General features: G+C 73.5%; 100 protein-coding genes, 2 pseudogenes and 2 riboswitches. Of the genes and pseudogenes, 58 read left to right on the top strand and 44 right to left on the bottom strand.

The window, feature by feature from the left end:
• Together JNW98_RS05455 and JNW98_RS05450 are read right to left on the bottom strand one after the other, a co-directional pair.
• Nucleotides 1–847: nicotinate-nucleotide--dimethylbenzimidazole phosphoribosyltransferase (locus tag JNW98_RS05455; protein WP_223766912.1), on the bottom strand; the 847-nt coding region annotated here is incomplete at its 3' end.
• A 150-nt stretch (nucleotides 848–997) separates the two neighbouring features.
• Nucleotides 998–2,194: a bifunctional adenosylcobinamide kinase/adenosylcobinamide-phosphate guanylyltransferase gene (locus tag JNW98_RS05450; RefSeq protein ID WP_223766911.1), complete on the bottom strand. Its 1,197-nt coding sequence runs from the start codon at nucleotides 2,192–2,194 to the stop codon at nucleotides 998–1,000.
• Between the two features lie 127 nt (nucleotides 2,195–2,321).
• On the opposite strand from JNW98_RS05450, the gene JNW98_RS05445 reads away from it, so the two are divergent.
• Nucleotides 2,322–2,537, top strand: a complete 216-nt coding sequence (locus tag JNW98_RS05445) for a hypothetical protein (RefSeq protein ID WP_223766910.1) — start codon at nucleotides 2,322–2,324, stop codon at nucleotides 2,535–2,537.
• A gap of 142 nt (nucleotides 2,538–2,679) precedes the next feature.
• Here the strand turns inward: JNW98_RS05445 and JNW98_RS05440 are convergent, their stop codons facing one another.
• Entirely contained in the window at nucleotides 2,680–3,414 is a 735-nt protein-coding gene (locus tag JNW98_RS05440) for a class I SAM-dependent methyltransferase (RefSeq protein WP_223766920.1), read from the bottom strand.
• 359 nt (nucleotides 3,415–3,773) lie between these two features.
• Complete coding sequence (locus JNW98_RS05435; RefSeq protein WP_223766909.1) at nucleotides 3,774–4,379, bottom strand: DUF3043 domain-containing protein; 606 nt, start codon at nucleotides 4,377–4,379, stop codon at nucleotides 3,774–3,776.
• Nucleotides 4,380–4,672: 293 nt separating this feature from the next.
• Between JNW98_RS05435 and JNW98_RS05430 the strand changes: the two genes are divergently transcribed.
• The 4 genes from JNW98_RS05430 to JNW98_RS05415 all read left to right on the top strand — a co-directional run bounded on the left by JNW98_RS05430 (nucleotide 4,673) and on the right by JNW98_RS05415 (nucleotide 8,033).
• Nucleotides 4,673–5,458, top strand: a complete 786-nt coding sequence (locus tag JNW98_RS05430) for a PspA/IM30 family protein (protein WP_223766908.1) — start codon at nucleotides 4,673–4,675, stop codon at nucleotides 5,456–5,458.
• Between the two features lie 30 nt (nucleotides 5,459–5,488).
• A complete protein-coding gene (gene pspAA, locus JNW98_RS05425) occupies nucleotides 5,489–5,767 on the top strand; it encodes a PspA-associated protein PspAA (RefSeq protein ID WP_223766907.1) in 279 nt (92 codons plus the stop codon).
• A 301-nt stretch (nucleotides 5,768–6,068) separates the two neighbouring features.
• Nucleotides 6,069–7,328, top strand: coding sequence for a sensor histidine kinase (locus JNW98_RS05420; RefSeq protein WP_223766906.1), 1,260 nt, complete (start codon nucleotides 6,069–6,071; stop codon nucleotides 7,326–7,328).
• A 9-nt stretch (nucleotides 7,329–7,337) separates the two neighbouring features.
• Nucleotides 7,338–8,033, top strand: coding sequence for a response regulator (locus JNW98_RS05415; RefSeq protein WP_223766905.1), 696 nt, complete (start codon nucleotides 7,338–7,340; stop codon nucleotides 8,031–8,033).
• A 218-nt stretch (nucleotides 8,034–8,251) separates the two neighbouring features.
• Here the strand turns inward: JNW98_RS05415 and nadA are convergent, their stop codons facing one another.
• Complete coding sequence (nadA, locus tag JNW98_RS05410; protein WP_372459166.1) at nucleotides 8,252–9,448, bottom strand: quinolinate synthase NadA; 1,197 nt, start codon at nucleotides 9,446–9,448, stop codon at nucleotides 8,252–8,254.
• 243 nt (nucleotides 9,449–9,691) lie between these two features.
• Between nadA and erpA the strand changes: the two genes are divergently transcribed.
• Nucleotides 9,692–10,048: an iron-sulfur cluster insertion protein ErpA gene (erpA, locus tag JNW98_RS05405; RefSeq protein ID WP_071963520.1), complete on the top strand. Its 357-nt coding sequence runs from the start codon at nucleotides 9,692–9,694 to the stop codon at nucleotides 10,046–10,048.
• A 102-nt stretch (nucleotides 10,049–10,150) separates the two neighbouring features.
• Here the strand turns inward: erpA and JNW98_RS05400 are convergent, their stop codons facing one another.
• Nucleotides 10,151–11,677, bottom strand: coding sequence for a hypothetical protein (locus tag JNW98_RS05400; protein WP_223766903.1), 1,527 nt, complete (start codon nucleotides 11,675–11,677; stop codon nucleotides 10,151–10,153).
• 156 nt (nucleotides 11,678–11,833) lie between these two features.
• Nucleotides 11,834–12,058 (bottom strand): hypothetical protein, encoded by a 225-nt coding sequence (locus JNW98_RS05395; RefSeq protein ID WP_223766902.1) that lies wholly within the window; start codon nucleotides 12,056–12,058, stop codon nucleotides 11,834–11,836.
• A 204-nt stretch (nucleotides 12,059–12,262) separates the two neighbouring features.
• On the opposite strand from JNW98_RS05395, the gene JNW98_RS05390 reads away from it, so the two are divergent.
• Nucleotides 12,263–13,240 (top strand): carbohydrate kinase family protein, encoded by a 978-nt coding sequence (locus tag JNW98_RS05390; RefSeq protein WP_223766901.1) that lies wholly within the window; start codon nucleotides 12,263–12,265, stop codon nucleotides 13,238–13,240.
• 218 nt (nucleotides 13,241–13,458) lie between these two features.
• On the opposite strand, the gene JNW98_RS05385 is transcribed toward JNW98_RS05390, so the two are convergent.
• The gene (locus JNW98_RS05385) at nucleotides 13,459–14,841 is read right to left on the bottom strand and encodes a cysteine desulfurase/sulfurtransferase TusA family protein (RefSeq protein ID WP_223766900.1); all 1,383 of its coding nucleotides are present in this window, start codon (nucleotides 14,839–14,841) and stop codon (nucleotides 13,459–13,461) included.
• 263 nt (nucleotides 14,842–15,104) lie between these two features.
• On the opposite strand from JNW98_RS05385, the gene ctaC reads away from it, so the two are divergent.
• The 4 genes from ctaC (at nucleotide 15,105) to JNW98_RS05365 (ending at nucleotide 19,575) form a co-directional block, all read left to right on the top strand.
• Nucleotides 15,105–16,070 carry an aa3-type cytochrome oxidase subunit II gene (ctaC, locus tag JNW98_RS05380; RefSeq protein ID WP_223766899.1) on the top strand — a complete coding sequence of 322 codons (966 nt, stop codon included), beginning with the start codon at nucleotides 15,105–15,107 and terminating at the stop codon, nucleotides 16,068–16,070.
• Nucleotides 16,067–17,788, top strand: coding sequence for an aa3-type cytochrome oxidase subunit I (ctaD, locus tag JNW98_RS05375; RefSeq protein WP_223766898.1), 1,722 nt, complete (start codon nucleotides 16,067–16,069; stop codon nucleotides 17,786–17,788). The genes ctaC and ctaD overlap by 4 nt, the downstream gene beginning before the upstream one ends.
• Complete coding sequence (locus JNW98_RS05370) at nucleotides 17,785–18,183, top strand: cytochrome c oxidase subunit 4 (protein ID WP_223766897.1); 399 nt, start codon at nucleotides 17,785–17,787, stop codon at nucleotides 18,181–18,183. Before ctaD ends, JNW98_RS05370 begins: the two co-directional genes overlap by 4 nt.
• Before the next feature lie 147 nt (nucleotides 18,184–18,330).
• Complete coding sequence (locus tag JNW98_RS05365) at nucleotides 18,331–19,575, top strand: L,D-transpeptidase (protein WP_223766896.1); 1,245 nt, start codon at nucleotides 18,331–18,333, stop codon at nucleotides 19,573–19,575.
• Between the two features lie 24 nt (nucleotides 19,576–19,599).
• Here JNW98_RS05365 and JNW98_RS05360 read toward each other — a convergent pair whose 3' ends face one another.
• Nucleotides 19,600–20,001, bottom strand: a complete 402-nt coding sequence (locus JNW98_RS05360; RefSeq protein WP_223766919.1) for a hypothetical protein — start codon at nucleotides 19,999–20,001, stop codon at nucleotides 19,600–19,602.
• Nucleotides 20,002–20,329: 328 nt separating this feature from the next.
• Here JNW98_RS05360 and ctaE point away from each other — a divergent pair, with 328 nt between their 5' ends.
• The 6 genes from ctaE to JNW98_RS05330 all read left to right on the top strand — a co-directional run bounded on the left by ctaE (nucleotide 20,330) and on the right by JNW98_RS05330 (nucleotide 27,554).
• Nucleotides 20,330–20,950, top strand: a complete 621-nt coding sequence (gene ctaE / locus JNW98_RS05355; protein WP_152264355.1) for an aa3-type cytochrome oxidase subunit III — start codon at nucleotides 20,330–20,332, stop codon at nucleotides 20,948–20,950.
• Nucleotides 20,951–21,018: 68 nt separating this feature from the next.
• Nucleotides 21,019–21,828 carry a cytochrome bc1 complex diheme cytochrome c subunit gene (qcrC, locus tag JNW98_RS05350; protein ID WP_223766895.1) on the top strand — a complete coding sequence of 270 codons (810 nt, stop codon included), beginning with the start codon at nucleotides 21,019–21,021 and terminating at the stop codon, nucleotides 21,826–21,828.
• Entirely contained in the window at nucleotides 21,825–22,880 is a 1,056-nt protein-coding gene (qcrA, locus tag JNW98_RS05345; protein WP_223766894.1) for a cytochrome bc1 complex Rieske iron-sulfur subunit, read from the top strand. The genes qcrC and qcrA overlap by 4 nt, the downstream gene beginning before the upstream one ends.
• Nucleotides 22,877–24,520: a cytochrome bc1 complex cytochrome b subunit gene (gene qcrB, locus JNW98_RS05340; RefSeq protein ID WP_223766893.1), complete on the top strand. Its 1,644-nt coding sequence runs from the start codon at nucleotides 22,877–22,879 to the stop codon at nucleotides 24,518–24,520. The genes qcrA and qcrB overlap by 4 nt, the downstream gene beginning before the upstream one ends.
• A 155-nt stretch (nucleotides 24,521–24,675) precedes the next feature.
• Complete coding sequence (gene trpD, locus JNW98_RS05335; protein WP_223766892.1) at nucleotides 24,676–25,743, top strand: anthranilate phosphoribosyltransferase; 1,068 nt, start codon at nucleotides 24,676–24,678, stop codon at nucleotides 25,741–25,743.
• Between the two features lie 230 nt (nucleotides 25,744–25,973).
• Nucleotides 25,974–26,091, top strand: a riboswitch (SAM riboswitch).
• Between the two features lie 155 nt (nucleotides 26,092–26,246).
• A complete protein-coding gene (locus JNW98_RS05330; protein ID WP_223766891.1) occupies nucleotides 26,247–27,554 on the top strand; it encodes an aminotransferase class V-fold PLP-dependent enzyme in 1,308 nt (435 codons plus the stop codon).
• A 280-nt stretch (nucleotides 27,555–27,834) separates the two neighbouring features.
• Here the strand turns inward: JNW98_RS05330 and JNW98_RS05325 are convergent, their stop codons facing one another.
• Both JNW98_RS05325 and JNW98_RS05320 read right to left on the bottom strand, forming a co-directional pair.
• A complete protein-coding gene (locus JNW98_RS05325; protein WP_004949419.1) occupies nucleotides 27,835–28,116 on the bottom strand; it encodes an Lrp/AsnC family transcriptional regulator in 282 nt (93 codons plus the stop codon).
• Nucleotides 28,113–28,844 (bottom strand): rhomboid family intramembrane serine protease, encoded by a 732-nt coding sequence (locus JNW98_RS05320; RefSeq protein ID WP_223766890.1) that lies wholly within the window; start codon nucleotides 28,842–28,844, stop codon nucleotides 28,113–28,115. Before JNW98_RS05320 ends, JNW98_RS05325 begins: the two co-directional genes overlap by 4 nt.
• 338 nt (nucleotides 28,845–29,182) lie before the next feature.
• Between JNW98_RS05320 and JNW98_RS05315 the strand changes: the two genes are divergently transcribed.
• The 5 genes from JNW98_RS05315 to JNW98_RS05295 all read left to right on the top strand — a co-directional run bounded on the left by JNW98_RS05315 (nucleotide 29,183) and on the right by JNW98_RS05295 (nucleotide 35,794).
• Nucleotides 29,183–30,550 carry an NYN domain-containing protein gene (locus JNW98_RS05315; protein WP_372459167.1) on the top strand — a complete coding sequence of 456 codons (1,368 nt, stop codon included), beginning with the start codon at nucleotides 29,183–29,185 and terminating at the stop codon, nucleotides 30,548–30,550.
• 239 nt (nucleotides 30,551–30,789) lie between these two features.
• Nucleotides 30,790–31,896: a C40 family peptidase gene (locus tag JNW98_RS05310; protein ID WP_223766889.1), complete on the top strand. Its 1,107-nt coding sequence runs from the start codon at nucleotides 30,790–30,792 to the stop codon at nucleotides 31,894–31,896.
• A gap of 315 nt (nucleotides 31,897–32,211) precedes the next feature.
• Nucleotides 32,212–33,315, top strand: a complete 1,104-nt coding sequence (locus JNW98_RS05305) for a C40 family peptidase (protein ID WP_223766888.1) — start codon at nucleotides 32,212–32,214, stop codon at nucleotides 33,313–33,315.
• Between the two features lie 73 nt (nucleotides 33,316–33,388).
• Nucleotides 33,389–34,729, top strand: a complete 1,341-nt coding sequence (locus tag JNW98_RS05300; protein ID WP_372459165.1) for a hypothetical protein — start codon at nucleotides 33,389–33,391, stop codon at nucleotides 34,727–34,729.
• 318 nt (nucleotides 34,730–35,047) lie between these two features.
• On the top strand, nucleotides 35,048–35,794 hold the full coding sequence (locus JNW98_RS05295; protein WP_223766886.1) for a class I SAM-dependent DNA methyltransferase: 747 nt from the start codon (nucleotides 35,048–35,050) through the stop codon (nucleotides 35,792–35,794).
• Between the two features lie 85 nt (nucleotides 35,795–35,879).
• Here JNW98_RS05295 and JNW98_RS05290 read toward each other — a convergent pair whose 3' ends face one another.
• Complete coding sequence (locus tag JNW98_RS05290) at nucleotides 35,880–36,299, bottom strand: DUF2690 domain-containing protein (protein WP_223766885.1); 420 nt, start codon at nucleotides 36,297–36,299, stop codon at nucleotides 35,880–35,882.
• Between the two features lie 302 nt (nucleotides 36,300–36,601).
• Here JNW98_RS05290 and JNW98_RS05285 point away from each other — a divergent pair, with 302 nt between their 5' ends.
• A complete protein-coding gene (locus JNW98_RS05285) occupies nucleotides 36,602–36,904 on the top strand; it encodes a trypco2 family protein (protein WP_223766884.1) in 303 nt (100 codons plus the stop codon).
• A gap of 6 nt (nucleotides 36,905–36,910) precedes the next feature.
• A complete protein-coding gene (locus JNW98_RS36065; RefSeq protein ID WP_308015487.1) occupies nucleotides 36,911–41,098 on the top strand; it encodes a trypsin-like peptidase domain-containing protein in 4,188 nt (1,395 codons plus the stop codon).
• A 216-nt stretch (nucleotides 41,099–41,314) separates the two neighbouring features.
• Here the strand turns inward: JNW98_RS36065 and cspE are convergent, their stop codons facing one another.
• The 5 genes and pseudogenes from cspE to JNW98_RS05255 all read right to left on the bottom strand — a co-directional run bounded on the left by cspE (nucleotide 41,315) and on the right by JNW98_RS05255 (nucleotide 45,027).
• A complete protein-coding gene (gene cspE / locus JNW98_RS05275; protein ID WP_223766883.1) occupies nucleotides 41,315–41,524 on the bottom strand; it encodes a transcription antiterminator/RNA stability regulator CspE in 210 nt (69 codons plus the stop codon).
• Nucleotides 41,525–41,562: 38 nt separating this feature from the next.
• Nucleotides 41,563–42,585, bottom strand: a complete 1,023-nt coding sequence (locus JNW98_RS05270) for a hypothetical protein (RefSeq protein WP_223766882.1) — start codon at nucleotides 42,583–42,585, stop codon at nucleotides 41,563–41,565.
• Nucleotides 42,586–42,947: 362 nt separating this feature from the next.
• Nucleotides 42,948–44,407: pseudogene (locus JNW98_RS36820) on the bottom strand (Tn3 family transposase).
• A 4-nt stretch (nucleotides 44,408–44,411) separates the two neighbouring features.
• The gene (locus JNW98_RS05260; RefSeq protein WP_223766881.1) at nucleotides 44,412–44,588 is read right to left on the bottom strand and encodes a hypothetical protein; all 177 of its coding nucleotides are present in this window, start codon (nucleotides 44,586–44,588) and stop codon (nucleotides 44,412–44,414) included.
• A gap of 25 nt (nucleotides 44,589–44,613) precedes the next feature.
• Nucleotides 44,614–45,027, bottom strand: a complete 414-nt coding sequence (locus JNW98_RS05255) for a hypothetical protein (RefSeq protein ID WP_223766880.1) — start codon at nucleotides 45,025–45,027, stop codon at nucleotides 44,614–44,616.
• 234 nt (nucleotides 45,028–45,261) lie between these two features.
• Here JNW98_RS05255 and JNW98_RS05250 point away from each other — a divergent pair, with 234 nt between their 5' ends.
• Both JNW98_RS05250 and JNW98_RS05245 read left to right on the top strand, forming a co-directional pair.
• Nucleotides 45,262–46,386, top strand: coding sequence for a type III polyketide synthase (locus tag JNW98_RS05250; RefSeq protein ID WP_223766879.1), 1,125 nt, complete (start codon nucleotides 45,262–45,264; stop codon nucleotides 46,384–46,386).
• Nucleotides 46,387–46,467: 81 nt separating this feature from the next.
• Entirely contained in the window at nucleotides 46,468–46,995 is a 528-nt protein-coding gene (locus tag JNW98_RS05245; RefSeq protein ID WP_223766878.1) for a hypothetical protein, read from the top strand.
• A 10-nt stretch (nucleotides 46,996–47,005) separates the two neighbouring features.
• Here the strand turns inward: JNW98_RS05245 and JNW98_RS36505 are convergent.
• Both JNW98_RS36505 and JNW98_RS05235 read right to left on the bottom strand, forming a co-directional pair.
• Nucleotides 47,006–47,122, bottom strand: a pseudogene (locus JNW98_RS36505) (DUF397 domain-containing protein); the annotation flags it as partial.
• On the bottom strand, nucleotides 47,082–48,032 hold the full coding sequence (locus tag JNW98_RS05235; protein ID WP_308015485.1) for a helix-turn-helix domain-containing protein: 951 nt from the start codon (nucleotides 48,030–48,032) through the stop codon (nucleotides 47,082–47,084). The pseudogene JNW98_RS36505 and the gene JNW98_RS05235, both read right to left, overlap by 41 nt.
• A 133-nt stretch (nucleotides 48,033–48,165) precedes the next feature.
• Here JNW98_RS05235 and JNW98_RS05230 point away from each other — a divergent pair, with 133 nt between their 5' ends.
• Nucleotides 48,166–48,408 (top strand): hypothetical protein, encoded by a 243-nt coding sequence (locus tag JNW98_RS05230; RefSeq protein WP_223766876.1) that lies wholly within the window; start codon nucleotides 48,166–48,168, stop codon nucleotides 48,406–48,408.
• A complete protein-coding gene (locus JNW98_RS05225; protein ID WP_223766875.1) occupies nucleotides 48,405–48,623 on the top strand; it encodes a hypothetical protein in 219 nt (72 codons plus the stop codon). The genes JNW98_RS05230 and JNW98_RS05225 overlap by 4 nt, the downstream gene beginning before the upstream one ends.
• A 2-nt stretch (nucleotides 48,624–48,625) precedes the next feature.
• Here JNW98_RS05225 and JNW98_RS05220 read toward each other — a convergent pair whose 3' ends face one another.
• On the bottom strand, nucleotides 48,626–49,522 hold the full coding sequence (locus JNW98_RS05220; RefSeq protein ID WP_223766874.1) for a hypothetical protein: 897 nt from the start codon (nucleotides 49,520–49,522) through the stop codon (nucleotides 48,626–48,628).
• Between the two features lie 9 nt (nucleotides 49,523–49,531).
• Nucleotides 49,532–50,674, bottom strand: coding sequence for a glycosyltransferase family 4 protein (locus JNW98_RS05215; RefSeq protein ID WP_223766873.1), 1,143 nt, complete (start codon nucleotides 50,672–50,674; stop codon nucleotides 49,532–49,534).
• A 228-nt stretch (nucleotides 50,675–50,902) separates the two neighbouring features.
• Between JNW98_RS05215 and JNW98_RS05210 the strand changes: the two genes are divergently transcribed.
• A complete protein-coding gene (locus JNW98_RS05210; RefSeq protein WP_223766872.1) occupies nucleotides 50,903–52,207 on the top strand; it encodes a glycosyltransferase 87 family protein in 1,305 nt (434 codons plus the stop codon).
• 189 nt (nucleotides 52,208–52,396) lie between these two features.
• Here JNW98_RS05210 and JNW98_RS05205 read toward each other — a convergent pair whose 3' ends face one another.
• Nucleotides 52,397–54,211 (bottom strand): AMP-dependent synthetase/ligase, encoded by a 1,815-nt coding sequence (locus tag JNW98_RS05205; protein ID WP_223766871.1) that lies wholly within the window; start codon nucleotides 54,209–54,211, stop codon nucleotides 52,397–52,399.
• A 282-nt stretch (nucleotides 54,212–54,493) separates the two neighbouring features.
• On the opposite strand from JNW98_RS05205, the gene JNW98_RS05200 reads away from it, so the two are divergent.
• The 6 genes from JNW98_RS05200 (at nucleotide 54,494) to JNW98_RS05175 (ending at nucleotide 59,514) form a co-directional block, all read left to right on the top strand.
• Nucleotides 54,494–55,273: a metallophosphoesterase family protein gene (locus tag JNW98_RS05200; RefSeq protein WP_223766870.1), complete on the top strand. Its 780-nt coding sequence runs from the start codon at nucleotides 54,494–54,496 to the stop codon at nucleotides 55,271–55,273.
• Between the two features lie 95 nt (nucleotides 55,274–55,368).
• Nucleotides 55,369–55,818: an SRPBCC family protein gene (locus tag JNW98_RS05195; protein WP_223766869.1), complete on the top strand. Its 450-nt coding sequence runs from the start codon at nucleotides 55,369–55,371 to the stop codon at nucleotides 55,816–55,818.
• Between the two features lie 34 nt (nucleotides 55,819–55,852).
• Complete coding sequence (locus JNW98_RS05190; RefSeq protein ID WP_223766868.1) at nucleotides 55,853–57,103, top strand: ArsA family ATPase; 1,251 nt, start codon at nucleotides 55,853–55,855, stop codon at nucleotides 57,101–57,103.
• A gap of 100 nt (nucleotides 57,104–57,203) precedes the next feature.
• Entirely contained in the window at nucleotides 57,204–57,680 is a 477-nt protein-coding gene (locus JNW98_RS05185; protein ID WP_223766867.1) for a DUF5304 family protein, read from the top strand.
• Nucleotides 57,681–57,755: 75 nt separating this feature from the next.
• A complete protein-coding gene (locus JNW98_RS05180) occupies nucleotides 57,756–58,697 on the top strand; it encodes an ROK family glucokinase (protein ID WP_223766866.1) in 942 nt (313 codons plus the stop codon).
• A 64-nt stretch (nucleotides 58,698–58,761) separates the two neighbouring features.
• A complete protein-coding gene (locus tag JNW98_RS05175; protein ID WP_223766865.1) occupies nucleotides 58,762–59,514 on the top strand; it encodes an endonuclease/exonuclease/phosphatase family protein in 753 nt (250 codons plus the stop codon).
• 128 nt (nucleotides 59,515–59,642) lie between these two features.
• Here JNW98_RS05175 and JNW98_RS05170 read toward each other — a convergent pair whose 3' ends face one another.
• From JNW98_RS05170 to JNW98_RS05155, 4 genes are all read right to left on the bottom strand, one after another.
• Complete coding sequence (locus tag JNW98_RS05170; RefSeq protein ID WP_223766864.1) at nucleotides 59,643–60,626, bottom strand: CU044_5270 family protein; 984 nt, start codon at nucleotides 60,624–60,626, stop codon at nucleotides 59,643–59,645.
• Entirely contained in the window at nucleotides 60,619–61,236 is a 618-nt protein-coding gene (locus JNW98_RS05165) for an RNA polymerase sigma factor (protein WP_223766863.1), read from the bottom strand. Before JNW98_RS05165 ends, JNW98_RS05170 begins: the two co-directional genes overlap by 8 nt.
• Before the next feature lie 173 nt (nucleotides 61,237–61,409).
• A complete protein-coding gene (locus JNW98_RS05160) occupies nucleotides 61,410–61,961 on the bottom strand; it encodes a hypothetical protein (protein ID WP_223766862.1) in 552 nt (183 codons plus the stop codon).
• Nucleotides 61,954–62,751 carry an alpha/beta hydrolase gene (locus JNW98_RS05155; protein WP_223766861.1) on the bottom strand — a complete coding sequence of 266 codons (798 nt, stop codon included), beginning with the start codon at nucleotides 62,749–62,751 and terminating at the stop codon, nucleotides 61,954–61,956. Before JNW98_RS05155 ends, JNW98_RS05160 begins: the two co-directional genes overlap by 8 nt.
• A 144-nt stretch (nucleotides 62,752–62,895) precedes the next feature.
• Here JNW98_RS05155 and JNW98_RS05150 point away from each other — a divergent pair, with 144 nt between their 5' ends.
• From JNW98_RS05150 to JNW98_RS05135, 4 genes are read left to right on the top strand one after another with little or no spacing between them, the layout of a single operon-like run.
• Nucleotides 62,896–63,702 carry a lysophospholipid acyltransferase family protein gene (locus tag JNW98_RS05150; protein ID WP_372459164.1) on the top strand — a complete coding sequence of 269 codons (807 nt, stop codon included), beginning with the start codon at nucleotides 62,896–62,898 and terminating at the stop codon, nucleotides 63,700–63,702.
• Between the two features lie 30 nt (nucleotides 63,703–63,732).
• Nucleotides 63,733–65,049 carry a MacS family sensor histidine kinase gene (macS, locus tag JNW98_RS05145; protein WP_223766860.1) on the top strand — a complete coding sequence of 439 codons (1,317 nt, stop codon included), beginning with the start codon at nucleotides 63,733–63,735 and terminating at the stop codon, nucleotides 65,047–65,049.
• Entirely contained in the window at nucleotides 65,049–65,738 is a 690-nt protein-coding gene (locus JNW98_RS05140; RefSeq protein ID WP_223766859.1) for a response regulator, read from the top strand. The genes macS and JNW98_RS05140 overlap by 1 nt, the downstream gene beginning before the upstream one ends.
• 55 nt (nucleotides 65,739–65,793) lie before the next feature.
• Nucleotides 65,794–66,828, top strand: a complete 1,035-nt coding sequence (locus tag JNW98_RS05135) for a 6-phosphofructokinase (protein ID WP_223766858.1) — start codon at nucleotides 65,794–65,796, stop codon at nucleotides 66,826–66,828.
• A gap of 225 nt (nucleotides 66,829–67,053) precedes the next feature.
• On the opposite strand, the gene JNW98_RS05130 is transcribed toward JNW98_RS05135, so the two are convergent.
• A complete protein-coding gene (locus JNW98_RS05130) occupies nucleotides 67,054–67,677 on the bottom strand; it encodes a sulfite oxidase-like oxidoreductase (RefSeq protein ID WP_223766857.1) in 624 nt (207 codons plus the stop codon).
• Nucleotides 67,678–67,833: 156 nt separating this feature from the next.
• Between JNW98_RS05130 and bfr the strand changes: the two genes are divergently transcribed.
• Entirely contained in the window at nucleotides 67,834–68,325 is a 492-nt protein-coding gene (bfr, locus tag JNW98_RS05125; RefSeq protein WP_223766916.1) for a bacterioferritin, read from the top strand.
• On the opposite strand, the gene JNW98_RS05120 is transcribed toward bfr, so the two are convergent.
• Together JNW98_RS05120 and JNW98_RS05115 are read right to left on the bottom strand one after the other, a co-directional pair.
• The gene (locus tag JNW98_RS05120; protein ID WP_223766915.1) at nucleotides 68,322–68,657 is read right to left on the bottom strand and encodes a (2Fe-2S)-binding protein; all 336 of its coding nucleotides are present in this window, start codon (nucleotides 68,655–68,657) and stop codon (nucleotides 68,322–68,324) included. The genes bfr and JNW98_RS05120 overlap by 4 nt on opposite strands.
• A gap of 148 nt (nucleotides 68,658–68,805) precedes the next feature.
• A complete protein-coding gene (locus JNW98_RS05115) occupies nucleotides 68,806–70,155 on the bottom strand; it encodes a class II 3-deoxy-7-phosphoheptulonate synthase (RefSeq protein WP_223766856.1) in 1,350 nt (449 codons plus the stop codon).
• 89 nt (nucleotides 70,156–70,244) lie between these two features.
• Here JNW98_RS05115 and JNW98_RS36815 point away from each other — a divergent pair, with 89 nt between their 5' ends.
• Both JNW98_RS36815 and JNW98_RS05105 read left to right on the top strand, forming a co-directional pair.
• Nucleotides 70,245–70,301, top strand: a complete 57-nt coding sequence (locus JNW98_RS36815; RefSeq protein ID WP_223766914.1) for a trp operon leader peptide — start codon at nucleotides 70,245–70,247, stop codon at nucleotides 70,299–70,301.
• Between the two features lie 97 nt (nucleotides 70,302–70,398).
• Entirely contained in the window at nucleotides 70,399–72,375 is a 1,977-nt protein-coding gene (locus tag JNW98_RS05105; RefSeq protein ID WP_223766855.1) for an anthranilate synthase family protein, read from the top strand.
• Nucleotides 72,376–72,553: 178 nt separating this feature from the next.
• Here the strand turns inward: JNW98_RS05105 and JNW98_RS05100 are convergent, their stop codons facing one another.
• The 5 genes from JNW98_RS05100 to thiO all read right to left on the bottom strand — a co-directional run bounded on the left by JNW98_RS05100 (nucleotide 72,554) and on the right by thiO (nucleotide 77,926).
• Entirely contained in the window at nucleotides 72,554–73,417 is an 864-nt protein-coding gene (locus tag JNW98_RS05100; RefSeq protein WP_223766854.1) for a deoxyribonuclease IV, read from the bottom strand.
• Nucleotides 73,417–75,378, bottom strand: a complete 1,962-nt coding sequence (gene pknB / locus JNW98_RS05095; protein ID WP_223766853.1) for a Stk1 family PASTA domain-containing Ser/Thr kinase — start codon at nucleotides 75,376–75,378, stop codon at nucleotides 73,417–73,419. The genes JNW98_RS05100 and pknB overlap by 1 nt, the downstream gene beginning before the upstream one ends.
• Before the next feature lie 310 nt (nucleotides 75,379–75,688).
• Nucleotides 75,689–76,492: a thiazole synthase gene (locus JNW98_RS05090; RefSeq protein WP_223766852.1), complete on the bottom strand. Its 804-nt coding sequence runs from the start codon at nucleotides 76,490–76,492 to the stop codon at nucleotides 75,689–75,691.
• Between the two features lies 1 nt (nucleotide 76,493).
• Nucleotides 76,494–76,715, bottom strand: a complete 222-nt coding sequence (gene thiS, locus JNW98_RS05085) for a sulfur carrier protein ThiS (RefSeq protein WP_223766851.1) — start codon at nucleotides 76,713–76,715, stop codon at nucleotides 76,494–76,496.
• Complete coding sequence (thiO, locus tag JNW98_RS05080; protein WP_223766850.1) at nucleotides 76,712–77,926, bottom strand: glycine oxidase ThiO; 1,215 nt, start codon at nucleotides 77,924–77,926, stop codon at nucleotides 76,712–76,714. The genes thiS and thiO overlap by 4 nt, the downstream gene beginning before the upstream one ends.
• Nucleotides 77,924–78,036, bottom strand: a riboswitch (TPP riboswitch). It overlaps the preceding gene by 3 nt.
• A gap of 143 nt (nucleotides 78,037–78,179) precedes the next feature.
• Between thiO and JNW98_RS05075 the strand changes: the two genes are divergently transcribed.
• The 4 genes from JNW98_RS05075 to JNW98_RS05060 all read left to right on the top strand — a co-directional run bounded on the left by JNW98_RS05075 (nucleotide 78,180) and on the right by JNW98_RS05060 (nucleotide 81,321).
• A complete protein-coding gene (locus JNW98_RS05075; RefSeq protein WP_223766849.1) occupies nucleotides 78,180–79,442 on the top strand; it encodes an NAD(P)/FAD-dependent oxidoreductase in 1,263 nt (420 codons plus the stop codon).
• Nucleotides 79,443–79,629: 187 nt separating this feature from the next.
• Nucleotides 79,630–79,995: an Rv2175c family DNA-binding protein gene (locus JNW98_RS05070; protein ID WP_223766848.1), complete on the top strand. Its 366-nt coding sequence runs from the start codon at nucleotides 79,630–79,632 to the stop codon at nucleotides 79,993–79,995.
• 78 nt (nucleotides 79,996–80,073) lie between these two features.
• The gene (thiE, locus tag JNW98_RS05065) at nucleotides 80,074–80,751 is read left to right on the top strand and encodes a thiamine phosphate synthase (RefSeq protein ID WP_223766847.1); all 678 of its coding nucleotides are present in this window, start codon (nucleotides 80,074–80,076) and stop codon (nucleotides 80,749–80,751) included.
• 69 nt (nucleotides 80,752–80,820) lie between these two features.
• Entirely contained in the window at nucleotides 80,821–81,321 is a 501-nt protein-coding gene (locus tag JNW98_RS05060; protein WP_223766846.1) for a hypothetical protein, read from the top strand.
• 7 nt (nucleotides 81,322–81,328) lie between these two features.
• Here the strand turns inward: JNW98_RS05060 and JNW98_RS37015 are convergent, their stop codons facing one another.
• Genes JNW98_RS37015 through JNW98_RS05050 form a run of 3 tightly spaced genes read right to left on the bottom strand, consistent with a single transcriptional unit; the run spans nucleotide 81,329 to nucleotide 83,206 of the window.
• Entirely contained in the window at nucleotides 81,329–81,616 is a 288-nt protein-coding gene (locus JNW98_RS37015) for a hypothetical protein (RefSeq protein ID WP_308015484.1), read from the bottom strand.
• Nucleotides 81,517–82,491: an ABC transporter transmembrane domain-containing protein gene (locus tag JNW98_RS05055; RefSeq protein WP_308015483.1), complete on the bottom strand. Its 975-nt coding sequence runs from the start codon at nucleotides 82,489–82,491 to the stop codon at nucleotides 81,517–81,519. The genes JNW98_RS37015 and JNW98_RS05055 overlap by 100 nt, the downstream gene beginning before the upstream one ends.
• A 43-nt stretch (nucleotides 82,492–82,534) precedes the next feature.
• Complete coding sequence (locus JNW98_RS05050; protein WP_308015482.1) at nucleotides 82,535–83,206, bottom strand: hypothetical protein; 672 nt, start codon at nucleotides 83,204–83,206, stop codon at nucleotides 82,535–82,537.
• Between the two features lie 165 nt (nucleotides 83,207–83,371).
• Here JNW98_RS05050 and metF point away from each other — a divergent pair, with 165 nt between their 5' ends.
• Together metF and JNW98_RS05040 are read left to right on the top strand one after the other, a co-directional pair.
• The gene (gene metF, locus JNW98_RS05045; RefSeq protein WP_223766845.1) at nucleotides 83,372–84,289 is read left to right on the top strand and encodes a methylenetetrahydrofolate reductase [NAD(P)H]; all 918 of its coding nucleotides are present in this window, start codon (nucleotides 83,372–83,374) and stop codon (nucleotides 84,287–84,289) included.
• 40 nt (nucleotides 84,290–84,329) lie between these two features.
• Nucleotides 84,330–85,217 carry a hypothetical protein gene (locus JNW98_RS05040; RefSeq protein ID WP_223766844.1) on the top strand — a complete coding sequence of 296 codons (888 nt, stop codon included), beginning with the start codon at nucleotides 84,330–84,332 and terminating at the stop codon, nucleotides 85,215–85,217.
• Nucleotides 85,218–85,435: 218 nt separating this feature from the next.
• Here the strand turns inward: JNW98_RS05040 and JNW98_RS05035 are convergent, their stop codons facing one another.
• The 3 genes from JNW98_RS05035 to JNW98_RS05025 form a co-directional block, all read right to left on the bottom strand.
• The gene (locus JNW98_RS05035) at nucleotides 85,436–86,905 is read right to left on the bottom strand and encodes a phytoene desaturase family protein (RefSeq protein WP_223766843.1); all 1,470 of its coding nucleotides are present in this window, start codon (nucleotides 86,903–86,905) and stop codon (nucleotides 85,436–85,438) included.
• A gap of 96 nt (nucleotides 86,906–87,001) precedes the next feature.
• Nucleotides 87,002–87,616, bottom strand: coding sequence for a DUF4126 domain-containing protein (locus JNW98_RS05030; RefSeq protein WP_223766842.1), 615 nt, complete (start codon nucleotides 87,614–87,616; stop codon nucleotides 87,002–87,004).
• A 227-nt stretch (nucleotides 87,617–87,843) separates the two neighbouring features.
• Nucleotides 87,844–88,458, bottom strand: coding sequence for a TetR/AcrR family transcriptional regulator (locus JNW98_RS05025; protein ID WP_223766841.1), 615 nt, complete (start codon nucleotides 88,456–88,458; stop codon nucleotides 87,844–87,846).
• A gap of 167 nt (nucleotides 88,459–88,625) precedes the next feature.
• Between JNW98_RS05025 and JNW98_RS05020 the strand changes: the two genes are divergently transcribed.
• The 3 genes from JNW98_RS05020 to JNW98_RS05010 all read left to right on the top strand — a co-directional run bounded on the left by JNW98_RS05020 (nucleotide 88,626) and on the right by JNW98_RS05010 (nucleotide 90,738).
• Nucleotides 88,626–89,165, top strand: a complete 540-nt coding sequence (locus JNW98_RS05020; RefSeq protein ID WP_223766840.1) for an SAV_6107 family HEPN domain-containing protein — start codon at nucleotides 88,626–88,628, stop codon at nucleotides 89,163–89,165.
• 136 nt (nucleotides 89,166–89,301) lie between these two features.
• Nucleotides 89,302–90,078 (top strand): methyltransferase, encoded by a 777-nt coding sequence (locus JNW98_RS05015; protein WP_223766839.1) that lies wholly within the window; start codon nucleotides 89,302–89,304, stop codon nucleotides 90,076–90,078.
• A gap of 246 nt (nucleotides 90,079–90,324) precedes the next feature.
• The gene (locus JNW98_RS05010) at nucleotides 90,325–90,738 is read left to right on the top strand and encodes an SCO2097 family morphological protein (protein ID WP_223766838.1); all 414 of its coding nucleotides are present in this window, start codon (nucleotides 90,325–90,327) and stop codon (nucleotides 90,736–90,738) included.
• A 173-nt stretch (nucleotides 90,739–90,911) separates the two neighbouring features.
• On the opposite strand, the gene JNW98_RS05005 is transcribed toward JNW98_RS05010, so the two are convergent.
• The 4 genes from JNW98_RS05005 to JNW98_RS04990 all read right to left on the bottom strand — a co-directional run bounded on the left by JNW98_RS05005 (nucleotide 90,912) and on the right by JNW98_RS04990 (nucleotide 96,502).
• Nucleotides 90,912–93,353 (bottom strand): transglutaminase TgpA family protein, encoded by a 2,442-nt coding sequence (locus tag JNW98_RS05005; RefSeq protein WP_223766837.1) that lies wholly within the window; start codon nucleotides 93,351–93,353, stop codon nucleotides 90,912–90,914.
• Nucleotides 93,354–93,370: 17 nt separating this feature from the next.
• Nucleotides 93,371–94,771 (bottom strand): DUF58 domain-containing protein, encoded by a 1,401-nt coding sequence (locus JNW98_RS05000; RefSeq protein ID WP_223766836.1) that lies wholly within the window; start codon nucleotides 94,769–94,771, stop codon nucleotides 93,371–93,373.
• A complete protein-coding gene (locus JNW98_RS04995) occupies nucleotides 94,768–95,772 on the bottom strand; it encodes an AAA family ATPase (protein WP_223766835.1) in 1,005 nt (334 codons plus the stop codon). Before JNW98_RS04995 ends, JNW98_RS05000 begins: the two co-directional genes overlap by 4 nt.
• A 178-nt stretch (nucleotides 95,773–95,950) precedes the next feature.
• Nucleotides 95,951–96,502 (bottom strand): beta-class carbonic anhydrase, encoded by a 552-nt coding sequence (locus JNW98_RS04990; protein WP_223766834.1) that lies wholly within the window; start codon nucleotides 96,500–96,502, stop codon nucleotides 95,951–95,953.
• 426 nt (nucleotides 96,503–96,928) lie between these two features.
• Here JNW98_RS04990 and rsmH point away from each other — a divergent pair, with 426 nt between their 5' ends.
• From rsmH to murD, 7 genes are all read left to right on the top strand, one after another.
• Nucleotides 96,929–97,897, top strand: a complete 969-nt coding sequence (gene rsmH / locus JNW98_RS04985; protein WP_223766833.1) for a 16S rRNA (cytosine(1402)-N(4))-methyltransferase RsmH — start codon at nucleotides 96,929–96,931, stop codon at nucleotides 97,895–97,897.
• Entirely contained in the window at nucleotides 97,894–98,451 is a 558-nt protein-coding gene (gene ftsL, locus JNW98_RS04980; protein WP_223766832.1) for a cell division protein FtsL, read from the top strand. The genes rsmH and ftsL overlap by 4 nt, the downstream gene beginning before the upstream one ends.
• Nucleotides 98,452–98,455: 4 nt before the next feature.
• Entirely contained in the window at nucleotides 98,456–100,360 is a 1,905-nt protein-coding gene (locus JNW98_RS04975) for a peptidoglycan D,D-transpeptidase FtsI family protein (RefSeq protein WP_223766831.1), read from the top strand.
• A gap of 37 nt (nucleotides 100,361–100,397) precedes the next feature.
• Complete coding sequence (locus tag JNW98_RS04970) at nucleotides 100,398–102,125, top strand: UDP-N-acetylmuramoyl-L-alanyl-D-glutamate--2,6-diaminopimelate ligase (RefSeq protein WP_223766913.1); 1,728 nt, start codon at nucleotides 100,398–100,400, stop codon at nucleotides 102,123–102,125.
• A gap of 65 nt (nucleotides 102,126–102,190) precedes the next feature.
• Nucleotides 102,191–103,615 (top strand): UDP-N-acetylmuramoyl-tripeptide--D-alanyl-D-alanine ligase, encoded by a 1,425-nt coding sequence (locus tag JNW98_RS04965; RefSeq protein WP_223766830.1) that lies wholly within the window; start codon nucleotides 102,191–102,193, stop codon nucleotides 103,613–103,615.
• Nucleotides 103,612–104,676 carry a phospho-N-acetylmuramoyl-pentapeptide-transferase gene (gene mraY, locus JNW98_RS04960; protein ID WP_223766829.1) on the top strand — a complete coding sequence of 355 codons (1,065 nt, stop codon included), beginning with the start codon at nucleotides 103,612–103,614 and terminating at the stop codon, nucleotides 104,674–104,676. Before JNW98_RS04965 ends, mraY begins: the two co-directional genes overlap by 4 nt.
• Nucleotides 104,673–106,109: a UDP-N-acetylmuramoyl-L-alanine--D-glutamate ligase gene (murD, locus tag JNW98_RS04955; RefSeq protein WP_223766828.1), complete on the top strand. Its 1,437-nt coding sequence runs from the start codon at nucleotides 104,673–104,675 to the stop codon at nucleotides 106,107–106,109. Before mraY ends, murD begins: the two co-directional genes overlap by 4 nt.
• Nucleotides 106,110–106,225: the final 116 nt, after the last annotated feature.

Below are 106,225 nucleotides of genomic sequence, written 5' to 3'. Positions count from 1 at the left end.
CACGCTGCGCGACGAGGGCGCACGCCGCCGACACCACGCCGTCCAGGATCACCGGCGTCCGCCGGACCGCGCTCTGCAGCAGGAACCCGGTGGTCGCGGTCAGGTCCGCGCCACCGGTCGTCGCCAGCAGCCGCAGCTGGTCGCCGAGGACCGGCCGGGCCCGGCGCAGCGCGTCCCGGATCGCCGCGCACTTGCGCATCCACGCCAGGTCGTCGATGCCCGCGCCGCCGCGGCCGGTCACCACCGACGCGTCCGTCCCGCACAGCGCGCCGATCAGCGCGCCCGCGGCGGTCGTGCCGCCCACGCTCAGGTCGCCGAGGACGACGAGGTCCGTGCCGGAGTCGGCCTCCTCGTCGGCGATCGCCATCCCGGCGCGGAACGCCCGCTCCGCCTCCTCCATGGTCAGCGCGTCCTCGACGTCGATCCGGCCCGAGCCGCGACGCACCCGGTGCCGGGTGACGTCCGCCGGCAGCAGTTCCGGATCGCAGTCCAGCGCCATGTCGACGATCCGCAGCTCCACGCCGGAGGTGCGGGCCAGCACCGCCGGGGCGCTCTCGCCCTCCAGCGCGGCGCGCACCAGCTCGTACGCGCCCTCCGCGGGCCCGGCGGAGACGCCCAGCGAGGCGACGCCGTGGTCCCCCGCGAACAGGATCGCCTTCGGCCGCTCCACCGGCTTGACCGGCACCCCGCCCTGCGCGGCGGCGAGCCACTCGCCGAGCTCGTCCAGGCGGCCGAAGGAGCCCGGGCGGTGGGCGAGGCGTTCGCGCCGCTCTTCCGCTTCGCGGCGGGTGTCGGGGTCGGGGCGCTCGATCAGCGTGGCGAACTCGTCAAGATTCAGACCGCTCATCCGCGACACACTACCGCTGCGCTGGGCTGGGGTCGGGGGGTGCGGTGCCCCGGTCCCGCCCTTTCGCCGTTTCCTGGGGCTGCGCCCCAGACCCCGCTTGTCGCGGGCTTCGCCGCTCGTCCTCACACGCCGGACGGGCTCGAACCCTCCCTACCGCAGCCGCACCGCCGCCCCCGCCACCACCAGCAGCACGTGCTCACACTCCGCCGCCCACGCCGCGTTCAACCTCCCCAACTCGTCCCGGAACCGCCGCCCGGAAGCGGTCGCCGGAACGACCCCGGACCCGACCTCGTTGCTGACGGCGACGACGGTCCGCCGCGTCTCCCGGACGGCGCGGACGAGGGAGGCGACCCGCTGGGCCAGTTCGGAGGCGGCGCCGTTCGCCCACGCCGCGTCGTCCCAGGCGGAGACGGAGTCCATGGCGTGGGTGAGCCAGAGGGAGAGGCAGTCGATGAGCAGGGGCGGGCCGTCGGCGGCGAGGAGGGGGACGAGGTCGCAGGTCTCGGCCGTGCGCCAGGAGGAGGGGCGGCGCTCGCGGTGCAGGGCGACGCGGGCCGCCCAGTCGGAGTCGCCGTCGCGGGTGCCGCCGGTGGCGACGTAGAGGACGTCGGGGAACGACTCCAGCCGCCGCTCCGCCTCCACGGACTTGCCGGAGCGCGCCCCGCCGAGGACGAGCGTACGCCGCGGCACGTCCGGGACGGCGTGGTAGTCGCCGACGGTCAGTGTGCTGCCGTCGGGGACGGTCCGCGCGCCGGCCGCGGCGAGCCGGCGGTGCAGCTCGCGCCCCGGGGGGACCTCGTGGCCGAGGTGGACGGCGATGACGTCCGTGGTCGCGGTGACGGCGCCCGTCTCGCGCAGCCGGGCCAGCGCGTCCGGCCGGTCCACGACGTCGAGCAGCACGATGTCGTACGGGCCGGCCGCGGTGGAGAGCCCGGCCGGGGCGCCGCCGGGCGGCAGGTAGAGCAGCCGGTCGCCGTCCGGGCCCGTCACCTCGTACCCCGTGCCCGGCGCGTCCAGGGCCACGGCCCGCACCCGGTGCCCGCTGATCACCGACAGGTCGCGGCCGTCCGGGACCCGGACCGGCGCCGGCAGGCCGGGCGGTAGCTCGACGGCCGGGCCGTCGTGCGGGTGGGAGAGCAGCACCTGCCGCACCCCGGCGACGGACCGGCCCGCCCGCGCGGCCGCGAACGCGGGCCCGGGCGTCAGGTCGAGCAGCAGCTCGCCGTCGACGAGCAGGGCGGTCGCCGCACGGGCGTCCTCGCCGACGGCGGTGGCGCAGGCGGCGCAGGGGCAGCCGGGGCGCGGCAGCCCCTCGGGGGCCCCGGTGCCGAGCAGAGTCAGTTCCACGCCCCGATCGTCTCGCGTCCGCGCACGGCGGGCGCGCCGGGATCACCCTTTCTCGCCCCGGGACCGCGCCCCCGGCCGGGGGTTAGGCTGCGGTTCGGCAGCGAACCACGAGCCTTTGGAGGCTGGCATGGCGTGGGTGTGGCGGTTCGAGAAGGCGGACGGGACGGAGACGGCTCCGTCGGTCGAGCCGGAGGAGTTCTCGACGCAGGGGGACGCGGAGTCCTGGCTCGGCGAGGAGTGGCGGGCGCTGCTGGACGGCGGTGTGGAGCAGGTGCGCCTCTTCGAGGACGGCCAGGAGATCTACCAGTCCCCGATGAGCCTGCGGGCGGCGGCGGAGAGCTGAGAGCTGAATCCTGTCAGGGGCACCTTGTGTAAGGGGCTCCCTGACAGGGTGGGGATGGCCCTTAGGGGACGGGGGAGGAGGTTGGCCCCGACCCTTAGGGGTCCCTAGCTAGGGGTCCCTAGGGGCTGGGGGCCCCGAAGCGCTATCCGCCCCGCACCCCGCACAGGTGCAGCAGCGCCGCCACCGCGCGGTACGGATCCGTCCGCCCGGCCCGGTCCTCCGCCGCCAGCAGGCGGTCGAGGTCGGCCCGGCGGGGGCACGCCGGCGGGTCGGTGAAGACGCGGACGCCGTACCAGGCGCGCAGCGGGGCGCCGATGCCCGCCAGGGTGGCGGCCAGCGCCTCGCGCCGGTCGGCGCGGACGGGGGCGCCTGTGCAGTCGGTGCCGTAGGGGGAGTCGAAGGCGGCGAGCGCGCGGTCCCAGTCGCCGGCCAGCCCGGGCCGCAGGGCCAGCGCGTCGGCGTTGCGGACGAGCAGCGAGAGCAGCCCGCCGGGGGCCAGCACGCGGGCGAGCCCGGCCAGCAGGGGATCCGGCTCCGGCACGTACATCAGCACGCCGTGGCAGAGGACGAGGTCGAAGGCGCCCGGCGTGAAGTGCGCCCCGGTGTCCCGGCCGTCGCCCTCCAGCAGCCGTACGCGCTCGCGGACCTCCGCGGGCCCGGCGGCGAGCACCTTGCGGACGGCGGCCACCGTCGCCGGGTCCGACTCCAGCGCCGTCACCTCGTGCCCGGCGCGGGCCAGCCGCAGCGCCTGGGTGCCGTGGGCGAGGCCCACGTCCAGGATCCGCAGCCGCCGGTCGGCGGGGAAGCGGGCCGCGATCTGCTCGTCGATCTGGCGGGCGACCAGTTCGTGCCGGACCGTGTTCCGCAGGCCCTCCAGCAGGCCCTCGTCGGCGAACTCGGCGTGCCCGGCGGCCCCGGTGGACTCGACGGCCCCGGCGGCCCCGGCGGCTCCGGTGAAGCCGCCGCCGTAAGTGGAGAACGTCCCCGGTCCGGAGAACTCGGAGAGTCCGGAGTGTCCAGCGAGTCCAGAGAGTCCGGAGTATCCGGGGACGGGCCCGGAGGTCGCTTCAGGGCCGGTCCAAGAGGCCGTCCCCGCGTGCACCGTGCCCTGCGGCGGAACGGGGGCCGGCCAGAACACCGCCCCGGGGACCGGGCCGGACACCGGCTCCCGTACCGCCCCGGGCCCGTCCGGCAGCGTGCCGGCCGGGCCCCACGAGGAGCCGTTCGGGGAGCCGCTCAGGGCTTCTCCCCGCGCGCGACCTTCGGCTTGGGCAGCCGCAGCCGCCGCATCTGCAGGGAGCGCATCAGCGCGTAGGGGACGGCGCCCTTGGTGGGCTCGCCGGCGAAGCGCTCCTTCAGCCCCTTGCGCAGGCCGACCGCGAGGACCACCGAGTTCACGACGATCACCAGGATGACGACCATCCACGCCAGCAGCACGTACTGCTGGAACGCTCCGCGGTTGAACATGCTCAGCACGAGGATGACCACCGCGAGCGGCAGGAAGAACTCCATGACCGTGAACCGGGAGTCCACGAAGTCCCGCGCGAAGCGGCGGACGGGCCCCTTGTCACGGGCGGGCAGGAACCGCTCGTCGCCGTTGGCCAGCGCCTCGCGCTGCTTGGCCATGTCGGCACGGCGGGCCTCACGCTGCCGCTTGGCGGCCTCCTTGCGGTTGGCCGGCGTACTGGCCAGGCTGCGGCGCTGGGCCGACGCCTCGCTGCGCTTGGGCGTGGGGCGGCCCTTGGGGGCCTCCGGATGACGGGGCTGCTGGGGCTGGTCCGCGGTCACCTTGACGTCGGCGGCCTTGGCGGACTGCTCTTCCTTCGAACGGCTTCGGAACACGGGACCCAAGGGTACGGGGTCCCGGGGGTGGACCCCAGCGTTCTGGGGAATGATCCCAGGATGGCCTCCGCGGGGCGCCCCGCCCCGCGGGCCGCACCCGGGGCCACCCGGGCCCACCCGGAGTCCGGTCTCCTCCTCCCGCCGGAGGACCGCGCGTCCTCGATCGTCCTGCAGGAGGAGCGCATCCGGGTCCGGACAGTGCGGTAATGGGGACAGGCCCCGTACTGTGGGTTCTGTAGGTGTGATGGAGCCGAAGCCCGAGCTAGTCGGTCAGAAGGGGGCGCGCGAGGCCCATGAGCGGTGTCATGAAGCGTATGGGGATGATTTTCCGCGCGAAGGCCAACAAGGCCCTGGACCGGGCCGAGGATCCGCGCGAGACCCTCGACTACTCGTACCAGAAGCAGGTCGAACTGCTCCAGAAGGTACGCCGGGGCGTGGCCGACGTGGCCACCTCCCGCAAGCGCCTGGAGCTCCAGCTCACCCAGCTCCAGGGGCAGTCCTCGAAGCTGGAGGAGCAGGGCCGCAAGGCGCTGGCCCTCGGCCGCGAGGACCTGGCGCGCGAGGCGCTCACCCGCCGCGCCGCCCTCCAGCAGCAGGTCAGCGACCTGGAGACGCAGCACCAGACGCTCCAGGGCGAGGAGGAGAAGCTCACGCTCGCCTCCCAGCGGCTCCAGGCCAAGGTCGACGCCTTCCGCACCCGGAAGGAGACCATCAAGGCCACCTACACCGCCGCCCAGGCCCAGACCCGCATCGGCGAGGCCTTCTCCGGCATCTCGGAGGAGATGGGCGACGTCGGCATGGCCATCCAGCGTGCCGAGGACAAGACCGCCCAGCTCCAGGCCCGGGCCGGCGCCATCGACGAGCTCCTCGCCTCCGGCGCCCTCGACGACCCCACCGGCATGGCCAAGGACGACATCACGGCCGAACTGGACCGCCTGTCCAGCGGCTCCGACGTCGAGCTGGAGCTCCAGCGGATGAAGGCCGAGCTCTCCGGCGGCACCGCCAAGCCGGCCATCGAGGGCGGCGCCGCGTCGCAGTCCGCCCAGCCGCAGGATCGGCCCGACTTCCACAAGCGCTGACGCGCGGGCCGCGGAACGAGAGGAGGCGCCGTGATCGTTCGCATCATGGGGGAGGGCCAGTGGAAGCTGGCCGACAGCCACTTCACCGAGCTCAACGCGCTGGACGACGAGCTTCTCGAGGAGATGGAGGGCGGGGACGAGGAGGGGTTCCGGCGGACGCTCGGGGCTCTGCTCGAAGCGGTCCGCCGTATCGGCGATCCGTTGCCCGACGACGCTCTCGAACCTTCCGAGCTGATTCTGCCCGCGCCCGACGCGTCGCTCGCGGAGGTCCGCGAGATGCTCAGCGATGACGGGCTGATCCCTGGGTGACCCCTGCGGGGGGCTGTGCCCCGGTCCCTCCCCCAGAGGGGGGACCCCCATTTCACCGTTTCTTGCGGGGGCGAGCCCCCGCACCCCCGAAGCGCCCTGCGGGCTCCCCCAGAGGGGGCACCCCCAGTCCTCAAACGCCGGACGGGCTGAATCAGCCCGTCCGGCGTTTGAGGACGAGCGGCGGAGCCGCGATCAGGGGGTCTGGGGCGCAGCCCCAGGAATCGGCGAAGGGGCGGGCCAGGGGCACAGCCCGCCGCAGGCGCCGCCGCACATTCTCCGTCCCGCACGCGAAGGGGCCGCGATGACCACCCCCACCGTCTGGGGCCAACTCCGCGCCCACCCGACGGCCGCCGACGCCGCCGTCGCCGCCACCGTCCTCGCCCTCATGATCGGCAGCGTCTTCGTCGGCCACCGGGTGGCGACCCACCCCCTCGCCCCCGTCTTCGTGACGTGCGCCGTCCTCGCAGCTGCGGCCCTCACCGTCCGGCGCCGGGCGCCGCGCGCGGTGCTGGCGGTGACGTCCGTCCTCACGGTGGTGGGCGCGGCGGACGCCGGGGACGGGATCCCGCGGATCCAGGTCGCGCTGTCGGCCGTCGTGGCGCTCTACACCGTCGTCTCCCGCACCGAACGCGCCGCGGCCCTCCGCATCGCCGCGGTGACGATCGCCGCCCTCACCGGCGCGGTGATGCTGGTGGGCCCGCCGCCCTGGTACGCGCAGGAGAACGTGGGGATGCTCGCCTGGGCCGGCATGGCCGCCGCCGCGGGCGACGCAGTCCGCAGCCGGCGGGCGTACGTCGCCGCGATCGAGGAACGGGCGCTGCGCGCCGAGCTGTCCCGCGAGGAGGAGGCCCGCCGCCGGGTCGCCGAGGAGCGGCTGCGGATCGCCCGCGAGCTGCACGACGTCGTCGCCCACCACATCGCGCTGGTCAACGTCCAGGCCGGGGTGGCCTCGCACGTCATGGACAGCCGCCCCGACCAGGCGAAGCAGGCCCTCGCCCACGTCCGGGAGGCCAGCCGGTCCGCGCTCGACGAACTCCGCTCCACCGTCGGCCTGTTGCGCCAGTACGGCGACTCCGAGGCCCCCACCGAGCCGGCGCCCGGCCTGGGCGCCTTCGACCAGCTCGTGGACGGCTTCACCCGGGCCGGCCTGCGCGTGGCCGTCACCGTGACCGGCGCGCCCACCGACGGGCCCGGGCCCGAGCCCGGTGACGAGGACCCCGCCACGTCCGTCGCCGGTGCGCTGCCGGCCGCCGTCGACCTCACCGCGTACCGGGTCCTCCAGGAGGCGCTGACCAACGTGCACAAGCACGCCGGGCCCGGGGCCCGGGCCGAGGTGGTCATCCTCCGTGCCCCCGGGAGCCTGGTGCTCACCGTCCTGGACGACGGCCCGGAAGACGGTGGCCGGGAAGCCGACGGACCGGGGCCCGGCGGGCACGGGCTGGTCGGCATGCGGGAGCGGGTGACGGCCCTAGGCGGCACGATCGAGACCGGGCCGCGGCAGGGCGTCGCCGGGTTCCGGGTCCGCGTCCGGCTGCCCGTCCCCACCGGCGTCCGCGCCTAGGCTGACCCCATGACGGACGAGTCCCCCATCAGCGTTCTCCTCGCCGACGACCAGGCCCTGCTGCGCAGCGCCTTCCGCGTCCTCGTCGACTCCGAAGCCGGCATGCGGGTGGTCGGCGAGGCCGCGGACGGCGCCGAGGCGGTGCGGCTGGCCCGCGAGGTGCGGCCCGACGTGGTGCTCATGGACATCCGGATGCCCGGCATGGACGGCCTCGCCGCGACCCGGGAGATCTGCTCCGATCCGGCGCTCGACGGGGTGCGGGTCGTGATGCTCACGACCTTCGAGGTCGACGAGTACGTGGTGCAGTCCCTGCACGCCGGCGCTTCCGGCTTCCTCGGCAAGGGCGCCGAGCCCGACGAGCTCCTCGCCGCCATCCGCATCGCCGCGGCCGGCGAGGCGCTGTTGTCGCCCGCGGCGACGAAGGGGCTGATCGCCACGTTCCTCGCCCAGGGCGGGCCCCACCCCGGGGGCCCCGCGCGGCCCGGGGCGGAGGCGCTCGACGCGCTGACCGGGCGGGAGCGGGAGGTTCTGGTGCAGGTGGCGGGTGGGTTGTCGAATGACGAGATAGGGGAGCGGCTGGCTGTCAGTCCGCTGACGGTGAAGACGCACGTCAATCGGGCGATGGCGAAGCTTGGTGCGCGGGATCGCGCGCAGTTGGTCGTGATCGCTTACGAGACCGGGCTGGTGCGGCCTCGGGCGGAGTGATCCCCAGCCCCTCCCCCAGAGGGGGCACCCCCACTTCGCCGTTTCCTGGGGCTGCGCCCCCGACCCCCTTGTCCTCAAACGCCGGACGGGCTGACTATTCAGCCCGTCCGGCGTTTGAGGACAACCGCGCGGAGCGCGGTTTGGGGGGTGCGGGGGCGCAGCCCCCGCAAGAAACGGGAAGGGGCGGGACCGGGGCAACACCCCCAGAAAACCGCTGCCTACGGCAGCGCGAGCATCCGCTCCAAGGCGAGCTTCGAGAAAGCCGCCACCTCCGGGTCCACCTCGATCCGGTTGACGACCTTCCCCTCGGCGAGCGACTCCAGCGCCCACACCAGGTGCGGCAGGTCGATCCGGTTCATGGTCGAGCAGAAGCACACCGTCCGGTCCAGGAAGACGATCTCCTTGCCCTCCGCGGCGAAACGGTTCGCCAGCCGCCGGACCAGGTTGAGCTCGGTGCCGATGGCCCACTTCGACCCGGCCGGGGCGGCCTCCAGGGTCTTGATGATGTACTCGGTGGAGCCCACGTAGTCCGCGGCGGCCACGACCTCGTGCTTGCACTCGGGGTGCACCAGCACGTTGACGCCGGGTATGCGCTCGCGCACCTCGCGGACGGAGTCGAGGGAGAAGCGGCCGTGGACGGAGCAGTGGCCGCGCCACAGGATCATCTTCGCGCCGCGCAGCTCCTCGGCGGTGAGGCCGCCGTTCGGCTTGTGCGGGTTGTAGAGGACGCAGTCGTCGAGGGACATGCCCAGGTCGCGGACGGCGGTGTTGCGGCCCAGGTGCTGGTCCGGGAGGAAGAGGACCTTCTCGCCCTGCTCGAACGCCCAGTTCAGCGCCCGCTCCGCGTTGGAGGAGGTGCAGATGGTGCCGCCGTGCTTGCCGGTGAACGCCTTGATGTCGGCGGAGGAGTTCATGTACGAGACGGGGACGGTGGTCTCGGCCACGCCCGCCTCGGTGAGCACGTCCCAGCACTCGGCGACCTGCTCGGCGGTGGCCATGTCGGCCATCGAGCAGCCGGCGGCCAGGTCCGGCAGGACGACCTGCTGGGCGTCGGTGGTGAGGATGTCGGCCGACTCGGCCATGAAGTGCACGCCGCAGAAGACGATGTACTCCGCGTCCGGCCGGGCCGCCGCGTCCCGGGCGAGCTTGAAGGAGTCGCCGGTGACGTCCGCGAACTCGATCACCTCGTCGCGCTGGTAGTGGTGGCCGAGGACGAACACCCGGTCACCCAGCTTCGCCTTCGCGGCGCGTGCCCGCTCCACCAGGTCCGGGTCGGAGGGCGCGGGCAGGTCGCCGGGGCACTCCACGCCGCGCTCGCTGCGCGGGTCGGACTCGCGGCCGAGCAGCAGCAGGGCGAGGGGCGACGGGGCGGGGTCCTGGAAATCCAGGGACTGGGCGGTGGTCACGACACGCACCCTTTCTGTTCTGCGGACGACCGGACTGAGCTGCACCGGCCTTGTCGTCAATTTGACGCTATCTATCATAACCGCTTCGTGTCACTTTGACGATGCCCATTGCGTCGATGTGACGCATTCCCGGGCGCGCAAGGGATGTGCGAGCATGAAAGCCAGGAACACACGGCCGGACCCGGAATGAATCCCGGGCTCCGTCGGTTCAGCCGAGGGCAAGAGTCCGCACGAAACCCGGGAGTGAAGCAGATGTCCGTTCAGGACGAGAAGACCACTGTGAGCGACGGCATCCTCCTGTCCGACGCCGCGGCAGCGAAGGTCAAGAGCCTGCTGGAGCAGGAGGGCCGGGAGGACCTCGCGCTGCGCGTCGCCGTCCAGCCCGGCGGCTGCTCCGGCCTGCGCTACCAGCTGTTCTTCGACGAGCGCTCGCTCGACGGCGACGTCGTGAAGGACTTCGACGGCGTCAAGGTCGTCACCGACCGGATGAGCGCCCCGTACCTGGGCGGCGCCTCCATCGACTTCGTCGACACCATCGAGAAGCAGGGCTTCACGATCGACAACCCGAACGCCACGGGCTCCTGCGCCTGCGGCGACTCCTTCAGCTGACGGTCCCAGGCCGCGCTGACGGTCTCAGGCCGCGCACGGAAGGCGGGCGCCCCTCCCGGAGGGGTGCCCGCCTTTCCGCGTGTCCGGACGTCCGGAGAGGGATCAGCCCCGCGGCACCGGCTCGCCCGTCACCACGTCCACCACCTTCCGCCCGTCCAGCGGCCGGTCCAGCGCCACCTTCCGGTCGAACCGCCGGGCCGTCAGCACGCACGGCCGCCCGGGCTCCCGCTCCACGCCCGTGACCTTCACCGTCACCGCCGCCGCCGACTGGGCCGGTGCCGTCGCCGCGTAGTCGCTGCACACCCCGCCCCAGAAGTGCAGGGTGAGCTTCGTCCCGTCGGCGCTGTACGAGGTCACCTGGGCCGGGACCGCCCGCCCGGCGCCCTTGCCCGGAGCCGGTCGTGCGGACCGGGCCGAGGTCAGGAACTTCGGGTCCACCGCCGGCTCGACGACCGTCACCGTCGCCTTCCCGCCGCCCGGCACCGCGGCCTCGAACAGCCACGACGGCACCAGCGCGGGCCGGCCGCCCACCGACCTCGCGGCCAGCGCCAGCGTCGCCCCGCGTATCGGCACCGACGCGCGCGGCAGCGTGCCGCCCGAGCACGGCGGCGACGAAGCGGCGGCCGATCCCGGGGCGCTCCCCGCGCCCTCGCCCGCGCCCTCGTCCGCCGGCACCGGCGTCGCGCAGCCGCCGATCCGGACCCCGCCGCCCTTCCCGGCCCGCCGGTTGAGCTCCTCCAGCGCCCGCGCGGCGCTGACCAGCGGATACTCCGCGCCCTTCACCGGAGCCACCACCGCCCCCGCGCCGTCCGTCACCCGGCCGTCGGCACCGACCCGCAGGACGGTCTGCCGCCCGTACGTGGGCAGCCCGCCCAGCACCGGATCGGCCGTGACCGTCCGCACGGCGCCGAACACCCGGCTCGCGTCCACCTTCGCGTCCCGCAGCCCCAGGGCCGCCAGCACCGGCGCGGCCGCCGCCCGCGCCCGCTCCTCCGACACCGGGCGCGCCGCCGCCGGGTCGGAGCCGCCGGGCCGGTCCCGGAAGGACGGGCAGGCGGGGGCGTCGTCCGGCCGCTCCTTCTCGGGCCCCGCGCCCGGCGGGTGGACGCACGGCTTCCCGCCGGCGATCCCGTGGAGCGAGTACGTCCAGTCGCCCGGCGCCGCCGCGCTCACCTGCACCGTCGGTTCGGCCCCTTGCCCGACGGTCCACACGCCGTCCGCCCGCCGCGGCTCGCCCTTGACGCCCAGGGCCTTGGCCAGTGCTGTCACGTCGGCGGCGGTCGGGGTCCGGGCCGCCTCGTACACGGGCGCCTTGGCCGGGCCGTCGGGCAGCTTCCCCTCGGCCCGGTAGCGCGGGCCGCCGTTGGGGTCCGGCTCGCCCACCGCGACGCCCGGCGGTGGCCCGCTCGCATCCGTCCCGGTGCCGGGGCCCCCGTCCTCGTCCAGTGCCAGCGGCGGCGGGGGGACCGCCCGCTCCTCCGCGGCCGGCTCCGCCGCACCGCAGCCCGCCGTCGCCGCCCAGTACGCGCCACCGCCCCCGGCCAGCAGCACGGCCGCCGCGACCGACGCGACCACCGGCGGCGAGTACTTCCGCCGCCGCCTGCCGGAGGTGTCGCCCTCGGTGCCCACCGCATCGCTCCTTCGCTCCGCTTCCACCGGTGTCCCGGTCCCCGCCCCGGCCGGGGAGGGGCGCCGGTGGGACGGAGCACGGGAGCGGCCGGTTCCACGGCGGAGCGGCGGTGGGACGGCGCTCGGGCCCCGCTGGACCCGGGCGGCCCGGCCGGCTCAGTCGCCGTACTCGGACATACCGCGCAGCAGCCGCACCGTCCGCTCCGGCACCGAGACCCCGTGCAGCGGTCTCGCCGCGGGCGCCGCGGAGTCCTCAAGGGCCTCCGGCACCCGCCAGTGCGGCAGCATTCCGGCACAATCCCGGCGCAACCCGGCGAGGGTGTCGCCATCGGAGGCGGCCTCCGCGGGAGGGAGGGTGACGTGGTTCACAAGAGTCGCCATACGGGCACCGTACTGACCGCCACGGCCGCGGAGAAAGGCCGGTCATCAGGTAAATTCAGCCGCTCGTGGCGAGATCGGGACTGGTGTCCCGAGTGGGAGCCGGTAGCGTGGTACGGCCTTTCCAGTCCAGGACCGTTCGTCCCGCTTCCTCCCGTGTAGCGCCACCGCCCCTCACCGCCTCGCCCCGCAAGGAGCAGATTCGCCGTGCGTATCGCTGTCACCGGCTCCATCGCCACCGACCATCTGATGACGTTCCCCGGCCGATTCGCCGACCAGCTCGTGGCGGACCAGCTGCACACGGTCTCCCTGTCCTTCCTCGTCGACGACCTGGACGTGCGCCGCGGCGGCGTCGGCCCGAACATCTGCTTCGGCATGGGCGTCCTCGGCCTGCGCCCGATCCTCGTCGGCGCGGCGGGCGAGGACTTCGCCGACTACCGCGCCTGGCTGGAACGGCACGGCGTCGACACCGAGTCGGTGCACATCTCCGAGGTGCTGCACACCGCCCGTTTCGTCTGCACCACGGACACCGACCACAACCAGATCGCGTCCTTCTACACCGGTGCCATGAGCGAGGCCCGCCTCATCGAGCTCCAGCCCGTCGCCGACCGCGTCGGCGGTCTCGACCTGGTGCTCATCGGCGCCGACGACCCCGAGGCGATGCTCCGCCACACGGAGGAGTGCCGCACCCGGGGCATCCCGTTCGCCGCCGACCCCTCCCAGCAGCTCGCCCGCATGGACGGCGACGACATCCGGCAGCTCGTCGAGGGCGCCACGTACCTCTTCACCAACGAGTACGAGAAGGCGCTGATCGAGTCCAAGACGGGCTGGACCGGCGACGAGATCCTCGCCAAGGTCGGCACCCGGGTCACCACGCTCGGCTCCCGGGGCGTCCGCATCGAGCGGGTCGGGGAGCCGGCGATCGAGGTCGGGTGTGCGGAGGAGCTGGCGAAGGTCGATCCGACGGGGGTCGGGGACGCTTTCCGCGCGGGCTTCCTTGCCGGTCTGACCTGGGAGCTTTCTCTTGAGCGGGCTGCTCAGCTCGGGTGCATGCTCGCCACTCTCGTGATCGAGACGCTCGGTACTCAGGAGTACGAGCTGCGGCGTGGGCACTTCATGGAGCGGTTCGCGAAGGCTTACGGGCACGAGGCCGCGGCCGAGATCCAGGCGCGCCTGGGGGAGTGACCCCTGCGGGGGCTGTGCCCCGGTCCCGCCCCTTCGCCGATTCCTGGGGCTGCGCCCCAGACCCCGCTGATCGCGGCTCCGCCGCTCGTCCTCAAACGCCGGACGGGCTGGATAGTCAGCCCGTCCGGCGTTTGAGGACAACCGCGCGGAGCGCGGTTTCGGGGGGCTGGGGGCCTGGCCCCCAGGAAACGGCGAAGGGGCGGGACCGGGGCACCCCCCTACGAAACCCGCCGCACCGTATATCCCACCCCACCCTCCACAGCCCGCTCCCCCACATACTCCTGCCCCCGCATATCGCACCAGGCAGGAACATCCAGCCGCGCAGCCTCGTCATCAGACAGCACGGTCACCAACCCCCCGACCGGCACCCGGTCGAACACCTTCGCCAGCTCGATCACGGGGATCGGACACCGCTTCCCCAGCGCGTCCACGAGGACCTCCGCCTCCCCGCCGACGGGGGCAGGCGCCTCCGAAGGCGCCCCGAGGTGCCGGCGCACCCCGTCCACCACCCCGGGCAGCACTTCCAGGAACCGCTCGACGTCAGTCGCGAGAGCCCCCCGCGGCAGCGAAACCCGCACGTTCCCTTCCGAGAGCACCCCCATCGCCCGCAGTACATGGCTCGGTTCCAGCGTGCTGGAGGTGCAGGAGGAGCCGGAGGAGACGGAGAAGCCCTCGCGGTCGAGTGCGTGGAGGAGGGCCTCGCCGTCGACGTAGAGGCAGGAGAAGGTGACGATGTGGGGGAGGCGACGGGTCGGGTGGCCGACGACCTCGACGTCGGGGACGAGGGCGGGGACGCGGGCGCGGATCCGGTCGACGAGGGCGCGCAGCCGGGCCGCCTCCGCGTCGGCCTCCGCGTGGACCGCCCGCAGCGAGGCCGCCGCCGCGACGATCGCGGGAAGATCGGGGAAGCCGGGCGCGCGGCCCGCCTCCCGTTCGTCCACCGGGCCGCGCGGGGCGAAGCGGGTGCCCTTGCGGACGGCGAGGAGGCCGACGCCCGCCGGGCCGCCCCACTTGTGCGCGCTGGCGGTCAGCAGCGACCAGCCCTCCGGGGCCGGGCCCCAGCCGAGCGACTGGGCGGCGTCGACCAGCAGCGGCACCCCCGCCGCCCGGCAGAGGGACACGACCTCGGCCAGCGGCTGCTCCGTGCCGGTCTCGTGGTTGGCGGACTGGAGGGCGGCCAGCGCGGTGTCGGGGCGCAGCGCCGCCGCGTACTCCGCGGGGTCGACGAGACCGGTCCGGTCGACCGCCACCCGGGTGACGCTCCCGCCGTCCGCCTCCAGGGCGTCGGCCGCGTGGAGGACGGCGGAGTGCTCGACCGAGGAGACGACCAGGTGGCGTCCGGTCCTGCGGCGGCCGCCGAGCGCGCCGGCGATGCCGTCGTGCAGCGCGCGGGTACCCGAAGGGGTGAACGAGAGTTCGTCCGGTCGACAGCCGACCGCCTCGGCCGCGGTCTCGCGGGCCGCGTCGAGCAGCAGGCGGGCCCGCCGGCCCTCGCGGTGGAGCCGGGCGGGATCGGCCCAGCCCTCGTCGAGGGCGGCCAGCAGCGCCTGGCGGGCGACGGGGTGCGGGGGAGCGGCGGAGGCGGCGTCGAAGTAGGGCACGGCACCGAACCTAGCGCGCGGCCCGCCCCCGCGCGGGCCTGGGCTGACGGCCTCCCAGTTCCCGCCCGGAGCCGGTGGTTCCATCCCTTCGGTGAGTCTTCGCCCGGGCCCCCGGCGCGTTGGGCACCCTCCCCGCGCGACCCCAAATAGCGTCCAGTAGGGTTTGGTCCGCATAAACATCCAAACCCTGCCCGCAGCGGGCCGGCGACCGACCGAGACGGCCGCAGCCGGCCGCGCGGGCGAGACTCTCGGGAAGGCGCTACGTGAGTCCCAACGGCTCCGACCGCTCGTCGCGGCGCCCGGTGCGGCGGAAGCTGCTGCAGGCGCTGGCCGCGGGCGCTGTTCTGGCGACCGCCACCGGTTGCACATCGAAGGACTTTCCCCGCCTCGGAATGCCCACTCCCGTCACGGAGGAGGCGCCGCGGATCCTCTCCCTGTGGCAGGGCTCGTGGGCCGCGGCCCTCGCGGTCGGTGTCCTGGTGTGGGGCCTTATCCTCTGGAGCGTCATCTTCCACCGGCGCAGCCGGAGCAAGGTCGAGGTTCCCACCCAGACCCGGTACAACATGCCTCTTGAGGCCCTGTACACCGTGGTCCCGATCCTCATCGTCTCGGTGCTCTTCTACTTCACGGCCCGTGACGAGAACAAGCTCATCGCCACCCCGGACAAGCCGAAGCACGTCGTGAACGTGATCGGCTTCCAGTGGAACTGGGCCTTCAACTACATGGAGACGGCCGAGGGCCAGAAGCCGGGCAAGGCGCTGCGCGACATCAAGGAGCTCGACGCCATCCCCGACCGGTTCCTCAAGAAGGCCCCGGCGGACGCGGCGGGCGTCTACGACACCGGCATCCCGGGCACGCGGAACCCGCAGAACGGCATGCCCGGCCCCACGCTGTGGCTGCCCAAGGGCGAGACGGTCCAGTTCGTCCTGACCTCCCGCGACGTCAACCACTCCTTCTGGGTGCTGCCGTTCCTGATGAAGCAGGACGTCATCCCGGGCCACACCAACAGCTTCTCGGTGACCCCGAACCGGGAGGGCACCTTCCGGGGCAAGTGCGCCGAGCTCTGTGGGCAGGACCATTCGCGGATGCTCTTCAACGTCAAGGTCGTCTCTCCTGAGCGGTACCAGAAGCACCTCAAGGAGCTGGCCGCCAAGGGTCAGACCGGCTACCTGCCGGCGGGCATCGCGCAGACGGATCACGCGAAGAACGCGGAGACCAAGAACAAGTGAGCATCCTCAACGAACCCCAGGGTGCCGCCGCATCAGCCCCGGCAGCACCGCCTGTTCGCGCCAAGGCGCCAGGCAACCAGGTGATCAAGTGGCTGACCACCACCGACCACAAGACGATCGGGACCCTGTACCTGGTCACGTCGTTCGTGTTCTTCTGCATCGGCGGCGTCATGGCGCTGCTGATGCGCGCCGAACTCGCTCGCCCCGGCACGCAGATCATGTCGAACGAGCAGTTCAACCAGGCGTTCACGATGCACGGCACGATCATGCTGCTGATGTTCGCGACGCCGCTGTTCGCGGGCTTCGCGAACTGGATCATGCCGCTGCAGATCGGCGCGCCCGACGTGGCGTTCCCGCGACTGAACATGTTCGCCTACTGGCTGTACCTGTTCGGTTCGCTGATCGCGGTCGCCGGCTTCCTCACCCCGCAGGGTGCGGCCGACTTCGGCTGGTTCGCCTACGCGCCGCTGACCGACAGCGCCCACTCGCCGGGTGTCGGCGGTGACCTGTGGATCATGGGTCTGGCCTTCTCCGGCTTCGGCACGATCCTCGGCTCGGTCAACTTCATCACCACGATCATCTGCATGCGCGCGCCCGGCATGACGATGTTCCGTATGCCGATCTTCACCTGGAACGTCCTGCTGACCGGTGTCCTGGTCCTGCTGGCCTTCCCGGTGCTGGCCGCCGCGCTCTTCGCGCTGGAGGCGGACCGCAAGTTCGGGGCCCACATCTTCGACGCGGCCAACGGCGGCGCCCTGCTGTGGCAGCACCTCTTCTGGTTCTTCGGCCACCCCGAGGTGTACATCATCGCGCTGCCGTTCTTCGGCATCATCTCCGAGGTCATCCCGGTCTTCTCCCGCAAGCCGATGTTCGGTTACTGGGGCCTGATCGCGGCGACGATCTCCATCGCCGGCCTCTCGGTGACGGTGTGGGCGCACCACATGTACGTCACAGGTGGCGTACTGCTGCCGTTCTTCTCCTTCATGACCTTCCTGATCGCGGTCCCGACCGGTGTGAAGTTCTTCAACTGGATCGGCACCATGTGGAAGGGCTCGCTGTCCTTCGAGACACCGATGCTCTGGGCCGTCGGCTTCCTGATCACCTTCACCTTCGGTGGTCTGACCGGCGTCATCCTGGCCTCGCCCCCGATGGACTTCCACGTCTCCGACTCGTACTTCGTCGTCGCGCACTTCCACTACGTCATCTTCGGCACCGTGGTCTTCGCGATGTTCGCCGGATTCCACTTCTGGTGGCCGAAGTTCACGGGCAAGATGCTGGACGAGCGGCTCGGCAAGATCACCTTCTGGACGCTGTTCATCGGCTTCCACGGCACGTTCCTGGTCCAGCACTGGCTGGGCGCGGAGGGCATGCCCCGCCGGTACGCCGACTACCTGGCGGCCGACGGCTGGACCACGCTGAACACCATCTCCACCATCAGCTCGTTCCTGCTCGGCCTGTCGATCCTGCCGTTCTTCTACAACGTCTGGAAGACCGCCAAGTACGGCAAGAAGGTCGAGGTCGACGACCCGTGGGGTTACGGCCGCTCCCTGGAGTGGGCGACCTCCTGCCCGCCGCCGCGGCACAACTTCCTCACGCTGCCCCGCATCCGCTCCGAATCCCCGGCGTTCGACCTGCACCACCCGGAGATCGCGGCGCTGGAGCTGGAGGAGAACCTCGCTGACAAGGCCCTCGCGGGTGGCAAGGAGGCCGGCAAGTGAAGATCCAAGGCCGGATGTTCATCTGGCTCTCCGTCTTCATCCTGGCCATGGCCGTCGTCTACGGCGTGTGGTCGAAGGAGCCGGCGGGCACGACCGCTCTGTTCCTCGCCTTCGGCCTGTGCATCATGGTCGGCTACTACCTGGCGTTCACCGCGCGCCGGGTGGACGCCGGGGCGCAGGACAACAAGAACGCGGACGTCGCGGACGACGCCGGTGAGCTGGGCTTCTTCGCCCCGCACAGCTGGCAGCCGCTGTCCCTGGCGGTCGGTGGCGCCCTCGCCTTCGCGGCGATCGCGATCGGCTGGTGGCTGATGTACTTCTCGGCCCCGCTGATCATGGTCGGCCTCTTCGGCTGGGTGTTCGAGTTCTACCGCGGCGAGAACCAGAACCAGTAGGTTCCGCACGCCGCACGGGCCGGGCCCCGCACACCACTCGGTGCGCGGGGCCCGGCCTTTCGCGTGTCGGCGGCCCGTGTTCAAACGTGCCCACCCGTTTGCCCCTCCCCGGGGGCCGAAGAGGGCGGTTCTTCCTACGGTGTGACCATGAGCCACTCTCCTCGACGCCGCTCGGTGCTCGGCGGCGCGCTGCTGCTGGTCCCCCTGGCGCTGGGGGGCACCGGGTGCAGCTCGTCCAACCCGCTGGCCGAAGCGCCCTACGACGCCGCCGGCCAGGTCGTGCTCAAGGGCGCCGAGGACGGCCGCAAGGTCGACCCGAGCCTGCCCCTGGAAGTGACGGCCACCGGCGACGACCGCATCACCGACGTCATCGCCACCGACGCCGCCGGCCGTTACGTGGGCGGCGAACTGGACCCCGACGGCTCGCGCTGGCACAGCACCGGCTCCCTCGCGGCCGGCGCCCACTACACCGTGCGGGTGAGCACCGAGGACGAGAACGGGGCCCAGGGCCGCCGTACGATCGGTTTCGACACCGGCCCGGCCACCCGGCTGCTGACCGTCACGTTCGGCCCCAAGAGCGGCACCTACGGCGTCGGACAGCCCGTCACCGCCGAGCTCAGCACCCCCGTCCAGACGCCCGCCGCGCGGGCCGTCGTCGAACGCACCCTTCGGGTGGAGTCGAAGCCCGCCGTCCAGGGCTCCTGGTACTGGGTGAACAACCGGGTCCTGCACTACCGCCCCAAGGAGTACTGGCCCGCCCACGCGTCCATCGACGTCCGGGCCACCCTCGACGGCATCAAGGTCGGCGGCGGCATGTACGGCGGCCCGTCGCAGCCCCTGCACCTGGCCACGGGCGACCGGGTGGAGGCCGTGACGGACGCCGCCGGGCACTACATGAGCGTCCAGAAGAACGGCCAGGAGATCCGCTCCATCCCGGTCACCACCGGCAAGCCCGGCTACGACACCCGCAACGGGGTCAAGGTGATCCTTGGCCAGGAATCCTTCGTACGGATGCGCGGGGACACCATCGGCATCGCCGAGGGCAGCGCCGACTCCTACGACCTGCCCGTCTACTGGGCCACCCGGGTGACGTGGAGCGGCGAATACGTGCACGCCGCGCCCTGGTCCGTGGGCTCGCAGGGCGCCGACAACGTCAGCCACGGCTGTACGGGCATGTCCACCGAGAACGCCAAATGGTTCTTCGACAACGTCCGGGTGGGTGACATCGTCAAGGTCGTCGGCAGCGCGGGCGCCACCATGACGCCCTTCGACAACGGCTTCGGCGACTGGAACCTGTCGTGGGAGGACTGGCGCAAGGGCAGCGCCCTGGCGGCCGGTACGCGGGAGGGGGCCACCCCGGCCGACGCGGCCCGGCTGCGGCCCCGCGTCTGACGGGCGTCCCCCGCCCCGCCGCCCTCACGCCTCCGCCGCGACCCTGCCGCGCAGCAGGCCGGCCAGCGCGGCGGGGAAGGCCAGCGGGTCCACCGGATGCGTCACCGCCGCGTCCGCCCGGCTCCAGGTGGCCAGCCAGGCGTCCTGCGGGCGGCCCATCAGCAGCAGCACGGGCGGGCACTGGAACACCTCGTCCTTGAGCTGCCGGCAGACGCCCATGCCGCCCGCGGGGGCCGTCTCGCCGTCCAGGACGCAGACGTCCACCCGGTGTTCGGCCAGCGTCCGCAGCAGCGCCGGGAGGGTGGCGCACTCCAGGTACTCCACCGGCGGCAGGTCCGCCGCCGGGCGCCGGCCGCCGGCCAGCCGCACCTGTTCGCGGGTGCGCGCGTCGTCGCTGTAGACCAGCACCGTGGCCGTCGGCTGCATCGTTACCTCCACGCTCATGACATCGGGTGTCTCGGGCACAGCTGTGGAACGAGGGGACCGCTGCGCGGATGCTACTCCGCGGGAGGGGCCGCGGAGGAGGGCGCGATCACCGCCTCTTCCCGCACGGGCGCCGACGGCCCGTCACCAGCGCCCCGGAAGCCGCGCGGAAGTCCTGCGTTAGGCCCCGCGGAAGGACTCCTTCCCCCCTTCGGGGGACGACTGCGGGTATACCGGGTGACCGCCGGATTCGGCCGTACGAGCAGGGCACACGTCCTTGACACACCGAACGGCACCCCCCGGAGTGAGCGCGAGATAAGCGACCGACATAATGTCGGTCGTGGCGACAGCAACAGCAGTAGATACCGGGCACGCGCACCCCTCGGTCAACCGACCGAACCTCACCAGCGTCGGAACCATCATCTGGCTGAGTTCCGAGCTGATGTTCTTCGCGGCCCTCTTCGCGATGTACTTCACCCTGCGATCGGTGACCGGCACCGACCACTGGTCGGACATGGCGTCGCATCTGAACGTTCCGTTCTCCGCGGCGAACACCACGATCCTGGTGCTCTCCTCGCTCACCTGTCAGCTCGGCGTGTTCGCGGCCGAGCGCGGTGACGTGAAGAAGCTGCGCACCTGGTTCGTGATCACCTTCGTGATGGGTGCCATCTTCATCGGTGGCCAGATCTTCGAGTACACCGACCTGGTCAAGGAGGCGGGCCTCTCGCTGTCTTCCGACGCGTACGGCTCGGCCTTCTACCTGACGACCGGCTTCCACGGCCTGCACGTGACGGGCGGACTCATCGCCTTCCTGCTGGTCCTGGGCAGGACGTACGCGGCCAAGAGGTTCACCCACCACCAGGCGACGGCGGCCATCGTCGTCTCCTACTACTGGCACTTCGTCGACGTGGTGTGGATCGGCCTCTTCGCCACGATCTACTTGATCAAGTAATCGGTCCCGTCCCGCACCGGACCAACAGTCCAGCATCGACGCAGAAGATCCTGACACCGGGGTAATCCGTGAAAAAGCTCTCCGCACGACGACGCCATCCGCTGGCGGCGGTCGTCGTCCTACTCTTCGCGCTGGCGGTCACCGGGGGGCTGTACGCCGCTTTCGCGCCGGCCGAGTCGGCCAAGGCCGATGACACCGCCCAGTCCCTGGCCATCGAGGAGGGCAAGAAGCTCTACTCCGTCGGCTGTGCCAGCTGCCACGGCACCGGCGCTCAGGGCACCTCCGACGGGCCGAGCCTGGTCGGCGTGGGTTCCGCGGCCGTGGACTTCCAGGTCCGCACCGGTCGTATGCCGATGCAGCAGCAGGGCGCCCAGGCGCCCCGCAAGAAGCCCGTCTACACGCAGGCCGAGACCGACCAGCTCGCCGCGTACATCTCCTCGCTCGGCGCGGGCCCGGCGGTGCCCTCGAAGGACCAGTACAGCCCCGACGGCGGCGACATCGCCAAGGGCGGCGAACTGTTCCGTACGAACTGCGCCCAGTGCCACAACTTCACGGGCAAGGGTGGCGCGCTGTCGAACGGCAAGTTCGCGCCCAGCCTTGAGGACGTCGACCCGAAGCACATCTACGAGGCCATGCAGACCGGCCCGCAGAACATGCCGTCCTTCCCCGACACCACGATGTCCCAGAAGAACAAGAAGGACATCATCGCGTACCTCGACGAGGTCAACACCAGCAAGTCGGAGAGCCCGGGCGGCCTCAACCTGGGCGGGCTCGGCCCGGTCAGTGAGGGTCTGTTCGGGTGGATCTTCGGCCTCGGCGCGCTGATCGCCCTCGCCATCTGGGTCGCCGCCCGGACCGCAAAGGCCAAGAAGTCATGAGTAGCCAAGACATTCCAGAAGAGACCCTGCCGAGCAAGCAGGGCGACACGCGCGAGGGCGCGGTGACGGTCAAGGGCGACCCCTTCGCCGACCCGGGCCTGCCGCCGCACGAGCACCGCGTCCAGGACATCGACGAGCGGGCCGCCCGGCGCTCCGAGCGCGCCGTTGCGTTCATGTTCACGCTGTCCATGCTGGCCACGGTCGGCTTCATCGCCGCCTACCTGGCCATCCCGATCGACAAGAACATCTACGTGTTCCCGCTCGGTCACGTCAGCGCCATGAACTTCACGCTGGGGCTCACCCTCGGCGTGGCGCTGTTCTGCATCGGCGCGGGCGCGGTCCACTGGGCCCGCACCCTGATGTCCGACGAGGAGCGCATCGACGAGCGCCACCCGATCGAGGCGTCCCCCGAGGTCAAGGCCAAGGTCATGGCCGACTTCGCCGAGGGCGCCAGCGAGTCGGCGATGGGCCGTCGTCCGCTGATCCGGAACACGATGTTCGGTGCGCTGGCACTGATGCCGCTCTCCGCCCTGTTCCTCTTCGGCGGCCTGGGCCCCAAGCCGGGCACCAAGCTCCGCAAGAGCAAGTGGGCGGCCGGCAAGATGCTGGTCAACCAGAACACGATGCAGCCCCTGCGTCCCGAGGACGTCCAGGTCGGCTCCCTCACCTTCGCCATGCCGCAGGGCATGTCGGAGGAGGACCACGACTTCCAGGTCCAGATCGCCAAGGCGGCCCTGATGATCGTCCGGCTCCGTCCGGAGGACATCAAGGACAAGCAGGAGCTGGACTGGTCGGTCGACGGCATCGTCGCGTTCTCCAAGATCTGCACGCACGTGGGCTGCCCGATCAGCCTCTACGAGCAGCAGACCCACCACGTGCTCTGCCCGTGCCACCAGTCCACCTTCGACCTCTCCGACGGCGGTCGCGTGGTCTTCGGTCCGGCCGGGCACGCCCTTCCGCAGCTGCGGATCAAGGTCAATGACAAGGGCTACCTCGAGGCGATGGGCGACTTCGCCGAGCCCGTCGGTCCTGCCTTCTGGGAGCGCGGATGAGTACTGCAGAGACGAAGGCGGCGGGCAGCAAGCCCGGCCGCAAGGCGCCCGCGGGTGAGCGGGTCGCCGACTGGGCCGACGGCCGGCTGGGGATCTACAGCCTGGCCAAGGCCAACATGCGGAAGATCTTCCCGGACCACTGGTCCTTCATGCTGGGCGAGGTCTGCCTCTACAGCTTCCTGATCATCATCCTCACGGGTGTGTATCTGACGCTGTTCTTCCACCCGAGCATGAACGAGGTCGTCTACCACGGCTCCTACGTCCCGCTCCAGGGACAGCGGATGTCCGAGGCGTTCTCCTCGACGCTGCACATCAGCTTCGACGTCCGCGGTGGTCTGCTCATCCGGCAGATCCACCACTGGGCCGCGCTGATCTTCCTCGCCGGCATGTTCGTACACATGATGCGCGTCTTCTTCACGGGCGCGTTCCGCAAGCCGCGTGAGATCAACTGGCTGTTCGGGTTCCTGCTGTTCTTCCTCGGCATGTTCACCGGCTTCACCGGTTACTCGCTGCCGGACGACCTGCTCTCCGGCACCGGTGTCCGCTTCGTGGACGGCGCGATCCTGTCCGTGCCGCTGATCGGCACGTACCTGTCCATGCTGGTCTTCGGCGGGGAGTTCCCCGGCGGCGACTTCGTGGCGCGCTTCTACTCGGTGCACATCCTGCTGCTGCCGGGCATCATGCTCGGTCTCGTGGTGGCCCACCTGATCCTGGTCATCTACCACAAGCACACGCAGTACCCCGGCCCCGGCCGGACCGAGAAGAACGTCGTCGGCATGCCGCTGCTGCCGGTCTACATGGCGAAGGCGGGAGGCTTCTTCTTCCTGGTCTTCGGTGCCATCGCGGCCATCGCGGCGATCGCCACGATCAACCCCATCTGGGAGATCGGCCCCTACCGGCCGGACCAGGTGTCCACCGGCGCCCAGCCCGACTGGTACATGGGCTTCGCCGAGGGTCTGATCCGCGTCATGCCGGGCTGGGAGATCAACATCTGGGGCCACACCCTGGTCCTGGGCGTCTTCATCCCGCTGGTCATCTTCCCGCTGGTGCTCTTCGCCATCGCCCTCTGGCCGTTCCTGGAGGCCTGGGCGACCGGCGACAAGCGGGAGCACCACCTGCTGGACCGTCCGCGCAACGCTCCGACGCGCACCGCCTTCGGTGTCGCCTGGATCGCCGCGTACTTCGTGATGCTGATCGGTGGTGGAAACGACCTCTGGGCCACCCACTTCCACCTGTCGCTCAACGCCATCACCTGGTTCGTCCGCATCGGCTTCTTCGTGATCCCCGTGCTGTCGTTCATCGCCACCCGCCGGATCTGCATGGGTCTCCAGCGGCGCGACCGGGAGAAGGTGCTGCACGGCCGCGAGTCGGGCATCATCAAGCGCCTGCCGCACGGTGAGTTCGTCGAGGTCCACGAGCCGCTCACGCAGGAGCAGCTGCACACGCTCACCGCGCACGAGCAGCCGAAGCCGCTGGAGCTGGAGCCCGAGGTCGACAAGAACGGCGTCGCCCGCAAGGCGTCCATGGGCCAGAAGATGAAGGTCCGGCTCTCCAAGAGCATGTACGGGGAGGACAAGTTCGTCCCCAAGGCCACCGCGGAGGAGTACCAGGAGATCACGAGCGGCCACGGCCACCACTGATCCCCTGATCACCGGATACTGATCACAGCTGATCGCCACGGCGAGAGCCCCGTCCACCGCGTGGACGGGGCTCTTCGCCGTCCCGGGACCTGGTTAGGCTGGGCACGTGCCCTGCGAGGACAGGGCCCCGGATCGACCACCCAGGAGCGTGGACCATGAACGTTGCGACCCCGACAGGCGGCGACGGCACGGTGTCCCGGTCCTGGCCCGGCATCCTGGAGGCGCTGCTCGGCGGACGGGACCTGGGCGCGGACGACACCGCCTGGGCCATGGACCGCATCATGCGCGGCGCGGCCACCGACGCCCAGATCGCCGGCTTCGCGGTGGCCCTGCGGGCGAAGGGCGAGACGGTCGCCGAGATCTCCGGCCTGGTGCGGGCCATGTACGCGCACGCCAACCTCATCGAGGTGCCCGGCCCCAGCGTGGACATCGTCGGCACGGGCGGCGACGGCGCCAAGACGGTCAACATCTCGACGATGTCGTCGATCGTCGTCGCCGGGACGGGCGTGAAGGTCGTCAAGCACGGCAACCGGGCCGCTTCGTCGGCGAGCGGCGCCTCCGACGTCCTGGAGAAGCTGGGCGTCAACCTGGACCTCTCCCCGGAGCGGGTGGTGGAGGTCGCCCGGGAGGCCGGCATCACCTTCTGCTTCGCGGTGAAGTTCCACCCCGCGCTGCGGCACGTCGCGGCCGCCCGGCGTGAACTGGGCGTCCGGACCACCTTCAACGTCCTCGGGCCGCTCACCAACCCGGCGCGCGTCCGCGCCCAGGCGACCGGCGTCGCCGACGCCCGGATGGCGCCCATCCTGGCCGGGGTCCTCGCCGAACGGGGTTCGTCCGCGCTGGTCTTCCGCGGTGACGACGGCCTGGACGAGCTGACGACGACGGCCACGTCGCGGGTGTGGGTCGTACGGGACGGTGCGGTGCGGGAGGAGCGGTTCGATCCCCGGGACGTGGGGATCGAGGTGGTGCCCGTGGAGGCGCTGCGGGGTGCCGACGCCTCGTACAACGCGGATGTGGCGCGGCGGGTGCTGGCCGGTGAGACCGGGCCGGTGCGGGACGCTGTGCTGTTGAACTCGGCGGCTGCGCTGGTGGCTCTGGAGCCTTCCGACGAGCCGCTCGTCGGGCGGATCGCGGCGGGGATGGCGCGGGCGGCGGAGTCGATCGACAGCGGGGCTGCTCGGGCGGCGTTGGAGCGGTGGGTGCGGGTGAGTAACGGGGGGTGAGGGTGCCCCGGTCCCTCCCCTTCGCCGCTCGTCCTCAAACGCCGGACGGGCTATATCAGCCTGTCCGGCGGTTGAGGACAGCGCCCGCAGGGCGCTTCGGGGGGGCGGGGGCGCAGCCCCTGCAAGTAACGGGGAGAGGGCGGGACCGGGGCACCAACCCCGGCCGTAAGCCGTCCGCATCGCGGAACCCGCTTTCCCCGCCGTGATCCGCTGTGCCATACTCGCGGCCAGGTCACGAGTGACAGCGACACAGGCCCCGGCCCGCTGTCCGGCAACCCTCCGTCCGTGGCGGGGTGCCCCGGGTGATGACCGGGCCGCAGGCAGCGAGGTCTGCGGCAAGCGCGGATCCCTCGCCAGGGATCCTGGTCGTCGAGGGAGTTCCTTCCGTGATCCAGCGAATGCGCTAGGGCCGAGAGCCCCTTCTCCACGCCCGCACGTTCCCTTTCTCCTGCGCCGCCGTGCCGCCGCGCAGTGATCTCGCCTGCCTTCCACGGGAGTTCGTCATGTCCTCCACCGTTTCCGCCGTCGCCCCCGCCACCGTCGCCCCCGCCGCCGCGATCTCCGGCCCCGGGCCGTCCCTGCCGCTGCCCGTCCTCGGCCGGGACGTCCGCGTGCCCGTCGCCGGTGGCGGTGAAGTCCCCTACGCCGCCCTCGACTACGCGGCGAGCGCGCCCGCCCTGCAGCGGGTGTGGGACGACGTCGCCGCCTACGCGCCGTACTACGGCAGCGTGCACCGGGGTGCCGGGTACCTCTCGCGGCTCTCCACCGAGCTGTTCGAGAACAGCCGCGCGACGGTCGCCGAGTTCCTCGGCTGCCGCGCGGACGACCAGGTGCTCTTCACCCGCTCGACGACCGACTCGCTCAACCTCCTGGCCGCGGCCCTGCCCGCCGGCACTCGGGTGTTCGTCTTCGAGACCGAGCACCACGCCGCCCTGCTGCCCTGGGCCCGCCGGGCCGAGACCGGCGAGACGCCCGTCACCTGGCTGGACGCGCCGCGCAGCCCCGCGCAGGCCGTCGAGACGCTGGAACGGGCGCTGGCCGCGCGGGAGCCGTACGGTCCGGCGCTGGTCTGCGTGACGGGCGCTTCGAATGTGACCGGCGAAGTGTGGCCCGTCCGCGAACTCGCCGCCGCCGCCCACGCGCACGGTGCCCGCGTCGTCCTCGACGCGGCGCAGCTCGCGCCGCACCGCGCGGTCGACATCGGCGAACTGGACGTCGACTGGGTCGCCTTCTCCGGCCACAAGCTCTACGCGCCGTTCGGCGCGGGGGTGTTGGCCGGGCGCGCGGACTGGCTGCGGGCGGCCGAGCCGTACCTCGCGGGCGGCGGCGCGACGCGGAGTGTGCGGCGGGACGCGTCCGGTGCGCCCGCCGTCGAGTGGTTCGACACCGTCGCGCGGCACGAGGCCGGTTCCCCCAACGTGATCGGCGCGCATGCGGTGGCCTCGGCCTGCCGGGCTTTGACGGAGGCCGGGTTCGAGCGGCTCGCCGCGCGGGAGGAGGTGCTGCTCGCGCGGTTGCGGGCGGGGCTGGCGGCGGTGCCGGAGGTGCGGGTGCTTTCGCTTTTCGGGGATGACGCGCCGCGGGTGGGGGTGGTGTCGTTCGTCGTCGACGGGTGGGACAGCGCGGAGTTCGCCGCGGCTCTTTCGGCGGAGTACGGGATTGGGGTGCGGGATGGGTTGTTCTGCGCTCATCCGCTGGTGCGGGCGCTTCTTCCCGAAGGGTCGGCTGTGCGGGTGAGCTTTGGCGTGGGGACGCCGGATGAGCATGTGGAGCGGTTTGTGGGGGCGGTGGGGGAGCTGGTGCGGCGGTAGGCGCCTGCGGCGGGCAGCGCCCCGGTCCCTCCCCCAGAGGGGGCACCCCCACTTCGCCGATTCCTGGGGCTGCGCCCCAGACCCCGCTGATCGCGGCTCCGCCGCTCGTCCTCAAACGCCGGACGGGCTGGATAGTCAGCCTGTCCGGCGTTTGAGGACAACCGCGCGGAGCGCGGTTTCGGGGGGCTGGGGGCTTGCCCCCAGGAAACGGCGAAGTGGGGGTGCCCCCTCTGGGGGAGGGACCGGGGCACAGCCCGCCGCAGGCGCCCGCGCCGAGCGCCTAGCTGTCGAGGCCGATCGCGAACGCCGCCTCCAGATCGTGCTGCGAGTACGTGCGGAACGCGATGTGCGTCTCGGTGGACGCCACCCCGGGCACCTTGCTGATCCGCCCCGGAATGACCTCCGCGAGATCATCGTGCCGAGCCACCCGCACCATCGCGATGAGGTCGTACGCCCCGGTCACGGAGAAGACCTCGCTCACCCCCTCCAGCGCGGCGATCTGTTCGGCGATCTCGGGGATCCGGTCCACGTCGGTCTTGATGAGCACGATCGAGGTGATCACGTCGTTCTGTCTCCTTCGGCGGACCCGGCCGCGTCGTTCACGGGGGATTTCACTCTAACCGGCCGTTCCCGGCACACCCATGCGAAGCCGAAGCCGAGGGCGAAGCCCACGACGTGGGCCAGGTAGGCGACGCCGGGGCGGTCGTCGGGGGCGCCGAGGCCGGGCCACTGGAGGGCGAACCAGAAGAGGAGGACGGCCCAGGCGGGGAAGCGGAGCGGGAGGAAGAAGAGGAACGGGAAGAGGCTGGTCACGCGGGCGCGCGGGAAGAGGTGGAGGAAGGCGCCGAGGATCCCGGAGATGGCCCCGGAGGCGCCGACCAGGGACTGGGCGGATCCGGCGTGCACGGCGGCGTAGCCGAGCAGGGCGAGGGAGCCGGTGACGAGGTAGCAGAGGGCGAAGGAGAGGCGGCCCATGCGCTCCTCGGTCATCGCCCCGAAGACGTGGAGGAAGAGCATGTTGCCGAGCAGATGCAGCCAGTTCCCGTGCACGAAGAGGGCGGTGAACGGGGTGGTGAGCGAGCCCGGCAGGCCGTGCCAGAGCTCGTCCGGCACCACCCCCCAGCGCTCGAAGTAGGCCGCCTGCGCGGCGAGCAGGTCGGCGCCGGTGCCGTACGAGGGATCGAGGCCGGACGCCGGGCCGATCAGGAAGACCACGCAGCAGGTGGCCAGAACGGTACGGGTGACCCAGGGGGTGCGGGGCCGGTCCCGCCGCACTGCCTTTACGATCATGGTCAGATCATGGCGTACCGGGGCAAGCGGTACGGAGAGCCTCGCCGGTCGCTCCGGCTCGTGCCGGTCCCAACCCGCCGCGGGTCGGGCAGGCCGTAGGGTTACGACGAACGCCCCGCACCCGGCACGCCACGAACAGGACGGACGGCACCATGGACGTTCCCCGGCCGACCGCCGCCACCCGGCGGCACCGCACCCCGTGCGGGCACGCCGTGCGTCTCGGACGGGCAGCGGTGGCACGGGAGACAGAACGGGAAACGGCGCCGGGGGCGGCCGGTGGGACGATCGGGCCGGTGGACCGTCCGGGGACGAGCTGAGGAACGGAGCGGACGCGCGTGGTGGAGCACACGGACGGCGAGGAGACGGCCGGTGACGAAGGCCGGGCCGGCGGCGTCGGCGAGGTGCTCGACCGCCCGTTGCCCGAGGGCATCCGGCGCCGCGTCATCGGCCTCGTCGCCGAGGCGTTCGGCGGTCTGACCGTTGCCGAACTCCCCGCGCAGCTACGCCAGTACGCCCGGTTCACCCCCGTCCGCCGGGCCAAGTTCGCGGGCAACGCGATGGCCGCCGCCGTCGAGACCGACACCGCGTTCCGGCAGCGGATCTCGGCCCGGCTGCGCGAGAGCGGCTCCGAGCTGGCCCGGGCCCTGGAGGCCGGTTCGCCGCCCGCCGCCGCCGACCCCGAGGACGTCGCGGCCATGGCCTTCGTGCTGCGCCCGCCCGGCTGGGTGAAGCTGGTCACCGCCGCCGGCGAGGAGGCCCAGCGGGCCAGCGCCGAGCGGGCCGGCGAGGAGGCCCAGCGCGAACTGAAGCAGCTCCGCGAGGAACTCGCCCGGGTGCGCGGCGAGGCCCGTACGGAGGCCGACCGGGCCCGCGCCGAGCTGGAGGCCGTCCGCAAGGAGGGCGAGGGGCTGGCCCGCAAGCTGCGCAGCGCCCTCAACGACGTGCGGCGCGGCGAGGCGGCGCTGCGCAAGGCCCACGCCGAGCTGGAGGCGCTGCGCACCGAGGCCGCCGCCGAACTGGCCGCCGCCCTCGGCGAGACCCGGCGCGTCAAGGCGCGGCTCACCGAGGCCGAGGCCGCCCTGGAGGCGAGCCGCCGGGCGGTCCGCGAGGGCCGCAGCGTCGAGGACATGCGGCTGCGGCTCCTCCTGGACACCGTCCTCGACGCCGCCCAGGGGCTGCGCCGCGAACTCGCCCTGCCCCCTACGTCCGTCCACCCCGCCGACCTGGTGGACGCGGTGGAGCCCGGGCGGATGACGCCCAAGGACATCGCGGCGCGCGCCCTGTCCGAGACCGATCCCGCGCTGCTGGACCAGCTGCTCGCCCTGCCGCAGGCGCATCTGGTGGTCGACGGGTACAACGTCACCAAGACCGGCTATCCGACGATGCCGTTGGACAAGCAGCGGCTGCGGCTGCTCGGCGGGCTGTCCATGCTCGCCGCCCAGACCGGGGCGGAGATGACGTGCGTCTTCGACGGGGCGGAGTTGGCGGCTCCGGTGCTGCTCGCTCCGCCGCGGGGGGTTCGGGTGCTCTTCAGCAAGCCCGGGGTGACGGCGGACGAGCTGATCCGTCAGCTTGTCCGGGCCGAGCCGCCCGGGCGGCCTGTCGTGGTCGTCTCCACGGACCGGGAGGTGGCCGACGGGGTCGCCAAGGTGGGGGCTCGGCCAGTGGCTTCGGCGTTGCTCTTGCGCCGGCTGGCGCGGACTTGAGCCCCTGACCCGCCCCTTCGCCGTTTCCTGGGAGCGAGCCCCCAGACCCCCTTTGTCGCGGCTTCGCCGCTCGTCCTCAAACGCCGGACGGGCTGAGATCGGCCCTTCCGGGGGGGCGCCCCACGTCAACGACGTGCAAGGCCGAGCACCGATTCCCCCCAAGGGATTTGAACCAATCATATGAGGTCACTAAGGTCTGGCCTCGAACCTTCGGCCGAGGAGAAAAGGAGCTCGACTCCGTGGCGTCCCACCGTCGTCCCAAACAGCCGAGCCGCACTCGGGTGACCGTCCTCACCGCGACCGCCGCCGCGGCCGTCGCCCTCTCCGCCCAGGCGGCCTCCGCCGACCCCGGCGCGAAGCCGACGCGCAGCGAGGCCAAGGAGAAGGTCGACGCGCTCTACGAGCAGGCGGAGCAGGCCACCGAGAAGTACAACGGGGCCAAGCAGCGGCAGGAGAAGCTGGAGAAGGAGGCCGGCGCGCTCCAGGACCGCGTCGCGCGCGGCCAGGAGGAGCTGAACAAGCTCCGCGACGGCCTCGGCGCGGTGGCGACCGCGCAGTACCGCTCCGGTTCGGTGGACCCGTCCCTGCAACTGCTGCTCTCCTCCGACCCGGACAGCTACCTGGAGCGGGCGTCCACGCTCAACCAGGTCAGCGCCAAGCAGGCGGAGACGCTCCGGCAGATCGCCACCAAGCAGCGCGCCCTGAAGCAGCAGCGCGAGGAGGCCGCGGGCAAGCTGGCCGACCTGGAGTCCACCCGCAAGGCGCTGGGCGAGCGCAAGGCCGAGGTGCAGGGCAAGCTCGCCGAGGCGCAGGACGTCCTCAACTCCCTCACGGAGAAGGAGCGCGCCGCGATCGCCGCCGCCGAGAAGGAGGAGGCCGCCGAGGCCGCCGCCAAGGCGGGCGGGGCGAAGGACGACGCGAGCGGGTCCAAGGGCGGCTCGAAGGAGGGCGGTTCGGGGCAGACCGGCAGCAGCGGCAAGGCCGTCCCGGGCTCCGGCCGGGCCGGCGCCGCGCTCGCCGCCGCGCAGACGAAGATAGGGTCCCCGTACGTCTGGGGTGCCACCGGGCCGAGCTCCTTCGACTGCTCCGGCCTGACCTCCTGGGCCTACGCCCAGGCGGGCGTCACGCTGGACCGCACCTCGCAGGCCCAGGCCAACGACGGCACCCGCATCTACGACCAGAGTCAGCTCCAGCCCGGTGACCTGGTCATCTTCTACGGCGACCAGCACCACGTCGGCCTGTACGCCGGCAACGGCCAGGTACTGCACGCGCCGCGCACGGGCACCGTCGTCCGGTACGAGGCGATGGGCAACATGCCGTTCCAGTTCGGCGTGCGCGTCGGCTGACCACGCCCGGGGGTGCCCGCCTTCCCGGCTGCCCCGCGGTTCCGCCCGTACGCCGTCCGGCCCTGCCAATCCACCCGTTCGGGTGGTGTCGCACCGGCCGCGAAGCACCCCGCGCCCCGCCCGCGACCTGCGTCTCGGGCGGGGCGTCCGGCGTTCCGGCCGGGACGCGCCCATGTTCACCGTGTGTAGCGGTCTTTGAACCCGGAGTGACCGAGCCGCTACTGTCTGCCGCCGGCGCGGTGCCCCCGCCGTCGTCCGCCCCTCCGGGCGGCAGGGGGCGGCAGGGGGCGCGCAGCGAAGGGAGTACGGCAGCACGTGGCGTCCCACCGCCGACCCGCGCCCTCCGGCCTCGCCCGGACCGTACGGGTCACCGTCCTGTCCGCCGCCGTGGCCACTGTGGCGACCGCGCTGTCACCGTCCGCCGCCGCCCGCCCCGGCGGCCCCACCGGTCCCGCCGACCCCGCCGGTTCGGCCGGGAACGCGACCGGGCCGGTACGGGCCCGGCTGGACCGGCTCTACCGGCAGGCCGAGCGGGCCACCGAGCAGTACAACGCCGCCGGCGAACGGGCCGGCGCCCTGCGGCGGAAGGTGGAGCTGACCGCCGACCGCGTCGCCCGCGGCCAGGAGACGGTCAACCGGATGCGCGACGCCCTCGGCACGGTCGCCGCCGCCCAGTACCGGGCCGGCGCCGTCGACCCCGCCCTGCGCCTGCTGCTCTCCGACGACCCCGACCGCTACCTCGACCGCGCCTCCGCCCTCGAACGCGTCACCGGCCGGCAGGCCGAGCAGCTGCACGCCCTGCTCGCCGCCCAGCGCGCGCTCGGCCAGGAGCGGCTGGAGGCCGCCCGCGCCCTCGCCGAACTGGAGGACAGCCGCCGGGCCGTCGCCCGCCACAAGCGCGAGGTCGAGGCCGGGCTCGCCGCCGCCCGCCGGCTGCTCAACACGCTCCCGGCCGGCGAACGGGCGCGGTACGCCCGCGCGTCGCGTTCGGCGGGCGGGCCCCGGGCCGGCTTCCTGCACTCGGTGCCGTACCCGCCGGCGGGCGGGGACTCGGCGCTGCCCGACGCCGGTTCCTCGCGGGGCGCCGCCGCCGCGCGGGCCGCCCGCGCGGCCGTCGGCCTTCCCTACGCGTGGGGCGCCAGCGGCCCGTTCGCCTTCGACTGCTCGGGGCTGACGCAGTGGGCCTACGGCCGCGCGGGCGTCGGCCTGCCGCGCACCTCGCAGGCCCAGCGGAACGCGGGCCGGCACGTACCGCTCTCCGAGGCCCGCCCCGGCGACCTCGTCATCTACCGGGACGACGCCAGCCACGTGGGCATGTACGTCGGTGACGGGCAGGTGGTGCACGCGCCGTACCCGGGGGCGCGGGTCCGCTACGACCGGGCCGACATGATGCCGATCTCGTCCGTCACGCGGCCGTGACCGCGTCTCCGGGGGCACCTCCGGACACCTCCCCGCCGCCCCGGCCCGGGTGACCGGCCGGCCGGCTCGTACGATGCGGGCCATGGACGGCCCCACGAGACCCGGCGAGCGCCGGGCGGCACCGCGGCTCCGGCGCTTCCTGGCCGTCGTACTCCTCGCCCTGCCGTCCCTCGCCGGCTGCGGCACCGGACCCGTCGGCGGCGAGGCGGCCCGCGACACCGACGCCGTGCGGCGGCTGCTCGACGGCTGGGCCGCGGCGCTGCGCGACCGCGACGAGGGCGCCTACCTCGCCGCCGTCGACCCCGACGCACGCGCCTACCGGGACCGCCGGCGCCAGGTCTTCGCCAATCTCGCCGACGTGCCGCTCGCCTCCTGGGAGTACGGCGCCGTCCGCACCGGCGGCTTCACCCCCGCCCCCGGCGACGGCCACCGGGTCGCCGCCGAGGCCGAACTCCGCTACCGGCTGGACGGCTACGACGCGGCGCCGGTCACCGTCCCGGTCCGGCTGACGGCCGTCCGGCGCTCCGGGCGCTGGTACGTGGCGGGGGACGACACCGCGTCCGGCGACCGCCAGCTGTGGGAACAGGGCCGGGTCACCGCCGTCCGGGGCCGGCACAGCCTCGTCCTCGGCGCGGGCCAGGACTCCACCGCCCTGCGGGCCCTCTCCGGGCTGGCCGACGCGGCCGTGCCCGCTGTGGCGTCCGCCTGGCCGGAGGGTTCCGGAGCAGGCGGTTCCGGATCGGACGGTTCGAGGGCGGACGGCTCCGGGTCGGGCCGGCTCGTCGTCGAGATGCCCGCCTCGCTGGAGCGCATGGGCGGCCTGCTCGGCGCGCCGCCCTCCGACTACCGGGGCATCGCCGCCGTGACCACCACGGCGGGCGACAAGAGCGGCACCGGCCCCGCCCCCGCCGGCCGGATCGTCGTCAACCCCGAGGCGTACACCGCCCTCAGTGCCTTCGGCCGCGGCGCCGTCCTCACCCACGAGGCCACCCACGTCGCCACCCGCGCCCGTACCACCGACGCCACTCCCATGTGGCTCTCCGAGGGCTTCGCCGACTGGGTCGCCTACCGCACCGCGGACCGTGCCCCGGCCCGCATCGCCCCGGAACTCGCCCGCGCGGTGACCGCCGGCCACGCCCCCGACCGCCTCCCCACCGACGCCGACTTCCGCTTCACCGGCGGCGCGGGGCGCCTGGCCCGCGCGTACGAGGGCGCCTGGCTCGCCTGCCGGATGGTGGCGGAGCGGTGGGGCGAACGGAAGCTCGTCGCCTTCTACCGGGCGGCGGGCCGGGGATCGGGCCCGGCGGGCCGGGGGTCGGGCTCGTGGGAGAAGGCGGCGCGGGACGTTCTCGGGGTGGGAGAGCGGGAGTTGACGGAGGGGTGGCGGGGGTACGTGGGGAAGGTGCTGCGGTAACGGCCGCTTCCCAGGTGCTCGCTGTGCCCGGAGTGTCACTCCGATCACACCGCCCCCGGAATGCGCCCCGCGGAACGGTCGATTCCCTCCCGATTTCGGCCGTTACACGGGTGTTCATGCCCCGGAAAGCGTCACGTAGGCACTCTTGAGCCCCACCCGTCGCAGTGCGAAGATCGGCCGCCGAACGCCGACACCACCGCCGTACCACCCTTCCGCGACGCGGGGGCCCGGCCCGACCCGGCCCGGTATGACGAGCCACCGAGCCACCGAGTCACCGGCCCGCCGCGTCGCCGACAACCGACCCGACGGGGGAAGTCCGTGACGCCACAGTACGACCGCATCGCCGACCAGTACGGAGAGGTCGACCGCCTCCTGCACGCCTACCGCGAGACCGTGGAGATCCCCTCGCTCCTCCGGGCCCTGGGCCCGGTGGACGGCGCCTCGGTCCTCGACCTGGGCTGCGGCACGGGCCCGTTCACCCGGCTGCTGCGCCGTGAGGGCGCCGCCGACGTGCTCGGCGTGGACGCCTCCGAGCCGATGGTCGGCCTCGCCCTCCGCGAGGAGGCCGAGGAGCCGCTCGGCGTGCGGTACGAGGTCCGCGACATCGTCGACCTGCCCGCCCTCGGCGCCTTCGACGTCGTCACCGCGGCCGCCGTCCTGCACTACGCCGACTCCTTCGACACCCTCACCCGCATGTGCCGCGGCGCCTATGCCAACCTCGCCCCCGGCGGCCGGCTGCTCGCCGTCGTCGGCAACGCCCGCCTGACGCCGGAGGTCCCGCTGCCCAACGGCTTCGTCCTCCACCGCCCGGCCCACCCGCGCGACGGCGACCCCTGCACCATCACCATCCCCACCACCCCGCCCTCCACCCTCACCGTCCACTTCTGGACCAGCGCGGCGTACGAACGGGTCCTGGCGGACTGCGGCTTCACGGACGTGACCTGGGAGCCCCTCCACGGCCTCCCGGCGGGCACGGAACCCGTCAACCTCATCTTCACCGCCCGCCGCGGGGGAGGCGACGGGACGGCGCCGCGGGACGTGGGGGCGCGGATGCCGGTGGGGTGAGTCCGGCGGACGGTACGGCGCACGGCCGCCCGCCACGATGGTCGGACGGCCGTGCGGACGGCCGTGCGCGCGGGGTCTCGACGGCTCAGTACCAGCCGGTACAGCGCAGGTTCCCCGTGGAGTCGTTCCATCCGCAGGCTCGCATCACGTAGCCGGCGTCGTTGAACGCGGGGGTGTGGGTGTCGCTGCCGCTCTGCACGGTCGTCATGCCCAACGGTCCGTCCCACGAGCTTCCGCCGTTGCTCGAACGGTCCACCCACACCTTGTCACCCGGATCCGCGGCGGTGATCCGCCCCCAGGCGCAGCGGCTGGACTTGCTGTACCGCAGTTCGATGTGGATCGAGTCGACGGTCGCCGTCTTCGCGGTGATCGCGTTGCTGGTGCTGCAGGCCATCGCCGGCGCCTGCGGGCCGGCGTTCGCCGCGTGCGCCGCGGTGGCCGTGCCGCCCAGGCCGGTAAACAGCATCGCCGCCGCGAGGACGGCGGACTTTCTGCGGATGCGCATGTGACCCTCCAGTACCTCAGGTCCGGAACGGGATGCTCGCGCTCGATGGTGCCGTCGCCGCGCGCGTGCTCCAGCGTGACGCGGCACGGCCCAGAAGGTAGCGGCGCCCGCGGGCATCGCTCAACCGCCTTCCGGCAGTTGTCTCAAAGGGCGCGGGAGACGCGCTCGGCGACCGATTTCGCCGGATTCACTCTTGCGTGCGGGTCCGGAACGGATCCGCTCGGAGCGCACCTCCAACGCGGGCTCTGGAAGCACTACTTGTAGGATCCGCATGCTGTGTCCAGAGCCGCGAGGGGGAACCGGTGATCGAACTGTCCGACATGATCCGCGAGTTGCGGCAGCAGCTGAGCACGGCCCTGGCCGACGGGGCCGGGGAGGCGGTGCGGTTCGAGCTCGGGCCCGTGGAGCTGGAGGCGACCGTCGCCGTCAGCCAGGAGAGCGGCGCGGACGCGAAGGTGCGGCTGTGGGTCGTCGACGCCGGGGCGAACGGGAAGTACGCCCAGGCCCAGACCCAGCGGGTCTCCATCACGCTCGTGCCACGGGCCGGGGCGGCCGGTACGCGCCCCGTCCTCATCGCGGGCGGGGAAGCCGACGGCGAGCGGTGACCCCGGGTGGCTCGGGTACGGGGTGACCGGGTGCTGAGCGCCGAGCGGGTGGCCGAGGTCGTGGTCGCCCTCGCCGACGGGCGCGGGCGCCGCGGGTCGGGCTACCTGGTGGCACCCGGCCGGGTGCTGACCGCCGCGCACGTCGTCGAGGGCGCGTCGGGCATCCGGGTCCGCTTCGACGCCGACCGGCCGGGCGAGCGGACCGGCACGGCGGACGTCGTATGGGCGCATCCAGGCATCGACGTCGCCGTACTCGGGGTCGCGGACGAGGGAACAGGCGCTGCCCCCGCCGCCTTCGGGCGGCTCGGCGAGCAGGACGCGGTGGTGCGCTGCACGGCCGTCGGGTTCCCGCGGTTCAAGCTCCGCACGGACGAGGACGGTTCGCGCTACCGGGACGCCGAACACGTCCACGCGCGCTGCGCCGCGCTGTCCAACCGCCGCGAGGGGACCCTGGACCTCCGCGTCGACACACCACCCGCCGAGGACCCGGACGCCGAACGGGACGCCTGGGAGGGCATGTCCGGCGCGGCCGTCTTCAGCGGCGGGCACCTGATCGGCGTCGTCACCCGCCACCACCGCTCCGACGGCCCCGGCCGCATCGCCGCCGGCCGCGTGGACCGCTGGGCCGAGGCCCTGACGGCCGGCGAACTCGGCGCGCTGGAAGAGGCCCTGGACGGCGGTTTACGGCCCGCCCTGCTGCCGGACGTCCTGCCCACGGCCCCCGTCGAGCTCGTCCAGGAGTTCCACCGCGCGCACCTGGCCGACTTCGCGCCCGAGGAGCTGCGGGACAGGCGGCGCGAGACCGAGGCCCTCGTCGCGTTCTGCGGCGGCACCGAGCCGTACCTCCGGCTGCAAGGCCCGCCGTGGGCGGGGAAGACCGCGCTCACGGCCTGGTTCGCGCTGCACCCGCCACGCGGCGTGGTGCCGGTCTGGTTCTTCGTCACCGCGCGCGACGCCGGCCAGTCCGACAGCGGTACCTGCTCCGAGGCGCTCGTCGACCAGCTCGCCGCGATCGCCGGACGGGAACCCGTCAGCCGGCGGCCGTCACCCGCCCACGACGGCGAACGCGGCCTGCTGCTGCGCCAGGCGGCGGAGCGCGTCGCACGCGACGGCGGCACCCTCCTGCTGATCGTCGACGGCCTGGACGAGGACCAGTCGCTCCGGCCGGGAGGTACCGGAAGGAGCATCGCCGCGCTGCTCCCGGAACGCCCGCCGCCCGGCGTCCGCGTCCTGGTGACCAGCCGGAGCGGTGTCGAGGTCCCGGCGGACGTCAGGGGCGGGCACCCGCTGCGCACCTGCCCGGTCATGGACCTGCCGGCCAACGCGGCGGCCCGGCACACCGAGCACGAGGCGCGGTACGAGCTCCAGCAGGCGCTGTTCGGCGATACGCCGACGGAACGTGAACTGGTCGGCCTGTTCGCAGCCGCGCGCGGCCCGCTGACCGCCGGAGACCTGCGCGCGCTCACCGGCGAGCCCGAGTTCGTCCTCCGCCGGCTGCTGGGCGGCTCCTTCGCCCGCATCCTGCGGCCGCGCGGCAGCGGCAGCGTCAGCGGCCCGCCGGGCCGGAACGGCGACGACGCGGCCTCCATCCGGAGAAGCCGAGGCTACGTCTTCTCGCACGAGACGCTCCTCGCCGTGGCCCTCGACGAGTTCGGGCCGGACCTGGACCCCTATCTGGAACGGCTGCACACCTGGGCCGCCGGATACGCGGCGAAGGGCTGGCCGGCGGGCACCCCGGCGTACCTGCTGCGCCCCTACGGCCGCATGCTCGCCGCCCTCCAGGACCCCCGCGACACGCAACGGGCCGTCTCCCTGGCCACGGACCCGCGACGGCACGAACGGTTCCGCGAGGAGACGGAGAACGACGCCGCGTGTCTCGCGGAGATCGCCACGGTGCGGGAGGCGGTGTGCGGGCTCGCCACGGTCGGCCTGGACTCCCTTGCGGCGCTGGCGGTGGCGGAGGACCTGGTCGCCCGCCGCAACGAGCAGCTGCACTACGACGTGCCGGCCGCCTACGCCCGCCTGGGCAAGGTCCGCCTCGCCGTCGGCCTGGCCCGCAGCGTCTTCCACCCGCTGCACCGTTCGACGGCCCTGGAACGCCTGGCCCGGGTCCTGGCGGAGGCCGGCGACCTGCGGGCGGTGGGGCTGGCGGAGGAGGCGGTACGGCTCGCCGAGGGGGAACTGCTCGGGAGCGACCCGGAGGTCGCGCTGTCCTGCCGCTGGACCGCCCTGGGCGTCCAGTCCGTCGCGCTGGCGCGGACGGGCCGGCGGGAGGAGGCGGTTGATCTCCTCGACCGGCAGCCCCGGCCGCGAAACCGCGATGAACGCGCGTCGTTCGCCCACGCCATGATCACCGCGGCCGTCGCGCTGCGGGACGCGGAAGCGGCCTCCGGCCTCCTGCGCGCGGCGGAGGAAGCCGTCGACGGGATCGACTTCCCGCCGCAGCGGGCGTACGCGCTGTCGGACCTCGCGCGGGCCTGGGAGGACTGCGGATTCCTGGAGGAGCGGGACCGGCTGCACGACAAGCTGCTCACCTTGGTCCACGATCGCCCCAGGGACGCGCGCCTGCCGCAGATCGCCGCCCGAGCGCTGCGAGCGACCCGGCCCGAGGTGGCGGATGCCCTCATCGAGCCGGCCCACGGACACGGCGGCGGGTCGGACGCGGTGTTCGCGTTGATCGCCGCCGGCAGGATGCCGGACGCCCAGCGCCTCGCGGCGGACCTCGATCCGGAGAAGAATCCGGGGAACTGGGTCGACGCCGTGCTCTTGTGGGGGCGGATCGTGAACGCCCTCGCCGAGGGATGGGCGCGCCAGGGCGAGGCGACCGCGGCCTGGACCGCCCTCGAACCCTCGTGGAGCAGCACCACGATCGACCTCTACCGGTACGGCAGCGCGGCGACCGTCGCCACGCTCCTCGCCGGGTCCGGCCGGGCCGAGCAGGCGGAGGCATGGCTCACCACCGCGGAAGAGCTGCCTTGGCACGTCGCCGCCGAGGCGTTCTCCGCCCTGGCCCGCCACCACGCGGCCGAGGACCCGGACCGCTCGCTGCGGCTGCTCCGCCGCGCCGTGGACGGGCCCCGCGCCGGCGGCCGGACGATCGCCCACCACCAGCAGGACCACTGCGTCCCCCTGGCCGGCGCGCTCGCCGCGGCGGGACGGCCCGACGCCGCCGAGCGCCTGGTCGCCGCCTTCTCCGACCCGACGATCCGTCTCCGCGGCCTGGCCACCGTGTCGCTGGCCGTGCGGCCGGCGGACCCGGAGCGCGCCCTGCGCCTCGCCGAGCGGGCCGCGTCCCTGCTGTCCGAGGTCGACGTCGGGCAGACTCCCGGTGTCCTGACGGCCGCCGTCCAGGCGCTGGCCGGCGCCGGTGCGGCGGAACGGGTCACCGAGGTGCTCGACGCGTGCGAGGCGGCGGGGCGCGCCGACGACCTGGACCGGGCCCGGGTCGAAGCGGCGGCGCTGCTGTGGCCGCACGACCCGGACGCGGCCGCCCGTTCGCTGGACCTCGCCGTCGGCGATCTGCTCGACCGGCCCGACGAGGTGAGCAACACACAGCTCGTCCAGGTGCTCGTGGCCGTGGGCCGCCACGACGACGAGCGGGCATCGGCCGTCAAGGGCCTCCTCGGCGACCGCGCGCCCGGTTCGTACCGGCGCTACCTCGAACCCCGGTGGTCGCGTCCCTCCGGAGGGGCGTACGTCGACACCGTGCCGGCCGGTCTGCTCGAAGCCGTGAACGACGGCCCTTACGCGCGTCGCCACTACGTCGACCCCATAGCCGAAGAAGACGAAGGGATGACGCTGCCGGCCTCACGAGCGGGAGCCGTCGCCCTCGCGTACGCGGCACTCGGCGACCACCAGCCGGCCCTGGACCGCGCCCGGCGCGCCCGCGACGAAGCGGAACGCTCGGAAGTGCTCGCGCACCTCGCCGCCTACTACGCCTGTCTGCCGGGCGACTCCGTGGCCGTGCCCCTCTACGAGGACGCCTTCGACATCCTGCCCACGGTCCGGCGGCTGGCCGGCCTCGTCCTCCCGCCCCCGTCGGGCCCCGACATCCCCCGCGCCAAGTCCCTGCTGGCGGAGGCCCTTACGCCCGGGGGCTGGTACCACGCCGTATCGGTGCTCGTGGAACTGGACCCGGCGGCCGTCCTGGACGCGGGCGACATCGTGCTCTCGTATCTCGGGATCGGCGACTGAGCTCGGGCAGACACTTTCGCTGCCTGCCCGGGCCGTCGGATACGCAACCGCGAGTTCATCGGGGCATCTGAGAGAGGGGCCGACCCAGTGCGAGCCGGAAGGTGTGGCGTGCGCGGCGCCCCTTACTGCCGGCCCTACAGCGTGTCCGACGGGTTGAGGTGCGCTGCTGCGCCGTCTCAACCCGTCGGGAGCAGTGCTGGCACGCGCCCGGCGCTCCTAGATGGCCGTGACGTTGGCTGCGGACGGGCCCTTCTGGCCGTCCTGGATCTCGAACTCGACGTTCTGTCCTTCGGCGAGGGTCTTGAAGCCGTTGTCCTGGATCGCGGAGAAGTGGACGAAGACGTCCTTGCTGCCGTCAGCGGGCGTGATGAACCCGAACCCCTTCGACTCGTTGAACCACTTCACTTGGCCTTTGAGCTTCGACATGCGCACTCCTAGTCGTGCTGACCAGTAGGTGGCCGGGGTCAGGGGAGGGTGAGGCCGATGGTGCCGTCGAGGGCGGTGACTTCGCCAGTGAGGGCTCCGTTGTTGGCCAGTCCGGCGCCGCCGCCGGGGCGGCCGGGGCCGCCGTCGCCTCCCAGGAGGGTACTGGCGGGCAGGGTGGGGCCGGCGACGACGAGCTGGTCGTTGTTGCCGTGGCCGCCGTTGCCGCCTTCCTCGCCCTGGCGGCCGGCCCTGCCTCCCCTGCCGCCGCGGATGTCCACGGTCCCGGTGACCTCGGTGCGTCCGTCGGTGCCGTGGCCGCCGTTGCCGCCTTCGCCGGCGGCGCTGCCGTTCCCGCCGGGCCCGCCGCTGATCACCGCCCGGTTGTCCGGGTTGCCGACCAGGTAGATCTCGCTGTTGCTGCCGTCACCGCCCGCTCCGCCGTCGGCGTCCCAGTTGGCGGGCGACATCGCGCTGCCGCCGGGGCCGCCGCCGGCGATGACGGTGCCCTGGGCGGTGATGTTGCCGTCGTTGCCGATGCCGCCGGTGCCACCGTCTCCCCTCTTGATCCCTCCCTCGCCTCCGCTGCCGCCGATGACGGTGATGTGGTCGATGCCGCCTCCGCCGAGGATGGTCCGGTTGTTGCCGTCCCCGCCGTTCCCGCCGCGATCGGTCACGTATCCGTTGTCGCCGCCGCCCCTGACGAAGATGGTGTCGTTGCCGGGGCCGCCGTCGATGGTCCCGTCGTTGCCGATCTGGCCGTTGCCGCTCGGGGTGCCCGACGAGGTCTCGCCCAGGACGATGATCGTGTCGTTCCCGGCCCCGGCTTCGACGGACGTACCGCGCACGACGCCTTCCCCGCAGCGGATCGTGTCGTCACCGCTGGTGCCGTGGATCGTCGTCCCCGACACCTCGACGAAGTTGACGGTGCAGGTGATCGACGGGGCGGCCGACGCCTGGCCGGGTATCGCTATGACCAGGCCGCATGCAGAAGCCAGGGCGGCGGTGGCGGAGAGCGTGGCCCTCCACGACACGGAGCAGACGGACGGACGGTGCACAGACAACGGATCTCCCCAAGACGGTAGCTCTGCGGGCAGGATCATCAGGAGAACCGCCCGCGCGACCGGGTTCACCCCCATCGCCTGATCATCATCTCCCTGCAAACGTCCGCCTACTCCGGCGGCTGGAACTTTGGCCGAAGTAGATCGACTCACCGATCGCTTGGCCCGGCGACGGACCAGGGCGAGCGTGGCGCCGGCCGTCGAGACGAGAAGGCCGACTCGGCGCGCTGAGTGACGACCGAGTGTTGGCGCATCACCGGCACCTTGATCAATCGCGAGTTCGGCCCCGCACAACCCGCCTGAAACGAAGGGGCGGTCGAAGCCATTGAAGCTGGCTTCGACCGCCCCTTCGACTGTACGCGGGCTCACTCGCTCCCGGCAGGCTGCTGCTCGTCGGCGTCCACTGGCGCCCGAGGTCCTGGCACGGTGACGGCGGCAAGGTTCAGGCGTGCGCCCATGTCGAGGTTCACCTCACCGTAGGGCCGGACGTGTGACCAGAACAGCGGGGTCAGGCCGCGCCGGTCGGCAGGCGTGAGGAGGTCGGCCCACTCGGGTTCGCCGAGGATGTCCTGGAGCATCAGGGTGTTCACGTAGACCAGGGCCGATTGCAGAATCCGCAGGCACAGCACGAACATCTCCTGCTCGTCGCGCCGGTTGGAGGCAATCTCCCCGCCCTTGCCGTAGGCGATCACGGAGTTCGCGCCATTGGAGGACTCCATGACGTTCAGGCCCTCCTCGATCTCCCGCTGGAGGTCCCGAAGCCGCAGGTACCGGGCCACGAAGATGGTCTTCTGGGCACGGCCGGCCTCCAGCATCGCCGCGTAGGTGGGGTGGGAGGCGTTACGGGTGAAGCGCCGCAGGATCGCCTCGGTGGACGCCGTACGGGTCCGGATCGCGGTGGCGTACTTGATCATCTGGTCGTACTGCTGGGCGATGAGTTCCCAGCGGATCGGGCGGGTCAGCGCCGGGGTCAGCTGCGGGTAGGCGTCCGGCTCGCCGGCCACCGGCCGGTACAGCTTCACCTTGTTGATCCGCTTGATCCTCGGCAGCAGGTCGAAGTTCAGCAGCCTCGTGATGCCAACCCCGATTTCCGACTGGCCATGCGAGTCCGTGTAGTTGGCCTCCACGTCCATGGTGGTGCCGTGCCGCATCGCGCCCTCGATCATCGCGGCGACCTCGGAGGCGGTGCAGTTGATCAGCTGGGAGTGGATGGCCAGGGACTTCTTCTCAAGTGCCAGTAGATGAGCACCCCACGGCCGCCGTAGCGCGAGTGCCACTCCGTGAACAGGTGCTGGTCGTAGGCGCGGACATGGGTGGAGTCGGAGGCGACCGCGGTCGAGCCCTGGCCCCACAGCTCGGTGCTGCGGGCGGCGAAGGTGGCGTTCGCGATCTGGATGGCGATGGCGCGGGCCGCTTCGGCGGATAGGTACCGGCGCCGTACGTAGCGCAGTTCGTCCTCGGTGTGGCCGTGGCCGCCGGATGCCACGGCCTTGATCCCAGTGTTCGTGCCGTACGCGTGGATGACCAGCAGCAGGCGTTCGGCCAGCACCTCCGGCGAGAGGCTTCCGCCGCCGGAGACGGAGGTGACCGCGTCCAGGCAGCCGGTCCGCAGCACCGCTTCCCGGACCTGCTCGGGCCTGCGTTCCTTGTGCGCGACATGCTCGGCCAGATACGCCGTCAGCTTCTCCGCGTCCGCGACGCTGCACTCACGGAAGCCGAGGTGCTCCCGGATCTGCGCACGGTGGTACTCGACCGTGCGGCCCGTCCAGTCATAGGACTCCAGCTCCGAGGCAGGAACCTGCACCTGCCGGGCGACGAACTCCACGGCCTCACCGGGCAGCTCCGCCCGATTCCGGGGAAACCGGCCGTACTGCGTAATAGAACTTCAGCAGCACGGCGAAGCCCAGCCGTGTCGCACCACGCTTGCCGGACACCAGCGCCTGCTCGTCCTTCAACAGCGTCCAGCGCTCGACGAGTTCGTCCAGGTCCAGCGGAGTACGGGCCACGATCGACGATCGTCCTCGCAGAGCTTCACCCACCGCAGCCGTACGGCCCAGGACTCACCCACACGGGTGACACCCCCGCAAGATCACCGCCGTTTGCGGCTGGTGACAGCGTTCTTACCGGCACCCCGACTTCCTTGGACTGGTTCCAGGACAGGAGCAGGCAGCCGCCTCCGGTCTTCCCCTCGGTGTGGTACGTGGCGGTGCTGGTGTGGCCCGAGCCGTCCCGGCAGTGGTAGGTGCCGTCCACGGAGACCTTGGCGGAGCCGGCGGAGGAGAGGCCGAGACCCGGCCCGTAGGTGATGTTCTCCTGGCCCGTACAGTCCATGGAGAGCCGTGCGCGGGAGTGGCCATCGGCCTTCGCCGCGGGGATCCCGCCCGCGACGGCCGTCAGCAGGGCGAGGAAGCCCAGGGCGACGCGTGCGCCACGATTGCCGATCACGATGAGTCCCTTCGTCGTCCGGACCACGGCGTGCGGACCACGGTGTGGCCGGCTCCCCGTGGATACCCACCCGCATCGCCGGCCGCACCGCCTCCCCGGACGTCCGGAAGCGACTCGTTCTCTCCCCCCCCCGCCCCGCCGTGCGCCCTCGCGCCTGCCGCACGCTCTGTCCCGGGCGGCACGGCGGCGTCACGGTGAACCCGTCAAGGGACGTCGACGGAGGGTGAGTTATCGATGAGTGACGCGTGTCCGGCGGCGCCCCGGGTGGCCTCCGTGGCCGTGGCCGTACCGCCCCACCGGCACCGGCAGGAGGAGATCGCCGCCGTGTTCGCCGGGTCTTTCCAGGGTGCCGACGCGGCCGTGCGCCAGAAGTTCCGCGGCCTCGCCGCCCGTTCGGGCATCGCGTACCGCAACCTGGCCCGGCCGCCGGCCGAGTACCGCGCGCCGCGTGCCGTCACCGCGTGCAACCGGAAGTGGTCCGCCGTGGCCGGCGAGGTGGGGCAGGAGGCGCCGACCCGCGCCCTCCGGGCGGCGGGGGTCGCGCCCGGCGAGGTCGGGGCCCTCTTCACCACGACGACCACCGGGGCCTCGGTCCCGTCCTTCGACGTCGACCTCGTCCAACGGGTCGGCCTGCCGCGGCAGGTGGCCCGCGTGCCGCTGTTCGGCCTGGGCTGCGCGGGCGGCGCCGCCGGGCTGGCGCGGGCCCACGACTACCTACGCGGCCACCCCGGCGAGGTGGCCGTCCTCGTCTCCGTCGAGCTGTGCTCCCTCACCTTCCAGCGCGCCGGCCTCTCGGTCGACAACCTGGTGGCCACCGGCCTGTTCGGCGACGGCGGGGCGGCCGTCGTCCTTCTCGGCGCCGACCTCGCCCGGCGGGCCGCCGGGCCCGAGCTGATCACGACCCGCGGCCGCCCGCACCCGGGCACCGAGCACCTGATGGGCATGCGCCTCGGGACCGACGGACTCGCGGTCTTCCTCGCCCCCGACGTCCCGGACGCCGCGGAGAAGCTGCTGCCCGGCGAGGTGCGCGGGCTTCTGGGCTCGTATGGGCTGACCACGGCGGACATCGCCGCCTGGATCCGCCACCCCGGCGGCCCGAAGGCGCTCGACGCTCTGGAGCGCGCCCTCTGCCCACCGCCCGGTGCCCTCGCCCACAGCCGGGCCTCCCTGGCCGCGTACGGCAACCTCTCCTCCGCCGCCGTCCTGGACCTCCTCCACCGCACCCTGACCGCCCCCGACGGCCCGCCCGCCCCCGGCTCCCACGGCCTGCTCCTCGCCCTCGGCCCGGGGCTCACCACGGAACTGGTGCTGCTGCGCTGGCCGGAGGGGGTGGCGGCGACTTGTCAGCCCCCAGGATGAACCGGAACGGCCCTCGCGGGGGAGCGTGATCGCTCGTGAGGTCGACGTGCTGTCGCCGGGGGCTCGACGACGGTGGGAAGCATGTTGAGCAAGATTCCTCTGGGCGGCACCGAGCGCCCGGTTCCGCCCTGGGCCCTGCGGCTCGCCAAGGCCCTGCCGTTCATCCTGCTGCCGCACTGCCTGTGGCGGCTGCCGTTCGCCGTCGACTTCCGTATGGGCACCGACGACCCGGCGGCCCCGCCGTTCGTCTGGTGGGCCCCGCCGTACGTGGTGGGCCTGAGCGTGCTCACCGAGGCCCTGGCCGTACTCACCCTGGGCCTGGTGAGCGGTTGGGGCGAGGTCTTCCCGCGCTGGGTCCCGTTCGTCGGCGGCCGGCGGGTACCGCCGCTCGCCGCGGTCGTCCCGGGGACCCTGGGCGGCCTCATCCTGGTCGCCCTGTGGGACCCGATGCCGCTCGCTTGGTTCGGGGTGCCCGGGTTCGAAGAGGTCCCCTTCACTAACGGCTGGTGGGAACTGCTCGCGCGCGTATGCATCGGCCCCATCATGCTGTGGGGGCCGATCGTGCTGGCCCTGACCTACGCGTATTACAAGCGCCGCCGGCTTTCCTGAGCCGCTCGGTTCAGCTTGCCTTGACGTTCGCGACGAACGCGGACCAGGCGGGCGCGGGGAAGGCCAGCGCCCGCCCGGTCGGGCGTTTACTGTCGCGGACGGGGACGGTGCCGGAGGACGGTACGAGGTTTCGGGCGAATTCGACGCATTGGCCGCTGTTTCCCTCGCAGTAGCTGGACTTCGTCCATATAGCGTGCGACAAGTCGTAGAGGGTGCTCATGAGCGTATGCCTCCATAACGTTCCGAATGAGGGTCAGCGAGTCATCGAGCGGCAGTGCGTCCGCGCGCAGCCTGTCGAAGGCTGAACGCGCTTCGGCGACGATCTGTGCCACTTCGTTCGTCTGCCCCTGCGTGTACGTCTCCTCGTATAGGACGTCGGTCTTGTCCTGCCTGATGAACAGGCTAAACGAGCTGCCCCGGGCCGGGGTTGGTCCGGTGGCCGGAAAAATCTGGAGCGTGATGTGGGGTGACTCCGCGGCCACCAGCAGGTATTCGAGCTGAGCCCGCATGACGTCGGGGCCGCCCACGTTGGACCACAGTACGGACTCGTGGAGGATCACCCACATCGACGGAGGCTGGGGACCGTCGAATACCTCTCGCCGCCGCAGGCGTTCCTCCACGCGCGCCGCGATCTCGGCGTCCGTCTCCTCCGGGTGAGCTGCGCGGAAAATGGCCTCGGCGTACTCCCGGGTCTGAAGGATCCCCAAGACGAAGACCCTGGAGTAGTCGCAGACGGCCCGCGCCTCGCGTTCCAGCTGTACGAACGGGATGAACCACATTGGATACCCCGCGTCCGCCGCGCGTCGCCGCATGCGCGCGTACGTGCCCGGCGTCCCGAAGACCCGGTCGCACTGCGCGGCGAAAGCCGCCGACGCGAGTTGTTCGCCGCGTTCGACCTTGCTGACGTACGGCTGGCCGCAGTGCAGAGCCGCGGCGAGTTGCTCCTGGCTCCAGCCGCGGGCCTCGCGGGCGGCCTTGACTTCCTCGCCGAACTGGCGGGCGGGGGAGAGCGGTTCGCCGGGTGAGCGATCGAGCATATGTTCAACTCCCCTTATTCCAAGCACTTTTGGAATCGGAAACGGCCTGTTCAGGCGGGCCGTGGAGGTGGAGTCTAAGCCGCATGGTTGATGCCCGCTCGCGAAGAGCGGAACACCACGAAGGGTCGAACGCATGAAGCAATCAAGGGCCGGCTACCGGCCCGGTGCGTGGCTGACGGACACGCGGCGGGGGAAGGTCGGGCAGCTGATGGACCACTGGGGGCCGCGGATGCAGTTGCGGCCGCCCGGGGGCGGGCGGGAGTGGGAGGTCGAGCCGGGGCGGGTGCGGCCGGCGACGTTGGAGGAACGGGAGCGGGCCGGGGTGCCGGCCTGGGCGTTCGTCGTCACCGGCGGCACCCGGGAGGGCGCCTCGTGAGCGGGCCGCCACCCATGTGGGACCCGCCGCCGCTGCCGCCGATGCCGCACTGGAGCGGGCCCCGGGCCAACCCCGCGCCGCACGAGTGCGGGACCTGCCGGTGGTACACCGCCGCCGAGACCTCGGCCCGGCAACGCGGGGACGGGGAGGCGGCGGAGGTGTACCGGCGGAGGCGGGCCGGGCATCAGGTCCGCTATCCGCACCGGATGGAGTGAGGTCAGGACTCCTCGTGGAGGGCGTCCGGTTCGGCGATCTCCTCCGACCAGTCCGTTCCCAGGGTCGCGGCGAGGCGGTGCAGTGCCGCCTCGGTGCGGCCGTAGAGGACGAGTTCCGTGTCGCCGTACCCCGTGTTGTGGAGCGCGATGACGTCCGGGCCGCCCAGGAACTCCGTGTGGGCGCCCAGTTCGCGCCAGGGCAGCAGGCCCATCGGGCGGAGCGCCTCGCGGAGGCGGGCCTCGGCCTCCGGGGTCAGGTCCGGGTCCTCCACCGCCCAGCCGTAGTGGTCGGGCAGGCGGACCGCCGCCAGCGCGAGGAAGAACTCCGAGACCGAGTGGCTCTGGAGGGTCCACTCGCGGTCCTCGACGGTCACCAGCACCGGCGGGTCGACGAGATGGGCGCGGGCCGCCGGGTAGCCCCACTCGTTGCAGAACTGGTTCTCGGCCATCAGGACGCAGACCCGGGGGTCCTCGTCCGGGTCCGTGAACGGGTTGTCGCGCGGCAGGGCGTCGGCGGCACCGTAGCCGGTCGGGTCGGGGCGGACGGTGGGCGGCCAGACCGGGTTCGTCCAGTAGAGCCGCCAGCGGTCGGCGAAGGAGTTGAACGGCAGGTCCCACCACTCGTCCAGGGCGGCGGGTATGGGGAGGCTGCGGTCGACGTCGTCCGGCTCCGGCTCGTCTTCTGGCGCGGCGGGGCGCAGGCCGGCGACGTACGCCTTGTGCGCGTCCGGCTCGTCGCGCTCCCAGCGCGCGCCGCCGGTCGGCTCGTACCCCCACTCCTCCTGGAACGCGCGCAGCAGCTCCCAGCGGGCGGCGCTGCCGGCCGGGTCCGTCGCCGCCACCCGCCGGGCCGCCTCCAGGCGTTCCCCGAAGCGGCCGTAATCGATCTCTGTGCTCATGGCCATGGTCTACAGGAGGTCCTTCAGGCGCTCCGCCAGCAGGTCCCAGCGCCAGCGCTCCTCCACCCAGGCCCGGCCGCGCGCGCCCATGCGGGCGCGCAGCTCCGGGTCGAGGAGGAGCGTCGCGACGCGGTCCGCCGTCTCGGCGGCCGACTCGCCGCGTACCACGAACCCCGTCTCGCCCTCCAGCACCGCGTCCGGGGCGCCGCCGGAGTCGCCGGCGACGACCGGCAGGCCCGTCGCCGACGCCTCCAGGTAGACGATGCCGAGCCCCTCGACGTCCAGGCCGCCGCGCCGGGTGCGGCAGGGCATGGCGAAGACGTCGCCGGCGCCGTAGTGGGCGGGCAGTTCGGCCCACTCGACCGGGCCGGTGAACCGGACGGACGCGGCGACGCCCGTCTCCTCGGCGAGTTTGCGCAGGTCGGCGGCGTACGGGCCGCCGCCGACGATGAGCAGGACGGTGTCCGGGACGCGGGCCAGGACGGCGGGCAGGGCACGGATCAGGGTGTCCTGGCCCTTGCGCGGGACGAGCCGGGAGACGCAGACGACCACCGGGCGGTCGGTGAGGCCGAGCCGGGCCCGGACCGCGTCGCCACCCGAGCCGGGGTGGAAGGTCTTCTCGTCGACGCCGGGCGGGAGTTGGACCATGCGGGCCGCCGCCTCGCGGGTGAGGGCGGAGGCGATGCGGGAGCGGGTGTACTCACCCAGATAGGTGATCGTGTCGGTGCCCTCGCCGATGCGCCGCAGCAACTGCCGCGCGGCGGGCAGCTGCGCCCAGCCGGCCTCGTGCCCGTGCGAGGTGGCGACGATCCGCCGCGCGCCCGCCGCCCGCAACGCCGGGGCCATCAGGCCCAGCGGGGCCGCCGCGCCGAACCAGACCGAGGAGCAGCCGTGTTCCCGCAGCAGGCTCGCCGCGCGGCGGGTCACCCGGGGGGTCGGCAGCAGCATCGTCGTCCGGTCGCGCACCACGCGGAACGGCTGCTCGGCGTCGAACCGGGCGGTGGCCTCGACGCCCTCGCGGCTCCGCTTCCACGTCGACGCGTAGACGACGATCTCGGCCGGGTCCAGCCGCAGCGCCATGTTGTGCAGGAACGCCTGGATGCCGCCGGGCCGGGGCGGGAAGTCGTTGGTGACGATCAGGGTCTTGTGCATGCCGTTCGGTCTCGTCTGCCTCTCGCGCCCGGTGGGCGTGCGTGCGTCGCTCGCGGTCGCCGCCGACAGTACCCGGGGCGGCGGCGGGAGGTGCGTCCGGGCGGGCGATCGGGCGGCAATGGCGCCACGACGTCGCACGTCACCGAGGACCGGCCGCCGGGCGGGCATCATGCCTTGCAGTGACGGCATCATCACGGCGTGTGGTGCCCTGATGGGACGAGGTGGACGATGGCGGGCTCCGGTACGGGCTCCTCCGGCACAGGCACTTCCGGTACGGGTTGTTCCGGTACGGGGTCACGGCTGAGGTTCCTGCTCGCCGTGGGGGCCGTGTGGGCCGTCACCCGGGCCGTCCTGCTGCTGTGCGTGTTCCGCGTCCTGGACATGCCCGGCTCGGACGTCGGCATCGACATCGAGGTGATCTACCGGCGCTGGTACGGCGTCTTCCAGACCGGCGTCTTCCCCTACGACGACGTGACGTGGCAGTACCCGCCCGCCGCCGCCCTCGCCGTCCTCTCCCCGGGCCTGCTGCCGTTCCTCGACTACGCGCACGCCTTCTTCCTGGTCTGCTGGACGGCGGACGCGGCCGTCCTCGCCATGCTGCTGTACGCCGCCCGGGACGGGCGCCGCAGCGGGCGCGGCGTGTGGGTGTGGGTGCTCGGGGTGCCGCTGCTCGGGCCGATCGTCTACGCCCGGTACGACGTGATGGTGACCGCCGTCGCCGTCGCCGGACTGCTGGCGCTGGGGCGCCGGACGCGGCTGGCCGGCGCGCTCGCCGGGTTCGGCGCGCTGCTGAAGGTGTGGCCCGTGCTGCTGCTCGCCGGGGTGCCGCGGGGGGCTCGGACGCGGTCCGCCTGGAGTTCCGCCGTCGTCACGGCCGTGGTGGTGCTGATGCTGTTCGCTGCCGCCATGCCGGGCGCTCTCGCTTTCCTCACCTTCCAGCGAGACCGGGGGACCGAGGTGGAGTCGCTGGGGTCGATGGTTTTCCACCTCGCCCGGCACTTCGGGTGGCACGGGCGGGCCCGGCTGCACTACGGGTCCGTGGAGTTCCTCGGGCGGCATGTGCACGCGGTGAGTGCGCTGGCGCTGGGGTTGAGCTTGCTGGCGTTCGCCTGGTTGCTGCTGTGGCGTTTCCGGGCGCGGGTGTTCGAGGAGTGCACGCCGTCTGACGCGGCGTTCACCGCGGTGCTGCTGTTCACGACGACGAGTCGGGTGATCAGTCCGCAGTATGTGGTGTGGCTGATCGGGCTCGCGGCCGTCTGCGCGGCCGTTCGGACCACGCGGCAGGGGTTGCCGATTGTGCTGGTGCTTGTGGCTGCGCCGCTTACGCAGTTGGAGTTTCCTATTTGGTTCCAGCACGTCATTGCCAGCGACAAGTTGGGGGTGGCGACGTTGACGCTGCGCAACGCGTTGCTGGTGGTGGCGACGGTGATTGCCTGCCGGCGGCTTTGGCGGGCCACGGTGAGTGTGCCGCCTGCCGCGGCCGGGGAGCCGGAGCCTCCGGCTGAGCGGGCGTCCGAGCTCGTCTCGGGCTAGGGGGGTGTTGCCCCGGTCCCGCCCTTTCACCGTTTCTTGCAGGGGCTGCGCCCCCGCGCCCCCGAAACCGCGCTCCGCGCGGTTGTCCTCAAACGCCGGACGGGCTGAATCAGCCCGCCCGGGGGGGTGCGGGGGCTTGCCCCCGCAAGAAACGGTGAAAGGGCGGGACCGGGGCACCCCCAACACCGCTCACGCGTGATAAATCGCCTCGATCTCGTGCGCGAAATCCTTCGCCACGACATTCCGCTTCAGCTTCAGCGACGGCGTCACATGCCCCGACTCCTCCGTGAACTGCCCCGGCAGGATGCGGAACTTCCGCACGGACTCCGCCTTCGACACCGCCGCGTTGCCGTCGTCGACGGCCTTCTGGACGTCGGCGAGGAGCTCGGGGTCGTCGGCGAGGTCGGCGGCCGTGAGGCCGGCGGGCTTGCCGTGGCGTTCGAGCCAGCGGGGGAGGAAGTCCTCGTCGAGGGTGACGAGGGCGCCGACGAAGGGGCGGGCGTCGCCGACGACCATGCACTCGGCGATGAGGGCGTGGGCGCGGATGCGGTCCTCGATGACGGCGGGGGCGACGTTCTTGCCGCCCGCGGTCACGAGGATCTCCTTCTTGCGGCCGGTGATGCTGAGGTAGCCGTCCTCGTCGAGGGTGCCGAGGTCGCCGGTGTGGAACCAGCCGTCCTCCAGGGCCTCGGCGGTGGCCTTCTCGTTGTTCCAGTAGCCCGTGAACAGGTGCTCGCCGTGGAGCAGCACCTCGCCGTCGTCGGCGATCCGGACGACCGAGCCGGGGAGCGGCTGGCCGACCGTGCCGATCTTCTGCCGGTCCCAGGGGTTGAACGCGGTGGCGGCGCAGGACTCCGTCAGGCCGTAGCCCTCCAGGACGGTGAAGCCGATGCCGCGGTAGAAGTGGCCGAGGCGCTCGCCCAGCGGGGCGCCGCCGGAGATGGCGTGGGTGGCCCGGCCGCCGAGGACCGCGCGGAGCTTGCCGTAGACGAGGCGGTCGAAGACCTTGTGCTTGACCTTCAGGCCGAAGCCGGGGCCCGACGGGGTGTCCAGGGCGCGGCTGTAGGCGATGGCGGTGTCCGCCGCCTTGTCGAAGATCTTGCCCTTGCCGTCCGCCTGGGCCTTGGCGCGGGCGCCGTTGTAGACCTTCTCGAAGACCCGGGGCACGCCGAGGATCAACGTCGGGCGGAAGCCCGCGAGGTCGTCGGTCAGGTTCTTGATGTCGCTGACCATGCCCAGCCGGATGGGGGCCATCAGCGCGGCCACCTCGACCAGCCGCCCGAAGACGTGCGCGGCGGGGAGGAAGAGCAGGACCGAGGAGTCGCCGGTGCGGAAGAGGGGCTTGAGGCGCTCCACCGCGTTGCCGCACTCGGCGAAGAAGCTGCGGTGGGTGAGGACGCAGCCCTTGGGGCGGCCGGTGGTGCCCGAGGTGTAGACGATGGTCGCGGGGGTGTCCGCGTCGGCCAGCGAGCTGCGCTCGTCGACCTCCTCGTCGGTCAGGTCGGCGCCGGCGGTGCGCAGGGTCTCCACCGCGCCGACGGCGTCGTCGGCGCCGGCCTCGATTTTCCAGACGTGCTTCAGCTCCGGGAGCGACTCCCGGACGGAGGCGACGGCCGCCTCGTGCGCGTCCGTCTCCACCAGGCAGGCCACGGCCCCGGAGTCGCCGAGGATCCACTCGATCTGCTCGGGCGAGCTCGTCTCGTAGACGGGGACGGTGACGCCGCCCGCGCTCCAGATGGCGAAGTCCAGCAGCGCCCACTCGTAGCGGGTGCGGGAGAGCAGGCCGATCCGGTCGCCCGGCTTCACGCCCGAGGCCATCAGGCCCTTGGCGGCGGCCCGTACCTCGGCCAGGAACCCGACCGCGGTGACGTCCTCCCACCGGCCCTCGACCTTGCGCCCTATGACCGCGACGTCTGGGTGGAGCGAGGCGTTCCGGCGGATGAGATCCGTCAGGTTTCCGTCCGCTGGGACCTCGTAGAGGGCCGGAAGGCTGAACTCGCGCAAGACTGCTGCTCCTCGTCGGGCGCCGGCGCCGCCGCGTCGTCGAGGGGCGCTGCGTCGGCTGCGGTCCATGTAATTCGGGCATGTGTAATTCGGGCACGGTGAAGGACGGCCCGGACGTTACCCACCAGTACTGGTTTCGAATAGAGGGTCACGCCCAGATGTTCTGTGCGTCACATGCCGCGGAACCGCTCCCGGCACCCTAGCCGCTCCCCCTGGTGACCCGGAAGTAACCGCAGGTCGCGGCCCTTCCGCCGGGCCGGACCGCGATCTAGGGTGCTGAACATGCGAGGCTCCCGAGGCACCAGGGTTCATGTGGTCAGCGACGTGCACGGCAACGCCCGGGACCTGGCCCGCGCGGGTGACGGCGCCGACGCCCTGATCTGCCTCGGCGACCTCGTCCTCTTCCTCGACTACGCCGATCACGCGCGCGGCATCTTCCCCGACCTGTTCGGCGCGGAGAACGCCGGCCGCCTCGTCGAGCTGCGCACCGCCCGCCGCTTCGAGGAGGCCCGGGCCTTCGCCCGCGGCCTCTGGGCCGGAATGGACCGCGCCACCGCCATCGAACAGGCGGTCCGCAAGCAGTACGCCGAACTCTTCGCGGCCTTCCCCACCCCCACGTACGCCACGTACGGCAACGTCGACATCCCGGCCCTGTGGCCGGAATTCGCCCGCCCCGGCACCACCGTCCTCGACGGCGAACGCGTCGAGATCGGAGGGCGCGTCTTCGGCTTCGTCGGAGGTGGCCTGCGGACGCCCATGCGTACGCCCTACGAGATCGACGACGACGTGTACGCCGCCAAGGTCGAGGCGCTCGGCGAGGTCGACGTCCTCTGCTCCCACATCCCGCCTGACCTGCCCGAACTCTGCTACGACACGGTCGCCCGGCGCTTCGAGCGCGGCAGCTCCGCCCTGCTGGAGGCGATCCGCGCCACCCGCCCCCGGTACGCGCTCTTCGGCCACGTCCACCAGCCGCTGGCCCGCCGGATGCGCGTCGGCGTGACCGAATGCGTCAACGTCGGGCACTTCGCGTCCACCGGTACACCCTGGGCCATGGAGTGGTGACACGCCGGGAGAGGTAGCCTGCACCGGCAGGCAGCAGGCAGCAGCCAGGCAGCAGCAGAGACAGTCGGCCGGACCGGCACGGAGGAGCCACAGCGATGGCGGAACACACCAGCTCGAGCATCACGATCGAGGCGAGCCCCGCCGAGGTCATGGCGGTGATCGCCGACTTCGACCGCTACCCGGCGTGGACGGGCGAGGTGAAGCAGGCCGAGGTGCTGGAGCGGGACGACAATGGCCGCGCCGCCAAGGTGCGCCTGGTGCTGGACGCGGGCGCGATCAAGGACGACCACACCCTCGCCTACAGCTGGCCGGACGAGCACACCGTCTCCTGGTCCCTGGTGAAGTCGGCCATGCTGCGCCAGCTCGACGGCTCGTACAGCCTGAAGCCGCTGGACGGCGGGCGCCGCACCGAGGCGACCTACCTGCTCACCGTCGACGTGAAGATCCCCATGCTCGGGATGATCAAGCGCAAGGCGGAGAAGGTCATCATCGACCGCGCCCTCGCCGGGCTGAAGCAGCGCGTCGAGACCGTCGCCGCTTCCTGACCCGTTCCCCGTTCCCGCTCTGGAGGCTCCACCCTTGCGCACGGTCCTCGTCACCGGTCCCGGAGGCGCGGGCCGTACCACCGTCGCGGCCGCCACCGCGCTGGCCGCGGCCCGCGCCGGACGGCGCGTCCTGCTGCTGACCACCGACCCCGGGCCGGTACCGGACGCCGTCCTCGGCACCCCGCTGCCGGACGGCGGCGGTGACGCGCGCCGGCCCTACACGCCGCCCGTCGAGGCCGCTCCCGGGCTGTGGGCCGCCCGGATCGCCACCGGCGAGCACTTCACTGCCCTCGCCGGCGAGCTCCAGGAGCGCGGCGCCGCCCTCTTCGACCTGCTGGGCGCCGCCCCCCTCGACCCCGAGGAGTTCACCGAGCTGCCGGGCGCCGAGCCGCTCGCCGTCCTCGCCGCCCTGCGCGCCGCGCACGGCGACAGCGTTTCCGGCGACGTTCCCGGCGACGCGTGGGACCTGCTCGTCGTCGACATGCCCCCCGGCCACGACACCGTCCGCCTGCTCGCCCTGCCCGGGCAGCTCCGCCGCTACCTGCGCCGGCTGCTGCCGCCCGAGCGGCAGGCCGCCCGCGCCCTGCGCCCGGTCCTCGCCCAGCTCGCCGGGGTGCCCATGCCCGCCCAGCGGCTGTACGAGCTCGCCGGGCGGTGGGACGCGGAACTGGCCGCCGTCCAGGACGTCCTCGACGCCGAGGACACGGCCGTCCACATGGTCGCCGAACCCGGGCCGCTGACCGCCGACGCCCTGCGGTCCGTCCGTGCGGGCCTGGCCCTGCACGGCCGCCGGATCGGCGCCCTCGTCGCCAACCGGCTGCTGCCGGACGCCGCCGACCCCTGGCTCGCCGGCCTGGCGGAGGCGCAGCGGGCCGCGCTGAAGGGGCTGCGCGAGGAGTACGGGGACGAGGGTGTGCCCGTCGTCGAGCTGCCGCACCTCGGCGCGGACGCGGTGGGCCCCGGCGGCCTCGACCGGCTGGCCGCCGTCGCCGGGACCGAGCCCGTATCCGGCCCGGTTCCGCTCCCGCTCCCCGTCGTGGAGGACCGGCTGGCCGACGAGAACCTGCTCGTCTGGCGGCTGCCGCTGCCCGGCGCCGCACGCGACCGGATCGGCCTCGTCCGGCGGGGCGACGAACTCATCGTCTCCGTCGGTCCGTTCCGCCGCGCGCTCGCCCTGCCGTCCGCCCTCCGCCGGTGCACCGTCTCCGGCGCCGGGCTCCGCGACGGCGCCCTGTGCGTCCGCTTCACCCCCGACCCGGACCTGTGGCCCCGGACGGGCTCCTGACCGCGTCCCCCCGGCACCCCTACGGGTGTGCGAAGCGCCCTGAACGGCAGGCCCTCCTTCGGGTAACGTCGAAGGAAAGAGCCTGCCCCAGGAGTCCGTCGTGAACGATGCCAACGAGCGCCCCGCCTCCCCGGCGGGCCCCGACCCCGACGCCTGGGAGGCGGCCTGCGCCGAGGACCTCGCCGAGGAGCGCGCCCGCCGGCGGGCGGAACAGGGCCAGGAGCCCGGCTCCGCCGCCGACGAGCTGCGCAGACTCGTCGAGGCCGTCGCCGACAAGGTCGCGTCCTTCCAGCTGCCGCTCGCCGGCGCCGTCGCCCAGGGCGCCGTGCAGCAGGTCGTCGAACGGGCCAAGGCCGTCGTCGAGCCCGTCATCGAACGCAACCCGGACGTCTTCGACCACCTCGCGTCCGCCGGCTCCGAGCTGATGGCCGCCTACCGGGCCGCCGTCCGCGGCCAGGAGCAGCGGTGGACGCGGGCCGCCGCCGAGGACCGCCCCGCGGAGGAGCGTCCGGCCGGGGGCCGGGACGGCGACGGCGGCGAGGGCACGGGCGGCACCGAGCGCATCGACCTGGACTGACACGTCGGCCCGGGCCGCTCCCCGGCTCCGGTACGGTTGGTCGCGGCGGGGATCGAGCGAAAAACTGAGGGACACATGGGACTCACCATCGGCGTCGACATCGGCGGCACGAAGATCGCGGCCGGAGTGGTGGACGAAGAGGGTTCGATCCTCGCGACATGCAAGGTGCCGACCCCGGACACCCCCGAAGCCGTCATCGACGCCATCGCCGACGCGATCCGTACCGTCAGCGCCGACCACGAGGTGGAGGCCGTCGGCATCGGCGCCGCCGGCTACGTGGACGACAAGCGGGCCACCGTCCTCTTCGCCCCCAACATCAACTGGCGGCACGAGGCGCTCAAGGACAAGGTCGAGCAGCGCGTCGGCCTCCCGGTCGTCGTCGAGAACGACGCCAACGCCGCCGCCTGGGGCGAGTACCGCTTCGGCGCAGGCCAGGGCCACGACGACGTCATCTGCATCACCCTGGGCACCGGCCTGGGCGGCGGCATCATCATCGGCAACAAGCTGCGCCGGGGCCGCTTCGGCGTCGCCGCCGAGTTCGGCCACATCCGGACCGTCCCCGACGGCCTGCTGTGCGGCTGCGGCAGCCAGGGCTGCTGGGAGCAGTACGCCTCCGGTCGCGCCCTGGTCCGCTACGCCCGGCAGCGCGCCCACGCCACCCCCGAGAACGCCACGGTCCTGCTGGGCCTGGGCGACGGCACCCCCGAGGGCATCGAGGGCAAGCACATCAGCCTCGCCGCCCGGCAGGGCGACCCGGTGGCCGTCGACTCCTTCCGCGAGCTGGCCCGCTGGGTCGGCGCCGGCCTCGCCGACCTGGCCTCGCTGTTCGACCCGTCGGCGTTCATCGTCGGCGGCGGCCTCTCGGACGAGGGCGACCTCGTCCTCGACCCCATCCGCAAGTCCTTCCGCCGCTGGCTCGTCGGCGGCAAGTGGCGCCCGCACGCGCAGGTGCTCGCCGCCCAGCTGGGCGGCAAGGCGGGGCTGGTGGGGGCCGCGGACCTGGCCCGCCAGGGCTGACGCGGTAGGGTCCGCAGAGCTTGATCGTGATCGTCTGAAGGACGGATCTCTCAGCGGAGGGCTCATGCTCGCGGACCTGCCGGAATCCTCGACCGAAGCGGACGCCGCCGTGGTCCGCGTGCTCAGCTACAACATCCGCTCCATGCGGGACGACGTGGGGGCGCTGGCCCGGGTGATCCGGGCCTGCGCCCCCGACGTCGTCTGCGTCCAGGAAGCCCCCCGCTTCTTCCGCTGGCGCAAGGCGGCGGCGCGGCTCGCCCGCGCTTCCGGCCTGGTGTACGTGACCGGCGGCGCCACCGCCTCCGGACCGATGATCCTCACCACCCTCCGGCCGCACGTGGAGCGCGCCGAGGACGTGCTCCTGCCGCGCACCCCCGGCCTGCACCAGCGTGGCCTCGCGACCGCCGTGCTGCGGTTCGGGCGGGCTCGGCTCGGTGTCGTCAGCTGCCATCTGAGCATGCGGGACGAGGAGCGGTACGCGCAGGGGCGGCTCGTGCTGGAGCACGTCGCCCGGCTTGGCGTGCCGCATGCCGTTGTCGCCGGAGACCTCAACGACCGGCCCTACGGGCGGACGTTCAAGCTGCTGGCGGGGGAGTTGCAGGAGGGGTGGGGCGTGAAGCCTTGGGGGGCGGAGGAGTCGGCTTCCCTCTGGGATCCTTCGGAGCGGATTGACGCGGTGTTCGCTTCGGGTGGGGTTGAGATTTTGGGGTGCGGGGTGCCGGTGGGGTTGCCGGGGGTGAGCGAGGCTGATCTCTTGGCGGCCACGGATCATCTGCCGGTGCTGGCGGCTGTGCGGGTGCCGGCGGAGCCGGCGTAAGGGGGCCCCTGTCCCTCCCCCAGAGGGGGCACCCCCATTCACCGTTTCTTGCGGGGGCGGGCCCCCGCACCCCCGAACCCGCGCTCCGCGCGGTTGTCCTCAGAGGGACCGGGGCGCGCCCACCCCCGTCAAGGCCGCCGCTTCGCCTCGTCCGTCACCCCGTACGTCTCCAAGTACGACCCCACCACACACCGCTGCCCCTCCCACTCCTGGCAGCGCCCCAGGTACTCGTACGTCTTCTCGTCGAAGACGAAGGTCTCCGGCTTGGCCTCGGACCCGCGCGGGCTCAGCGGGAAGAACACCCCCACGCCGGGGCGGCCGCGGAGGTCCTGGACACCGCGCGTCGCCTTGACCCCGGGGATCCGGGACATGGCCCTGTAGACGGCGGGCTTGAGCCCCTCGGGCATGACCGGGACGTGCCACATCAGGCTGGCGAAGCCGTGGAAGAGCCCGGCCCACTCCTCCCTGTCGAGATCCTTCGGCCCCTTCTCGGCGCTGGACGTGTAGTGGTTGATCTGCTTGATCAGCCGGTCGGGGTCGGTGGGGTACGTCCGGAGTTCGGCCCAGTCCGACGTCGGCCACAGGGTGTTGTCCTTCGGCAGGACCCCGGACCACCACCCCTTGCCCTGTTCGGAGATCCACGAGTCCGAGCGGTGCGGATCGACGGCGTACCAGTTCTCGTCCACGTACCGTTCGCGGGACCCCTCCTTGACGCCCACGGTCCGGGTGTAGACGAACTGGTCACCGCGCGGCGCGAACCGCGGGCCGTTCCGGCGCTCCCGGGCGGCCGCCCGGTCGAGCACGGTGACCGCGCTGACGTAGTCCATCCGCTCGGGAACCGGCGCCCCGGGCGGCCGCCCCTCCTCGTCCGTCGTCACCAGCAGCGTCGCCGTGACCGCCGCCGCCACCGCGCCCGCCAGGGCGATCCGGGGGACGAGCCGGCCGCGGCGCGGCAGGCGGGCGGGTCGTGACGGGCGTTCGCTCATCGTGGCGAAGAGGCGGACGCGCGCGCGGTGCCGGGCCTCGTCGGTGAGGGGGCGCGCGCCCGCGTTCCAGGCGCGCAGTGCGTGGAGTTCGGGGAGTTCGTGGAGCTCGGGGTCGACGTCACGCATGGGTCTCCGCCTCTCGGAAAGCTGTGGGGTCGATACCGCCCAGCGCCGCGCGCAGGGTCTTCCGGGCCCGGTGCAGCCGCGACCGGACCGTCCCGACGGGGATGTCCAGGGCCCGCGCGGCCTCCTCGTAGCCGAGGTCGCCCCAGGCCACCAGCAGCAGCACGTCGCGGTGCCGGGGCGAGAGCCGGGCCAGGGCGGCGGCCAGTTCCCGGCGGACGCCCTGGGCGCCGGCGCGGGCCACGGCCCGGTCGGCGGGGCCCTCGTCGTGGCCGGCGTCGGCCGGGAGCGAGGCGAGCGCCTTGAAGCGACGGGCCTCGGAACGGCGGTGCCGGTGGATGAGGTTGGTGGCGATGCCGAACAGCCACGGCCGGGCGCTGTCCTGCCCGGTGTCGTAGCGGTGGCGCAGCCGGAAGGCGGTGGTGAAGGTCTCCGCCATGACGTCCTCCGCCGCCACCGTGCCCAGCCGGCGGGCCGCGTAGCGGTGCACGGAGTCGGCGTGGCGGTCGAAGAGCGCGGCGAATGCCTCGGGGTCGTCCAGGGATCGTGCGATCACCGAGGCGTCGGAATCCTCCTTCGGTGGTGAGCTTCTGACGCCTGGTACGGCGGTCATGGGGCTCCTCTCGTCCGTGCGGGCGCCGTGTGAAGGGCTGGGCTCTCACCCCTCCTTCACCGCTCGCCGGATCCCGGTTCCCTCCCGGACCCCTCCCGGCCCCCTCCTGGTCCCCGGACGCGGAAGAGCCCGTCCGGATGGGGTCCGGACGGGCTCCGCGTGCGAGAAGAGGGTCAGACGACCGCGCCGCGCCCCGGGTCGTCGTCGTCCTCGTCGCCGTCCCGCATCCGCAGGACGAGCGTGGCGAAGCCGCCGAGGAAGCCGCCGATGCCCAGGGTGGTGATCCACCAGGTCAGTTCCTGGCGCAGCAGCACCATGACGAGCAGGAGCAGCGGGCCGCCGAGGACGGCGATCCAGGCGAAGCGGGAGGTGACGTCGCCGGTGGGCAGGGGCGGGGGCTCGGGCGGGACGAAGTGGCCCTCGTCGTCGTCCGGGCCGTCGGTCTTGGAGTCGTCTGGCGCGGTGGGGGTGGCCCAGTCGCGGGGGCCGACGCCGGGGGCGTAGACGATGAAGCCGCCCGGGCGGTCGGACGGCGTCGCGGGAGCGGCCGGTGCGGGGGGCGGCTCCGCCGCCGTGGGGCGTTCGTCGTCGCCCGTCGCGGGCCAGCGGCCCTTCTCCGGGTCGGGCTGCTCGCCGTAGGCCGCGACGAGCTCCGCCCAGGCGGCGTCCTCGTCCAGCGGGTCGCGGCTGTCGTCGCGGTCGTGGCCCGCGTCGCGCTCAGCCACGGGAGGCCGTCCCCTTGGCGGAGTTCCCCTGCGCGGTGGTGCCCTGCCGGGTGAGCCGGGTGATGAACGCGTGCGTGTCCTCGAAGATCGCGGGGGCGTCGTGGTCCAGGGTGGCCACGTGGTAACTGCGCTCCAGCAGCCGTTCCGTGACGTCCCGGGAGGAGACCCGGGCCAGGATGCGGGCGGAGTCGGCCGGCGGGACGACGTGGTCCTCCGGACTGTGCATCAGCAGCAACGGCTGTGTCACCTGGGGCAGTTCGCGGTCCACGAGCTGGAGGAAGCGGTGGAAGGAGTAGGCGGCGTGCAGCGGGACCCGGTCGTATCCGACCTCATGGCAGCCGGGCTTGGCGATGTCGCTGGCGATGCCGGCGGTCGTGGGCACGAGGTGGCGCAGCAGCGGCAGCGCCTTGACGCCGAGGCCGTGCACCTTGTTGGCCGGGTTGACGAGGGCGAGGCCGGCAACCGCGTCCCCGTGCCGGGCAGCGAGCCGCAGGGCCAGCGCGCCGCCCATGGACAGCCCGCAGACGAAGACCCGCGCACAGCGCTCGCGCAGGGCCCACAGTTCGCGGTCGACCTCGGCGTACCAGTCCTGCCAGCCGGTGATCTGCATGTCCTGCCAGCGGGTGCCGTGCCCCGGCAGCAGGGGGAGCGAGACGGTGAGGCCGCGCTCGGCGAGGTCGTCGGCCCAGGGCCGTACGGACTGCGGGGAACCGGTGAAGCCGTGGCAGACGAGCACGCCGACCTCTCCGCCGTCGTGGCGGAACGGCTCGGCGCCGGGGAGGAGCGGCACCGGGATCTCCGATCGATGGAGCGTGACCGCGGGCACGACGCGCGGCGGTCGCGGAAGGACAGGGGCTGTCCCTCAGCCTACGCGGAGCGCCGCATCGCGGGTAGGCGGGTTAAGGTCTCCTCGTCACACACAGGAGGTTCTCGGTTGTTCTACGGCGCTATGAAGCTGTCCATCGGCGGGTCGCTGAAGCTTGCCTTCCGGCCCTGGGTGGAGGGTTTGGAGAACGTGCCCGCCGAGGGGCCCGCGATCCTCGCGAGCAACCACCTGTCGTTCTCGGACTCCTTCTTCCTCCCCGCGGTCCTGGACCGGAAGATCACGTTCATCGCGAAGCAGGAGTACTTCACCTCCCCCGGGGTCAAGGGGAAGCTGACGGCCGCCTTCTTCAAGGGCGTCGGCCAGCTCCCGGTGGACCGCTCCGGCGCCCGCGGCGCGGGCGAGGCGGCCATCAAGAGTGGCATCGAGGTGCTGGAGCGCGGTGAGCTCTTCGGCATCTACCCCGAGGGCACCCGGTCCCCCGACGGCCGCCTCTACCGCGGCAAGCCGGGCGGCCTGGCCCGGGTGGCGCTGGCCACCGGGGCTCCCGTGCTGCCCGTCGCGATGATCGACACCGAGAAGATCCAGCCGCCCGGCAAGGTGATGCCCAAGCTGATGCGGCCCGGCATCCGGATCGGCAAGCCGCTGGACTTCAGCCGCTACCACGGCATGGACGGCGACCGCTTCATCCTCCGCTCGGTGACCGACGAGGTCATGTACGAGATCATGAAGCTCTCCGGCCAGGAGTACGTGGACATCTACGCCACGGCCGCGAAGCGGCAGATCGCCGAGGCCGCGAAGAAGAAGGCCGAGGAGGAGAAGCGGAAGGCCGAGGAGGAGAAGGAGGCCGAGAAGGCCGCCAAGGCCGCCGGTCTCGACCAGCCGGCGGAGCAGCACAAGCGACGCCGCGGCGAGTAGCGGGGGCCGGAAGAGGGAGAGCGGGCGGGGATGGCGGGCGGCGGCGGTACGGGGCGTTCGGGCGGCCGGGTACGCATGTCGGTGGAGCTGCCGCTGTGGCGGGCGCTCACCGGCTACCGGATCGTCACCCTCTGCTACGCACTCGTCCTCTTCGTTCCGGCGTACCACGAATACGCCCACCCGCTCGGTGCCGCGCTCTACATGGGCGTACTCACCCTGTGGACGCTGGGCACCTGGAACCGCGTCTCCTCCGCCGAACGCTGCACCGGCCGCTTCCTCGTCGCCGACCTCGTCGTCGCGCTCGGCGGCATCCTGCTCACCGGCGTGCTGGACACCCGCTTCCGCATCGAGGACGGCGCCGCCACCCTCCCGTCCGTCTGGACCGCCGGCGCGGTCCTCGGCTGCGCCATCAAGGGCGGCTGGCGGTGGGCGGCCGGCGCCGCCACCCTCGTCGCCCTCGCCAACGCCGTCGAACGCGAGGGACTGCCCCGCGACACCCTCCACGACGTCCTGCTCGTCTGGGTCGCCAGCATCGCCATCGGCTACGTCGTCGAGGTCGCCCGCGTCAGCGAGCGCACCCTCGCCCGGGCCCTGCAGATCGAGGCGGCCAACCGGGAGCGCGAGCGGCTGGCCCGGGACATCCACGACAGCGTCCTCCAGGTGCTGGCCATGGTCCAGCGCCGCGGCGCCGCCCTCGGCGGCGAGGCCGCCGAACTGGGCCGGATGGCCGGAGAGCAGGAGATCGCCCTGCGTACCCTGGTCGCCGGCGGCCTGGTACCGCCGCGGCGGTCGCAGTGGGCCGCAGGGGCCTTGGGGGCCTTGGGGGCCTTGGGGGCCTTGGGGGCCTTGGGGGCCTTGGGGGCCTTGGGGGCCTTGGGGGACCGGCCCGCCGACGCCCCGGCCGAACCCCTGCCCGTCCCCGCCGCCCGCCCGCCCGAGGGCCCCTGCGACCTGCGGGCCCTCCTCGCCCCCTACGCCGGCCACGCGGTGACCTTCTCCGCGCCCGGCACCCCCGTCCTGCTGGAGGCCGCCGCCGCGGCCGAGCTCGCCGCGGCCGTCGGCGCCGCCCTGGACAACGTCGAACGGCACGCGGGCGAGGACGCCCGGGCCTGGATCCTCGTCGAGGACGAACCCGACCAGGTGATCGTCAGCGTGCGCGACGACGGACCCGGCATCCCCGAGGGCCGGCTCGCCGACGCGGAACGCGAGGGGCGCATGGGCGTCGCCCTCTCCATCCGCGGCCGCCTCCGCGACCTCGGCGGCACGGCGGAGCTGGTCTCCGTGCCCGGCCAGGGCACCGAGGTCGAACTGACAGTCCCCCGGACCCTGCGAAAGAGTGAGGTGTGATGACGGTCGCCGCGGAACAGGCCGTGAAGGTGATGGTGGTCGACGACCATCCGATGTGGCGCGACGCCGTCGCCCGCGACCTCGCCGCCGCCGGCTTCGACGTGGTCGCCACCGCGGGCGACGGCCCCCAGGCCGTCCGCCGCGCCCGCGCCGCCGCCCCCGACGTGCTCGTCCTCGACCTCAACCTGCCCGGGCTGCCCGGCGTCGCCGTCTGCAAGGAACTCGTCGGCGAGAACCCCGCGCTGCGCGTCCTCGTCCTCTCCGCGAGCGGCGAGCACGCCGACGTCCTGGAGGCCGTGAAGTCCGGCGCCACCGGCTACCTGGTCAAGTCCGCCAGCACGGAGGAGCTCCTCGCCGCCGTCCGCAGCACCGCCGCCGGCGACCCCGTCTTCACCCCCGGACTGGCCGGGCTCGTCCTCGGCGAGTACCGGCGCCTCGCCGCCGAACCCGCCCCCGCCGCGCTCCCCTCGGGACCCTCCGCGCCGGAGGCGCCCCGGCTCACGGACCGCGAGACCCAGGTGCTCCGGCTCGTCGCCAAGGGCCTGTCCTACAAGCAGATCGCCGAACGGCTGGTTATTTCCCACCGGACGGTGCAGAACCATGTGCAGAACACCTTGGGCAAGCTCCAGCTGCACAACCGGGTGGAGCTCGTCCGCTACGCCATAGAGCGAGGTCTCGACGACGCCTGAGCCGCCGGTCTCCCGCGGCCGGGCGGTCGTCCCGGCTGGAGGGAAGGTGTGCGTCATGCGCGTCGGAGTGCTGACCGGCGGGGGCGACTGCCCCGGGCTCAACGCGGTCATCCGGGCCGTCGTCCGCAAGGGCGTCCAGGACCACCAGTACGAGTTCACCGGCTTCAGGGACGGCTGGCGCGGGCCGCTCACCGGCGCCGCCGTCCCGCTCGACATCCCGGCCGTCCGCGGCATCCTGCCGCGCGGCGGCACCGTCCTCGGCTCCTCGCGCACCAACCCCTTCAAGGAGCGCGACGGGGTCCGCAGGATCCGCGAGAACCTGGCCGGCCTCGGCGTCGACGCCCTCGTCGCCATCGGCGGCGAGGACACCCTCGGCGTCGCCGCCCGGCTCTGGGAGCAGCACGGCATCCCGTGCGTCGGCGTCCCCAAGACCATCGACAACGACCTCTCCGCCACCGACTACACCTTCGGCTTCGACACCGCCGTCAACATCGCCACCGAGGCCATCGACCGGCTGCACACCACCGCCGAGTCCCACATGCGCGTGCTCGTCGTCGAGGTCATGGGCCGGCACGCGGGCTGGATCGCCCTCCACTCCGGCCTCGCCGGCGGTGCCAACGTCATCCTCATCCCGGAGCAGCGGTTCGACCTGGACGAGGTGTGCGGGTGGGTCACGTCGCGGTTCCGGGCCAGTTACGCGCCGATCGTGGTGGTCGCGGAGGGGGCGATGCCGGTCGACGGGGAGCTCGTTCTGAAGGACGCCTCCGGCGGGCTCGACGCTTTTGGGCACGTCCGGCTGTCGGGGGTCGGCGAGTGGCTCGCCAAGGAGATCGAGCGGCGGACCGGGAAGGAGGCTCGGACGACCGTGCTGGGGCATATCCAGCGGGGTGGGACGCCGAGTGCTTTTGACCGGTGGCTGGCGACGCGGTTTGGGCTGCATGCGATTGCCGCGGTGCGGGAGGGGGCGTTCGGGCGGATGGTGGCTCTTCGGGGGACGGAGATCGTGCGGGTGCCTTTGTCCGAGGCGACGGCTTGTTTGAAGACGGTTTCCGCTGAGCGGTATGAGGAGGTGAAGGTGCTCTTCGGCTGACGCCGGGGGGTTGCCCCGGTCCCGCCCTTTCACCGTTTCTTGCGGGGGCCAGCCCCCGCACCCCCGAAGCGCCCTGCGGGCGCTGTCCTCAAACGCCGGACGGGCTAAATCCAGCCCGTCCGGCGTTTGAGGACAACCGCGCGGAGCGCGGTTTCGGGGTCTGGGGCGTCAGCCCCAGGAATCGGCGAAGGGGTGGGACCGGGGCACAGCCCCCGCAGGGGGCCCCTAAAGCTCAGGGCCGTCCCCCGGTACCTCCTGGTACGAATACCGCTGCTCCCGCCACGGATCCCCGATGTTGTGGTACCCGCGCTCCTCCCAGAACCCCCGCCGGTCCGCGGTCATGTACTCCACGCCGCGCACCCACTTCGGGCCCTTCCAGGCGTACAGGTGCGGCACCGCGAGCCGGACCGGGAAGCCGTGTTCGGCGGTGAGGAGTTCGCCGTCCTTGTGGGTGGCGAAGATCGAGCGGTCGGAGGCGAAGTCGGAGAGGCGGAGGTTGGAGCTGTAGCCGTACTCGGCCCAGACCATGACGTGGGTGACGTCCGGGGCGGGCGGGGCCAGTTCGAGGATGGTGCGGGTGGCGACGCCGCCCCATTCGGCGTCGAGGACGCTGTACTTGGTGACGCAGTGCAAGTCGGCGACCACCGTGGTGTGCGGCAGGGCCGAGAACTCCTCATGCGTCCAGCAGCGCTTGTCGCCGTCGGCGGTCGCGCCGAAGACGCGGAACTCCCACCGGTCCGGCCGGAACCTCGGCACGGGCCCGTAGTGGGTCACCGGCCAGCCACGCTGGAGACGCTGCCCCGGAGGCAGCTGGAGATGCTCCCCTTCGCGGCTTTCCGACTGACCCATGCCTCCATGGTGTCAGACACCGGCGGATGCCGATGACCGGGGGCCACCGCTCTGTCCGGACAACTCCCACTAAGTGTGCACTTACTGGACGGCCCGGGAGGCCGGTGCGAGGATGCGCGCATCCTGCCGGTCATGAGCTTGGAAGGAGCCCGCGCGATGCAGGGCGACCCGGAGATCATCGAATTCCTCAACGAACAGCTGACGGGTGAGCTGACCGCCATCAACCAGTACTTCCTGCACGCGAAGATGCAGGAGCATCACGGCTGGACCAAGATCGCGGAGCACACGCGGGCCGAGTCGTTCGACGAGATGCGGCACGCCGAGGTCCTCACGGACCGGATCATCTTCCTGGAGGGGCTGCCGAACTACCAGCGGCTGTTCCACGTCCGCGTCGGCCAGACGATCACGGAGATGTTCCAGGCCGACCGGCAGGTCGAGGTGGAGGCCATCGACCGCCTCCGGCGCGGGGTGGAGGTGATGCGCGCCAAGGGCGACATCACCTCGGCCAACATCTTCGAGTCGATCCTCGCCGACGAGGAGGACCACATCGACTACCTCGACACCCAGCTGGAGCTGATCGAGAAGCTGGGCGAGCCGCTGTACCTGGCGCAGTTCATCGAGCAGTCGAACGGCGAGGCGTCGCACTAGGCCGCGCGGACGATCCCGTCCACGGGCGGTGTCACGGGCGGGACGGGCGGAGCGGACGGGACCTGCGGTATGGACGGGACCTGCGGTATGGACGCCGTGGCCGTCGCCGGGCCGTTCGCCTCGGCCGCCAGCGGGTCCCGGGAGCCCTGGTCCACCAGCTCCCGCCGCGGGCAGGCGCCCCGCCCCAGCAGGGCCTGGACGCGGCGTACGCAGCTGCCGCAGTCCGTGCCGGCCTTGGTCGCGGACGCGATCTGCCGGGGCGTGCACGCACCGTTCTCCGCGTGCTCACGCACCTGCTGCTCCGTGATCCCGAAGCACGAGCAGACGTACACGCGGTCACCGCCTCGCCGGAAGGAGAAGATCAAAAAGGTAGGTAACCCTTACCTTACCTTTCCCGCTCCGGCGGCGACAACGCGCGGTAGCACGGAGGGGCGCGGATCACAGATCCGCGCCCCTCGCGTATGCCGGCTCAGCGGCCGGTCACTGGTCCCGGTACATCTCCGCGACCAGGAAGGCCAGGTCCAGCGACTGGCTGCGGTTGAGCCGCGGGTCGCAGGCCGTCTCGTACCGCTGGTGGAGGTCGTCCACGAAGATCTCGTCGCCGCCGCCCACGCACTCGGTGACGTCGTCGCCGGTCAGCTCGACGTGGATGCCGCCCGGGTGGGTGCCCAGCGCCTTGTGGACCTCGAAGAAGCCCTTGACCTCGTCCAGCACGTCGTCGAAGCGGCGGGTCTTGTGGCCCGAGGCCGCCTCGAAGGTGTTGCCGTGCATCGGGTCGGAGACCCACACCACCTGGGCGCCGGACGCCGTGACCTTCTCCACCAGGGTGGGCAGCTTGTCGCGGATCTTGTCCGCGCCCATCCGGGTGATGAACGTCAGCCGGCCCGGCTCGCGCTCCGGGTCCAGCCGCTCGATGAGGGTCAGCGCCTCCTCGGGCGTGGTCGTCGGACCCAGCTTCACGCCGATCGGGTTGCGGATCTTCGACGCGAACTCGATGTGCGCCCCGTCCAGCTGCCGGGTGCGCTCGCCGATCCACACCATGTGGCCCGACACGTCGTACAGCCGGCCGGTCCGCGAGTCGACACGGGTCAGCGCCGACTCGTAGTCCAGGATCAGCGCCTCGTGCGAGGCGTAGAACTCGACCGTCCTGAACTCCTCCGGGTCCACCCCGCAGGCGTTCATGAAGTTCATCGCACGGTCGATCTCCCGCGCCAGCTGCTCGTAGCGCTGGCCGGACGGCGAGGAGCGGACGAAGTCCTGGTTCCAGGCGTGCACCTGGCGCAGATCCGCGTAGCCGCCCGTGGTGAAGGCGCGCACCAGGTTCAGCGTGGACGCCGACGCCTGGTACATCCGCTTCAGCCGCTGCGGGTCCGGGGTCCGGGCCTCGGGCGTGAAGGCGAAGCCGTTGACCGAGTCGCCCCGGTAGGTCGGCAGGGTCACGCCGTCCCGGGTCTCGGTCGGCTTCGAACGCGGCTTGCTGTACTGGCCGGCGATCCGGCCGACCTTGACGACCGGCACGGAACCGGCGTAGGTGAGCACCGCACCCATCTGGAGCAGCGTCTTGAGCTTGTTGCGGATCTGGTCCGCGCCGACCGCGTCGAACGCCTCGGCGCAGTCGCCGCCCTGGAGCAGGAACGCCTCGCCCCGGGCCACCGCGGCCAGACGCTGACGCAGCTGGTCGCACTCACCGGCGAAGACGAGAGGCGGATAGGACTCGAGCTCGGCGATCACATCGCGCAGAGCCTCGGAGTCCGGCCAGTCAGGCTGCTGCGCCGCGGGCAGGGAGCGCCAGGTGTTGCCACCGGCGTGGATTTCAGCGTTCACGGTCACGCTCCCCACATTACGGGGTGCGGACGCCCATCCATCCTGCGGACCGGACTCTGAGACGAAGTTCTCCGCCATCCGGTAAGGTGCGCGGCATGTACGCACACAGCAACCAGAACTGGTGGTGGACCGCTCATCCGGCGGCCCACTGACTGCGCGTACCCACACCGACGCGAGGCCGCCCGAGGGGCGGCCTTCGGCGTTTCCGGGCCCGGGCCGTTCCTCTCCCCACCGGAAGGAACCCGTCCAGTGCACGACACGACCGCGACTCTCTTGACCCGGCTCACCGCCCCGGGCCACCCGCCGTTCGCCCTGCTCCACCGCCGCACCCCCGGCCTGGCCGGGGACACCGTCGAGCTGCTCACCGGCCCGGTCGCCGAAGCCGAGCGGCTCGCGGACATCGCGCTGCCCGACGGCCCGCCCGCCCCGGGCGGCCCGGCGCACGACGCGCTGGCCCTCGTCCCGTTCCGGCAGCTGCGCGAGCGCGGCTTCGAGGTGCGGGACGACGGGACGCCGCTGCTCGTCCTGCGCCCCGAGGAGACGTACGAGCTGCCGCTCGCCGACGTCCTCGCCGCGCTCCCCGCGCACGAGGTGCGGGTGGAGGGCGGCGCGTTCGACGTGGGCGACGAGGAGTACGCGCGGATCGTCGAGCGGGTCGTGCGGGACGAGATCGGCACGGGGGAGGGGGCGGACTTCGTGGTCCGCCGCACCTTCGAGGGGGAGATCCACGGGTTCTGCGCGGCCGACGCGCTGGCCCTCTTCCGGCGGCTGCTGTCCGGCGAGCGCGGCGCGTACTGGACGTATGTCGTGCACACCGGCGACCGGACGCTGGTCGGGGCGAGCCCCGAGGTCCATGTGCGGATGTCCGGCGGCACGGTGGTGATGAACCCGATCAGCGGCACCTACCGCTACCCGGCCGAGGGGCCCTCCGCCGAGGGGCTGCTCGCCTTCCTCCACGACCGCAAGGAGGTGGAGGAGCTGTCCATGGTCGTGGACGAGGAGCTGAAGATGATGTGCACCGTCGGCGACCGGGGCGGCGTGGTCATCGGCCCGCGGCTGCGCGAGATGGCCCACCTCGCGCACACCGAGTACGAACTGCGGGGACGGTCGTCGCTGGACGTGCGGGAGGTACTGAAGGAGACGATGTTCGCGGCGACGGTCACCGGCTCGCCGGTCGAGAACGCCTGCCGGGTCATCCGCCGCCACGAGGCCGACGGGCGCGGCTACTACGCGGGCGCCCTCGCCCTCATCGGCCGCGACGCGGGCGGCGCCCGGACCCTGGACTCCCCCATCCTCATCCGCACCGCCGACATCGACCGGCGCGGCCGGCTGCGGCTCTCCGTCGGCGCCACCCTCGTCCGGCACTCCGACCCGCGCGGCGAGGTGGCAGAGACGCACGCGAAGGCGGCGGCCGTGCTGGCGGCGCTCGGCGTCCGGCCGGGTGGCGGGCGCCCGGCCGCGGGCGTTTCCGCCGGGCTCGCCGACGATCCGCGGGTGCGGGCCGCGCTGGACGCTCGGCGGGCGGATCTGGCGCCGTTCTGGCTGCGGATGCAGGATCCGGTGCCCGGGGCCGGGTCCGGTGCTGCGTCCGGGCACGCGCTCGTCGTCGACGCCGAGGACACGTTCACGGCCATGCTCGGCCATCTGCTGCGGGCCTCGGGGTTCGACGTCACCGTCCGGCGCTTCGACGAGCCCGGCCTGCGCGAGGCGGCCCTCGCCCACGAGGGCCCGGTCGTCCTGGGGCCCGGCCCCGGCGATCCGTCCGCCGCCGGCGACCCCCGCATGCGGCTGCTGCGCGGGCTGACCGCCGATCTCCTCGCCGGGCATCGGCACGGGCTCCTCGGGGTCTGCCTCGGGCACGAACTCATCGCGGCTGAGCTGGGGTTGGAGATCGTCCGGAAGGCGGTGCCTTTTCAGGGGGCGCAGGAGCGGATCGACTTCTTCGGGCGGTCCGAGACGGTCGGGTTCTACAACACGTTCACCGCGCGGTGTGATGCGGCGGTGGCGGGGGAGCTCGGGGCGCACGGGGTGGAGGTCGCGGTGGATCCGGTGACGCGCGAGGTCCACGCTCTGCGCGGGCCCGGGTTCGCCGGGGTGCAGTTTCATCCGGAGTCGGTGCTGACGTTGGACGGGGTGGGGGTGGTGGGGCGGCTGCTGGCCGCGGTGGGGGTGCCCCGGCCCCACCCCTTCGCCGATTCCTGGGGGCTGCGCCCCCAGACCCCCTGATCGCGGCTTCGCCGCTCGTCCTCAAACGCCGGACGGGCTGGATAGTGCCGCCTCGGGCGCGCACTTCAGCCTGTCCGGCGTTTGAGGACAACCGCGCGAAGCGCGGTTTCAGGGGTGCGGGGGCTTGCCCCCGCAAGAAACGGTGAAAGGGCGGGGCTGGGGCAAACTCCCGCGGGGCTCAGCCCCGCAACCCCTTCAGCCGCGCCACATCCGCCGCATGCCCCGCCACGCCACCAGGCGTTTCAATCGTCAGCGGGACGCCCTCCGTCTCCGGGTGGACGAACAGATCCGCGAAGGGGGCGGCCCCGATATGCCCCGAGCCGATGTTCTCGTGCCGGTCCTTGTGCGCCCCCGCCACATCCTTCGAGTCATTCGCATGGATGAGCCCGAGCCGCCCCGGCCCGACCACGGCGACGAGCTCGTCGAGAGCCGCCTTCATCCCGCCGGGAGCGGCGAGATCATGGCCGGCCGCGAACAAGTGGCACGTGTCGAGGCAGACACCGAGCTTCGGGTGGTGACCGAGGACGTCGAAGTAGGGGCCCAGGTCGGCGATCCAGGAGCAGAGGGACGCGCCCTGGCCGGCCGTCGGCTCCAGGAGGAGGCGGGGGTCGTCGTCGTGGGTCAGTTCGTCGAGGAGGGGGAGCAGGCGCTCGCCCACCTGGGCGAGGGCCTCGGCGCGCGGGCGGCCGCCGGTGGCGGAGCCGGTGTGGACGACGACGCCGCGGGCGCCGATCTGCCGGCCCCGGTGGAGGGAGTGGCGGAGGGAGTCCACGGAGCGTTCGGCGGTCGCCTCGGTGTGGGAGCCGAAGTTGATCAGGTAGGGCGCGTGGACGTACACCGGCAGCCCGGCCGCCGCGCAGCCCGCGCGGAACTCCTCGTCCTGCCGCGGGCTGCCGGGCGGCGTCGCCCAGCCGCGCGGGTTGGCGACGAAGACCTGCACGGCCTCGGCGCCGATCTCCCGCGCGTAGGGCAGGCCGGTGCGGGCGAGGCCGCCGGCCACGGGGATGTGGCCGCCGACGGGGTTGCGGGGTATGCCCGCCATCACAGTGCTCCCTTGAGGCGGATGGTGATCGTGTCGCCGCGGGCGGCCTTGTCGCCGGCCCGGACCGACTGGCTGTCCACGGAGTCGCGGGGGAAGAAGAACGGCCGGTCCACCCGGACCTGGAAGCCGGCGGCGGTCAGGATCCGCTTGGCGTCGGCCTCGTTCTTGCCGGTGACGTCGGGGACGGTGAGCATCTCCTTGCCCTTGGACAGGGTGACGGTCACGGTGTCGCCCTTGGCCGCCTGCACGCCCCGGGCCGGTGACTGCTCGGCGACGTCGCCCTTCTCCCGGTCGGAGTACACCTGCGCGTCGGAGACCTTGATCCGCAGGCCGGCGTCGCTCAGCACGGACTCGGCGTCGTCCGGCAGGAGACCGGACACGTCCGGCACGTCCACCGGCTCGCCCTTGCTGACCACCAGGGACACCGGGGAGTCGGGGCGCCGCTCGTCGCCGCCCCGGGGGTCGCTGGAGAGGACCTCGCCCTGCGGGGTCTCGTCGCTGAACTGCGTCCGGACGTCGCCGACCGTCAGACCCGCCTGGGCGATCCGTTTCTTCGCCTCGTCCAGCCGCATGCCCACGACGTTGGGCACCTCGGCCCGCTCCGGGCCGCGGGAGACGACGACGGTCACCCGGCCGGTGTTCCGGATGCGCTCGCCGGGCTTGGGGTCGGTGGACATCACGTGGCCGCGCTCGACGGTGTCGCTGAACTCGGGGCGGATCCGCGTCTTGAGGCCGGACTTCTCCAGCTTCTTCTCGGCCTGCGCCTGGGTGAGGTCCAGCACGGCCGGGACGGAGGTGAACTGGCCGGCGTTGATGTACCAGACGCCCGTGCCGGCCAGCAGGGCCAGCAGCACGCCGGCCACCACCAGCACCGCGCGCCGCGGCCGGCGCCGCAGGGCGGCGAACCGCCGCGGCGGAGCCGGGGGAGCGGGCGGCGGCGGGGGCTCGGGCGGGCCGTCGAACCGCGCCGTCATGTCCATCGGGTCCGGTACGGGGGCCTCCGCCGGGGTCACCGGCCGTACGGTGACCGGGCGCGGCAGGACGCTCGTCGGGTCCTCGTCGCCGGCCGGGGCCGCCCCGCCGGCCAGCGGCGGCCGGGCGTCCAACTGCTCGCGGGACAGCGTCGCGCGGGCCGCCCGGACCAGGCCCAGCATGCCGACGGCGTCCGACGGGCGCAGCTCCGGGTCGCGGGCGGTGGCCACGGTCACCAGGTCGTCGAGCTCCGGGGCCAGCCCCGGGACCTCCTGCGACGGCGCGGGCACGTCCCGGTGCAGGTGCTGGTAGAGGATCTGGGCGGGGCTGGCGCCGCTGTGCGGCTTGACGCCGGTGAGCATCTCGTAGAGGACGACCCCGCAGGCGTAGACGTCGGTGCGGGTGTCCGCGGTGCCGTGCTCGATCTGCTCGGGCGCGAGGTACGAGACGGTGCCCAGGATGGAACCGGTGTTCGTGGCGCTGCTGGTGCCCACGGTGCGGGCGAGGCCGAAGTCGGCGACCTTGACCCGGCCGTCGTCGCCGATCAGCACGTTCTCCGGCTTCATGTCGCGGTGCACCAGGCCCGCGCGGTGGGCGGCGCCCAGCGCGGCCAGCACCGGCTCCGCGATGTCCAGCGCCGCCCGCGGCTGGAGCGCGCCCCGCTCGCGCAGCACGTCCCGCAGCGTGCAGCCGGCCACGTACTCCATCGCGAGGTAGACGTACCCGCGGTCCGTCCCCTGGTCGTAGACGCCGACCACGTTCGGGTGGTCCAGGCGCGCCGCCGACTTGGCCTCCCGGATGAAGCGTTCGACGAAGACCGTGTCCGCGGCGAGGGACGGGTGCATCACCTTGACGGCGACCACCCGGTCGAGCCGGGTGTCCAGGGCCCGGTAGACCGTGGCCATGCCGCCTGCGGCTACCCGCGCCTGAATGCGGTAGCGGCCGTCGAGCAGCTGGTCGACGAGGGGGTCCGGCAGGGTCGTATCCACGGTTGACGAGTCTACGAGTGATCGGTGGTCGGCTGTGCTTTCGTGGGGCCGTCCGGAGCTACGGGTGCGGAACGGTGACATTGGGGTTGCCCCTGGCCCGCCCCTTCGCCGTTTCCTGGGGCTGCGCCCCAGACCCCGCTTGTCGCGGCTCCGCCGCTCGTCCTCAAACGCCGGACGGGCTGGATGAACAGCCCGTCCGGCGTTTGAGGACTGGGGGTGCCCCCTCTGGGGGAGCCCGCAGGGCGCTTCGGGGGTGCGGGGCGCAGCCCCTGCAAGAAACGGGAAGGGGCGGGGCTGGGGACCACTCTCCTCAGAGCGCGCTGAAAGCCGGTCGCTCCGGATCAAGGACCGCCATACCCGCCGTAGGCGAGGAAGCCTCCGCGAAATGGCGCCGCGGGATGCGCCCCGCCCGGTGCGCGAGGCGTCCCGCCTCGACCGCGTGGCGCATGGCCTCCGCCATGAGGACCGGCTCCTGGGCGCGCGTCACCGCGGAGGCGAGCATCACGGCGGCGCACCCCAGCTCCATGGCGAGCGCCGCGTCGGAGGCGGTGCCCGCGCCCGCGTCCAGGATGACCGGGACCCGCGCCCGCTCGGTGATCAGCTGGAAGTTGTGCGGGTTGCGGATGCCTAGGCCGGAGCCGATGGGGGAGCCGAGGGGCATGATGGCGGCGCAGCCGGCGTCCTCCAGGCGGCGGGCGAGGACGGGGTCGTCGTTGGTGTAGGGGAGGACGGTGAAGCCGTCGTCGACGAGGATCTCGGCCGCGTCGAGGAGCTCGATGGGGTCGGGGAGGAGGGTGCGCTCGTCGGCGATGACCTCCAGCTTCACCCAGTCGGTGCCGAGCGCCTCGCGGGCCAGCCGGGCGGTGAGCACGGCCTCGCCGGCGGTGAAGCAGCCGGCGGTGTTGGGCAGCACCCGGATGCCGTGCCGTTCGAGGACGGAGAGGACCGAGCCGCGGACCGCCGGGTCGAGGCGGCGCATCGCGACGGTGGTCAGTTCGGTGCCGGAGGCGAGCAGGGCCCGTTCCAGGACGTCGAGGCTGGGCGCCCCGCCCGTGCCCATGATCAGGCGGGAGGTGAAGGGGGTGCCGGCGATGGTGAGCACGTCGTCCGCCATGTCAGCCTCCCTGCACCGCGGTGAGCACCTCGACGCGGTCGCCGTCGCGCAGGGGCGTGTCCGCCCAGCGGCCGCGCGGGACGACGGCCTCGTTGACGGCGGCGGCCACGCCGCCCGGGGAGTCCGGACGACCGGTGAGGCCGGTGACGAGCGTCGCGAGGGTGGTCCCGGGCGGGACGGCGCGCCGCTCGCCGTTGACGTGGATGGTGTGGACGTCGGTCATGCGGAGGGCTCCTGGGCGAGAGCGGTAGCGGTAGCGGAAGAGGAAGCGGCGCCGGACGCGGCGAACCGGCGGGGGGAGAACGGGCGGGCCTCCTCGGGCAGCCGCCCGGTGGTCAGCGCCTCGGCCATGACGTCCCCGGTGAGCGGGGTCAGCAGGACGCCGTTGCGGTGGTGGCCGGTGGCCACGTGGAGGCCCGGCAGCTCGGTCGGGCCGAGCAGGGGCGCGTTGTCGGGGGAGCCGGGGCGCAGCCCGGCCGAGGTCTCGGCGAGCGGCAGCTCGGTGAGGCCGGGCACCAGCTCGTGCGCGTCGCGCAGCAGTTCGTAGACGCCGCCGGCGGTGACGGTGGTGTCCCAGCCCAGCTCCTCGGTGGTCGCGCCGATCACCAGTTCACCGTTCTCCCGGGGCACCAGGTAGACGGGGTTGCCGCGGACGACCGCCCGGACGGTGCGGGAGAGGAACGGCCGGTACGCCTCGGGGATCCGCAGCCGCAGCGTCTGGCCCTTGACCGGGCGGACCGGCGGCAGGACGGCGTCGGGCAGCCCGGCTATCCGGCCGCTGTGGCTGCCGGCCGCGAGGACGGTCTGGCCGGCGGCGATCCGTCCGCCGTCGGCGAGTTCGGCGCCCGCGGCCCGGTCGCCGTCGAGCAGCACCCGGGCGACGGCCGTGCGGTGGAGGGTGACCCCGGCGCGTTCACAGGCCGTCAGCAGGGCGGCGGCCAGCCGCCGGGGGTCGGTCTGGTGGTCGCCGTCCACGCGCAGGCCGCCCTGGACGCCGGGGGCGAGCATCGGTTCCAGGCGGCGGCACTCGCGGCCGGTCAGCCACTCCGCCTCAAGCCCGCAGCGCCGCTGGAACGCGCCGAGTTCGCGCAGGTGGGCGCGGTCGTCGGCGTCGAGGGCGACGGCGAGGGTGCCGCAGGCGCGGTAGCCGGTGTCCCGGCCGCTCGCCTCCTCCAGCTCGGCCGTGAAGTCGGGGTAGCGGCGGGCCGAGGCCAGGTTGAGGGCGAGCAGGGCCTGCTCGCCGTAGTGCAGTTCGGTGACGGCGGCCAGCATTCCGGCCGCCACGAGGGCGGCTCCACCGCCGGGCGCCGGGTCGGCGACGGCGGTCCGCAGGCCCCGCTGGGCGGCGCGCCAGGCGGTCACCAGGCCGATGATCCCGCCGCCGATCACCAGGACGTCGTACGGTCCCGGTGCTGAGCGCGTAGACGCGTGCATGGGCGTCCAGCCCCTCCCTTCGCCGGCATGACCCGGATCAGGTTCGTACGGTCGGAGGCCGTCCAGCCTCCCTCTCAGCCCGGTCCGTCCGGGCTCCCGCGAGTGCTTGTGCACCGGCCACCCTAGTACGGGCCGCGAACGCGACGGAAGGCGGCGGGGGACCGCCCGGGGGTGCGCGGCGCGGTGGTGTTGTGTCGGAGGTCTCGCCGCACGGTGCTCCGGGTGACCTCGTCCGCCCGCCTACAGTGATCGGGTGAGTGAGCAGACGAACACCCGCAGTGGTACGGCCCCCGACGAGCCGGCGGGAGGCACGGCGCGGCGGCGCGCCGTCATCGCCGGCGCCGGCATGGCCGGCGTGCAGACCGCCGTCGCCCTCCGCGAACAGGGCTGGCGGGGCACCATCACCCTGCTGGGCGCCGAGCCCCACCCGCCCTACGACCGACCGCCGCTGTCCAAGGCGGTGCTGCTCGGCAAGGCGGAGGGGTCCGCCTTCGAGGTCGACTTCGCCTCGCTGGACATCGAGCTGGCCCTCGGCCTGGAGGTCACCGGGCTGCGCGCCGCCGACCACGAGGTCGACACGCCGAACGGCCCGGTCCCGTACGACGTCCTGGTGGTGGCCACCGGCGCCGAGCCGGTCCGGCTGCCCGGTGCCGAAGACCTGCCGGGTGTGCATCTGCTGCGCACCCTGGACGACGCGGAGCGGCTGCGTCCGTTGCTGGAGCGGAAGGGTGACGTCGTCGCCGTCGGAGCCGGCTGGATCGGCGCCGAGTTCGCCACCGCCGCCCGCGAGGCCGGCTGCCGGGTGACCGTCGTCGAGGCCGCCGACCGGCCGCTGGCCGGCGCGCTGCCCGCCGAGGTCGCCGCCCCCATGGCCGACTGGTACGCGCAGAGCGGCGCCCGGCTGCTCACCGGCGCCCGGGTGGCCGCCCTGGAGGCGGGGGCCGTGCTGCTCGCCGACGGCACCCGGCTGGCCGCCGACGCCGTCGTCGTGGGCATCGGCGCGCGGCCCGCGACCGGCTGGCTCGCCGGCTCGGGCGTCGAGCTCGCGGCGGACCGCTCCGTCGTCACCGACGACCGGCTGCGGACGTCCGTCCCGGACGTGTACGCGGTCGGGGACTGCGCCTCCTTCCCCTCCGCGCGGTATGGGGAGCGGCTCCTCGTCCACCACTGGGACAACGCCCTCCAGGGGCCGAAGACCGTCGCCGCGAACATCGTCCACGGGCCGGCCGAGGGGCCGGTCTACGATCCGGTGCCCTATTTCTGGTCCGAGCAGTTCGGGCGGTTCGTGCAGTACGCCGGGCATCACGCGGCGGCCGACGAGCTGGTGTGGCGGGGGGATCCGGCGGGGGCGGCGTGGACCGTGTGCTGGTTGCGGGGCGGGGTGCTGGTCGCTCTGCTGGCGGTGGGGCGGCCGCGGGATCTGGCGCAGGGGCGCAAGCTCATTGAGAAGGGCGCGGTGGTGGATCGGGGGCTGGTGGCGGATGCGGGGGTGCCGCTGAAGTCGGCGGTGGGGTGAGGTTGCCCCGGTCCCGCCCTTTCGCCGTTTCCTGAGGGCAAGCCCCCAGACCCCCTGATCGCGGCTTCGCCGCTCGTCCTCAAACGCCGGACGGGCTGATGTGCACGCCCGGGGCGCAGCCCCAGGAAACGACACCCCCGGGTGTCCCCGGGTACCGGGTGTCCGTGGCGGATGGCAGGCTTGTCCCGTGACCGAGATTGACACGAAGACCGACGCTCTCGTCCCCAAGTGGCTCACCCTCCCCGACATCGCCGAGATGCTCGACGTGGAGGTGACGCGCGTACGGCAGCTGGTGAAGGAGGGCCAGCTGATCGCCGTGCGCCGCGGGGAGAACCGGGTGCTCCAGGTACCCGCCGACTTCATCGCCGAAGGCAAGGTGGTGAAGGGCCTGGCCGGGACCCTGACCCTGCTGAAGGACGACGGGTTCACCGACGAGGAGATGCTGGAGTGGCTGTTCACTCCCGACCCGACCCTGCCGGGCACGCCCGCGCAGGCGCTGCGGGAGAATCGCGGCACGGAGGTGAAGCGGCGCGCCCAGGCGCTCGCCGTCTGACCGTTCCGCAGTGAACCGCCCGCGGTGCGCGGCCGGGCCCGTCCCGTCCGCGCACCGCCGACCCCGGGGGGAAACCCGATGTCCGCCACCGCCCGTACGCTTCCGCACGCCCCGACGGCCCGGGAGGCCCTCGCGGGTGCCCGGCTGTACCTGTGCACCGACGCGCGCAAGCGCCAGGGCGACCTCCCCGAGTTCCTGGACGCCGTCCTCGCCGGCGGCGTCGACATCGTGCAGCTCCGCGACAAGGGCATGGAGGCCGGCGAGGAGCTGGAGCACCTGGCCGTCCTGGCCGACGCCGCCCGCCGGCACGGCAGGCTCCTCGCGGTGAACGACCGCGCCGACGTCGCCCACGCCATCCGCTCCGACGTCCTGCACCTGGGCCAGGGCGACCTCCCCGTACCCGCCGCGCGCGCCATCCTCGGCGACGACGTGCTGATCGGCCGCTCCACGCACAGCGAAGCCGAGGCCGAGGCGGCGATCCGCGAGCCGGGCGTCGACTACTTCTGCACCGGCCCCTGCTGGCCCACCCCCACCAAGCCCGGCCGCCCCGCGCCCGGCCTCTCCCTGGTGCGGCACACCGCCGCGCTGCGGCCCGAGCGGCCCTGGTTCGCCATCGGCGGCATCGACGAGGGCAACCTCGACCAGGTCCTCGACGCCGGCGCCCGGCGCGTCGTCGTCGTCCGCGCCCTCACCGAGGCCGACGACCCCGGCGACGCCGCGGCCCGCCTGGCCCGCCGGATCCGCGAGCGCGACTGACACCTCCGGTAGGTTGTCGTGCGGGCGTTCGATTATGGGCGTTCGGAACACGACGGAGGGGGACAGGCAGTGCGCAAGGCGGCACAGGTCACGGGGGCGGCGCTCATCGCCGCGGTGCTGATGACGGGGTGTTCGAGCGGGAGCGGCGACAAGGACGACAAGGGCGGCAAGAAGGCCGACGTCAAGCCGGAGCAGTCGGTGGGGCGGTCCGCCGCTCCGAGTGAGGGCGCGAAGGGCGGCGGCTCCAAGGGCAAGCCCGCCGCCGGCTCCCCCGAGGGCGTCTACCTGGCGCAGACCTCCGACGGGCCGATGGCCCTGAGCATTGGCGGCGGGTTCGCGGCCCTGGTGTCGCACGACGGCAAGCGCACCTGCACCGGCACGGTCAACGGCAAGTCATTCAAGCTCGACGACTGCACGGACAAAAGCGACAAGCGCACCATGGGCCTCATCGAGAAGTCGGACGCCACCTCCCTGGTGGTCTTCTGGGAGGGCGGGCCGAGGGAGACCTTCACGCGGCAGGGCGACGACGGCAGCATCAACCTGCCCGGCCTGCCGAAGCTCGGCGGCTGACCCCGTCTCAGCCCATCCGCAGCATCTGTGCCGCCGCCAGTTCGCGGTAGGCGGCACAGCCGGACAGCAGCTCCTCGTGCCGGCCCGAGGCGACGGCCCGGCCCTCGTGCAGGACGACGATGCGGTCGGCGTTCTGCACGGTGGACAGCCGGTGGGCGATCACCAGCAGCGCGCACTCCTCGGTGATCTCGCGCATCACCCGCCCCAGCGCCAGCTCGTTGACCGCGTCGAGCTGCGACGTCGGCTCGTCCAGCAGCAGCGCGGGGCGGGTGAGCAGGGCCCGGGCCAGCGCCACCCGCTGCCGCTCGCCGCCGGACAGGGTCGCGCCGCGCTCCCCGACCGGCCCGTGAGCCCGCCCGGCAGCCGGTCCACCACCTCGGCTAGCCGCGCGAGTTCGACCACCCGCCGTACCTCGGCACGGCTCGCCCCCGGTGCCGCGTAGGTGATGTTGTCCCACAGCGAGCCGTGGACGACGTGGGTGTTCTGGTCGACGACGGCGATGCGCGCCCGTTCCTCCGCGCGGTGCACCCGGACCATCGGCAGGGCGCCCAGGACCCGTTCGAGATCCGCCGCGATGGCCCCGACGGCGTGCTGCGTCCGCTCCGACGCCGTGCGGATCCCGGTGGGCACACAGGTCACCACCGCGGCGGCCGCCGCCACCGTGAGGGCGACCAGGAGCAGCCGGAGCGGGTCGAGCCAGAGCGTCAGCGCCACCGCGCCCGCCGAGGCCGGCGCGCCGGTGACCAGGTCCACCAGGGCCTGGGAGACGACCTCGCGCAGCACGGTGGTGTCGACGGTGACGCGGGAGACGAGGTCGCCGGTCCGGTGACGCTCGTACTCGCGCATCTCCAGCCGCAGCAGCCGGCCGGCCAGCCGGTGGCGCAGCCCGCGGACGACGCCCTCGCCCATCCGCTCCAGGACGAAGCGGCCCACCGCCGCCGTGCCGGCCTCGGCCACGAACAGCGCGGCCAGGAAGAGCAGCGGCCACAGCAGGCGGCCGTCCGCGCTCGCGTCCACGATCCGCTGCGCGAGCAGCGGCTGCGCGAGGCCGAGCGCCGAGCCCACCGGGGTGAGGACGGTGGCGGTGACGAGCGCCGGGCGGTGCCCCGCGGTCAGCCGGAACACCGTGCGGACCGCGCCCGGCCGGCGCCTGGTCCCGGCTGCCGTCACGGCAGGGGCCGTCGCCGGGCCGCCGGGCCGGGGGCCACGGTGATCAGCCGGCTGAAGTAGTCGTCGCGCCGCCGGACATCGAGCGCACCGGTTCGGGCGGCGCCCACCAGCGGGAGTGCCGGACGGAGCGCCCGTCGCGGGACACGTACAGGGCGTCCTCGGCGGGGACGGCGGTGACGCCGCGCCAGAGCGACGTGGCGAAGAGGGGGTGCGGGACCGGCCACAGCAGGCGGACGGCCAGTTCCTCCTCGTCGGGCGCGGAGTCCAGGGCGCCGGCGAGCGGCAGTGCGTCGCCGGCGGCCACCTCGACGCCGCCGACGGTGGCCCGGAAGACCAGCCGCAGGCCGGAGGCCGTGCCCTGGACCCGGACGGCGCCGTCCAGCGCGGCCACCAGGTGGAAGCTGCCGGGGAGCGCGCGGGCCAGGCCGTCCAGGGCGGTCAGGTCGCGCAGCACGTCGGCCCGGCGCCGGAGCTCCTCGGGCCGGACGGGGCAGCAGCCGATCACCGCCAGCGCGGCCCGGCCGGCCCGTACGGCGGTGACGTCCCCGTCGTGCCAGTGGCCGGCGATCCAGGGCCGGCCGGAGGGGTGGGGGGTGGTCCGGGTGTCCTGGCGGATGAGGGAGGGGGCCGCGGAGAGCGCGTCGTCGCAGTCCGGAAGGACCACGAAGCGCGCCACCCGGACCCGCTCCCCCCCTGCCTCGCGAGACGTAGGCATCAAGGCGGAATCCTTTCCGCCGGTCCGGGAAAATCCGGAAAGTCGGTGTTTGGGCAGGGTCCGGGGAAGGCGGGGCAGGGCGTACCGGACACCCGGGGCCGGGAAGCGGCCAGATCGTGGACAGTGCTTGGGAAGATCGTCACCCCGCTGGTTAACTTGACCGGTATGGCCCTTGGCACTGCCTCCACCAGGACGGATCACGCCCGTACCGTGCGTGACCTGCTCGCTTCAGGCGAGCGTTCGTACTCCTTCGAATTCGCGGCCCCCAAGACCGAGAAGGGCGAGCGGACGCTCTGGAACGCCATCCGGCGGATCGAAGCGGTCGCGCCCACCTTCGTCTCCGTGACCTACGGCGCCGGCGGCTCCTCCCGCGAGGGCACCGTCCGGGTGACCGAGCGCATCGCGACCGACACCACCCTCACCCCCGTCGCCCACCTCACCGCCGTCAACCACTCCGTGGCCGAACTGCGCAACGTCATCGGCCAGTACGCCGACGTCGGCATCCGCAACATGCTCGCCCTGCGCGGCGACCCGCCCGGCGACCCCACCGGGGACTGGGTGCGTCACCCCAAGGGGTTGCACTACGCCGTCGAACTGGTGCGGCTCATCAAGGAGTCCGGCGACTTCTGCGTGGGCGTCGCGGCCTTCCCCGAGATGCACCCGCGCTCCACCGACTGGGACACCGACGTCCGCCACTTCGTCGACAAGTGCCGGGCGGGCGCCGACTTCGCCATCACCCAGATGTTCTTCCACGCTGAGGACTACCTGCGGCTCCGCGACCGCGTCCACGCCGCCGGCTGCGAGACGCCGATCATCCCCGAGATCATGCCCGTCACCAACGTCCGGCAGATCGAACGGTTCGCGCAGCTCAGCAACGCCGCGTTCCCCGCGGACCTCGCGGAGCGGATCCGCGCGGTGGAGGACGACCCGGCGGCTGTACGCTCGATCGGGATCGAGTACGCGACGGAGCTGTGTGCCCGGTTGATGGCCGAGGAGACTCCGGGGCTGCACTTCATTACCCTGAACCACTCCACGGCCACCTTGGAAATCTACGAGAACCTGGGACTGCACCAGCGGTCCTGACGGCCCGCCGGTCGCGGCGGCCGGACTGGAGGGGCGATTCATGGGCTGGACGGTCCTCTACATCGCGTTCGGCGCCGTCGGGCTGTGGCTGCTCGGCGAAGTGCTGTTTCAGGAGAAGGCCCGACTGCGGTGGAGGCTGCTCGCGTTCACCGGCTTCCTCGGGGTGGTGGCCGGCGTCGTCCTGCCCTCCGTGGTCGTCATCGCCGTCGGCGCCGTCGCGTTCGCCATCGGCCAGGTCTACGTGACGCTGTCGTTCCGGCGCGGCTTCTCGGCGGGCTGGGCGCTGCGGCGGAAGGGGCGGGACGAGGCTCCTCGCGGGGCTTCCCGTGCTTCCGGTACTTCCCGTGCTTCCCGTGCTTCCGGCGGTGGGCGGCGGCGCGGCGGCCGGCCCGGGCGCGGTGCGGCCGCCGAGCCGTCCGCTCCTGCGGCCGAGTCCGCGGCCGCGCCGCCCGCTCCCGGTACGCCGGGCGCCGCCCGCAAGCGGCTGACGGCGGCGGAGGCGGGAGCCGCGACGACCATGATGCCGACGGTTCCCCAGCAGCCCTCCGACGGGCCCGCGGCCTCCGGCCCCCCGGCGCCGCCCGGTCCGGGTGACACGGCGGCCTTCCCGGTCGTCGAGGAGGCGGCTTCGGTGTTCGGCGGCGGCGGTTACGACTACGGCCAGGGGCAGGGTCAGGGGCAGTACGCGGCGTACTCCGACCCGTACATCGGCGCCGGGGTGCCGCCCGCGCCCGGGTACGAGCAGCAGCCGTCGTACGACATGTACGGGCAGCAGACGGCCGCGTATCCGCAGCAGCACGGACCGTACGGGCACGGGCAGTACGACATGGACACCCCGCCGGGCGGGGTGTGGGTGCCGCAGCAGCGGCCCTCCGGCGACGGGCAGGCACCGCCGCCGCCGGCTCCGCCGCAGGGGTACGGGTATTGAGGGCGCCCCGGTCCCGCCCTTTCACCGTTTCCTGGGGCTCTGCCCCAGACCCCCTTGTCGCGGCTCCGCCGCTCGTCCTCAAACGCCGGACAGGCTGACGTGCGCCCGGGCGCACTATCAAGCCCGTCCGACGTTTGAGGACAACCGCGCGGAGCGCGGTTTCGGGGGCTGGGGCGTCAGCCCCAGGAAACGGCGAAGGGGCGGGACAGGGGCAACCCTCACTGCGAACCCCGGAACCCCGCACCCTCCACGATCAGCCCCGCCACCAACGCCCCCGACATCCCCGCATGGGCCAAACCGCCCCCAGGATGGGCAAACCCGCCCACCCCGTAAGTTCCGGGCATCTCTCCCGAGTTCGAGGGGAACAGGAACGCCCCCTCGCCCCCACTCAACGCCGGCGCCGGCACACCCCCACCAGGAGCTCCCGTAACCCGCTCCGTGTCGGCCGGAGTCCGCACCTCACGCCACAGAACCCGCCCCGCCAGCCCAGGAACGGCCGCCTCCGCGGCAAGAAGCATGCGGTCGGCGAACGCGGCCACCACCTCGCCGTCCGTCCAGTCCACGCGCCCGTGAGGAGCGACCGTCGCCGTGAGGGTGACGGCCTCGTGGTCGTCGTCGGGGCGGACGGACGGGTCGTCGGGGCGGTAGACCGTGACGGTCGGCACGTAATCGGTGCCGGCCGCGTCGAAGACGCCCGCCAACTCGCGGTCACGCGAGGGAGCGTGGACGACCGTGCGGTGTACGGCCCCCGCCGCCCGCCCGCCGCGCAGGGCGAGGAAGACGGTGAACCGGCCGGGACGCGGAGGCGCCGCCGAAGCGGGATCCGGAGCGCCGGAGACGACGAACGCCGCCTCCTCCACGGTTCCGTCCGCGAGTCGGACGCCCGCCGCGCGGCCGTCCTCCTCGACCACACCGGTCACCTCGGCCCCGAACCGGAACTCCACGCGCCGGGCCACGCACCGCCGGTGCAGCGCGTCGGCGAGGCCACGCAGGCCGCCGGCCACGTACCAGCTGCCGAAGGTCTGCTCCAGGTACGGCAGGACGGTGGCGCTCGCCGGCGCGGTGCGCGGGTCGAGGCCGTGGGCGAGGGCGTGGCTCTCCAGGAGGGCCGTGAGCCGGGGGTCGCGCAACTCCCGCTCCGCGACGGCCGCGAGGGTGGCAGGCGCGCTCCGCCGGAAGAGGCCGCGCCGGCGCGGGGCCGGGTAGGGGTCGCGGGCCAGGGCCGCCCGTTCCGCCGGGTCCGCGCTCAGCGGCTCCTCCAGCAGCGGGCGGCGGGTCGCGTCCCACGCCTCCCGGGCCCGGTTGACCAGGTCGCTCCAGCGCTCGCCCGCGCCCGGGCCCACCGCCTCGTCCAGTGCCCGGACGACGCCGGCGCGCGAGGCGTTGGGCAGCGCGAAGGCCGTCCCGTCCGGGAAGAGGTGGGCGCCGGCCGGGTCCACCTGGGTGAGGCCGAGGCTCTGCTCCAGGGACTCCTTGCCGGTCTTGACGAAGAGGTCGCGGTAGACGGCCGGCAGGTGCAGCAGCTGCGGTCCCGTGTCGAAGACGAAGCCGTCGCGGGCAAACCGCCCGACGCCTCCGCCGTGGGTCTCCCCGCGCTCGTACACCGTCACCGTGTGCCCGGCGACGGCCAGCCGGGCCGCCGCCGCCATGGCGCCCATGCCGGCGCCGATCACCGCAATTCGTGCCATGCGGCCGACCTTATCCGGAACCGGAAACGCCGCCGGTCCCGCCTCGTCCAACGCCGCCGGTCCCGCCTCGTCCAACGCCGCCGGTCCCGCCTCGTCCTACGCCGCCGGGGCCGCCGTACGCCCCTCCCGCCGCGCCGCCTTCCGCTCCTTGCGCCGCTCCCGGAACGCGCGCACCCGGCGCCACAGGATCACCACCGTCCCGATCCCCAGGACCAGCAGCGTCCCCGCGATGCTTGCCGCGACCACCGGGTGGAACAGGGCGAAGACCACGAGGGCGGCCACGCCCAGGTCCTCGGCGACGCTCACCAGGATGTTGCTCAGCGGCTCCGGCGAGCTGTTGACCGCCATCCGCGTGCTCATCTTCACCAGGTGCATCACCAGCGCCGTCGTCCCGCCCAGCGCCCCGTAGGCCACCTCCGACACCGAACCGCCGGTCTGCCCGGCCAGCAGCGCACCGACCATCGCCCCGCAGGCGGGCCGGACGAGGGTGTGGACCGCGTCCCACACCGTGTCCACGTACGGGACCTTGTCGGCGACGGCCTCGCAGAGGAACAGCACACCGGCGACGATCAGCACCTCGGGGCGCTGCAGCGCCTCGGGCACGTCCTCGCCGACACCGGCCCTGCCGAACAGGCCGAGCAGCAGGACCACCGCGTAGGCGTTGATCCCGCTCGCCCAGCCGCTGGTGAACACCATGGGAAGTACGGACATGGGGTGATCGTAAGCCGGACGTCGGCGCTCCCCTTCCGCTCGCCGACCCGGGTACTCAGCCCGCCGGATGAGTACGGGATGAGTAGCGGTACGGATGAGGCGTCGCCCCGCCGGGCGGAAGAGTGGGGCCGCGGGGGGAACGCGGCGCCCGCACCGCCGGCACGGGGCGGCGGAACGGGCGCCGCGTACGGACGTGCCGGACGTGCCGGACGTACCGGAACTCCGGGTCAGCGCGCGTGCCCTCCGACGCGCCCCTGCAACAGCCGTGACAGCGCCGCGTGGACCTCCTCCACCGACCGCTCCGGCTGGAACGACTGCCAGTCCAGCGCGGCCACGAGCACCATCCCGAACAGCGCCGACGCCGTCAGCGGCACGTCGATCTCCGGACTCAGCTCGCCCTCGGCGACGGCCTGCGCGAGCACACCCTCGATCACGGCGATCGCCCGCTGCCGCACCTGCGTCAGGGTCGACTGCCAGGCCCGGTTGGTGCGCCACAGCTCCGCGACGTACAGCTGCGTCAGCGCCGGGTAGCGGGCGATGAAGTCCAGGCCCGCCCGCACCATCGCGTCGAGCGCGTCCACCCGGTCGCCGCCGCGGGCCGCCGTGTCGTCCGCGGCCTGCCGGAGGGAGAGGGTCAGCAGCTCTATGCCTTCTCGCAGCAGTTCCTCGAAGAGCACCGTCTTGCTCGCGAAGTTGTAGTAGACGGTGCCCTTGGCCACCCCGGCGCGTTCGGCGATCTCGTCGACGGTGGTGGAGGAGAAGCCCTGTTCGGCGATGAGGGTGACGGCCGCCTCGAAGAGACGGCGCCGGGTCCTGCCGCGGCGCGTACTGCTGCTGTCCATACCGGTGATTCTCCCTGTACGCACCGTATCCCCGGGTGCGGGCCTCACAGCACCGCACCGGTGAACGTTCGTGCAGGTCAGGGCGATTGTCAGTGGGGTGCAGGACGATGGTGGCAGACGGTGGCCCGGACGTCCGGTCCGGACCGCCCCGACGAAGGAGGTTCGTCATGGCCCGTGGCAGGAGCGACGTCCGCCTTGTCCCGACTTCCCCGACCGCGCCCGGCGTCCCCGCCGCGCCCGGCGTCTGGGACGTGCCCCCGCCGGCCCGCGCCACCGCCCCGCCCGCCGCCGCCGAACTGCTCGCCCAGGCCCGGCAGGCCCTGGTGGAGGCCGCCGCCCTCGACGCCCCGCACGAGCGGTTCGCCACCGCCCACCTCGCCGCGCTGCGCACGGCCGCCGCCGTGCTCGCCGCGCGGGGCCGGCCGGAGACCACGGCCCGCCGGCGGCACCGGATACGCAGCGCCTGGGAGATCCTCCCCGAGGTCGTGCCCGAACTCGCGGAGTGGAGCGCCCTGTTCGCCGCCGGCGCCGCCCGCCGGGCGCGCGCCGAGGCCGGGATCGCCTCGGCGGCGGGCGAGCGGGAGGCCGACGAGCTGCTGCGCGCGGCCGCGATGTTCCTGCGGCTCGTCGAACGGGGGCTGGTCCTCCAGACCCGGCTCCCCGCCGTCCCCGCGCAACCCGCCCGCGGGCACGGCAGGGTGGGCTGACCGTGTCCGTCACGGCCCGCGGGGGTGCGGAGTGCGGGCGGCCGGGGCCCGGCCCATTAGGGTGGGACCGCCGACGACCGTCATCCGCCACCGCCGCACCGGCGGTGCCGCCACCCGCGCCGAGGAGCCACCCGCCGTGTCCGAGCCTTCCCTGGGTGGGGAGACCCCATCGCGTCCCCGCGCGTCCCTGCGCACCGCCGTGGTCTGGGAGGTCCTGCGGGACGCCCTCGACCGGCGGGCCGAGGCCGGCGGCGGTGCCGCCCTGGAGGTCCTCGACGCGGGCGGCGGCAGCGGCCAGTTCGCCGTCGAGGTCGCCCGCCTCGGGCACCGGGTCACCGTCGTCGACCCCAGCCCCAACGCGCTGTTCGCGCTGGAGCGCCGGGCCGCCGAGGCCGGCGTCGCGGACCTGGTCCGCGGCGTGCAGGGGGACACCCAGGGCCTGTTCGACGTGGTCGGCCGCGGCGCCTACGACGCCGTCCTCTGCCACGGCGTCCTGGAGTACGTGGACGACCCGGCGGAGGGCCTGCGGGCCGTCGCCGCCGCCCTGCGCCCCTCCGGTGTCCTCAGCCTGCTCGCCGCCGGCCTCGGCGGCGCGGTCCTCGCCCGCGCCCTCGCCGGCCACTTCACCGAGGCCCGGCAGGCCCTCACCGACCCCGACGGGCACTGGGGCGCGGGCGACCCCGTGCCCCGCCGCTTCACCGCCGACCAGCTGTCCGACCTGGTCGGCGGTGCCGGCCTGGACGTCACCTCCGTGCACGGCGTCCGCGTCTTCGCCGACCTGGTCCCCGGCGTCCTCGTGGACGCCCAGCCCGGCGCCCGGGACGCCCTGGCCCGGCTGGAGGCCGAGGCGGCGGCGCTCCCCGCCTTCCACGCGGTGGCCACCCAGCTCCACGTCCTGGCCGAACGGGTCTGAACCAGGTCCGCACGGGCCCGCCCGATCAGCCCGTTCGCCCCGTATGATCGGTAGACACGGTCCGGCATGACGGGTCGGCGGGCAGGGAATGAACGTCCCGACGTCATCACCACAACACCGACCGCCACACCGGGTCCGGTGGGGCGAATTGGCGCAGAGGGGCGGGTTTCACGGGGGCGATTCCCTGCCTATCCTGAAAGGGTCGCACCCCGGTCGCCCCCCGCGACCGACGAGTAGGAGGACTCCGTGCCGCTCTCGGAGCACGAGCAGCGCATGCTCGAGCAGATGGAGCGAGCGCTGTACGCCGAAGATCCCAAGTTCGCCACAGCGCTCGAAGGCAGCGGCCTGCGCACGTACACCCGGCGACGGGTCTACCAGGCGATCGCGGGCTTCCTGGTGGGCATCGCGCTCCTCATGGCCGGAATGGTCGCCCAGTGGATCTGGATCAGCGTGGTGGGGTTCCTCGTCATGCTGGGGTGTGCGGTGCTCGTGGTGACCGGGTGGCGCAAGGCGCCGCGTCCCGGCGGCGGCCCACAGCCCGGCGCGGGGCCCCTGGGCGCCGGCGGCTTGGCGGCGCGCCGCCAGGCGCGGCAGCGGCGCTCGATGATGGACCGCATCGAGCAGCGGTGGCAGCGCCGCCGCGACGAGCAAGGGCGTTGAGCCCCAGTCCCGCCCTTTCACCGTTTCTTGCGGGGGGGCCCCCCCCCCCCACCCCCGGACGGGCTGAATAATCAGCCCGTCCGGCGGTTGAGGGCAACCGCGCGGAGCGCGGTTTCAGGGGGTCTGGGGGCGTCGCCCCCAGGAATCGGCGTAGGGGCGGGGCCGGGGCACCCCTACCGCCGCAGGCGAAGCCCCCGCAGGGACCGCCCCAGCGACGCCGGCGCGAGCAGCGCCCGCAGCCGAGCGCCCCGCCCGGCCGACGCCCGGAGCCCGGCCCGCACGACGGCCACCTCATCCGAAGGCACACCGGCGGCCGCAGGCCGTGGAGCGTAGAGCGCCAGCTCCACCGCATCCGCGACCCGCCCCGCCGCCGAAGCGGCCCCCGGCTCCAAAGACCCGTCCCGAACGATCCGCTCCACCGCCCCCCGCGGCGTCCGCGCCGCGTCAGGCGGGATCCCGTAATCCCAGGCCGTATCCAGCAGCTCCCGCCAGGCGGCCAGAGTGCGCCCCGCCGCCTCCTCCGGAGTGCGCGGCTCCGGCCCGCCGAGCCGCCGGGCCCGGATCCGGGTACGCAGCAGCGGGGGAGCGGCCAGCAGGGCCACCAGCAGGGCCCCGGCGGCGGCCAGGACGACGACCGGAACGCCGGAGTCCGACCCCGGCGAGTCGGTAGGAGCGGCGGCAGCACCCTCCCCCGACCGGTCGGGGCACCCGCCCCGCGACGCCGGCCGCCCGCCGGGGCAGTCCCCGCCGGACGTCGGCGCCGGCCGGGGCGCGGCGGAATGGTCCGGCGCGGGCACGGGAGCCTTCGAAGCGTCCCGGGAAGGCTGCTCGACGGTGTACACCGGCCGGCTGCCCCGGCTGGGCGTCGGCTCGAAGCGGGTCCACCCCGCGCCCTCGAAGTACAGCTCGGGCCAGGCGTGGGCGTCCTTGGAGCCCACGGACATGGAGCCGTCCCCCTGCGGGTCGCCCGCGGTGAAGCCCACCGCCACCCGCGCCGGTATGCCCAGCGTCCGCGCCATCGCGGCCATCGCGAAGGAGAAGTGGACGCAGAAGCCCCGCTTCTCCTCCAGGAACCGCGCGACGGCCTCGTCGTCGCCGCCCGTCCGCACGTCGGTGTCGTAGGTGAACCCGCCGCCGACCGCGAACCACTCCTGGAGCCGCACCGCCCGCTCGTAGTCGCCGCGCGCACCCGCGGTCACCTGACGGGCGCGCTCCGCGACCACCGCCGGGAGCGTCGGCGGCACCTTGGTGTACTCGCGGTGCAGCTTCTCCGGCGGCCGGGGCGCGTTGGCCAGCTGCTCGGCCGTCGGCTGCGCGGCCAGCGTCGACACCTGGTAGTGCAGCCCGCGGGTGGTCTGCCCGTGGTCGCCGACCAGCGTCCGGCCCTCCGGCTCGTACCGCCACTGGCCGCTCACCCGCACCCAGTCCGCCGGGTACGGCAGCGGCAGGTAGTCCTGCCCGTAGCCGTCGGCGGCCACCACCGAGGTGTTCACCCGGACCGTGCGCACGTCGGGGGAGAGGCCCTGGGGGGCGGGCAGCCGGTCCGGGAGGTCGGTGACCCGCCGCTCCGAGGTGCGCCAGGTGGCGCCGTCGAACCGGTCGAGGGCGACGATCCGCAGGTAGAGGTCCTGCGGGGTCTCCGACGAGGTGCGGTACCGCAGGAGCTCGCGGTTCTCCTTCTGGTTGAGGCTGTCCCGCAGCGAGACCAGCGGGTTGACCGCGGAGATCGTGCCGCCCTCGCGGTCCTGGCCCGAGGCCCGGCCGTGCGGCGAGAGCAGGCCGCCGCCGATCGCGGGCAGCACCGCGGGGACGGCCAGGGCCACCCCCAGGGCGAGCACGCCGATCCGGCGGCCGGCGCGGCCGGGGGCGAACGCGTTCGCGAACGCGCCGCCGACCGGGCCCCCCGGCGCGGACTCCGCGGCCCCGACCTGGCCGCCGAACCCCCGGCGGGCCGCCCGCTCCCGGCTCTCCGCGAGGAGCAGCAGCAGGTAGCCGGCCGCGCCGGCCAGGAACCACAGCCAGTCCCGGCCGCCCTGGGCCAGCCCGGCCCCCACGGAGTACAGCGCCAGCAGCGGCAGCCCGGCGGTCGCCGCGCTCCGGTAGGTGACCGCCAGCACGTCCACGACCAGGCCGATCACCAGCACGCCGCCGACCAGCATCAGCCGTATGCCCGGGGACGCGGGCGCCGGTATCGCGTACCGCCCGATGTCGTCGCCGCCCTGCTGGAGCAGCCGGGAGAACTCGTGGAAGGCGGCCGGGCCCGGCAGCAGCCCGGCGAGCGCCTGCTCGCGGGCGAAGGCCACGGTGAGCAGCAGCAGCCCGGCGAGCGCCTGCTCGCGGGCGAAGGCCACGGTGAGCAGCAGCAGCCCGGCGAGCGCCTGCTCGCGGGCGAAGGCCACGGTGAGCAGCAGCAGCCCGGCGAGCGCCTGCGCGACGATCGCCAGGGGCCGGGCGGACAGGACCCGCCGGGCCCCCACCCCGGCCGCGGCCTGCACGGCGAGCAGCATCGCGGCCTGCACCAGCCAGCGGGTTCCGTCCACCAGCGGCACCATCGCGCACGCGGCCCCGACCGTGGCCGCCGCGGCGCACGCGGCGGTCCGTATGCCGCCGCTCATGCCGTCCCTCGTCCCGTTCACGCCCATCCCCCCGGCCCGCCGTGCCCCATCGGCCCCATCGTTCCCATCGGCCCCACGGGCCCTGTCACTGCCTCTCCCCGCCCCACCGGCGTCCCCGCCAGGCGCCACAGGTCGGGGAACGGGACGTGCGGGGTCATGGCCAGGGCCGTCCAGCCGGCGGCGTGCAGCGTACGGAGCGGGGGCGACGCGTGCGGGTGGCCCAAGGGGGCGCCCGGCCAGACCGGCGGGTCGAGGAGGAACGCGAGCGCCGTGACGCCGCGCCGCCGCAGCCCGGCGGCCCGCGCGGCCTCCTGCTCGGTCAGCCCGCCCAGGAACGCCACGAGCAGCCCGCCGTCGTCGCCGCGCAGCGCGTCGCGGGCGGCGGACAGGTCCACGCACTCCGAGTGGTCGACGACCGCCAGCGCGTCCAGCAGCGTCCCGGCCGCGTCCGCCGGGTCGAGCCCCGCCCCGCCGGCCCGCCCGCCGACGCCCTCCGGGCCGGGGATCCAGGCGCCGGTGTCGGTCAGCAGCCGCACGGCGAAGCCCAGTTGCAGCAGGTGCACGGAGACGGACGCGGCCGCCGCCACCGCCCGTTCGAACGGCGAGCCGGGACCGGCCCCGGCGTAGGCGACGCCCCGGGTGTCCAGCAGCACCGTGGCGTGCGCCCGCCGCTGCTGCTCCTCCCGGCGCACCATCAGCTCGCCCGTCCGCGCGGTGGCCCGCCAGTGGATCCGGCGCACGTCGTCGCCGTGCCGGTAGGCGCGCGGAATGATGTCGTCGTCGCCCGCGAGGGCGAGCGTGCGCAGGCTCCCGTCGCCGCGCCCCGCCGCGTCGCCGGCCACCCGCAGCGGGGGCAGCGGCTCGCAGTACGGGACGGCCGTGAGCATCGCGCGGGCGCCGAAGCCGCGGGTGACCTCGCACATGCCGAACGGGTCGGTCAGCCGCAGCCGCAGCGGCCCCAGCGGGTAGCGGCCGCGCAGGTCGGCGCGGACCCGGTGGGCCACCTCGCGGTGCCCGCCCGGCTCCATCCGGTCCAGGGCGAACCGCGGGTGCGGCCCGAGCACCCACGGCACCTCGTCCTCGACCAGCAGCGGGCCGGTCGGGATCCGGGAGACGTTGGCGACGCGCAGCCGCACCTGCGCCTCCTGCCCGGCGGTCACCCGCGCGGGCGACAGCAGCCGGTCGCCGGCGACCCGGTGCCGGGTGCGGTGCAGCACCAGGACGCACACCAGCGGCAGGACGGCCAGCAGCAGCCCCACCCGCAGCAGGCCCTCCTGGCCCAGGACGTAGGAGCAGACGACGGCGGCGCCCCCGGCGGCCAGGAAGGACCGGCCGCGGGTGGTCAGCCCCCCGAACGCCGCCCGCAGTCCGCCGCCGTCGCCGGCCGGCTCTTCCGGGGGGTACGGGTCGTCGGTCACGGCCGCCGCGCCTCCGGCGGCCGCGGCGCGGTCTGCTCCGGGACGGGGACGGGCGTGAGCCGCAGGATGTCCAGGACGATCTGCTCCGGCGTGCGCCGGTTCAGCTGCGCCTGCGCGGTGGGCAGCAGCCGGTGCGCGAGCACCGGGACGGCCTGCGCCCGGACGTCGTCGGGCAGCGTGTAGTCGCGGCCCGCCAGCGCCGCCGTGGCCTTCGCGGCCCGCAGCAGGTGCAGGGTGCCGCGCGGCGACGCGCCGAGCCGCAGCTCGGGGTGGTGCCGGGTGCCGTTGACCAGGTCGACCGCGTACCGCCGCACCGACTCGGCGACGTGCACGGCGCGGACGGCCTCGATCAGCTTGACGATGTCGTGGGCGTGCGCGGCGGGCTGGAGGTCGTCCAGCGGGGAGACGCCCCCGTGCAGGTCCAGCATCCGCAGCTCGGCCTCCGGGCTGGGGTAGCCCATCGAGACCCGGGCCATGAACCGGTCGCGCTGCGCCTCCGGCAGCGGGTAGGTCCCCTCCATCTCGACCGGGTTCTGGGTGGCCACCACCATGAAGGGGCTGGGCAGTTCGTGGGTCCGGCCGTCGGCCGTGACCTGGCGCTCCTCCATCGACTCCAGCAGCGCCGACTGGGTCTTCGGCGAGGCGCGGTTGATCTCGTCGCCGATGACGATCTGCGCGAAGATCGCCCCGGGTCTGAACTCGAACTCCCGCCGCTCCTGGTCGAAGACGCTGACGCCGGTGATGTCGGACGGCAGCAGGTCCGGCGTGAACTGGATGCGCCGCACCGAGCAGTCCACCGACCGGGCCAGCGCCTTGGCGAGCATGGTCTTGCCCACCCCCGGCACGTCCTCGATGAGCAGGTGCCCCTCGGCCAGCAGCACGGTCAGGGCGGTCCTGACGACCTCCGGCTTGCCCTCGATGACGGCCTCGACGGAGGCGCGCACCCGCTCCGCCGTACTCGTCAGATCGCTCAGGCCCGCTCGTTCGTCAAAGGTCGTCACCCCGGCCCTCCTCGGCCCGTCCACGCTTCACGGGATCCCGTCCCCGAACCGGGAACGGCCCCTCCCCAACCCCGCCGGCGTCCCGGCCGCGCTCGGGCGGGCGGGACGGCGGTCCGTTACGCATTCTCGCCGCCCGCGCGGCACGACGGCAGCGCGGGCGGGTCCTTCGGTGCCGCGGTCAGGGCCGCGGGTCGATCTCCCGCAGCAGTCCGGTGGTCACGTCGAAGACGAACCCGCGGACGTCGTCCTTGTGCAGCAGGAACGGGGAGGTGCGCACCCGCTGCATGGACTGCCGGACGTCCTGGTCCAGGTCGCGGAACGCCTCCACCGCCCACGGCGGCCGCTGTCCGACCTCCTCCTCGATCTCGTGTCGGAAGTCCTCCGTCAGGTTCAGCAGGCCGCAGCCCGTGTGGTGGATGAGGACCACCGAACGGGTACCCAGCGCGCGCTGGCTGATGGTCAGGGACCGGATGATGTCGTCGGTGACGACACCGCCGGCGTTGCGGATGGTGTGGCAGTCGCCGAGCTCCAGGCCGAGCGCGGCGTGCAGGTCGAGGCGGGCGTCCATACAGGCGACGACCGCGACCTTGAGGACCGGCCGGGCGTCCATGCCCGGGTCGGTGAACTCGGCGGCGTAGCGCGCGTTGGCCGCCACGAGACGGTCCGTGACCGTGGAGTGGCCGCCGTCGGCGCCGGAGGTGCTGGGGGGCGGGGACGCGGATATCGACATGTGCACGAAGGTAGTCGGCTACCGGCCCGTCGGCCCCCCGAAGAGCCGGGCAAACGCCGTCAAGGCGGCCATCTGTGAGGCAAGCCACAGCTCGGAGGGGTGTGCGGCCGTCCGGGTGAGCCCGCCGCCGCGGCCCGTCCTCCGGCGCGCTGGCCGGTTGATTGACCGGGGGGACGAGTGGACTAAAGTGGCGCGAAGTGGGAGGCCAGCCGCTCCCTCGAACCGCCGGAACGCAGCCGAACAAGCCGTATCAGGAAATCCGGAAACCCGCCCGTGCGCGATGTGCCCGTACCTCTCGGCCTCCTCCCGCTCCCCGGCCGTCCCGAGCCGCCCGCCGGCGCCGGGCCGGGCGGCGCATCCCCTTCGAGCGGGCGGGGACCCGGCGGTGCGCGCGCCCCGCGCCGCACCGCACTCCCAGAAGGGCGCATGAGCAGCAACGCGCGTCACGTCCCCGTCATGCTCCAGCGCTGCCTGGACATGCTCGCCCCCGCCCTCACGGAGCCCGGCGCCGTCGTCGTCGACTGCACGCTGGGCGCCGGAGGACACAGCGAGGCGCTGCTCACCGCCTTCCCCGAGGCCCGGCTCGTCGCCCTCGACCGCGACCCCACCGCCCTCGCCCTGGCCGGCGAACGGCTCGCCCCCTTCGGCGACCGCGCCACCCTCGTCCAGGCCGTCTACCACGAGCTCCCTGAGGTGCTGGAGCGGCTGGACATCCCGCGCGTCCAGGGCGTCCTGTTCGACCTCGGCGTCTCGTCCATGCAGCTCGACGAGGCCGACCGCGGCTTCGCCTACGCGCAGGACGCGCCGCTCGACATGCGCATGGACCAGACGAAGGGCATCAGCGCCGCCGAGGTCCTCAACACCTACCCGCCCGGCGAACTCGTCCGCATCCTGCGGGCGTACGGCGAGGAGAAGCAGGCCCGCCGGATCGTCGAGGCGGTCGTCCGGGAGCGCGAGAAGGAGCCCTTCACCCGCAGCGCCCGGCTGGTCGAGCTGATCCGGGACGCGCTGCCGCAGGCCGCCAAGCGCACCGGCGGCAACCCCGCCAAGCGGACCTTCCAGGCGCTGCGCATCGAGGTCAACGGCGAACTGGCCAGCGTCGAACGGGCCATCCCGGCCGCCGTCAAGGCGCTCGCGGTGGGCGGCCGGATCGCGGTGCTGTCCTACCAGTCGCTGGAGGACCGCATCGTCAAGCAGGTCTTTGCGGCCGGCGCCGCCACCACCGCGCCCCCCGGCCTGCCGGTCGTCCCCGAGCGCTACCAGCCGCGGCTGAAGCTGCTGACGCGCGGCGCCGAACTGCCCACCGAGGAGGAGGTCGCCGAGAACCGGCGGGCCGCCCCCGCCCGGCTGCGCGGAGCGGAGCGCGTCCGCGAGGACGTGACGGACGCGCCGTGACGGCGACCGCGCGCACCCGGGGCACCGCCGGCGGGAGCCGGCTCGGCCGGCTGCTGCCGATCGGGACCGGCGGCGCGCGGCGCACCCCCTTCGTGCTGCTGGTCGTGGTGCTGCTCGGCTCCGGGCTGATCGGCCTGCTGCTGCTCAACTCCTCCCTCAACCAGGGCTCGTTCGAGCTCAGCAGGCTCCAGCGGAAGACCACCGAGCTGACCGACCGGCAGCAGGCTCTCCAGCAGGAGGTCGACCAGCTCGCCGCGCCCGACGCGCTGGAGCGGCGGGCCCGGGAGCTGGGCATGGTCCCCGGCGGCAGCCCCGCCTTCCTCAACCCCGACGGGACGGTCAACGGCGTCCCCGCGCCCGCGCCCGAGGCCGGCGCGGCCCCCGCCGACGAGGGGGCGGACCCGGCCGCGTACCAGCCGCCGGCCCCGGCGCCCGCGCCCGTGCCGTCCCCCGCGCCGGCGCCCGCACCCCCTGCCCCCTCCGGGGCACCTTCTCCGCCATCTCAGCCTTCTGCACCTTCAGCACCTTCCGCCCCCGGACTCCCAGGCAGGTGACGTCGTGACGGCGCCCAGGCAGCCCCGCCGCCCGGTTCCCGGGCCCGCCCGCCCCGCGGGGGCGCGCCCGGCGCGCCCCCGCGTCGGCTCCCGGCCGCTCCGCCTGGGCAGCCCCAGGCCCCGGCTCCGGCTGATCGGTCTCGGCCTCACCCTGGTGCTGCTGGTCTTCACCGTGCGGCTGCTCCAGGTGCAGGCCGTCGACGCCGACGCCTACGCCGCCCGCGCCAACGTCAACCGCTACATCCCCGTCACCCTGGCCGCCGAGCGCGGTGCCATCACCGACCGCAACGGCGTCGACCTGGCCACCACCGTCGACGCGTACGACATCACCGCCGCCCCCGACCTGCTCACCCCCGAGCGAACCGGCCTCCGCGGCGCCGCCCACAAGGCCGCCGAGCTGCTGGCCCCGGTCCTGGGCGGGCCCGTCGACGAGGTGGAGGAGAAGCTCACCGCCAATCCGGCCTCCAAGTACGTGGTCCTGGCCCGGCAGCAGCCGCCCCAGGTCTGGGACCGCATCCGGGAGCTGAAGCAGGGGAAGGCGGCCCGCGTCCGCGGGAAGCACGGTGCCCTGAACCTGCTCACCGGCGTCAACCGCGAGGCGCACAGCAAGCGCGTGTACCCCAACGGCGACCTCGCCGCCGCGATACTGGGCTTCGTCAACGCCGACGGCAAGGGCGGCGGCGGGCTGGAGGCCCAGCTCGACAAGGAGCTCGCGGGCAAGGACGGCAAGCGCGTCTACGCCCAGTCGGGCGGCCGGCAGGTACCCACGGGCGACCTCAAGGAGCAGGCCGCGGTCCCCGGCTCGGACGTCGAGCTGACCCTCGACCGGGACATCCAGTGGGCCGCCCAGAGCGCCATCGCCGCCCAGGTCCGGGCCTCCGCCGCCGACCGCGGGTACGTCATCGTCCAGGACGCCCGCAACGGCGAGATCCTGGCCATGGCCAACGCCCCCGGCTACAACCCCAACGACCTCGCCCACGCCGACCGCGCCGCCCTGGGCAACGCCGCGCTCCAGGACGCCTACGAGCCCGGCAGCGTCAGCAAGGTGATGACCATGGCCGCCGTCCTGGAGGAGGGCGTCGCCACCCCCGCCACCCGGGTGGAGGTCCCCAACCGGCTGCCGCGCGCCGACCGGGCGTTCGCCGACGACATCGACCACGCCACCTGGCACCTCACCCTCAACGGGGTGCTCGCCAAGTCCAGCAACATCGGCACCATCCTGGCCAGCGAGCAGCTCGGCAAGACCCCGGAGGAGTCCGGCGCCGTCCTCTACTCCTACCTGCGCAAGTTCGGCCTCGGCGCGCCCACCGGGCTGGGCTTCCCGGGCGAGACCCCCGGCATCCTCGCCCCGGCGCACGAGTGGAGCGCCTCCCAGCGCTACACCGTCCCGTTCGGCCAGGGCCTGTCCCTCAACGCCGTCCAGGCCGCCTCCGTCTACACGACGATCGCCGGCGGCGGCGAGCGCGTCCGGCCGACGCTGGTGCGCGGCACGAAGGGCCCGGACGGGCGCTTCATCCCGGCGCCCGCGCCGCCCCGCACCCGGGTGATCGGCGAGAAGACCGCCAAACAGCTGGCGGAGATGCTGGAGTCGGTCGTCGACGACCGGGACGGCACCGGGACCAAGGCGAAGATCCCCGGCTACCGGGTGGCCGGCAAGACCGGCACGTCCAACCGGGTGGATCCGCGCACCGGCCGCTACCACGGCTACACCGCCTCCTTCGCCGGCTTCGCCCCCGCCGACCAGCCCCGGGTCACCGTCTACTGCGCCATCCAGAACCCCACCCAGGGCAGCTACTTCGGCGGCCAGATCTGCGGACCGGTGTTCCAGCGGGTCATGTCCTTCGCGCTCAAGACGCTCCAGGTGCCGCCCTCCGGCAGCGGGCCGTCCCGGCTGCCCGTGGAGTACTGACCGTGCCGCCGCGCCGCGCCACCGGGGCGTGCCGACTGTGACGCACGGCACGTCGGAACCGGGGAACCGCGGCCCGGCGCGCCCCTCGCTTCGCGACGGGCCGGGTGCGCCCGGTACGCTCACCGCCGTGCCCCACGCTGATCAGTCCCCAGCCACCACCCCGGAACCCACCGCTCCGGGAGCGCCCCGCCCCACCCGGGTCCGGCCCGTGCCGCTCACGGAGCTCGCCGGTCAGCTGGGCGTCCGCGCCCCCGAGGGCGCCGGAAACGAGGTCACCGGCATCACGCACGACTCCCGTGCCGTCCGCCCCGGCGACCTCTACGCGGCCCTGCCCGGCGCCCGCTTCCACGGCGCCGCCTTCAGCGAGCAGGCGGCCGAGCTGGGCGCCGCCGCCGTGCTGACCGACCCGGCGGGCGCCGAGCGCGCCGCCGCCACCGGCCTCCCGGTCCTGGTCGTCGACGACCCGCGCGGCCGGATGGGCGCCCTCGCGGCGACCGTCTACGGCGAGCCCGGCCGCGACCTGCTGCGCGTCGGCATCACGGGCACCTCGGGCAAGACCACCACCGCGTACCTCATCGAGGGCGGCCTGCGCGCCTGGGAGCGCTCCCGCGCTGCGGAGAGCGGCCGGACCGAGGCCCTCACCGGCCTGATCGGCACGGTGGAGTCCCGGATCGGCGACGACCGGATCAAGTCCGAGCGCACCACCCCCGAGGCCACCGACCTCCAGGCCCTCTTCGCCGTGATGCGCGAGAAGGGCGTCCACTCGGTCGCCATGGAGGTCTCCAGCCACGCCTTGGTGCTCGGCCGGGTCGACGGCTGCGTCTTCGACGTCGCCGTCTTCAACAACCTCAGCCCGGAGCACATGGAGTTCCACTCCGACATGGAGGACTACTTCCGGGCCAAGGCCGAGCTCTTCACCAAGGAGCGCAGCCGCGTCGGCGTCGTCAACCTCGACGACGCGTACGGCCGCCGGCTCGCCGAGGGCGAGTCCGAGGTCCCGGTGATCACCTTCTCCGCCGCCGGCAGCCCGGACGCCGACTGGCGCGCGGTGGACGTCGAGAGCGGCCTGTTCGACTCCACGTTCACCATCGAGGGCCCGGACGGCGTCTCCGTCCCCGCCCGTTCGCCGCTCGCCGGCCCGTTCAACGTCGCCAACGCGCTCGCCGCCGTCGTGGCGCTGGTCGCCGCCGGCGTCGACCCGAGGACCGCCGCGGACGGCGTCGCCGCCGTCGCCGGCGTCCCCGGCCGGCTGGAGCGCGTCGACGCCGGGCAGGGCTACCTCGCCGTCGTCGACTACGCCCACAAGACGGACGCCGTCGAATCGGTTCTCCGCGCCCTGCGCAAGGTCACCCCGGGCCGCATCCACGCCGTCCTCGGCTGCGGCGGCGACCGGGACACCACCAAGCGCGCCCCGATGGGCGCCGCGCTGGCCCGGCTGGCCGACACCGCCGTCCTGACCTCCGACAACCCCCGCTCCGAGGATCCCCTCGCGATCCTCGCCACCATGCTCGCGGGCGCCGCCGAGGTGCCCGCCGCCGAGCGCGGCGCCGTCCTGCTGATGGAGGACCGCGCCGCCGCCATCGCCGCCGCCGTCGCCCGGGCCGAGCCCGGCGACACCGTCCTCGTCCTGGGCAAGGGCCACGAACAGGGCCAGGACATCGCCGGAGTGGTACGCCCCTTCGACGACCGCCGGGTGCTGCGCGAGGCCATCGAGCGCGGCGCCGGCACCCGAGCGGTCACCAAGCACCGGAACGACCAGGGATGACAGACCGCCATGCGCGCACAACCCTCCCCCCGGCAGCCCCACCGAACGGCCGGAGGTGACTCCAGGTGATTCCCCTGTCCCTCGCCGAGATCACCGCCCTCGTCGGCGGGCGGCAGCACGACATACCGGACCCGGACGCCCTGGCCACCGGCCCGGTCGTCTACGACTCCCGTGAGGTCGTCCCCGGCGGGCTGTTCGCGGCCTTCGCCGGAGAGCACGTCGACGGCCACGACTACGCGGAACGGGCCATCGAGGCCGGGGCGGTCGCCGTACTGGCCACCCGTCCCGTCGGCGTACCCGCCATCGTCGTCCCGGACGTCGTCGCAGCCCTCGGGGCCCTGGCCCGCGCCGTCGTGGAGCGCCTGGGCGCCACCGTCGTCGGACTGACCGGCTCCGCCGGGAAGACCAGCACCAAGGACCTCATCGGGCAGCTCCTGGGCCGCCTGGGGCCGACGGTGTGCCCGGCCGGCAACCTCAACAACGAGATCGGCCTCCCGGTGACCGCCCTGCGCGCCACCGAGGACACCCGCCACCTCGTCCTGGAGATGGGCGCCCGCGGCGTCGGCCACATCCGCTACCTCGCCGAACTCACCCCGCCGCGCATCGGCCTCGTGCTCAACGTCGGCACCGCGCACATCGGCGAGTTCGGCGGGCGCGAGCGGATCGCGCTGGCCAAGGGCGAGCTGGTCGAGGCGCTGCCGGCGGCGGCCGAGGGCGGCGTCGCCGTGCTCAACGCCGACGACCCGCTGGTCCGCGCCATGACGGCCCGCACCAAGGCCCGCACGGTGCTGTTCGGCGAGGCCGCCGACGCCGACGTCCGGGCGGCGGACGTCCGCCTCACCCCGGCCGGGCAGCCCGCCTTCACGCTGCACACCCCCACCGGGTGCGCCGACGTGACCATGCGGCTGTACGGTGAGCACCACGTGTCGAACGCGCTCGCCGCCGCCGCCGTCGCCCACGAGCTGGGCATGCCCGTGCAGGAGATCGCCACCGCGCTCTCCGAGGCGGGCCAGCTCTCCCGCTGGCGGATGGAGGTCACCGAGCGCGCGGACGGCGTGACGATCGTCAACGACGCCTACAACGCGAACCCCGAGTCCATGAAGGCCGCGCTCCGCGCGCTGGCCGCCATGGGCGAGACCGCCAGGGCGCGGGGGGGCCGCACGTGGGCGGTGCTCGGCCAAATGGCGGAGCTCGGCGAGGAATCGCTCGCCGAGCACGACGCGGTCGGGCGGCTGGCCGTCCGGCTCAACGTCAGCAAGCTCGTGGCAGTCGGGGACAGGGAAGCGGCCTGGCTGTGCATGGGCGCCTACAACGAGGGTTCGTGGGGTGAGGAGTCGGTGCACGTGTCCGACGTGCGGGCGGCGGTCGACCTGTTGCGCAGCGAGCTGCGCCCGGGAGACGTCGTCCTGGTGAAGGGGTCCCGGTCGGTCGGGCTGGAACGGGTCGCGGAACAGCTGCTCGCGGGTGAGGGCGAGGTCACCGGTCGATGAACCAGATCCTTGTCGCGGGAGTCGTCGGACTCTTCCTGACGCTGATCGGCACCCCGCTGCTGATCAAGTTCCTCGCCCGCAAGGGCTACGGCCAGTTCATCCGGGACGACGGCCCGCGCGGCCACGCCGGGAAGAAGGGCACACCCACCATGGGTGGCATCGCCTTCATCCTGGCCACCCTGGTCGCCTACGCCGTCACCAAGGTGGCGACCAGCAGCAAGCCGACCACCTCCGGCCTGCTGGTGCTGTTCCTGACCGCCGGCATGGGCCTGGTCGGCTTCCTCGACGACTACATCAAGATCGTCAAGCAGCGGAGCCTCGGTCTGCGGGCCAAGGCCAAGATGGCCGGACAGCTGATCGTCGGCATCGCCTTCGCGGTGCTGGCCCTGCAGTTCGCGGACACCCGCGGCCAGACCCCGGCCTCCACCCGGCTGTCGTTCACCCAGGACTTCGGCTGGACGCTGGGCCCGGTGATCTTCGTGGTCTGGGCGCTGTTCATGATCCTCGCGATGTCGAACGGCGTGAACCTCACCGACGGCCTCGACGGCCTCGCCACCGGCGCCTCGGTGATGGTCTTCGGCGCGTACGTGTTCATCGGCACCTGGCAGCACGGCCAGTCCTGCGGCAACCCGCTGACCGCGGGTGCCGCCTGTTACGAGGTCAGGGACCCGCTCGACCTCGCCGTCGTGGCCTCCGCGCTGATGGGCTCCTGCTTCGGCTTCCTGTGGTGGAACACCTCGCCGGCCAAGATCTTCATGGGTGACACCGGCTCGCTCGCCCTCGGCGGCGCGCTCGCCGGCCTGGCGATCTGCTCCCGCACCGAGCTCCTCATCGCGGTCCTCGGCGGTCTGTTCGTCCTCATCACCATGTCCGTGGTGATCCAGGTCGGCTCGTTCCGCCTCACCGGGAAGCGCGTCTTCCGGATGGCGCCGCTCCAGCACCACTTCGAACTCAAGGGGTGGAGCGAGGTCCTTGTGGTGGTCCGGTTCTGGATCATCCAGGGCCTGTGCGTGGCCGTCGGCCTCGGAATCTTCTACGCGGGATGGCTGGCCATCAAGTGACCACCTCGGAATTCCACGGCAAGCACATCACCGTCGCCGGCCTCGGCGTGAGCGGCGTCAGCGCCGCCCGCGCCCTGGCCGGCCTCGGCGCCCGGGTCACCGTCGTCGACGGCGGCGACGGACCGGCCCTGCGCGAGCGCGCGGCCGGCCTCGGCGCCGACGTCACCGTCCGGCTGAACGACGCCGACACCCTCCCCGAGGGCACCGACCTCGTCGTCACCTCGCCCGGCTGGCGCCCGGACAGCCCGCTGTTCACCGCCGCCGCCGAGGCCGGCGTCGACGTCGTCGGCGATGTCGAGATCGCCTGGCGGCTCCGCGGCGAGGGCGCGCCCCCGTGGCTCGCCGTCACCGGCACCAACGGCAAGACGACGACCGTCCGGATGCTCGCCTCCATCCTGGAGGCCGCCGGCCTGCGCACCGCCGCCGTCGGCAACATCGGCACCCCCATTGTCGACGTGGTGCTCTCCCAGGAGCCCTACGACGTCCTCGCCGTCGAGCTCTCCAGCTACCAGCTGCACTGGGCGCCCTCGCTGCGCGCCCACTCCGCGGCCGTCCTCAACCTGGCCCCGGACCACCTCGACTGGCACGGCTCCATGCAGGCGTACGCCGCCGACAAGGGCCGGGTCTACGAGGGCAACCGGATCGCCTGCGTCTACAACACCGCCGACCCGCGCACCGAGCAGCTGGTCCGCGACGCCGACGTCGAGGAGGGCTGCCGCGCGATCGGCTTCACCCTCGGCCCGCCCGGCCTCTCCGAACTCGGCGTGGTCGAGGGCATCCTCGTCGACCGGGCGTTCGTCGACGACCGGCAGCGCAACGCGCAGGAGCTCGCCGAGGTCTCCGACGTCCACCCGCCGGCGCCGCACAACATCGCCAACGCCCTGGCCGCCGCCGCACTGGCACGCGCCTTCGGCGTGGAGCCCAAGGCCGTCCGCGACGGCCTGCGCGCCTTCCGGCCGGACGCCCACCGCATCGCCCACGTCGCCGACGTGGCCGGGGTGGCGTACGTGGACGACTCCAAGGCCACCAACACCCACGCCGCCGAGGCATCCCTGGCCGCCTACGAGTCCGTGGTCTGGATCGCGGGCGGCCTCGCCAAGGGCGCGACCTTCGACGACCTGGTCACCGGCGCCGCCGGGCGGCTGCGCGGCGCCGTCCTGCTCGGGGCCGACCGGGCCCTGATCAAGGAGGCGCTGGCACGACACGCCCCGGATGTCCCGGTGGTGGACCTCGACCGGACCGACACTGGGGCGATGGCCGAGGCCGTCCGCGAGGCGGCACGGCTCGCCGCCCCCGGCGATACGGTCCTGCTGGCCCCGGCCTGCGCGTCGATGGACATGTTCACCCACTACGGCGAGCGGGGCGAGGCCTTCGCCGCGGCGGTCCGGGAGCTGGCCGGCCCGCCGGCCGACGGCCGCGCCACGGAGCAGTAGCCGCCCGGTCCCCGCGCCGCGGGCCGGGCGGCCCGGAACAGCAGCGGAGGGGACCCGGATGCACGCCGACCACGTCCACGCCACCGCGGGCCCGCGGGGGGCCCGGACGGCCCTGC

This window comes from Streptomyces huiliensis, assembly GCF_020037025.1.
Lineage (GTDB): Bacteria > Actinomycetota > Actinomycetes > Streptomycetales > Streptomycetaceae > Streptomyces > Streptomyces huiliensis.
This window is presented reverse-complemented; position numbering and strand designations above follow the sequence as displayed.

Bases quoted from the DNA above. Each gene is read 5' to 3' on its own strand.
- qcrA (WP_223766894.1), top strand. From the start codon at position 21,825: ATGAGTAGCCAAGACATTCCAGAAGAGACCCTGCCGAGCAAGCAGGGC.
- JNW98_RS05235 (WP_308015485.1), bottom strand. From the start codon at position 48,032: ATGCTCGATCGCTCACCCGGCGAACCGCTCTCCCCCGCCCGCCAGTTC.
- JNW98_RS05320 (WP_223766890.1), bottom strand. From the start codon at position 28,844: ATGATCGTAAAGGCAGTGCGGCGGGACCGGCCCCGCACCCCCTGGGTC.
- JNW98_RS05090 (WP_223766852.1), bottom strand. From the start codon at position 76,492: ATGGCGGACGACGTGCTCACCATCGCCGGCACCCCCTTCACCTCCCGC.
- JNW98_RS05165 (WP_223766863.1), bottom strand. From the start codon at position 61,236: ATGACCGCCGTACCAGGCGTCAGAAGCTCACCACCGAAGGAGGATTCC.
- cspE (WP_223766883.1), bottom strand. From the start codon at position 41,524: ATGTCGAAGCTCAAAGGCCAAGTGAAGTGGTTCAACGAGTCGAAGGGG.
- qcrB (WP_223766893.1), top strand. From the start codon at position 22,877: ATGAGTACTGCAGAGACGAAGGCGGCGGGCAGCAAGCCCGGCCGCAAG.
- thiS (WP_223766851.1), bottom strand. From the start codon at position 76,715: ATGACCGACGTCCACACCATCCACGTCAACGGCGAGCGGCGCGCCGTC.
- JNW98_RS05420 (WP_223766906.1), top strand. From the start codon at position 6,069: ATGACCACCCCCACCGTCTGGGGCCAACTCCGCGCCCACCCGACGGCC.
- JNW98_RS05220 (WP_223766874.1), bottom strand. From the start codon at position 49,522: ATGAGCACAGAGATCGATTACGGCCGCTTCGGGGAACGCCTGGAGGCG.
- rsmH (WP_223766833.1), top strand. From the start codon at position 96,929: ATGAGCAGCAACGCGCGTCACGTCCCCGTCATGCTCCAGCGCTGCCTG.
- JNW98_RS05025 (WP_223766841.1), bottom strand. From the start codon at position 88,458: ATGGACAGCAGCAGTACGCGCCGCGGCAGGACCCGGCGCCGTCTCTTC.
- macS (WP_223766860.1), top strand. From the start codon at position 63,733: ATGGCGGGCGGCGGCGGTACGGGGCGTTCGGGCGGCCGGGTACGCATG.
- JNW98_RS05330 (WP_223766891.1), top strand. From the start codon at position 26,247: ATGTCCTCCACCGTTTCCGCCGTCGCCCCCGCCACCGTCGCCCCCGCC.
- JNW98_RS05430 (WP_223766908.1), top strand. From the start codon at position 4,673: ATGAGCGGTGTCATGAAGCGTATGGGGATGATTTTCCGCGCGAAGGCC.
- JNW98_RS05030 (WP_223766842.1), bottom strand. From the start codon at position 87,616: ATGTCCGTACTTCCCATGGTGTTCACCAGCGGCTGGGCGAGCGGGATC.
- ctaE (WP_152264355.1), top strand. From the start codon at position 20,330: ATGTCGGTCGTGGCGACAGCAACAGCAGTAGATACCGGGCACGCGCAC.
- erpA (WP_071963520.1), top strand. From the start codon at position 9,692: ATGTCCGTTCAGGACGAGAAGACCACTGTGAGCGACGGCATCCTCCTG.
- JNW98_RS05050 (WP_308015482.1), bottom strand. From the start codon at position 83,206: ATGCCTACGTCTCGCGAGGCAGGGGGGGAGCGGGTCCGGGTGGCGCGC.
- JNW98_RS05005 (WP_223766837.1), bottom strand. From the start codon at position 93,353: ATGAGCGGCGGCATACGGACCGCCGCGTGCGCCGCGGCGGCCACGGTC.
- JNW98_RS05040 (WP_223766844.1), top strand. From the start codon at position 84,330: ATGGGCTGGACGGTCCTCTACATCGCGTTCGGCGCCGTCGGGCTGTGG.
- JNW98_RS05195 (WP_223766869.1), top strand. From the start codon at position 55,369: ATGGCGGAACACACCAGCTCGAGCATCACGATCGAGGCGAGCCCCGCC.
- JNW98_RS05290 (WP_223766885.1), bottom strand. From the start codon at position 36,299: ATGCGCATCCGCAGAAAGTCCGCCGTCCTCGCGGCGGCGATGCTGTTT.
- JNW98_RS05230 (WP_223766876.1), top strand. From the start codon at position 48,166: ATGAAGCAATCAAGGGCCGGCTACCGGCCCGGTGCGTGGCTGACGGAC.
- JNW98_RS05130 (WP_223766857.1), bottom strand. From the start codon at position 67,677: ATGGGTCAGTCGGAAAGCCGCGAAGGGGAGCATCTCCAGCTGCCTCCG.
- JNW98_RS05300 (WP_372459165.1), top strand. From the start codon at position 33,389: ATGCGGGCCATGGACGGCCCCACGAGACCCGGCGAGCGCCGGGCGGCA.
- JNW98_RS05170 (WP_223766864.1), bottom strand. From the start codon at position 60,626: ATGCGTGACGTCGACCCCGAGCTCCACGAACTCCCCGAACTCCACGCA.
- JNW98_RS05250 (WP_223766879.1), top strand. From the start codon at position 45,262: ATGAGTGACGCGTGTCCGGCGGCGCCCCGGGTGGCCTCCGTGGCCGTG.
- thiO (WP_223766850.1), bottom strand. From the start codon at position 77,926: ATGCACGCGTCTACGCGCTCAGCACCGGGACCGTACGACGTCCTGGTG.
- trpD (WP_223766892.1), top strand. From the start codon at position 24,676: ATGAACGTTGCGACCCCGACAGGCGGCGACGGCACGGTGTCCCGGTCC.
- JNW98_RS05135 (WP_223766858.1), top strand. From the start codon at position 65,794: ATGCGCGTCGGAGTGCTGACCGGCGGGGGCGACTGCCCCGGGCTCAAC.
- JNW98_RS05100 (WP_223766854.1), bottom strand. From the start codon at position 73,417: ATGGCGGGCATACCCCGCAACCCCGTCGGCGGCCACATCCCCGTGGCC.
- JNW98_RS05020 (WP_223766840.1), top strand. From the start codon at position 88,626: ATGGCCCGTGGCAGGAGCGACGTCCGCCTTGTCCCGACTTCCCCGACC.
- JNW98_RS05140 (WP_223766859.1), top strand. From the start codon at position 65,049: ATGACGGTCGCCGCGGAACAGGCCGTGAAGGTGATGGTGGTCGACGAC.
- JNW98_RS05245 (WP_223766878.1), top strand. From the start codon at position 46,468: ATGTTGAGCAAGATTCCTCTGGGCGGCACCGAGCGCCCGGTTCCGCCC.
- mraY (WP_223766829.1), top strand. From the start codon at position 103,612: ATGAACCAGATCCTTGTCGCGGGAGTCGTCGGACTCTTCCTGACGCTG.
- JNW98_RS05175 (WP_223766865.1), top strand. From the start codon at position 58,762: ATGCTCGCGGACCTGCCGGAATCCTCGACCGAAGCGGACGCCGCCGTG.
- JNW98_RS05360 (WP_223766919.1), bottom strand. From the start codon at position 20,001: ATGCAGCCGACGGCCACGGTGCTGGTCTACAGCGACGACGCGCGCACC.
- metF (WP_223766845.1), top strand. From the start codon at position 83,372: ATGGCCCTTGGCACTGCCTCCACCAGGACGGATCACGCCCGTACCGTG.
- JNW98_RS05415 (WP_223766905.1), top strand. From the start codon at position 7,338: ATGACGGACGAGTCCCCCATCAGCGTTCTCCTCGCCGACGACCAGGCC.
- JNW98_RS05035 (WP_223766843.1), bottom strand. From the start codon at position 86,905: ATGGCACGAATTGCGGTGATCGGCGCCGGCATGGGCGCCATGGCGGCG.
- JNW98_RS04990 (WP_223766834.1), bottom strand. From the start codon at position 96,502: ATGTCGATATCCGCGTCCCCGCCCCCCAGCACCTCCGGCGCCGACGGC.
- JNW98_RS05445 (WP_223766910.1), top strand. From the start codon at position 2,322: ATGGCGTGGGTGTGGCGGTTCGAGAAGGCGGACGGGACGGAGACGGCT.
- bfr (WP_223766916.1), top strand. From the start codon at position 67,834: ATGCAGGGCGACCCGGAGATCATCGAATTCCTCAACGAACAGCTGACG.
- JNW98_RS05180 (WP_223766866.1), top strand. From the start codon at position 57,756: ATGGGACTCACCATCGGCGTCGACATCGGCGGCACGAAGATCGCGGCC.
- JNW98_RS05210 (WP_223766872.1), top strand. From the start codon at position 50,903: ATGGCGGGCTCCGGTACGGGCTCCTCCGGCACAGGCACTTCCGGTACG.
- JNW98_RS05215 (WP_223766873.1), bottom strand. From the start codon at position 50,674: ATGCACAAGACCCTGATCGTCACCAACGACTTCCCGCCCCGGCCCGGC.
- JNW98_RS05200 (WP_223766870.1), top strand. From the start codon at position 54,494: ATGCGAGGCTCCCGAGGCACCAGGGTTCATGTGGTCAGCGACGTGCAC.
- thiE (WP_223766847.1), top strand. From the start codon at position 80,074: ATGTCCGCCACCGCCCGTACGCTTCCGCACGCCCCGACGGCCCGGGAG.
- JNW98_RS05365 (WP_223766896.1), top strand. From the start codon at position 18,331: ATGAGCCACTCTCCTCGACGCCGCTCGGTGCTCGGCGGCGCGCTGCTG.
- JNW98_RS05395 (WP_223766902.1), bottom strand. From the start codon at position 12,058: ATGGCGACTCTTGTGAACCACGTCACCCTCCCTCCCGCGGAGGCCGCC.